99 protein-coding genes, 4 tRNA genes and 1 other RNA gene (1 of these 104 running past the window's edge) are annotated in these 115,343 nt (G+C 59.1%); 41 read left to right on the forward strand and 63 right to left on the reverse strand.

Annotation, left to right across the window (positions count from 1 at the left end):
• Positions 1–216: 216 nt before the first annotated feature.
• Positions 217–1,413 (forward strand): NnrS family protein, encoded by a 1,197-nt coding sequence (locus G5171_RS15570; protein WP_421260400.1) that lies wholly within the window; start codon positions 217–219, stop codon positions 1,411–1,413.
• 8 nt (positions 1,414–1,421) lie between these two features.
• On the opposite strand, the gene G5171_RS15575 is transcribed toward G5171_RS15570, so the two are convergent.
• Positions 1,422–1,991, reverse strand: coding sequence for a helix-turn-helix domain-containing protein (locus tag G5171_RS15575; protein ID WP_421260401.1), 570 nt, complete (start codon positions 1,989–1,991; stop codon positions 1,422–1,424).
• 121 nt (positions 1,992–2,112) lie between these two features.
• Between G5171_RS15575 and G5171_RS15580 the strand changes: the two genes are divergently transcribed.
• Both G5171_RS15580 and G5171_RS15585 read left to right on the forward strand, forming a co-directional pair.
• Positions 2,113–3,288 carry a benzoate/H(+) symporter BenE family transporter gene (locus tag G5171_RS15580; protein ID WP_421260402.1) on the forward strand — a complete coding sequence of 392 codons (1,176 nt, stop codon included), beginning with the start codon at positions 2,113–2,115 and terminating at the stop codon, positions 3,286–3,288.
• A 120-nt stretch (positions 3,289–3,408) separates the two neighbouring features.
• Positions 3,409–4,479 carry a DUF3103 family protein gene (locus G5171_RS15585; RefSeq protein ID WP_421260403.1) on the forward strand — a complete coding sequence of 357 codons (1,071 nt, stop codon included), beginning with the start codon at positions 3,409–3,411 and terminating at the stop codon, positions 4,477–4,479.
• Between the two features lie 56 nt (positions 4,480–4,535).
• Here G5171_RS15585 and metF read toward each other — a convergent pair whose 3' ends face one another.
• Positions 4,536–5,432 (reverse strand): methylenetetrahydrofolate reductase, encoded by an 897-nt coding sequence (metF, locus tag G5171_RS15590; protein ID WP_321150632.1) that lies wholly within the window; start codon positions 5,430–5,432, stop codon positions 4,536–4,538.
• A gap of 329 nt (positions 5,433–5,761) precedes the next feature.
• Between metF and G5171_RS15595 the strand changes: the two genes are divergently transcribed.
• Complete coding sequence (locus G5171_RS15595; RefSeq protein WP_421251055.1) at positions 5,762–6,562, forward strand: GNAT family N-acetyltransferase; 801 nt, start codon at positions 5,762–5,764, stop codon at positions 6,560–6,562.
• A 79-nt stretch (positions 6,563–6,641) separates the two neighbouring features.
• Here the strand turns inward: G5171_RS15595 and G5171_RS15600 are convergent, their stop codons facing one another.
• The 5 genes from G5171_RS15600 to uvrA form a co-directional block, all read right to left on the reverse strand.
• Positions 6,642–8,093, reverse strand: coding sequence for an ABC transporter substrate-binding protein (locus G5171_RS15600; protein ID WP_421251056.1), 1,452 nt, complete (start codon positions 8,091–8,093; stop codon positions 6,642–6,644).
• 8 nt (positions 8,094–8,101) lie between these two features.
• A complete protein-coding gene (locus G5171_RS15605; RefSeq protein WP_421260404.1) occupies positions 8,102–10,081 on the reverse strand; it encodes a HAMP domain-containing methyl-accepting chemotaxis protein in 1,980 nt (659 codons plus the stop codon).
• 222 nt (positions 10,082–10,303) lie between these two features.
• Complete coding sequence (locus G5171_RS15610) at positions 10,304–10,900, reverse strand: OmpW family outer membrane protein (protein ID WP_005340187.1); 597 nt, start codon at positions 10,898–10,900, stop codon at positions 10,304–10,306.
• A 458-nt stretch (positions 10,901–11,358) separates the two neighbouring features.
• The gene (locus G5171_RS15615; RefSeq protein ID WP_421260405.1) at positions 11,359–13,032 is read right to left on the reverse strand and encodes a diguanylate cyclase; all 1,674 of its coding nucleotides are present in this window, start codon (positions 13,030–13,032) and stop codon (positions 11,359–11,361) included.
• A 120-nt stretch (positions 13,033–13,152) separates the two neighbouring features.
• Positions 13,153–15,981, reverse strand: coding sequence for an excinuclease ABC subunit UvrA (uvrA, locus tag G5171_RS15620; RefSeq protein ID WP_421260406.1), 2,829 nt, complete (start codon positions 15,979–15,981; stop codon positions 13,153–13,155).
• 370 nt (positions 15,982–16,351) lie between these two features.
• Between uvrA and G5171_RS15625 the strand changes: the two genes are divergently transcribed.
• The gene (locus G5171_RS15625; protein ID WP_005341559.1) at positions 16,352–16,930 is read left to right on the forward strand and encodes a single-stranded DNA-binding protein; all 579 of its coding nucleotides are present in this window, start codon (positions 16,352–16,354) and stop codon (positions 16,928–16,930) included.
• 148 nt (positions 16,931–17,078) lie between these two features.
• Positions 17,079–17,822, forward strand: coding sequence for a substrate-binding periplasmic protein (locus G5171_RS15630; RefSeq protein WP_421260407.1), 744 nt, complete (start codon positions 17,079–17,081; stop codon positions 17,820–17,822).
• Between the two features lie 73 nt (positions 17,823–17,895).
• On the opposite strand, the gene G5171_RS15635 is transcribed toward G5171_RS15630, so the two are convergent.
• Positions 17,896–18,021 carry a hypothetical protein gene (locus G5171_RS15635; RefSeq protein WP_019445191.1) on the reverse strand — a complete coding sequence of 42 codons (126 nt, stop codon included), beginning with the start codon at positions 18,019–18,021 and terminating at the stop codon, positions 17,896–17,898.
• Positions 18,022–18,481: 460 nt separating this feature from the next.
• On the opposite strand from G5171_RS15635, the gene G5171_RS15640 reads away from it, so the two are divergent.
• The 8 genes from G5171_RS15640 (at position 18,482) to G5171_RS15675 (ending at position 26,169) form a co-directional block, all read left to right on the forward strand.
• Positions 18,482–19,384, forward strand: a complete 903-nt coding sequence (locus G5171_RS15640; protein ID WP_421260408.1) for a cation diffusion facilitator family transporter — start codon at positions 18,482–18,484, stop codon at positions 19,382–19,384.
• 146 nt (positions 19,385–19,530) lie between these two features.
• A complete protein-coding gene (gene yjbD, locus G5171_RS15645; protein WP_005340165.1) occupies positions 19,531–19,815 on the forward strand; it encodes a DUF3811 domain-containing protein in 285 nt (94 codons plus the stop codon).
• A gap of 593 nt (positions 19,816–20,408) precedes the next feature.
• On the forward strand, positions 20,409–20,621 hold the full coding sequence (gene cspE, locus G5171_RS15650; RefSeq protein WP_005316548.1) for a transcription antiterminator/RNA stability regulator CspE: 213 nt from the start codon (positions 20,409–20,411) through the stop codon (positions 20,619–20,621).
• A 309-nt stretch (positions 20,622–20,930) separates the two neighbouring features.
• Positions 20,931–22,289: an NCS2 family permease gene (locus G5171_RS15655; protein WP_421260409.1), complete on the forward strand. Its 1,359-nt coding sequence runs from the start codon at positions 20,931–20,933 to the stop codon at positions 22,287–22,289.
• A gap of 238 nt (positions 22,290–22,527) precedes the next feature.
• Positions 22,528–23,598 (forward strand): dihydroxyacetone kinase subunit DhaK, encoded by a 1,071-nt coding sequence (dhaK, locus tag G5171_RS15660; protein ID WP_421260410.1) that lies wholly within the window; start codon positions 22,528–22,530, stop codon positions 23,596–23,598.
• A 15-nt stretch (positions 23,599–23,613) separates the two neighbouring features.
• Positions 23,614–24,243 carry a dihydroxyacetone kinase subunit DhaL gene (gene dhaL / locus G5171_RS15665; RefSeq protein ID WP_005341571.1) on the forward strand — a complete coding sequence of 210 codons (630 nt, stop codon included), beginning with the start codon at positions 23,614–23,616 and terminating at the stop codon, positions 24,241–24,243.
• A 1-nt stretch (position 24,244) separates the two neighbouring features.
• Positions 24,245–24,961 carry a dihydroxyacetone kinase phosphoryl donor subunit DhaM gene (dhaM, locus tag G5171_RS15670; RefSeq protein WP_421260411.1) on the forward strand — a complete coding sequence of 239 codons (717 nt, stop codon included), beginning with the start codon at positions 24,245–24,247 and terminating at the stop codon, positions 24,959–24,961.
• A 125-nt stretch (positions 24,962–25,086) separates the two neighbouring features.
• On the forward strand, positions 25,087–26,169 hold the full coding sequence (locus G5171_RS15675; RefSeq protein ID WP_042032199.1) for a glycerol dehydrogenase: 1,083 nt from the start codon (positions 25,087–25,089) through the stop codon (positions 26,167–26,169).
• A gap of 95 nt (positions 26,170–26,264) precedes the next feature.
• Here G5171_RS15675 and dhaR read toward each other — a convergent pair whose 3' ends face one another.
• From dhaR to G5171_RS15700, 5 genes are all read right to left on the reverse strand, one after another.
• Positions 26,265–28,166: a dihydroxyacetone kinase operon transcriptional regulator DhaR gene (gene dhaR / locus G5171_RS15680; protein WP_421260412.1), complete on the reverse strand. Its 1,902-nt coding sequence runs from the start codon at positions 28,164–28,166 to the stop codon at positions 26,265–26,267.
• A 110-nt stretch (positions 28,167–28,276) separates the two neighbouring features.
• Complete coding sequence (locus G5171_RS15685; RefSeq protein ID WP_216980013.1) at positions 28,277–29,137, reverse strand: patatin-like phospholipase family protein; 861 nt, start codon at positions 29,135–29,137, stop codon at positions 28,277–28,279.
• Positions 29,138–29,387: 250 nt separating this feature from the next.
• Positions 29,388–30,284, reverse strand: a complete 897-nt coding sequence (locus tag G5171_RS15690; RefSeq protein WP_421260413.1) for a hypothetical protein — start codon at positions 30,282–30,284, stop codon at positions 29,388–29,390.
• 74 nt (positions 30,285–30,358) lie between these two features.
• Positions 30,359–31,048: an LrgB family protein gene (locus tag G5171_RS15695; RefSeq protein WP_005341581.1), complete on the reverse strand. Its 690-nt coding sequence runs from the start codon at positions 31,046–31,048 to the stop codon at positions 30,359–30,361.
• Positions 31,041–31,442, reverse strand: a complete 402-nt coding sequence (locus G5171_RS15700; protein WP_040069042.1) for a CidA/LrgA family protein — start codon at positions 31,440–31,442, stop codon at positions 31,041–31,043. The genes G5171_RS15695 and G5171_RS15700 overlap by 8 nt, the downstream gene beginning before the upstream one ends.
• Positions 31,443–31,576: 134 nt before the next feature.
• Between G5171_RS15700 and G5171_RS15705 the strand changes: the two genes are divergently transcribed.
• On the forward strand, positions 31,577–32,461 hold the full coding sequence (locus G5171_RS15705; protein WP_005336083.1) for a LysR family transcriptional regulator: 885 nt from the start codon (positions 31,577–31,579) through the stop codon (positions 32,459–32,461).
• Here G5171_RS15705 and G5171_RS15710 read toward each other — a convergent pair.
• From G5171_RS15710 to argE, 6 genes are all read right to left on the reverse strand, one after another.
• On the reverse strand, positions 32,455–33,339 hold the full coding sequence (locus G5171_RS15710) for a hypothetical protein (RefSeq protein ID WP_421260414.1): 885 nt from the start codon (positions 33,337–33,339) through the stop codon (positions 32,455–32,457). The genes G5171_RS15705 and G5171_RS15710 overlap by 7 nt on opposite strands.
• Positions 33,340–33,451: 112 nt before the next feature.
• On the reverse strand, positions 33,452–34,243 hold the full coding sequence (locus tag G5171_RS15715) for a hypothetical protein (protein ID WP_421260415.1): 792 nt from the start codon (positions 34,241–34,243) through the stop codon (positions 33,452–33,454).
• A 68-nt stretch (positions 34,244–34,311) separates the two neighbouring features.
• Positions 34,312–35,205, reverse strand: coding sequence for a hypothetical protein (locus G5171_RS15720; RefSeq protein WP_421244506.1), 894 nt, complete (start codon positions 35,203–35,205; stop codon positions 34,312–34,314).
• Between the two features lie 147 nt (positions 35,206–35,352).
• Positions 35,353–35,817 carry a Cys-tRNA(Pro) deacylase gene (gene ybaK / locus G5171_RS15725; RefSeq protein ID WP_005336092.1) on the reverse strand — a complete coding sequence of 155 codons (465 nt, stop codon included), beginning with the start codon at positions 35,815–35,817 and terminating at the stop codon, positions 35,353–35,355.
• A gap of 294 nt (positions 35,818–36,111) precedes the next feature.
• The gene (ppc, locus tag G5171_RS15730) at positions 36,112–38,745 is read right to left on the reverse strand and encodes a phosphoenolpyruvate carboxylase (RefSeq protein ID WP_421260416.1); all 2,634 of its coding nucleotides are present in this window, start codon (positions 38,743–38,745) and stop codon (positions 36,112–36,114) included.
• A gap of 231 nt (positions 38,746–38,976) precedes the next feature.
• The gene (gene argE / locus G5171_RS15735) at positions 38,977–40,122 is read right to left on the reverse strand and encodes an acetylornithine deacetylase (RefSeq protein WP_421260417.1); all 1,146 of its coding nucleotides are present in this window, start codon (positions 40,120–40,122) and stop codon (positions 38,977–38,979) included.
• 271 nt (positions 40,123–40,393) lie between these two features.
• Between argE and argC the strand changes: the two genes are divergently transcribed.
• The 6 genes from argC to G5171_RS15765 all read left to right on the forward strand — a co-directional run bounded on the left by argC (position 40,394) and on the right by G5171_RS15765 (position 46,811).
• Positions 40,394–41,401: an N-acetyl-gamma-glutamyl-phosphate reductase gene (gene argC, locus G5171_RS15740; protein ID WP_374885997.1), complete on the forward strand. Its 1,008-nt coding sequence runs from the start codon at positions 40,394–40,396 to the stop codon at positions 41,399–41,401.
• 22 nt (positions 41,402–41,423) lie between these two features.
• Positions 41,424–42,203: an acetylglutamate kinase gene (argB, locus tag G5171_RS15745; RefSeq protein ID WP_158110316.1), complete on the forward strand. Its 780-nt coding sequence runs from the start codon at positions 41,424–41,426 to the stop codon at positions 42,201–42,203.
• Positions 42,204–42,228: 25 nt separating this feature from the next.
• The gene (locus tag G5171_RS15750) at positions 42,229–43,140 is read left to right on the forward strand and encodes an ornithine carbamoyltransferase (protein WP_033135648.1); all 912 of its coding nucleotides are present in this window, start codon (positions 42,229–42,231) and stop codon (positions 43,138–43,140) included.
• 67 nt (positions 43,141–43,207) lie between these two features.
• Positions 43,208–44,443: an argininosuccinate synthase gene (locus tag G5171_RS15755; protein WP_421260418.1), complete on the forward strand. Its 1,236-nt coding sequence runs from the start codon at positions 43,208–43,210 to the stop codon at positions 44,441–44,443.
• Between the two features lie 210 nt (positions 44,444–44,653).
• On the forward strand, positions 44,654–46,039 hold the full coding sequence (argH, locus tag G5171_RS15760; RefSeq protein WP_216980007.1) for an argininosuccinate lyase: 1,386 nt from the start codon (positions 44,654–44,656) through the stop codon (positions 46,037–46,039).
• Positions 46,040–46,175: 136 nt separating this feature from the next.
• Entirely contained in the window at positions 46,176–46,811 is a 636-nt protein-coding gene (locus tag G5171_RS15765) for an FMN-binding negative transcriptional regulator (protein WP_216980006.1), read from the forward strand.
• 62 nt (positions 46,812–46,873) lie between these two features.
• On the opposite strand, the gene G5171_RS15770 is transcribed toward G5171_RS15765, so the two are convergent.
• Positions 46,874–47,329: a hypothetical protein gene (locus G5171_RS15770; RefSeq protein ID WP_201938577.1), complete on the reverse strand. Its 456-nt coding sequence runs from the start codon at positions 47,327–47,329 to the stop codon at positions 46,874–46,876.
• Positions 47,330–47,772: 443 nt separating this feature from the next.
• Here G5171_RS15770 and G5171_RS15775 point away from each other — a divergent pair, with 443 nt between their 5' ends.
• The gene (locus tag G5171_RS15775) at positions 47,773–48,465 is read left to right on the forward strand and encodes a B3/4 domain-containing protein (RefSeq protein ID WP_421260419.1); all 693 of its coding nucleotides are present in this window, start codon (positions 47,773–47,775) and stop codon (positions 48,463–48,465) included.
• Between the two features lie 76 nt (positions 48,466–48,541).
• Here G5171_RS15775 and G5171_RS15780 read toward each other — a convergent pair whose 3' ends face one another.
• The 6 genes from G5171_RS15780 to plsY form a co-directional block, all read right to left on the reverse strand.
• Positions 48,542–49,714, reverse strand: a complete 1,173-nt coding sequence (locus tag G5171_RS15780; RefSeq protein WP_421260420.1) for a nucleoside recognition domain-containing protein — start codon at positions 49,712–49,714, stop codon at positions 48,542–48,544.
• Between the two features lie 105 nt (positions 49,715–49,819).
• Positions 49,820–49,895, reverse strand: a tRNA-Asn gene (locus G5171_RS15785).
• An 8-nt stretch (positions 49,896–49,903) separates the two neighbouring features.
• A tRNA-Phe gene (locus tag G5171_RS15790) sits at positions 49,904–49,979 on the reverse strand.
• Positions 49,980–49,982: 3 nt separating this feature from the next.
• A tRNA-Thr gene (locus tag G5171_RS15795) sits at positions 49,983–50,058 on the reverse strand.
• Between the two features lie 52 nt (positions 50,059–50,110).
• Positions 50,111–50,186, reverse strand: a tRNA-Phe gene (locus G5171_RS15800).
• A 47-nt stretch (positions 50,187–50,233) separates the two neighbouring features.
• Complete coding sequence (gene plsY / locus G5171_RS15805) at positions 50,234–50,896, reverse strand: glycerol-3-phosphate 1-O-acyltransferase PlsY (RefSeq protein ID WP_041233993.1); 663 nt, start codon at positions 50,894–50,896, stop codon at positions 50,234–50,236.
• Between the two features lie 175 nt (positions 50,897–51,071).
• Between plsY and folB the strand changes: the two genes are divergently transcribed.
• The 3 genes from folB to G5171_RS15820 all read left to right on the forward strand — a co-directional run bounded on the left by folB (position 51,072) and on the right by G5171_RS15820 (position 52,566).
• Positions 51,072–51,443 (forward strand): dihydroneopterin aldolase, encoded by a 372-nt coding sequence (gene folB, locus G5171_RS15810; protein WP_005341634.1) that lies wholly within the window; start codon positions 51,072–51,074, stop codon positions 51,441–51,443.
• Positions 51,443–51,952 (forward strand): 2-amino-4-hydroxy-6-hydroxymethyldihydropteridine diphosphokinase, encoded by a 510-nt coding sequence (gene folK, locus G5171_RS15815; protein WP_216980003.1) that lies wholly within the window; start codon positions 51,443–51,445, stop codon positions 51,950–51,952. Before folB ends, folK begins: the two co-directional genes overlap by 1 nt.
• A 125-nt stretch (positions 51,953–52,077) precedes the next feature.
• Positions 52,078–52,566 (forward strand): YbaK/EbsC family protein, encoded by a 489-nt coding sequence (locus G5171_RS15820; protein WP_236347985.1) that lies wholly within the window; start codon positions 52,078–52,080, stop codon positions 52,564–52,566.
• Here the strand turns inward: G5171_RS15820 and mdtD are convergent.
• The 4 genes from mdtD to G5171_RS15840 all read right to left on the reverse strand — a co-directional run bounded on the left by mdtD (position 52,538) and on the right by G5171_RS15840 (position 58,352).
• Complete coding sequence (gene mdtD, locus G5171_RS15825) at positions 52,538–53,950, reverse strand: multidrug transporter subunit MdtD (RefSeq protein WP_216980000.1); 1,413 nt, start codon at positions 53,948–53,950, stop codon at positions 52,538–52,540. The two genes, G5171_RS15820 and mdtD, sit on opposite strands and share 29 nt — an antisense overlap.
• A 68-nt stretch (positions 53,951–54,018) precedes the next feature.
• Positions 54,019–55,146, reverse strand: a complete 1,128-nt coding sequence (locus tag G5171_RS15830) for a CobW family GTP-binding protein (protein ID WP_216979999.1) — start codon at positions 55,144–55,146, stop codon at positions 54,019–54,021.
• 71 nt (positions 55,147–55,217) lie between these two features.
• Positions 55,218–56,612, reverse strand: coding sequence for a D-arabinono-1,4-lactone oxidase (locus tag G5171_RS15835; protein WP_421244510.1), 1,395 nt, complete (start codon positions 56,610–56,612; stop codon positions 55,218–55,220).
• Positions 56,613–56,768: 156 nt separating this feature from the next.
• Complete coding sequence (locus G5171_RS15840) at positions 56,769–58,352, reverse strand: EAL domain-containing protein (RefSeq protein WP_421244511.1); 1,584 nt, start codon at positions 58,350–58,352, stop codon at positions 56,769–56,771.
• Positions 58,353–58,861: 509 nt separating this feature from the next.
• On the opposite strand from G5171_RS15840, the gene G5171_RS15845 reads away from it, so the two are divergent.
• Positions 58,862–61,348: a GH92 family glycosyl hydrolase gene (locus G5171_RS15845; protein WP_421254454.1), complete on the forward strand. Its 2,487-nt coding sequence runs from the start codon at positions 58,862–58,864 to the stop codon at positions 61,346–61,348.
• Between the two features lie 89 nt (positions 61,349–61,437).
• Here the strand turns inward: G5171_RS15845 and acnB are convergent, their stop codons facing one another.
• Both acnB and G5171_RS15855 read right to left on the reverse strand, forming a co-directional pair.
• Positions 61,438–64,035: a bifunctional aconitate hydratase 2/2-methylisocitrate dehydratase gene (gene acnB, locus G5171_RS15850; RefSeq protein ID WP_005341651.1), complete on the reverse strand. Its 2,598-nt coding sequence runs from the start codon at positions 64,033–64,035 to the stop codon at positions 61,438–61,440.
• Between the two features lie 229 nt (positions 64,036–64,264).
• On the reverse strand, positions 64,265–66,520 hold the full coding sequence (locus G5171_RS15855; protein WP_421244514.1) for a patatin-like phospholipase family protein: 2,256 nt from the start codon (positions 66,518–66,520) through the stop codon (positions 64,265–64,267).
• Between the two features lie 235 nt (positions 66,521–66,755).
• On the opposite strand from G5171_RS15855, the gene G5171_RS15860 reads away from it, so the two are divergent.
• Positions 66,756–68,666, forward strand: a complete 1,911-nt coding sequence (locus G5171_RS15860) for a methyl-accepting chemotaxis protein (RefSeq protein WP_421244515.1) — start codon at positions 66,756–66,758, stop codon at positions 68,664–68,666.
• Positions 68,667–68,809: 143 nt separating this feature from the next.
• On the forward strand, positions 68,810–68,992 hold the full coding sequence (locus G5171_RS15865) for a hypothetical protein (protein ID WP_337073392.1): 183 nt from the start codon (positions 68,810–68,812) through the stop codon (positions 68,990–68,992).
• A 70-nt stretch (positions 68,993–69,062) separates the two neighbouring features.
• Here the strand turns inward: G5171_RS15865 and lpdA are convergent, their stop codons facing one another.
• The 5 genes from lpdA to ampD form a co-directional block, all read right to left on the reverse strand.
• Positions 69,063–70,490 carry a dihydrolipoyl dehydrogenase gene (gene lpdA / locus G5171_RS15870; protein ID WP_005336123.1) on the reverse strand — a complete coding sequence of 476 codons (1,428 nt, stop codon included), beginning with the start codon at positions 70,488–70,490 and terminating at the stop codon, positions 69,063–69,065.
• Between the two features lie 164 nt (positions 70,491–70,654).
• Positions 70,655–72,544, reverse strand: coding sequence for a pyruvate dehydrogenase complex dihydrolipoyllysine-residue acetyltransferase (aceF, locus tag G5171_RS15875; protein WP_216979996.1), 1,890 nt, complete (start codon positions 72,542–72,544; stop codon positions 70,655–70,657).
• A 119-nt stretch (positions 72,545–72,663) separates the two neighbouring features.
• Positions 72,664–75,324, reverse strand: coding sequence for a pyruvate dehydrogenase (acetyl-transferring), homodimeric type (gene aceE / locus G5171_RS15880; protein WP_216979995.1), 2,661 nt, complete (start codon positions 75,322–75,324; stop codon positions 72,664–72,666).
• Between the two features lie 79 nt (positions 75,325–75,403).
• On the reverse strand, positions 75,404–76,168 hold the full coding sequence (gene pdhR, locus G5171_RS15885) for a pyruvate dehydrogenase complex transcriptional repressor PdhR (RefSeq protein ID WP_005341670.1): 765 nt from the start codon (positions 76,166–76,168) through the stop codon (positions 75,404–75,406).
• 278 nt (positions 76,169–76,446) lie between these two features.
• Complete coding sequence (gene ampD, locus G5171_RS15890; RefSeq protein ID WP_216979993.1) at positions 76,447–77,022, reverse strand: 1,6-anhydro-N-acetylmuramyl-L-alanine amidase AmpD; 576 nt, start codon at positions 77,020–77,022, stop codon at positions 76,447–76,449.
• Positions 77,023–77,152: 130 nt separating this feature from the next.
• On the opposite strand from ampD, the gene G5171_RS15895 reads away from it, so the two are divergent.
• The 9 genes from G5171_RS15895 (at position 77,153) to yacG (ending at position 84,840) form a co-directional block, all read left to right on the forward strand.
• Positions 77,153–77,623, forward strand: coding sequence for a retropepsin-like aspartic protease family protein (locus G5171_RS15895; protein WP_005336129.1), 471 nt, complete (start codon positions 77,153–77,155; stop codon positions 77,621–77,623).
• A 3-nt stretch (positions 77,624–77,626) separates the two neighbouring features.
• The gene (gene nadC / locus G5171_RS15900; RefSeq protein ID WP_216979992.1) at positions 77,627–78,490 is read left to right on the forward strand and encodes a carboxylating nicotinate-nucleotide diphosphorylase; all 864 of its coding nucleotides are present in this window, start codon (positions 77,627–77,629) and stop codon (positions 78,488–78,490) included.
• A gap of 314 nt (positions 78,491–78,804) precedes the next feature.
• A complete protein-coding gene (locus G5171_RS15905) occupies positions 78,805–79,230 on the forward strand; it encodes a pilin (protein ID WP_421260421.1) in 426 nt (141 codons plus the stop codon).
• Positions 79,231–79,236: 6 nt separating this feature from the next.
• A complete protein-coding gene (tapB, locus tag G5171_RS15910) occupies positions 79,237–80,943 on the forward strand; it encodes a PilB family type IVa pilus assembly ATPase TapB (protein ID WP_216979990.1) in 1,707 nt (568 codons plus the stop codon).
• A gap of 129 nt (positions 80,944–81,072) precedes the next feature.
• Entirely contained in the window at positions 81,073–82,314 is a 1,242-nt protein-coding gene (locus G5171_RS15915) for a type II secretion system F family protein (protein ID WP_421251072.1), read from the forward strand.
• A 61-nt stretch (positions 82,315–82,375) separates the two neighbouring features.
• A complete protein-coding gene (locus tag G5171_RS15920) occupies positions 82,376–83,248 on the forward strand; it encodes a prepilin peptidase (protein WP_421251073.1) in 873 nt (290 codons plus the stop codon).
• 13 nt (positions 83,249–83,261) lie between these two features.
• A complete protein-coding gene (coaE, locus tag G5171_RS15925) occupies positions 83,262–83,876 on the forward strand; it encodes a dephospho-CoA kinase (RefSeq protein WP_421212466.1) in 615 nt (204 codons plus the stop codon).
• Positions 83,877–83,913: 37 nt separating this feature from the next.
• Positions 83,914–84,636, forward strand: coding sequence for a cell division protein ZapD (gene zapD, locus G5171_RS15930; protein ID WP_005336141.1), 723 nt, complete (start codon positions 83,914–83,916; stop codon positions 84,634–84,636).
• 9 nt (positions 84,637–84,645) lie between these two features.
• Positions 84,646–84,840: a DNA gyrase inhibitor YacG gene (gene yacG / locus G5171_RS15935; RefSeq protein WP_005336142.1), complete on the forward strand. Its 195-nt coding sequence runs from the start codon at positions 84,646–84,648 to the stop codon at positions 84,838–84,840.
• 76 nt (positions 84,841–84,916) lie between these two features.
• On the opposite strand, the gene mutT is transcribed toward yacG, so the two are convergent.
• The 20 genes from mutT to rsmI form a co-directional block, all read right to left on the reverse strand.
• On the reverse strand, positions 84,917–85,321 hold the full coding sequence (gene mutT, locus G5171_RS15940) for an 8-oxo-dGTP diphosphatase MutT (protein WP_005341686.1): 405 nt from the start codon (positions 85,319–85,321) through the stop codon (positions 84,917–84,919).
• 74 nt (positions 85,322–85,395) lie between these two features.
• Complete coding sequence (gene secA, locus G5171_RS15945; RefSeq protein WP_337073398.1) at positions 85,396–88,116, reverse strand: preprotein translocase subunit SecA; 2,721 nt, start codon at positions 88,114–88,116, stop codon at positions 85,396–85,398.
• Between the two features lie 58 nt (positions 88,117–88,174).
• Positions 88,175–88,984, reverse strand: coding sequence for a peptidoglycan DD-metalloendopeptidase family protein (locus tag G5171_RS15950; protein WP_367949402.1), 810 nt, complete (start codon positions 88,982–88,984; stop codon positions 88,175–88,177).
• A 236-nt stretch (positions 88,985–89,220) separates the two neighbouring features.
• Positions 89,221–90,144: a UDP-3-O-acyl-N-acetylglucosamine deacetylase gene (gene lpxC, locus G5171_RS15955; RefSeq protein WP_005336146.1), complete on the reverse strand. Its 924-nt coding sequence runs from the start codon at positions 90,142–90,144 to the stop codon at positions 89,221–89,223.
• A 99-nt stretch (positions 90,145–90,243) separates the two neighbouring features.
• A complete protein-coding gene (gene ftsZ / locus G5171_RS15960) occupies positions 90,244–91,395 on the reverse strand; it encodes a cell division protein FtsZ (protein WP_005341691.1) in 1,152 nt (383 codons plus the stop codon).
• 39 nt (positions 91,396–91,434) lie between these two features.
• Positions 91,435–92,694: a cell division protein FtsA gene (ftsA, locus tag G5171_RS15965; protein WP_005341694.1), complete on the reverse strand. Its 1,260-nt coding sequence runs from the start codon at positions 92,692–92,694 to the stop codon at positions 91,435–91,437.
• Entirely contained in the window at positions 92,675–93,427 is a 753-nt protein-coding gene (locus G5171_RS15970; protein WP_005341696.1) for a cell division protein FtsQ/DivIB, read from the reverse strand. Before G5171_RS15970 ends, ftsA begins: the two co-directional genes overlap by 20 nt.
• 98 nt (positions 93,428–93,525) lie before the next feature.
• The gene (gene murC, locus G5171_RS15975; protein ID WP_421251076.1) at positions 93,526–94,980 is read right to left on the reverse strand and encodes a UDP-N-acetylmuramate--L-alanine ligase; all 1,455 of its coding nucleotides are present in this window, start codon (positions 94,978–94,980) and stop codon (positions 93,526–93,528) included.
• Between the two features lie 111 nt (positions 94,981–95,091).
• Positions 95,092–96,174, reverse strand: coding sequence for an undecaprenyldiphospho-muramoylpentapeptide beta-N-acetylglucosaminyltransferase (gene murG / locus G5171_RS15980; RefSeq protein ID WP_421244520.1), 1,083 nt, complete (start codon positions 96,172–96,174; stop codon positions 95,092–95,094).
• Positions 96,174–97,355 (reverse strand): cell division protein FtsW, encoded by a 1,182-nt coding sequence (ftsW, locus tag G5171_RS15985; RefSeq protein WP_005341699.1) that lies wholly within the window; start codon positions 97,353–97,355, stop codon positions 96,174–96,176. Before ftsW ends, murG begins: the two co-directional genes overlap by 1 nt.
• Positions 97,352–98,635, reverse strand: coding sequence for a UDP-N-acetylmuramoyl-L-alanine--D-glutamate ligase (gene murD / locus G5171_RS15990; protein ID WP_421251077.1), 1,284 nt, complete (start codon positions 98,633–98,635; stop codon positions 97,352–97,354). Before murD ends, ftsW begins: the two co-directional genes overlap by 4 nt.
• Positions 98,636–98,639: 4 nt before the next feature.
• Complete coding sequence (mraY, locus tag G5171_RS15995) at positions 98,640–99,722, reverse strand: phospho-N-acetylmuramoyl-pentapeptide-transferase (protein WP_421251078.1); 1,083 nt, start codon at positions 99,720–99,722, stop codon at positions 98,640–98,642.
• Complete coding sequence (locus tag G5171_RS16000; RefSeq protein ID WP_421251079.1) at positions 99,716–101,071, reverse strand: UDP-N-acetylmuramoyl-tripeptide--D-alanyl-D-alanine ligase; 1,356 nt, start codon at positions 101,069–101,071, stop codon at positions 99,716–99,718. The genes mraY and G5171_RS16000 overlap by 7 nt, the downstream gene beginning before the upstream one ends.
• Positions 101,068–102,600, reverse strand: coding sequence for a UDP-N-acetylmuramoyl-L-alanyl-D-glutamate--2,6-diaminopimelate ligase (gene murE, locus G5171_RS16005; protein ID WP_421260422.1), 1,533 nt, complete (start codon positions 102,598–102,600; stop codon positions 101,068–101,070). Before murE ends, G5171_RS16000 begins: the two co-directional genes overlap by 4 nt.
• Complete coding sequence (locus tag G5171_RS16010) at positions 102,533–104,287, reverse strand: peptidoglycan glycosyltransferase FtsI (protein WP_005341706.1); 1,755 nt, start codon at positions 104,285–104,287, stop codon at positions 102,533–102,535. The genes murE and G5171_RS16010 overlap by 68 nt, the downstream gene beginning before the upstream one ends.
• Positions 104,284–104,598 carry a cell division protein FtsL gene (gene ftsL, locus G5171_RS16015; protein WP_005341708.1) on the reverse strand — a complete coding sequence of 105 codons (315 nt, stop codon included), beginning with the start codon at positions 104,596–104,598 and terminating at the stop codon, positions 104,284–104,286. Before ftsL ends, G5171_RS16010 begins: the two co-directional genes overlap by 4 nt.
• Before the next feature lie 3 nt (positions 104,599–104,601).
• Positions 104,602–105,540, reverse strand: a complete 939-nt coding sequence (rsmH, locus tag G5171_RS16020; protein ID WP_421251081.1) for a 16S rRNA (cytosine(1402)-N(4))-methyltransferase RsmH — start codon at positions 105,538–105,540, stop codon at positions 104,602–104,604.
• On the reverse strand, positions 105,541–105,999 hold the full coding sequence (mraZ, locus tag G5171_RS16025; RefSeq protein ID WP_216979974.1) for a division/cell wall cluster transcriptional repressor MraZ: 459 nt from the start codon (positions 105,997–105,999) through the stop codon (positions 105,541–105,543).
• A 442-nt stretch (positions 106,000–106,441) separates the two neighbouring features.
• Positions 106,442–106,828: RNase P RNA component class A (rnpB, locus tag G5171_RS16030), an RNA gene on the reverse strand.
• A 158-nt stretch (positions 106,829–106,986) separates the two neighbouring features.
• Positions 106,987–107,820: a 16S rRNA (cytidine(1402)-2'-O)-methyltransferase gene (gene rsmI / locus G5171_RS16035; RefSeq protein WP_005341712.1), complete on the reverse strand. Its 834-nt coding sequence runs from the start codon at positions 107,818–107,820 to the stop codon at positions 106,987–106,989.
• A gap of 199 nt (positions 107,821–108,019) precedes the next feature.
• On the opposite strand from rsmI, the gene G5171_RS16040 reads away from it, so the two are divergent.
• From G5171_RS16040 to dolP, 4 genes are read left to right on the forward strand one after another with little or no spacing between them, the layout of a single operon-like run.
• A complete protein-coding gene (locus tag G5171_RS16040) occupies positions 108,020–109,807 on the forward strand; it encodes a penicillin-binding protein activator (RefSeq protein WP_421251082.1) in 1,788 nt (595 codons plus the stop codon).
• A complete protein-coding gene (locus tag G5171_RS16045) occupies positions 109,749–110,120 on the forward strand; it encodes a YraN family protein (protein ID WP_322112865.1) in 372 nt (123 codons plus the stop codon). Before G5171_RS16040 ends, G5171_RS16045 begins: the two co-directional genes overlap by 59 nt.
• 9 nt (positions 110,121–110,129) lie before the next feature.
• Positions 110,130–110,720 carry a D-sedoheptulose-7-phosphate isomerase gene (locus G5171_RS16050; RefSeq protein WP_005341724.1) on the forward strand — a complete coding sequence of 197 codons (591 nt, stop codon included), beginning with the start codon at positions 110,130–110,132 and terminating at the stop codon, positions 110,718–110,720.
• A 4-nt stretch (positions 110,721–110,724) separates the two neighbouring features.
• The gene (gene dolP, locus G5171_RS16055) at positions 110,725–111,303 is read left to right on the forward strand and encodes a division/outer membrane stress-associated lipid-binding lipoprotein (protein WP_216979972.1); all 579 of its coding nucleotides are present in this window, start codon (positions 110,725–110,727) and stop codon (positions 111,301–111,303) included.
• A 42-nt stretch (positions 111,304–111,345) separates the two neighbouring features.
• On the opposite strand, the gene G5171_RS16060 is transcribed toward dolP, so the two are convergent.
• The 6 genes from G5171_RS16060 to rpsI form a co-directional block, all read right to left on the reverse strand.
• On the reverse strand, positions 111,346–111,771 hold the full coding sequence (locus G5171_RS16060) for a ClpXP protease specificity-enhancing factor (protein WP_041234002.1): 426 nt from the start codon (positions 111,769–111,771) through the stop codon (positions 111,346–111,348).
• A complete protein-coding gene (gene sspA, locus G5171_RS16065; RefSeq protein ID WP_005336279.1) occupies positions 111,768–112,397 on the reverse strand; it encodes a stringent starvation protein SspA in 630 nt (209 codons plus the stop codon). The genes G5171_RS16060 and sspA overlap by 4 nt, the downstream gene beginning before the upstream one ends.
• Before the next feature lie 87 nt (positions 112,398–112,484).
• The gene (locus G5171_RS16070) at positions 112,485–113,219 is read right to left on the reverse strand and encodes a cytochrome c1 (protein WP_040068844.1); all 735 of its coding nucleotides are present in this window, start codon (positions 113,217–113,219) and stop codon (positions 112,485–112,487) included.
• Positions 113,216–114,433, reverse strand: a complete 1,218-nt coding sequence (locus tag G5171_RS16075) for a cytochrome b (RefSeq protein WP_005341735.1) — start codon at positions 114,431–114,433, stop codon at positions 113,216–113,218. The genes G5171_RS16070 and G5171_RS16075 overlap by 4 nt, the downstream gene beginning before the upstream one ends.
• A 2-nt stretch (positions 114,434–114,435) precedes the next feature.
• Positions 114,436–115,026, reverse strand: a complete 591-nt coding sequence (petA, locus tag G5171_RS16080; RefSeq protein ID WP_040068840.1) for a ubiquinol-cytochrome c reductase iron-sulfur subunit — start codon at positions 115,024–115,026, stop codon at positions 114,436–114,438.
• A gap of 295 nt (positions 115,027–115,321) precedes the next feature.
• On the reverse strand, positions 115,322–115,343 hold the 3' end of the coding sequence (gene rpsI / locus G5171_RS16085) for a 30S ribosomal protein S9 (protein ID WP_005336286.1). 371 nt of this gene lie beyond the right edge of the window; the window shows 22 of its 393 coding nt (coding positions 372–393); its start codon lies off the right edge, out of view; its stop codon occupies positions 115,322–115,324.

Genomic DNA, 115,343 nt, shown 5'->3' on the forward strand with positions numbered 1-115,343 from the left:
TGACTTTTGCTGTTCGTTAGCTCACAAAGCCACCAATCAGCATATTAAACCGGCGAAATCAGCTTACTGCAGGCACCTCAATAGCCAAATCAGGCTATCGGCCACGGTTTATCACAGCCCTCTCACTTCTTGCCCTTATCAGCATATCGGTTTTAATTGAACATTTGAAAAGCCAATTTATAATTGGCTTTTCAAATGTTCAATTAAGGTTTCGTCATGCATCAGATCCTGGATAGCCGTAAAGAGGAGAACATTGTTCCTCTGTTCCGCCTCGGGTTTCGGCCTTTCTTCCTGCTCGGCGCCTTGTTCTCAACATTGGCAATGCTGGGCTGGCTTGGGCAGCTCAATGGCTGGTTCGTCCTGCCGGGGATTGGCAATCCCATCTGGTGGCATGCTCACGAGATGTTGTTTGGCTTCGGAGCGGCAATTGTTGCAGGATTTCTGCTGACCGCAGTGCAAAACTGGACAGCTCACCCAGGGGTTAGAAGCTGGCCGCTTGTGCTGATCGTGGTGCTGTGGGCATTGCCGAGGGCATTGCTGCCCTGGTTGGGCGAGCACAATACCCTGCTGATGGCGGCAGATCTGCTCTGGCTGCCTCTTTGCGCCTGGTATCTGGCCAAACCGATTGTGGTCACCAGGCAGTGGCGCAACCTCTTCTTTGTGCCTCTGCTGGTCGTGCTGACACTGCTAAACGCCGCCAGCTGGCTGTGGCAGGCACAGTGGGCTGATATGGAACATCTGCTCATTACCACAGTGCTCTTGTTTACAACCCTGATCGCCGTGATGGGAGGACGAGTCATCCCCTTCTTTACCGCCAGGGCCACCGAGATGGAAAAAGCCGTCCCTATTCTCTGGCTGGAGCGCGCAGCTCTTGCCACGCTGTGGCTCACTCTGGTGAGCTGGCTGCTGCTGCCCACCCCATGGGCCACCAGCCTCTACCTGCTTCCTCTATATATAGTGGCGGCTGTTTTGCACTTGTGGCGCCAATTGCGCTGGCGACTGCCTTCCACTCTTGGCCAACCCCTCTTGTGGTCACTGCACCTCGCCTACCTGTTTATTCCTCTCGGCCTGCTCGCCCTTGGTGCTCTGGCTGCCGGCCTGCCCATCAGCCTGTCGCTGGCCAGCCACCTGCTCAGTGCCGGCTGCATGGGGACCATGATCCTGGGGATGATAGCCAGGGTCTCCCTTGGTCACAGTGGCCGGGCCTTGCAGGTAGGTCGCAGGATCCAGTACGCGTTCGCGCTGGTGATCATGGCGGCCCTGATCCGGGTCGTGATCCCGCTGCTTTGGCCGGCCTATACCTTGCACAGCGGGAACCTGAGCGGCCTGGCCTGGAGCCTGGCGTATGGCCTGTTTGTCTGGGTCTATGCTCCCATATTGACCAGCCCTCGGGCTGATGGGCGCCCAGGCTGACCCGGAGGTCAAGATCTGCTGGCCGGATAGTGGATCAGATTGTGGAAAATGGCAGGAGCCACACCCAGATTGCGATAGCCATGGGGGCGGTCGGCCGCAAAACGCACCGCCTCCCCCTGCGTCAAAGAGCGCCACTCCTCCTCCACCAGCACTTCCATCTGGCCGTTGATGACGATGACATGCTCGGTCACTCCGGGTTCATGGGGTTCTGATTCTCGCTGATAACCGGGCAACAGCGTCAACTCAAACAATTCGAAACCAAAGCGCCTCTCATAGGGGAAGAGAGGCGCAACCTGCATACCCTCTCCCGCCGGCTGCTGGCGAATAGCATCGGCGGTGCGGTAGAGCACCTCGTTCTGCGCAGCAGGCGCAGGCTCGATGAAACTGGAGAAGGAGACCCGAAATCCGGTCGCGATCTTCCACAAAGTGGCCACCGTCGGGCTCGATTCCCCTCGCTCAATCTGGCCCAGCATCGCCTTGCTGACACCAGTCTCCCGCGCCGCTACATCCAGACTCCAGCCCAGTTCGCTGCGTAACCCCTTCAGACGTTGGGCCAGATGCTGATTCATCTCTTGCATGACAGCCTCTTTGTTGCGCTTGCTTGAATCGCCTTGTGCGCTATAACGCACAGCGATATAGTCTGAAGCAATATTGTACGCAATAACGCACAAACCGCCACAACCCCACAAGGACGTCACCATGCCCTTTGCCCTTCCTCATCTGGTCGCCGGCTTCATCGCCGTGATGGTCGGTTATACCAGTTCGGTCATCCTGATCATTCAGGCAGCCACGGCAGCGGGGGCCGATGCTGCCCAGCTCACATCCTGGTTATGGACGCTGGGTATCGGCATGGGCATCAGCTGCATCAGCCTCTCCCTCTATTACCGCATCCCCGTCTTGACTGCCTGGTCGACCCCGGGGGCCGCCCTGCTCATCACCAGCCTGGGTAACTTCACCCTGGCCGAAGCCATCGGAGCCTTCATTATCTCTTCCATGCTGATCACCCTGTGCGGCATCAGCGGCTGGTTCGATCGGCTGATGCGCCATATCCCGGCCCAGCTGGCGGCAGCCATGCTGGCCGGGGTATTGCTCAAGTTCGGGCTGGATCTGTTCAAGGTCGCCCCGGCAGACCCCTTGCTGCTCGGCAGCCTGTTGTTGGCATTCCTGCTCGGCCGCCACCTCTGGCCACACTATACCATGGTACTGGTGCTGTCGGTCGGCATCCTCATCTGCCTGCTGAGAGGAGAGCTGCAGCTTGATACCATTCACTGGCAACTGGCCGGCCCGATCATGACCTGGCCAGAGTTTTCCCTTGGTGCCCTGTTTGGTATCGCTCTGCCACTGTTCATCGTCACCATGACCTCCCAGAACATGCCAGGCATTACCATTTTACGGGCCTACGGCTATCAGCCCGCCACCTCATCCCTCATCACCTGGACCGGCCTGACCGGTCTGCTGCTGGCTCCATTCGGCGGTTACGCCTTCAACCTGGCGGCCATCACCGCTGCCATCTGCATGGGGAAAGAGGTGGATCCGGATGCCAACCGGCGCTGGCCCGCGGCAGTGTGGGCTGGCTGCTTCTATCTGCTGACCGGCTGTTTCGGGGCCACGGTGGCGGCGCTGTTCACGGCCTTCCCGGCGACACTGGTGACCTGTGTCGCCGGGCTAGCCCTGCTCGGCACCATCGGCAGCAGCCTGCACACCGCATTGCAACACGACGATGCCCGTGAGGCCGCCCTGCTGACCTTCATCATCACGGCTTCCGGTATCAACCTGCTCGGCATCGCTGCCGCCTGCTGGGGACTGCTCATCGGCATGGGGCTCTATGGCATCCAAATTTATCGACAAAGGAATCAATTGGATCACAAACCGTGAACCATTCCACACTCTCCGTACAAAATAGTTCACAACTGAAACTAATTTTAATCTAGTGGCATCAGGCGGCATCTTCTTCCCAATTTGCCGCCTGTCAGGTTCATATAGCGGAGAATAATAATGAAAAGTCAGGCTGTCTTGTTATTGCTGGCCATACTGGGCGCCACGAGCGTCCAGGCTGCCGATACGGATCGGGAGCTGGCGCGCCAGCTCGCGCTACAACAGAAGAGTTTGCTGCCTCTGGTAAGCAATCCTCAGTACCAAAGCCCGCTGCCCGAGTTGTTGAAGAAAGCGCCCACCCGCCTTAAACGACAAGCAACCGATGCCAATCAGGCAGCGATCGCCCGACAAGGGCTCGACGGGGAAGTGAAGCAGCTGATGCAGCTGCGACTGGCCAACCCGGAACAGGCTGCCGCCTTGCAACAGGGAGTTGAACCACTGGTCGCTTATGTTCCGAGCGGTGATGAGAAGAGCTGGAGTGCCATCGAAGCGTTCGACAGCGCCGGTAATCCGGTCTATCTCGATGTCGACAAGGCACCGGCCCGACCTGTGCTCGTGGTCGAAGCCGATCCGGTGAAAGCCAAAAATGCCGGTCTGCAGGTGATGCGCAAGGCATTTGCCGCGGCCGATATGCAGGCTAACCCTCAATCCAAAGCCGCTTCCAGTACTGCACCGCTCAAAACCAGCATCCTGAAAAAGATCAGACTGAAAGATGATCAGGAGCCCTGGCTTCTCGGTGCTGCCGAGGTTTATGCCGTCGTCGCCGGGGTCAACCCTAGTCGGGATGAGCCCGTGGTCGATATCGTCGATATGCCCTACCTCGACTATGACAATACTGACTACACCCCCAACCAGATCCTGGTTTACTGGGATCGCTACCGTTGGGGTGCGGTTGATATCGTGATGATGGAGCAGGATGACAACGTCAACTACAAGGAGCTGGCCGATCTGCTGATTGAGGCGCTCAAGCTCGGCTTTACCGCTGGCGGAGTGCCGGAGGGCCTCCCCTTCCTCGATCTGGGTGGTCGTATCGTCAAGGCACTGCCCGACTCCTGGATGACCAACGACGATGACTATCTGGATACCTTCTACACCCTGGAGCAGGACCAGAGTTATTACCAGTATCCGGGAGCGGCAGGCAATGCGGTGATCGATCTCGAGCCGAAAGAGATCGCTCCAACCAGACCCTGACGGGTCGCCATAAAAAAGCCAATGAGCAACTCATTGGCTTTTTATCCCCCTGCATATTACGGCTGACCTTTCGGTCGCACCCCCAGGGTGTGGCAGATGGCATAGGTCAATTCGGATCGGTTCAGGGTATAAAAATGGAAATCTTTGACCCCCTCCTGACTAAGCACTCGCACCTGATCGATGGCGATGCTCGCCCCCACCAGATTACGAGTCATCTGATCGTTCTCCAGCCCTTCAAAACGCTGATGAATCCAACGCGGGATCTTCACGTTGGTAAAACCGGCAAACTTGGCCAGGGTCTGGTAGTTGGAAACCGGCAGGATACCCGGCACAATTTCGGCATCAATACCGATGGCGGCGCAGCGATCCCGAAAACGCAGATAGGTCTCCACATCGAAGAAGAACTGGGTAATGGCGCGGTTGGCACCGGCATCGATCTTGCGCTTGAGGTTGAGCAGGTCCGACTGGGCGCTCTTCGCCTCCGGGTGACCTTCCGGATAGGCGGCAACCGAGATATCAAAGTCAGCTTCAGCCTTGAGCAGGGCAACCAGATCGGTGGCATACATCTCGGGCTTCTCCAACCCCTGAGGCAGGTCACCACGCAGCGCCACAATATGGCGGATACCGCTGTTCCAGTAATCGCGGGCAATGGTACGCAGCTCGTCGCGGCTGGCATCGATACAGGTCAGGTGGGGCGCGGCAATCAGACCGGTGCGCTCCTTGATATCCTTGATCACCTTGTGAGTACGATCCCGGGTACCCGAATTGGCGCCGTAGGTCACGGAGACAAACTTGGGTTCCAGCACTTTCAGTCGCTCAATGGACTGCCAGAGCGTGTTTTCCATCCCTTCACTGTTGGGCGGGAAAAACTCGAAACTGACCGATATATCGCCATTCAAATCTGCCAGACTCTGGTTGAGCGCTTCAACCTGACGTGCACTGTGAAATCCCATCTGCTCTTCTCCCTGTCCTGCAATCCATCTGTCTACGTCAAAACGGATGTTTGGACGTCTAAACGTCTTTATATTTATGAGCAAAACGGGACAAAGTCAACAGGGAATTACCTCACATCCGATCTGACGAACTTCATATTTATAAAATTAACGGTACGTAACCGAACAGTGCCCATCCCAAAATCGCACCAGTCGAGTTATGATGAGGGCAGATCGTCCTGGACGTTCTGAATCTGCGTGTGATTGTTTGGCCGGAGGCTTCTCCGGCCCCTTTTCATCTATTTCCCACTCCTGCCGATAACAGAATGAGTCTTTGCAGGAGCATCATCATGGATACCCACCCCGGCTTTGCCACCGACTTGCTGTTCGATCGCTATCAAGGCGAGGTCGTTCAGCACGATCAGTTCTGGGCGGTTCGCACACCGGATGCTCCCGATTACTACTTCGGCAACTACCTGCTGCTCCCCACCCCACCCAGCGACCGTGACAAAGGCTGGCTGGAAGCCGCATTCGATCAGTTGATCGGCCAGGATCCTCGAGTGCGCCACCGCACCTTCCAATGGCCACTGGCGGCCGGACAAAACAGCCGGATCGCCGGTTTTGTCGCAACGGGATACCAATATATGGAGTGTGTGGTGCTGGCACTGGATGAACAGAGTTGCCCACCTCCTCACGGCGACATGAACAAGGTTGAGGCACGTACCTTCACCACTGCTGATTGGCCTGAGTGGCTCGACTTCGAACTCCATGAACGGGATGAGGGACACTCGGAACAGAGCTATCTTCCCTATCTGCGATCCCGCCAGGCGCTCTATCAGGCCATGATTGCCGATGGTCTCGGGGACTGGTGGGGGATCTGGCAAGAGGGGCAACTGGTCGCCAGCTGCGGCCTCTTCTTTTGCGGCACACTGGGGCGCTTCCAGTTGGTGCGCACTCACCAGGCGTGGCGAAACCAGGGGTTATGCCGCCAGTTACTGAGTCAAGTGGCTCGCGCTGGATTGTCGCGCGCCAAACAGCTGATCATAGTGGCCGACGAGCACTACCATGCCCAGCGCATTTACCGCTCTCTGGGATTTGCCCCGGTTGCCCGCATCGGCAGCCTCTGCCGCTGGCCACACGACACACAATAAAGCGATTAGCTCTGGCCGCAAACCATCAATAAAAACGGGAGGCTGATGCCTCCCGCTTGTCATTTATGCTGATGAGTTATTACTGCGAAGCTTCCAGCTCGTTCGAGAGTGCCTGCTCCACCTCATCAGACTGCGCCGGTAATGGTGCAGCGGCCGCAGATGCGGGCTCTGCGGGTGCCACCACTGCAGGCGTTTCACTGGTCGCTGGGGCTGCGGACACCTCAGTCGCCGGCGCTGAAGCCGAAGCAGGGGCAGGGACAACCGCATCACACTGACAATCCGCGCTCTTGGCCTTGTTGCCCTGATGAGGGGCATACCAGCTCTTCAAGCCACTTTCCAGTCGATCCGCGGCAGCCTTGGGCTCCATCTTGCCGAGCAACACAGCCTGACTCACCTCGGCCAGCTCATCCCCCAACTTGGGCGTACCACGGGAGAGGATCTGAGTCGCCACCCGAATGGTCGAGTCACACTGATCCCGCCACTCCATCATCTCTTTAGCCGCCGGATTGGTGACATCGAAGAAGTGGTTGGAGAGGGAAAAGAATCCCGGCAACGAATTGGTATAGAGCTCGGCAAATTGCGGCGTCGTCAGCCACTGCAGGAAAGCCATCGCCCCCTCTTTGTTCTTGCTGGCCGGATTCATCCCCATACCGATATCGGTGTGGTCGGTAAAGAAACAGCCATCCCCCTGTTTGGCCACCGGCGGGCGCATGACGCCAAAATCGACCTTGCCGGTGAAGGGGGTAATCTCCCAGGATCCTGCAACATAGAAAGCGGCCTTGCCGGAGGTAAACAGTTCGTTGCTGGTCGCATAATCGCGGCTCTCGGCCCCCTCGCCAAGGTAGGAACGCCAGCGGGCCAGCTCATCGAACACCTTCACATATTGCGGGTTATCCAACCGCTCCTGCCCGCCGATCAGAGCCAGACGGCCGTCCTCTCCCTTCCAGTAGTTGGGGCCAATATTCTGGAAGCCAAGCTCTGAGGCAACCCAACTCTCGGCACCGCTCATGGCCAACGGCACATAGCGCCCATCAGCCTTGATCTTGTCCAGCACGGCAAAGAACTGATCGCGGGTTTGCGGCAATGTCAGCCCCAACTCACTGAAGATCTTCTTGTTATAGAAGAAGCCATGGATAACCGACGCCATGGGTACACAGAAGGTCTGGGCACCGGAATCGGTCTGCCAGGGTGACTGGGCAAAACTCGGGAAGTTCTCCATCCCCGCCATCTCGGTCAGCTCGGCCAGATGTCCCGCCTTGAACAAGGCAAGCGAGTCATCAAACGGACGACAGGTAATGAGATCCCCCGCCTTGCCCCCTTTCAGGCTCTCCCACAGAGTGGGCATGTAGTTGACGTTCTGCACCGGATGAAAACTCACCTTTATGCCGGGATGCGCCGCTTCAAACGCCGGGATAATCTTCTGCTCCCACAACGCCTTGTCATCGGTTCGCCAGCTTTCAATCACCAGCTCGCTGGCCATCAGCTGGCCACACAACAGGAGACTCAGGGCTCCAATCCACTTTTTAGACATAAGCCCTCCTAGACCTTGAAATGTGAGATCAATTGCTGCTGTTTGGCGACCAGGTCGGCCAGCACTTCACTGCTGCTGGCGGATTCGCGCGCCTCCCGCTCCGTTTCGTATGCCACATCGGCAATACCGGCGATATGACGAGCGACCCCCTGACTGACGGAGATCTGCTCCTGAGCGGCATGGGCCACCTGATCAGCCATCGACTTGATGGCACTCATCCGATCGGCAATCGATTGCAGCGCAACATCCATCTCGCGAGTCTGCTCGACACAGCTCTGGGTCTGCTCTTGGCTGCGCCCCATCACTTCAACCACATGCTTGCTGGAGCTTTGCAGGTTCTCAATCATCCCCTGGATCTCTTCGGTCGAGGTCTGGGTGCGATTGGCCAGCGCCCGCACTTCATCGGCCACCACCGCGAAACCGCGGCCAGCATCGCCAGCACGGGCGGCTTCGATGGCGGCGTTCAAGGCCAGCAGGTTGGTTTGCTCGGCAATACTGCGGATCACATCGAGAATGCTGCCGATATTGTTACTGAATTCCCCAAGTTTGTAGGTGATGCCGACAGCCTCCTCCATGGCACCAGCCAGCTGCTCGGTGATCCGGCGAGTGATGGCCACTTTCTGGCGACCATTGCGCGCCTCTTCGTCAGCCAGATCCACTTCCCGCTTGGTGCCATCGGTAGAGCGGGCCACCTCGGTCGCACTCACTTCCAACTCGGTAATGGCGGCGGCTACCTGATCGGTCTGGCTCTTCTGCTCCTGCACCCGGGACATGGCCCGTTCGCTGATCTCGGCAGCGCGACTCGCCTCGTCCACCAGATGGCGGGAGCCCGCATTGATTTGGGAGAGCAGCTCGCCAGTCTTGCCCGCCAGCGTATCAATGGAGCGAGAGAGGCTGCCAAATTCGCAACTGCTGCGGTAGTTGATGCGCCGTGTCATGTCGCCGGCCGCCATGTAATCGAGCTCCTTGTTGATCATCTGCAACGGACGCTGAATGCTGCGTGCCGTGGTATAGCCGATCACCAGTGCGGCAGCAGCCGACATCGCGGCAACCACCAGGATCCAGAAGCTGGCACTGCTGACCGCCTCATCCGCATTGACACGGCTCTCGCTGGCGATGGCTCCGGCAGACTTGCCCATCTCATCGAGCAAATTGAGGCTGTTGACCAGACTGGCATCCAGCTGTTGATTCTGAGTAGCCAACGACAGCTCCAGTTGTTGGGCCTGACGCATGGTCGCCAGCAAGCCCTGAGCGCCGAGCGCCAGCTCCTGCATCCGATCCAGGTTGGAGACAAAGCGCGCTTTCACATCATCGGGCACCAGTACACGCTCCAGACGCTTGCGGGCCATCTCGATATCCTTGCTAAGCACCTTTTCCAGCTCGTTCAGGTCGGTTTTGGCATCGGCACGGCGGATATTCTTCAGATCGCGGGCGATCCCTGAGGTAATGAGTTCCGCCTTGTTGCGCATGGAACGCTTGCTGGCCGTCTGTTGCAACAGCAGATCAGCCGCCCACTGGTAGGTATCCTCAAGGCGGATAAATTCCATCTCCAGCTTGTGGCGCTGATCCAGTGCACTGACCCACTGCCTATGCTGGGCCAACACCTGATCCGCCAAGCCATAGAATTGGGTGGTGGCACTCTCGACCTGCTGGAAACGGGCTCGGGCATCCGCTACGCCGGTAAATTTACCCATCTCCTGACTCAGCTGGGCAAAGCGGTTCTGCTGCTCCTTGAACTGATTGGCCAACTGCGGCAACTGGGCGGCATCTTCACTGGTACGGTAGACCAGCACCCAGCGGTTACTATCCTGCAGTGCCCCCTTGAGGCCTGCGACAGCGACTACCAGCGGGGTTGCACGGTCAGATACGGCAGAGAGACCGTCATTTATACCCTTGATTTTAAAGGTACTGATCACTCCAAGCAGGATCAGCAACAGCAGCATCAACACAAATCCGGCGATGATCCGCTGTACGATAGATAAACCCATGGAGACATCCTCACTCATTGGGGGAAGGTAAAGTGAACATAGTCACTATCGGCAGGGGTGGCGAATAACTGAAATAAAGCGGCAGGTATTTAATTGATTTGTATCGGGTTGGATCACAGTACAGACAAAATCAGCCATACGAAAAAAGCCCGGCACAAGCCGGGCTGAAAGAGACGTACTTTGCTATCTTCCGCGGTCCGTTCAGAACCGCAGTCAGAATCATTAGAAGCGGTAGCCAACACCCACCATAAAGGCCATCGGGTCGACCTTGGTATTAATGGTGCCAATCGCTGTATGGACATCGGTATCGATATCCATGATCCAAGCTGAACCGTTGACAAACCAGCGGTCAGTGATCGCCATATCGATACCAACTTGTCCGGCAACACCCCAGGAGTCATCGACTTTGACATCGGTTCCTGACAGTGCACCACGACCCTCTTCATCAAAGAAGGTGGTGTAGTTCACGCCAATACCGACATACGGGCGAACCTTGCTCTGGGCATCGCCAAAATAGTACTGACCCATCAGAGTCGGCGGCAGATGCTTGATCTTGGCCACTTCAGCGCCACCCAGTTTGACTGAATGAGAGAAAGGGGTTGCAGCCAGCAACTCGACACCCCAGTTATCAGTAATCATGTAAGAGAGAGTCAATCCCAATTGCATGTTGTCATTAATTTCCAGCTCTACAGGCGTGCTGCTTTCCTGCGGCGATACAAATGCCAAACCACCACGAACCAGAATATCACCAGCCTGATGGGCCATGGCGAAAGGAGAGGTCACTGCAGCGGCAATCATCAGAGGAAGTAATTTTTTCATCACGTAATCCCTTTTTTTGTTTTCATTTGATGCTGTAAGCCCGCTGACTATATGCCCTTGTAAATGCAAAGTTATTGACTTGGAGCAAAGGTTGCACAGAAATAAATCGATTGGTGTGACATCTTTGCGCGCCATCTCAATCTCGTTGAGCCCCCAGACAACAAGCTGAAATACCTGTTTCGACAGGTTGTAACTACCCGCATTCAGCGCCAAAAGGAGCAAACAAACCACATCTTATTGCACGGCAGTGCGGCGATTAATTGTTGTTTATATGGGTAAATCAGCGTATTTTTTGCGCCATGCAAGTTACTGGGAAGTAATGGTTTATTTATGAAAAATGAGTCGAAATGGCAAAAGGTGGGGGCCTTTCTCGCGGCCGTGTGGGGAATCGGATCCTTTCTCTTTATCCTGCTCGGTTTTATTGTCGCCCTGGCCTATCTGGTATTGGTACGGCAGGGTTAATCCGGATTGACAGAGTGCAGCAGGGTGATATGCCCCCCTTCGGCAAGCTGTTCCGGAGTCTGGCCCATTCCCTCCGCAGAGAGGCTACCAGCGTAGCCACACCACCGATTGCGCCCACAGACTTTGGCCTGATACAGCGCCATGTCCGCCAGTTTGAAGCTATGGCTCCAGAATGAATCCGGGCACTCCGGGTGCAACGGATAGCGGCAGAACCCCAGCGACACCGTCAACCAGAGTGGCGCATCCTCTCTGCCAAAGCGGTGCCGAGCGACACGCTGGCGCAGATATTCGACCCGCAGCGCCAACTCTTGCTCGTCATCCACCTGCAACAGCAACAAGAACTCCTCCCCGCCCAGCCGGATGATAGGCTCGCGCTCTCCTGTCACCACCTTGCGCAGCAGATCCGCCAACTGTTTCAGCACCAGATCCCCGATGTCATGGCCAAGGCGGTCATTGATCCGCTTGAAATGATCCAGATCCAGCAGCAATAACAGACAAGGTTTGGCCCGGTTGGCCTGCAACCAACCATCGAGATAGCGACGATTGAAGCAACGGGTCAAGGGATCGGTGAATGCAGCCATCTCCATCTGGCTGGATTTTTCCAACAAATCATCATGTTGCTGACTAACCTTGCTGGCCATCTCCCTGAACTTGCCGCTCAGGGTCGCCATCTCTGCGCTGCTGTCGATATAGGGGATCAAGGTGGCATCTGGCCGATCGCCAAAGCGTTGCAGCGCCGACACCAGCTGCTGCAACGGGGTAAGCACAATGCTATTGAGCCGATACATGGCGATCATGACGCAGATAAAACTGATAAACAGCATGCCGATAAAGGTCCAGAGCGCCCCCTCCATGACGCCACTCAAAATCTTTCTCTCCTCCTCAATCACCAGAGTCAGCACCGGCAGGTTATCGCTGTTGAGCAGTCGCACCTCTCCCCTAAGCCGAGTGAGCCCAAGGTCAATCAGGCGATACGTTATTTGCGGTTTCAGTGGCTTGAAGGTAGCGGAGACATCCAGATTGGCGTGGGAAATCGCCAGTGGCAGAGCGGTACGCTCAGATACTTGCTCGAGGTAAGCCTTGTCGAGCCAACGTACAACCAGCAAGAAACCGTTGAACGGGGCCGACTCATCACTGTTTCTGATCGGCTGCCATGAGTACATCAGCGGCCCCCACTGGGAGGCCCGGATCCCATGCAGATTAATCCCCCCTTGTGCAGCCGAGCGCTCCCTTAACTGCTTTTTCAGTTCATCCAGGAAGTAGGGGAACTGATCCGGGTTGATCCCCGGCGCATCAGGCAGCAGAGTGCGCGTCCAGACCTCGTAACCAGTGAGGTCAATGAAACTCATCAGATTAAGGCGAAAGTCCTGCATTGGCATATCACTAAGCAGATTGGATTCGATATATGTCCTGCTTTTGTTGCCCATAAAGCGGTGACTGTCATCCCAGATGCCCCAATCACGACTGAATGCGTCCAGAGCGGCCACATCCGCCTGCACCGCCTTGGTCACGCGCAGCAGATGTTCCTTCATTCGCTGCTCTTCAATCCGGCTGGCTGCCGGGATCTGGGCCCACGCCAGCAGGACCAGCAATAGCAGGATAGCCCCCAGCCAGATAGGGAGCATGGAGTAAGCCAACTGATGATCAATCGTGTGCGGAGCCTGAGCCATAACCCGATATATCCATTACCATGACGCTGAGATGCCAAGCCTGCCCCACTTGACGCGCTTCTCCTCATGCTCCCGATTTTTATAACAAAAAGGGGCCAAAGGCCCCTCGATTATAACGGCTTATCGCGCCAATAGTGGCCGCAAAAAACGAGCTGTATGAGACTCTTTATTGATGCAAATCTCCTCCGGCGTCCCCGTCACCAGAATGCGACCACCACCTGCCCCTCCCTCCGGTCCCAAATCGACGATCCAGTCGGCAGTTTTTACCACATCAAGGTTGTGCTCGATGATGACGATGGTGTTACCGCGATCCCGCAGCTGGTGCAGCACCTTGAGCAATTGCTGGATATCGTGGAAGTGCAACCCGGTGGTCGGCTCGTCCAGGATGTAGAGAGTCTGACCGGTATCACGCTTGGAGAGCTCGCGCGCCAGCTTGACCCGCTGCGCCTCGCCGCCCGACAGGGTGGTGGCCGACTGGCCGAGCCGGATATAGGAGAGGCCCACATCCATCAGGGTCTGCAGCTTGCGTGCCACGGACGGCACCGGATCGAAGAACTCGCGAGCATCTTCCACCGTCATCTCGAGGATTTCGTGGATGTTCTTGCCCTTGTATTTCACCTCCAGGGTCTCGCGGTTGTAGCGCTTGCCTTTGCAGACATCGCACGGTACGTAGACATCCGGCAGGAAGTGCATCTCTACCTTGATGACCCCATCCCCCTGACACGCCTCGCAGCGGCCCCCCTTCACGTTGAAGGAGAAGCGGCCCGGCTGGTAACCGCGCGATCGCGCCTCCTGGGTGCCGGAGAGCAGTTCACGGATCGGGGTAAACAGGCCGGTGTAGGTCGCTGGGTTGGAGCGCGGGGTTCGACCGATGGGGCTCTGGTCGATGTCCACCACCTTGTCCAGATGCTCCAACCCCTCCACGCTGCGATAAGGCGCTGGCGTGGATTCGGTCGCCTTGTTGAGCTCACGGTGAGCAATGCGGAACAGAGTGTCGTTGATCAGGGTCGACTTGCCGGAGCCGGAGACGCCGGTGACACAAGTCATCACCCCGATGGGCAGATCCAGGTTGACGTTGCGCAAGTTATTGCCGCTCGCCCCCTTGAGCTTCAGCCACTTGCCGGTAAGCGGAGTACGCTCGGCAGGAATGGCGATCTGCTTGCGGCCAGAGAGGTAGTCACCGGTCAGCGACTCGGGATTAGCAATGATCTCCTCCGGCGTGCCCTGGGCGACGATGGCCCCGCCGTGCACCCCGGCTCCCGGGCCGATGTCGAGCACATGGTCCGCGAGGCGGATGGCATCCTCGTCGTGCTCCACCACGATCACTGTGTTGCCGAGATCGCGCAGGTGAGTGAGGGTCTTGAGCAGCCGTTCATTGTCGCGTTGGTGCAGGCCGATTGAGGGCTCGTCCAGCACATACATGACACCTACCAGACCGGCACCGATCTGGCTGGCCAGCCGGATCCGCTGCGCCTCACCGCCGGAGAGGGTCTCAGCACTGCGCGACAGGCTCAGGTAGTTGAGGCCAACGTTCACCAGGAAGCCGAGCCGCTCGACGATCTCTTTGAGGATCTTCTCGGCGATCTGGGCGCGCTGGCCGGTCAGATTCAACCCCTCAAAAAAGGCCAGCGCATCACCGATGGACTGCTCGGCGATGGCCGGCAGGTTGCGGTTGCCGACGAAGACGTGGCGCGCCTCCTCCCGCAGCCGGCTGCCACCGCAGCTGGTACAGGATTTGTTGGCGATGTATTTGGAGAGCTCTTCACGCACCGAGTTGGACTCGGTTTCCCGGTAGCGCCGCTCCATGTTGTGCAGGATCCCCTCGAACGGGTGCTTGCGCACCACAACGTCGCCGCGATCGTTCATGTAACGGAACTCGATCTCGGTGCGACCGGAGCCGCGCAGGATCACCTCTTGGGTCTTGAGTGGCAGATCCTCCCACGGCGTTTCCAGATCGAACTTGTAGTGCTCGGAGAGGGATTTGAGCATCTGGAAGTAGTAGAAGCTGCGCTTGTCCCAACCACGGATGGCGCCGTTGGCCAAGCTGATAGCCGGATCGCCGATCACCTTGGCCGGATCGAAATATTGCTGCACCCCGAGGCCGTCGCAGGTCGGGCAGGCACCGGCCGGGTTGTTGAAGGAGAAGATACGCGGCTCCAGCTCCGACATGGAGTAGCCGCACTCCGGGCAGGCGAAGTTGGCGGAGAAGGTCATGGGGGCAACCCCCTCCTCCCCGTCCATCGGCACTACCAGTACGATGCCGCCGGAGAGGGTCAGTGCCGTTTCGAACGACTCGGCCAGACGCAGTGCCAGGTCGTCGCGCACCTTGAAGCGGTCCACCACCACCTCGATGGTGTGCTTCTTGTGCAGCTCCAGAGTCGGAGGATCGGAGAGATCGCACACCTCGCCGTCGATACGGGCACGGATGTAGCCCTGGACCGCCAGATTCTCCAGCAGCTTGGTGTGTTCCCCCTTGCGATCGCGCACTACCGGGGCAAGCAGCATCAGCTTGCTCCCCTCCGGTTGGGCCAGCACCTGATCCACCATCTGGCTGATGGTCTGGGCGGCGAGCGGAATGGCATGGGTCGGGCAGCGCGGCTCACCGACCCGGGCGAACAACAGACGCAGGTAGTCGTAGATTTCGGTAATGGTGCCGACGGTCGAGCGCGGATTGTGGGAAGTAGACTTCTGCTCGATAGAGATAGCGGGCGAAAGCCCCTCGATATGGTCGACGTCCGGCTTCTCCATCAGGGAGAGGAACTGGCGGGCATAGGCGGAGAGGGACTCCACATAGCGGCGCTGCCCCTCTGCATAGAGGGTATCGAACGCCAGGGAGGATTTGCCCGAACCGGAGAGGCCGGTGACCACGATCAGCTTGTCGCGGGGCAGGGTCAGATTGATGTTCTTGAGGTTGTGGGTGCGAGCACCCCGGACCACGATCTTTTCCATCTTGTTGCACGCTCGATACGGAAACCTGAGCGGGTCAGTATGGCATAGAGACTACTGGATGAATAGACAGGCATTATCTATCGCCGTTATCCTTTTTTACGATGGATAGACCGTTCGTCACACCCTGACCAAGGCGGCGAGTTTGCCCACAATCCACACCAGCAAGCGCTCGCCCGCAGAGTGATCAACTGTTACTATTGGGGGCTAAACCTGAATCAGAACACGCGAAACGAGCACTCTGATTGCTGCAACGGTTATAGAAAAACCATGCTGTTCAATATGATAACGACATGGTCATGAAAAAAGCGCGGTAACTTATTTAGTGGGTCCAGGCCTTGCCTGACCGGAATATAAAGGTGGAAGAGAGATTATGGCCAGTCGAGGCATCAATAAAGTCATTCTGATCGGTAACCTCGGGCAAGACCCGGAAGTACGCTACATGCCGAGTGGCGGTGCTGTGACCAACATTACTCTGGCCACCTCTGAAACCTGGCGCGACAAGCAGACCGGTGAGCAGAAAGAGCGCACCGAGTGGCACCGCGTCGTCTTCATGGGCAAGCTGGCCGAAGTGGCTGGCGAGTACCTGAAGAAAGGCTCACAGGTCTATGTCGAAGGCAAACTGCAGACCCGCAAGTGGCAGGATCAGAGTGGCCAGGAGCGCTATACCACTGAAGTGCTGGTCGACAGCTTCACCGGCGTCATGCAGATGCTAGGTGGCCGTCCGCAAGGCGGTCAGGGCATGGGCCAGAACATGGGTGGCCAGCAAGGTGGCTGGGGTCAACCGCAGCAAGCCATGCAGCAGCCGATGAACCAGCCGCGCCCTGCGCCGGCTCCGCAGCAAAACATGCAACAGCAAGGTGGTTATAGCCGCCCGGCCCAGCAGCCGCAATCCGCGCCACCGGTCTATAACGAGCCGCCGATGGATTTCGACGACGACATTCCATTCTAAAAAGAACATGACAAAAAAGACCCTGTCAAATCAGGGTCTTTTTATTGGAACAAAGCCACCTGCTCAACTCAAGAGAGGTATAACTTTTAGCGGCCACCCATTTTACAGTGGCAGATATCCTCAACAGGAGCACTTTGTGAGAGGTGCGATGAAGCCTATTACCCTGTTCGTCCTGCTGCTGGCGAGTATGCTCTCCGGAACATTGCTGGCGCAACCACTCAAAGTAGGGGTCAGCTTTGCGATCCCGCCTTATGTGATCGAACAAAATACCCGTGGTATAGAGCTGGACTTGCTGAAAGAAGCATTTGCCGGGAGTGGCTATGAACCCAGTTTTGAGTTTTTGCCACTGGAACGCACTTTCCGCCTGTTCGAGTCAGGCAAGCTGGACGCCATCATCAACGTCCGACCAGGCATGGTTGATCCTCTCTTTCTTACACGCCCCGTCATTACTTTCCATAACCGGATTTTCACCCTGCGCAGCAGCCAGGTCAGCACACTGGACCAGCTCTCCACCATGAGGGTCACCGCATTTCAGCGGGCAAGGATCATTTTGGGAGAAACCTTCGCCAACATGGTTAATCAGAATCCTCACTACGAGGAAGTAGCCAAACAACAGGTACAGGTTCATCAACTGCTGCGCGGTAGAGTCGATGCCATTGTGTTGGAAGAGCGGGTGTTCTACTACTATCTGGATCAGCTTGTTGCCTCGGGTCAGAGTGGCGAAAAATATGACCGCGATCAGATAAGACAGCTGGATCTCTTCTCACCAACGGTTTATCACTTTGCCTTTCGCGCGGCAGATGCCCGCAACCTGTTTAATCGAGAGCTTGAGAAGATGCACAGTGATGGTCGCTATCGGCAAATTTTTGCGGCATATGGCGCTATACCTTGAACCACAAACAAAAAAGCCAGCCGGTAAGGGCTGGCTTTGTACTGGCTCCGGAGGAACAACAGTAGGAGGAGCGTTACTTCATTGCGCTGCCGTTTTTCAGTTCTGCTTTCTGACGTTTGGCTTCGCGTTTCTCTTTCAGTGACATCTGCGGTTTTTTCTTGGCATCTTTGCCGTTGTGATGTTCTTTGTTACTCATCATCAAACTCCAAAAATGTTACCCAGACAGTTGGTTCCCAAGGGAGCCAGCATGCCATCCGAATTATCGACTTCAGTACGCTTGGCGCGATGGTGCAAGACCATCACCAGACCCAGCATACCCCCCAGTGGCATCCGGATCCAGTCTCATGGTCGGCCAAAAAATGCAGTGAGCTACTCCTGAGTGCCGAATCCAAACAACCTCGACAGGAAAGACCAAAAAAGAGTAATTCGCATTATTAAATGTTGTCATTCTTATATTAAGGCATCGCCTCCGAGATATTTTCACGGATAAATATAAATCCCTCTTGTTATTTATTGTCATTCAAGTGACCACCGTTTTAATAAGCATTCGCAATATCACTGGAAACATCAAGTTACAACTCTGAATAGCGTTATTTGCTGTCAGGCCGATATAATGCCCACCGCACCGAAATATCCTTTTATATGCAGGAAGCTGTGACATGAACAGAAAAACCAGGGCAGCCATGGTGTCGGTCTGCTCCAATATCAGCCTGATCACCATGAAAGTGGTGGCCGGTTTCGCCAGCGGCTCGGTCAGTATCATCTCGGAGGCGATCCACTCCGCCATGGATCTGGTGGCGGCCCTGATCGCCCTGTTCGCGGTGAAAAAGTCTGATCTCCCGCCTGATGAACGGCACCCCTATGGCCACGACAAGATTGAAAATGTCTCCGGCGTCATCGAAGCACTGCTTATCTTGCTGGCCGCGGGCTGGATCATCTTCGAAGCCGTCGACAAGTTGATCACCCCCAGCCCCATTGAGAGCATTGGCTGGGGCATGCTGGTGATGGTGATCTCGGCGCTGGTCAACAGCGGCGTCTCGGCTTACCTCTACAAAGTGGCCCGAGAGGAGGAGTCGGTCGCCCTGGCAGCCGATGCGCTTCATCTCAAGGCGGACGTGCTCACCTCAGCTGGCGTGGCAGCCGGTCTTGGTGGTATCTGGCTGGCTGGCCTGTTTGGCCACTCCCTCGTCATCCTCGACCCGCTGGTCGCCATTGCGGTCGCCATCTTTATTGTCAAAGAGGCGATAAGTATGCTCAACGAGGCCTTCCAGCCGCTGATCGACCAGAGCATGAGCCCGGAAGAGCTGGTGATGACCAGCCACATCATCACCGAATGCTGCCCCGCCGCCAGCGGTTTTCACGACCTGCGCAGCCGTCGTGCCGGTCGCCGCCGCCATATCGACTTCCACCTCACGCTCCCCCCTGAGATGAGCATCAGCGAAGCCCACGATATCTGTGATCGCATCGAGCACGCCATCATGCAGCAGCTGCCCCACGCCATCGTGCTCATCCATGTCGAGCCGGAGGAGCAAGAGCTGCCCTCGCCGCTCGCCATAAACTGAAATGTGGCAAACAGGCGGGAAAGTAGCAGCGAAAGAACGGAAAGTTGGCACAAACCCGCATTTTTACTGCCGGAAAGCCGATTGCATAAGAAGTGATCGGCACAACTGTGTTAGGGTGTCTAACCACCCTGCCGCAGGAGCGCGCCGTGAAAAAGCTGGAAATGAAAGATCTGACCGAGGCCGAAAAGGCCGAGATAGCCTTGTTATTGCAAAAAGCACAAGCCAATGCAGACCACCAGCTGACCAACGGAGAGCGGAACAAGATCCGCGAAGAGGGTCGCCTGAAAATTGTGGCGGATCGCGCCGAAGCGGCAAAGGCAGCCTCCAAGCTGGCTCGCGAAAAAGCCAAAGAGCGCGCCAAGAATCAGGTACTGCCGGAAACCTTCAGCTGGATTGATTCGGTCAGCAACAAGTTTCGCAGCAAGCGCTGACCCCTTCTTGCAAAACGCCCGCAGGCACTTGGTGCCTGCGGGCGTTTGCATGTCTGGGCGATGCTCGATGATCCCGATTGGGCGCGGCCATTGATTTGCTTCTCAGTCGCTAATCGCAGCAGCTGAGAGGTGATTCACATTATGGGTTAGAGAGAACGCAAACTGACAATCCCCGTCTATCGCCATTTTTTCTTTTTTCTCATCTTTTTTGCCAGAACTGGCTACACAGTCAGGGGAAAAAAGCCGAATCTGACTTTCTACAGAATGGCATGTGTCTCGGATGCTTTTCCTATACCATTGAAATACATCATTTTTACTACGAAAAATGAGATTTCAGGCTGTTACAAAACATTAATATCGAGATAAAGTTTGCTTTAAAAATGAGAGCGTGTTTTAATCTTTCTCGATGGTTCGGCAGTTCAGACCTGATTATGTTAGGCAGTCATTTTAGTAAAGCAGTGATTAGTATAAGTGTTATCTTCGATAATTCTTATCAAATAATTCTCCTTCTTTAGTGCTCCCCATACGTATTGCTGACGAAAAATCAAAAATTGCCATCTAGATGGCATTCAACACTATTTAAGGAAATTATTATGTCTAACAAAATGACTGGTACCGTTAAGTTCTTCAACGCTGAGAAAGGTTTTGGTTTCATCTCCCCGGCTGACGGCAGCAAAGACGTGTTCGTACACTTCTCCGCTATCCAGTCCACCAGCTTCAAAACCCTGGACGAAGGTCAGCGCGTTGAGTTCACCATCGAGCAAGGCCAGAAAGGCCCGGCTGCTGCCAACGTAGTTGGTCTGTAATTCAAGCCGGAGCATGCTGCTGATGGCTCACGCCAACTGCTGACAGCTCTGCAAGAATTAAAAAAACCCGCTTCGGCGGGTTTTTTGTTGTTTCCCGCATTTTCCTCACTGCTCTCCCCTCCCTCCCACCGACCGTTTGATCCCAGCCTTACACGCTCTCACCGCTTGAGTCCGACACAGAGCTTCGAATGGACTCAAAGTGTAAAATAATGACGAAAAAGTCAGGTTATCCGCTGCATTTGCCGCGAATTCTTGCTATTTTGCGCGCCACTAACGCAAACGATTTCCTTCACACTTTCAGGATTAGTTATGGCAAAGCAAGATATGGCCGCCCAGTCAGGGAACGGCGGCTTTCTGGACTCTTTTTTTTCCATTTCTGCGCGCGGTAGTAGTGTGCGCCAGGAGCTGCTGGCCGGTTTGACCACCTTCCTGGCCATGGTCTACAGCATCATAGTGGTGCCGAACATGCTAGGTGCCGCCGGTTTTGAGCAGGGTCCCGTCTTCGTGGCCACCTGCTTGATCGCCGCCTTCGGCTCCCTGCTGATGGGTCTGTGGGCCAAGCTGCCGATGGCCATCGGTTGCGCCATCTCCCTCACCGCCTTTACCGCATTCAGTCTGGTTCTGGGTCAGGGGCTGAGCATTCCGGTCGCCCTGGGCGCCATCTTCCTGATGGGGGTGCTGTTTACCCTGATCAGCGTCACCGGTGTGCGCCAGTGGATCCTGGACAACCTCCCCTCCGGCATCGCCCACGGCACCGGCATCGGCATCGGTCTGTTCCTGCTGCTGATCGCCACCAACGGCGTCGGCATGGTGATCAAGAACGAAGGGGCCGGCATGCCAGTGCAATTGGGTGAGGTCACCTCTTTCCCGGTCATCATGACGGTACTGGGTCTGGCTGCCATCTTCGGTCTGGAACGTCGCAAAGTGCCGGGTGGCATCCTGATGGTGATTATCGCCATCTCCATCCTCGGCCTTATTTTCGACCCGAAAGTGACCTGGCAAGGCTTCTTCGCCATGCCGAGCCTGACCGGTGAGAAAGGCTCACTGGTAGGCAGCATGGATCTGCTGGGCGCCCTCAATCCAGTGGTGATCCCCACCGTCTTGGCGCTGGTAATGACCGCCGTGTTTGACGCCACCGGCACCATCCGTGCCGTGGCCGGTCAGGCGGGCCTCATCAACGAACGCGGTCACATTATCAATGGCGGCAAGGCCCTGACTGCCGACTCCGTCAGCAGCATGGTGGCTGGCGCGGTGGGAGGTGCTCCGGCTGCCGTCTACATCGAATCCGCCGCAGGTACTGCAGCAGGTGGCAAGACCGGCCTGACCGCTGCGCTGGTCGGCGTGCTGTTCCTGCTGATGATATTCCTCTCCCCGCTGAGCTATCTGGTACCGGCTTACGCCACCGCACCGGCCCTGATGTATGTCGGTCTGCTGATGCTGGGCAACGTCACCAAGCTGGACTTCAGCGACTCGGTCGATGCCCTCGCCGGCATGCTGTGCGCCGTCTTCATCGTACTGACCTGCAACATAGTCACCGGCATCATGCTGGGCTTCGTGGCGCTGGTCGTTGGCCGCATCTTCGCTGCCGAGTGGAAGAAGCTGAACATCGGCACCGTCATCATCGCCCTGGCGCTGGTGGTCTTCTATACAGGTGGCTGGGCCATCTAACCCGTCCGCATATTCCGGTTATAGCGAAGGGCCCTGCGGGGCCCTTTTTCATGGCTGTGAGGCCGCTAACAGTTTCCCGCCCGCTTGCCCCGCGTCGTTTCAGATTGAAACACCAATGCACCAAATCCTGTTTCAAATCCGAACCAAACAGGCCGTTATTTTTATCCCTTTTTCTGTCGTTAGACTGGCTCCATCAACCATTTGCCCACCCGTGCGGTGGCAAGCCAAGGAGTGAGCCATGAAGAAACTGATCAATGCCGTCGATGCCGTGGTCCGTGAACAACTGATGGGGATGGCGGCCGCCCACCCCGAGCTCAAGGTCCGTATCGAACCCCACTACATCACTCGCGCCGACTCCCCCGTGATGGGCAAGGTGGCGCTGGTCTCCGGCGGTGGCAGCGGCCACGAGCCGATGCACGGCGGTCTGGTGGGCAAGGGGATGCTGGATGGCGCCTGCCCCGGCGAGGTTTTTACCTCCCCCACCCCGGATCAGATGTACGAGTGCGGTCAGGCCGTTGATGGCGGCGCGGGCGTGCTGTTTCTGGTGAAGAACTACACCGGCGATGTGCTCAACTTCGAAACCGCGGTCGAGCTGCTACACGGCGATGGCGTCAAGGTCGGCTTCTCGCTGATCGATGACGACGTGGCGGTCAAAGACAGCCTCTATACCGCCGGTCGCCGTGGCGTTGCCACGACCGTTCTGTGCGAAAAACTGGTGGGGGCCGCTGCCGAAGCGGGCTATGACCTGACCCGCTGCGAGGCGCTGGCCCGCCGCATCAACAACCAGAGCCGCACCATCGGCGTTGCCACCCACGCCTGCACCGTGCCTGCTGCTGGCAAGCCCTCCTTCACCCTGGCGGACAACGAGATGGAGTTCGGCGTGGGCATTCACGGCGAGCCGGGCATCGAACGCCGCCCCTTCACCGACCTCAATACCCTGGTGGATGACATGTTCAAGGAGCTTGCTGACAACACCCCCTATGGCCGCACCCTGCGTCACTGGGACAGAGCCTCCGGCAGCTGGCAGGAAGAGCACACCTTTATCGAGCCGCTCAACAAGGGTGATCGGGTCATCGCACTGGTCAATAGCCTCGGCGGCACCCCCATCTCCGAGCTTTATGGCGTCTATGGTCGCCTCGCCACCCTGTGCGAAGAGGCGGGCATCCATCTGGTGCGCAACCTGATCGGCCCCTACTGCACCTCCCTCGACATGACCGGCATCTCCATCACCCTGCTCAAGGTGGATGACGAACTGATGACCCTGTGGGATGCCCCCGTTCACACCCCCGCCCTGCGTCGCGGCTGCTAAGGAGTGCCGATAGCCATGCTAAGCAAACACCAAATCGTCAACTGGCTGCTCGACTGCGAACACATCTTTACCGAGCAGCGTGACTACCTCACCGCGCTGGATACCGATATCGGCGACGGCGACCATGGCCTCAACATGCAGCGCGGCTTCGCCAAGGTGGCCGAGAAGCTGCCGGCAGTAGCGGACAAGGATATCGGGCAGGTACTGAAAACCACCGGCATGACATTGCTCTCCTCGGTCGGCGGCGCCAGCGGACCGCTCTACGGCACCTTCTTTATCCGGGCCGCGGCCAGCAGCGATGCCTGCCAGAGCCTGAGCCTCAGCCAGCTGTGCAAAATGCTGAGCGACGGGGTGGAGGGGATCGTCTCCCGCGGCCGCGCCGAGCCGGGCGACAAGACCATGTGCGATGCCTGGTGGCCGGCACTGGCCGCCCTGCAACAGGCGCAGCAGCAAGAGCTGCCCCTCAACGAAGCGCTGGACAAGGCGGTGGCAGCCGCCGCAGCCGGTACCGAGGCCACCATCCAGATGCAGGCCCGCAAGGGGCGCGCCAGCTATCTTGGCGAGCGCAGCATCGGCCATCAGGATGCCGGGGCCACCTCGACCCTGCTGCTACTGACCGCCCTGCGTGACAGAGCGAGGTTGTGACATGATCGGAATCGTAGTTGTCTCTCACAGCGCCCTGCTGGCGGCCGGATTGAAAGCGCTGGCCGACCAGCTCGGCAGCCCGGCCCGATTGCTGCTGGCGGCCGGGGTCGATGACCCCGACCACCCCATCGGCACCGATGCCATCGCGGTGATGAGTGCGATTGAAGAGGCGGATGACGGCAGCGGCGTGCTGGTGCTGATGGATTTGGGCAGCGCCCTCTTGAGCGCCGAGACCGCCCTCGAACTGCTGCCCCCGGAGCTGAGCGCCCGGGTACGGCTCTGCCCCGCCCCGCTGGTCGAGGGCACTCTGGCCGCCGTGGTGGCGGCCGGTTCCGGCCTGACACTGGATGAGGTGGCCGCCGAGGCGCTCGGCGCGCTGGGCCCGAAACAGGCGATGCTGCCAGCCAGCGCGGCGCAGGCCGCCACCGAGACAGCCCCCGTTGCCGACGACGGCTGGCTGCGCTGCGAGGTGGTGGTGGATAACCCCCACGGCCTGCATGTGCGCCCCGCCGCCCGACTGGTGGCCGCCCTCAAGCCCTTTGCCGCTGAACTCAAGCTACAAAAGGGGGATAAAGAGGCCAATCCCCGCAGCCTGACCCGGCTCGCCATGCTCAACGTGCGTCAGGGCGATGCGCTCACCCTGCTGGCGCGCGGGGAGGATGCCACCGCAGCATTGACCTGCTTCCAGCAGCTGGCCGACGACCGCTTCGGCGACTGACGCCACTGTTTCAAGGGGCTGCACTCGCTCGCTGAGCCAGTGCAGCTTCATTCAAGACGAAGGAGTCCCCGGCACTGCCGCCCCTTCGCCCCGATTCTTAATTCATAAAGAGAGAGGGATAGAATATGGACCGCATTATCATCAGCCCCAGCAAATACGTACAAGGCAACGGGGCCCTCGCCAATATCGGCAACTACGTCAAAGCGCTCGGCAGCAAGCCACTCATTCTGGCCGACGCCTTCGTCACCAAGCTGGTAGGCGATACCGTGGCCACCAGCTTCCACGGCGCCGGTATCAAGCCGGAGTTCGACTGCTTCAACGGCGAGTGCTCCCGCCCCGAGATCGACCGCCTGCTGGCCCGCTGCCAGCAGACCCCGTTTGACGTCATCATCGGCATCGGCGGCGGCAAGACGCTGGATACCGCCAAATCGGTCGCCTTCTATCAGAAGGTGCCGGTGGTCATAGTGCCCACCATCGCCTCCACCGATGCCCCCACCAGCGCGCTGGCGGTCATCTACACCCCGGAGGGGCAGTTCAGCGAATACCTGATGATCCCGACCAACCCCAACATGGTCATCATGGATACCGGCGTGGTCTCCCGCGCGCCGGTGCGGCTGTTGGTCTCCGGCATGGGGGATGCGCTCTCCACCTACTTCGAGGCGCGCGCCAACAAGGTTTCCGGTTGCCAGACCATGGCCGGTGGTGCCTCCACGCTGGCGGCGCAGGCCATCGCCGAGCTCTGCTACAAGACCCTGCTGGCCGATGGTTACAAGGCCAAGCTGGCGGTGGAGCAGGGGCTCTGCACCAAGGCGGTGGAGAACATCATCGAAGCCAACACCTATCTGAGCGGTATCGGCTTCGAGAGCAGCGGTCTGGCCGCAGCCCACGCCATCCACAACGGCCTGACCCAGCTGGCCGAGTGTCACCACCTCTATCACGGTGAGAAAGTGGCGTTCGGTACCCTGGTGCAGTTGGTGCTGGAGAACGCCCCGATGGCGGAGATCGAAACCGTACTGGGCTTCTGCCGCTCGGTGGGCCTGCCGACCAACCTGCATATGATGGGGGTCAAGGAGCTGGATATGGCTCGCCTGATGGAGGTGGCCAAAGCCTCCACCGCCGAGGGCGAGACCATCCACAATATGCCGTTCAAGGTCACTGCCGAGGATGTGCTGGCGGCCATCGTCACCGCCCACCAGCTGGGGCTGTAACCGCGCCACCGCTGACCTTGCCATATAAAAACGGCCCCGCAACTGCGGGGCCTTTTCGTTTTCTGCGGGCCGGTTCGCAATGGCCTTAATAACCGTCAGCCGTGATAGTCGGCGGGATCGATCTCGAGCAGCTTGAGCCGCCGCCAGAGGGTAGTGCGGCTGATGCCAAGATGCTGGGCCATCTGGCTCACCTGCCCCTTGCAGGCATGGGCGCAGCGCAAGATGGCCTGCCGCTCCAGCTCCTCCAGCGTGAGCAGCGGTTGCCCCACCACCTCGTCCGCCACCCGCTGATAACCGTGGCGAATGGCGGCGGGCAGCGCCTCGGGCGGGATCGGCCCCTGACCGGCGTGAAGCAGCGCATGCTCGACGGCGCTGCGCAGCTCCCCCAGATTGCCGGGCCAGGGATAGGCGAGCAGGCAGTCGAGGGCCGCCGGACTGAACTGGCGCACCGGCTCGCGCCCCTGCGCCCCTAGCTGCTGGCTGATCAGGCCCGGCAGATCCGCCGCGCGCTCCCGCAATCCCGGCAGCCACAGCTCGCACGCCTGCAAGGCATAGAGCAGCTGGCGGCCAAACAGCCCCTCCTGCACCAACTGCTCCAGCGGGGCGCTGCTGGTGGCGATGATCCGCACCTTGAGCGGCAGGATGCGGGCCGAATCGAAGCGCTGGATGCGACCGGTCTTGAGCAGTTGCAGCAGCGCCGCCTGCATGGTGGCAGAGAGACACTCCACCTGCTCCAGTACCAACGTGCCGCCGTGGGCCAGCTCGAACTTGCCTGCCCGCTCCTGCCCCGCCTCGTCGGAGCCCATCAGCTCCAGCGCCATCCGCTCGCTCGGCAGCGCCTTGCAGTTGAGGGTAATGAGCGGCCCAGCGGCCCGTTCGCTGCCAAAGTGAATAGCCTCCGCCAGCTGGGCCTTGCCCACCTCCTCCTCGCCACGCAGCAGGATCGGCCCCTGACTCTGGGCTGCCTGCCGGGCGTAGCGCAGCAGCTTGCGCATGGCGCTCGACTCCCCCACCAGCGCCGACAGCTCGGGCACCGTCTGGCGCAGCTGATGGATGGCCCGCAGCCGATCGACCGGGTGCAGCAGGGTGATAAAGCTGACCCCCTCCGGCCCCGGCAGCGGCTTGAGGCTCACCAGCGCATTGATGAACTCCCCCTCCTGAGCGCCAAGCCGCTCCAGCGTCACCTCCACATGGCTGAGCGGCGTCTGCCCCCTGATGGCCAGCTGCAACCGCTGCGGCAACAGCAGATGCTGCTCCAGCGGCTGGCCGAGACAGAGTGCCGGATCGAGCCGCAGCCGGTTGGCCGCCAGCGCGTTGAGGTAGCGCAGCCGCCCCTGCGGGTCCCAGGCCAGCACGCCGTCATCCATGCCATCGAGCAGGGCGTAAAGTTCGCTCAGGTGATGCTGGGACTCCTGCATCAGGGTCTCCATCTGCAGCAGATGGGCCAGCTCGCGCCCGGCGCTGACGGTGAGCGCCAGATCGCCGGCGCTCGCCTCCTCCACCTTGCAGATCAAGGCGATGATGGCCACCTGACGGCCATTGCTGTTGTAGACCGGGCTGGCGCAACTGTGCCACGGATGGAGGGTCTGGTTGAAGTGCTGGGGGCCGCTGACGCAGAGCGGTACACCCTCCAGCGCCGCCAGATTGATGGCATTGGTGCCGATGCGCCCCTCGCTGAAAAAGGCGCCGGGGCCAAACCCCAGCGCCGCCAGCTCGCGCAGGGTGTCGGGATGGCCGGTCTGGGCCAGCAGGCAGCCGCTCTCGTCGGTGAGCAGCAGGGCGCAGGGGCGCCCCTCCATAAATTCGTAGAGATCCTCGAGAGCCATCTCGCCGGTGGTGAGCAGGTCGCGCTTGCGCTGGCGCAGGCTCTGCAAGGTCTGCCCCTTGGCGCAGTGGGGCGGATGCCAGAGGGTGGCACTGGTCTGGTGGGCGCAGCGCAGCCAGGAGGCCTGCAGATAGTCGGGCCAGGCGAGCAGCGGCTGAAGGTCAGATGGCATGGTCACAGCAATATCCGGCAAGATGTGAGCCGACCATTTAACCACGCCAGCGCCCCCGATTCAGTGAGCTGCCTCAGACGGTAGCAACGTTTAAAGACACCAGGTTGCCGCTAAGCGGCACGTACACTCCTGACTGCCCGCAGCACGCTCTGGCGCCCCTGCCAGTAGCCCTGCAGATAACCGGACTCCAGCTTGGATGGATCTCGGGTAAAACGGGAGACCGGAAAACCGGCCGGTGGTGCGATCACCTCGATCTCGCAATCGGCGGGTGGCGTCTCAATAAAATCGAGAGCCCGGTTATAGGCCACATCCCGTACCAGCATCGCCTGCGCCAGCGCTGGTTGAGTTTTCAGCAAGGCTTTGACCATCCAGCAGAAACGGGCCGGTTTCTTGCGATAGCCGCGGGGTTCAGAGAGCACCACCGTCATCCGCCGTGCCCCGCGCCGATAAGCCTCGATCACCGGGATTGAGTCACTGATACCGCCATCCGCCATGAGACGGCCATCGACACAGGGGGTCTCGTGCTGCACCACCGGCAGGGCGCAGGTAGCTGTCAGCACTTCATCCATATTGTCGGGGTGCACAGGCAGGTAGACAGCCGCGCCAGTCGCCACCTCGGTGGTCACCGCATAGAAGGGAATACGACAGGCGGAGAAAGTGTCCAGGTCGAGGGGAAAGCGGTAGCGGCTAGTACGCCAGAGCCAGCTGACATCCACCAAATCCCCCCCCTTGACGAAGCGCAGCGGGTCGAGAAAGTCGCTGCTGCAAGCCAGTTCGGTGATGATGTGATGGCTGCGGCGCGGCTGCTCGCTCAGGTAAGAGACCAGATTGGTCGCGCCGGCCGAGACCCCCATGACGAAATCGAACGGGTAGTGGTGACTTTCCACGAAGGCATCTAGCACGCCGCTGGCGAAGATGCCGCGCATGGCGCCCCCTTCGACAATGAGTGCGCTGGTAGCAGAAGAGAACATGTGAAGGCTCCGTCAGCGGTAAAAAATTCGGGGCATACCCCGATCGGTGATGGACGCCTTCATGCTGGGCACCAAGACGCCTGCTGGACGGATAGGACAACTGGAGTGCGCCGATACCGTCAAGCGACTACCAGTATATGCAGCGAACAAACCTGCAAAAAATGAATTAAAATAATAAAAAACATTCCATTTAGGCATGATTTTTACTGTAAAAAGGCCAGCCGCAGGGCTGGCCGTGCGCTCAACTCACTCAGGGCAAACCGGGGCCGAAACGCCCCATCACCGGATCGTAGTGATAGGCGTCGTAATCAAAGTCGATCCCCTTGAGCAGGGGGTTGGGCAGCTCGAACAGCTTGCGCTCGTGGAGCCTGGCCCGCTCAAGGGAGGGTTTGAAGTGGTGCAGCCAGAGCCGCTGCAGCGAACCATCCTGCCACGCCAGTTTGAGCCCGGTCTGAATGCGCCGGATCCCCGCCTGATTCCCCTTGAAGGTGTAGAAGAGATGGAGGAAGGGGTAGTGCAAGGCGATACGCTGCTCCACGATGAGGCCGGCCACATCACGGTGCTGCTCCAGCTCGGCGAAGAGCTCGTTGGCGCCGCGGCAAAAGAGGTCGGCCCGCCCACGTGCCACCAGCTTGAACAGCCGCTCGTAGCCGTCCACCTCCTGCACTTGCAAACCGGCCGCCCGCAGAATGGCAACATCCTGCCAACCACGCCCCTGCACGTTCTGGTACTGCTTGAGCTGATCGAAGCGGGTCACGCTGGCAATCGTCTTCGCTTGCTGCGGACTGACAAAGCAGATGCGATAGCCGAGGATGCCGAGCTCCACCGGGAAACGGACATAGTCGAGGGCCTCGCCGCTAGCGGGCTGTGGTGTATCGACGGCAAACAGATTGGGATAGAGATTGGTTTGCAGCACCTGTCGCAGCCGGATCCGGTTCATCGGCGGCGCCACCCGCAGCTCGTAGTCACCGAAGCTGTCGCGGGTCTTCTCCAGCGCGAGTTGCAACAGGTCGCGAAAATAGAGGGTACGCAAGTCCCGGTCGCTCTCCGGGCTGATGTGGGTAAAAACGTTGCTCGCCCGTAGGGGACTGGCAAAGAGGAAGAGACTGCACAGCAGCAAGCAGGAAGAGAGGCGATGAAAGGTCATACTGCTCATCCCGGAAATACACGCTCACTAGAGTGTAGCGCCGGGACGAGCAGCCTTGTAAAGGGAAGCTCGGCCTACCAGAACATCCGGCCCAGCAGGGGCGCCAGCAACACGGTCACCATGCCGGCGATCATCATCACCATGCTGGAGACCACCCCCTCTTCGTTGCCCATCTGATAGGCCCTGGCGGTGCCGGCGCCGTGGGCCGAGGCACCAAACCCCGCCCCCTTGCCGAGACGACTGCGAATGGCCAGCACGGTGAGCACGCTCTCCCCCACCGCCATGCCGATGACGCCGGTCAGCACCACAAACAGCGCGGTGAGGTCGCTCTGACCACCGATGGCGCGGGTCGCCTCCACCGCAAACGGCGTGGTGATGGAGCGCATCGCCAGACTGCGTTGCAGCATGTCGGAGAGATCCAGCCAGCGGGCCAGCAGCACGGTGCTCCCCACCGCCATGATGACCGAGGCGACCACTCCGACCGACAGCGACAGCCAGTGGCGGCGAATGAGCTGGCGGTTCTCGTAGACCGGCACCGCGAAGGCAACTGTCGCGGGGCCCAGCAGCCAGAGCAGCCAGTGGGATTCCGCCATGTAATCCTGATAGGGGATGTGGAACAGCAGCACCACGGCCACCAGCAGGGTCGGCGCCAGCAGCAGCGGCATCAGCGGCAGGATGCGTTTCTTGCCGTAGAGCCATTTGCTGGCGTAGTAGAAGAGCAGGGTAAGGGCGAAACAGATCAGCCCGAGCAGGGTATCAGACATGACGGCGACTCCGGCGGGCCAGTTTCAGTTCGAGGCGGTAGACCCGATCCACCACCAGCGCCGTGGTGCCGAGTACCAGGGTGGTGCTCACCAGCAGCACAACCATGATGCGCCACCCCTCCTGCAACAGCAGATCCTGATAGTTGACCACCGCCACCACGGCGGGGACGAAGAAGAGCAGCATCTCCGCCAGCAGCCAGCGAGCCCCCGCGCTGAACCACTCGGCCTTAACCACCCCGAGCAGGATGCAGGCCAGCAGCAACAGCATGCCGGTAAGGTTGGCGGGCAGCGGCAGATGGAGGGTACGCACCGCGGTATCGGCCAGCAGCCAGATGGCTGCCAGCAACACAATCTGGAAGGGAGTCTGTAACCAGCGCAAGCAGAGGGCTTTCATGATCATCGTCTTTCTGTGAACCGGCTCACAGTATAGAGTTGAGCAAAACCTGCCAGAAATGAATTAAAATTATCAAATTCATGCCCCATAGGCATACTTCATCCCGCACCCGCTAACACGAGTCGAGAGAGTCCATGGATATTCGCGCCCTGCGCTATTTTGTCGAACTGGTGCGGGAAAAAAGCTTCACCCGCGCCTCTGAAAAGCTGTTCGTCACCCAGCCCACCATCAGCAAGATGATCCGCAATATCGAGGAGGAGCTGGGCCAACCCCTGCTCAACCGGGAAGGGCGCCGCTTCACCCTGACCGACAGCGGCCAGGTGCTGTTCAACCGGGCCCAGACCATCTTGGCGGAGATGCAGCAGCTGGAGGCCGAACTGGCGGATCTGCAGAGCCTGCAACACGGTCGCCTCACCCTCGGCATTCCCCCCATGGTGGGTCACGTCTATGCGGATCTGATCCGCGCCTACCGCACCCGCTATCCCAAGGTGGAGCTGACCCTGGTGGAGTACGGCGGCCGTCGCATCGAACAGGCGGTGCTGGAGGGGGAGCTGGATCTCGCTATCACCATGCTGCCGACCAAAGAGGGGGGCGCCCTCAGCGCGCTGGAGCTGGATCAATACCCGATCCGGGTCGTGCTACCTGATCAACCCCGCTGGCATGGCGAAGCACCGCTGCGGCTGGAATCCCTGCAGGAGGAGCCCTTCCTGCTCTACACCCAGGCGTTTACTCTGAGCGAGCGACTGGAGCAGGCGTGTCAGGAGGCTGGCTTTGTGCCGCAGGTGGCGGCGCGCAGCAGCCAGTGGGATTTTCTCACCGCCATGGTACGCAGCGGCATGGGAGTCGCCTTCTTGCCGGAGCCGGTCTGCAACCGGCTGACCCCGGATGGTCTGGTGCTGCGGCCGCTGGAGCCCGAATTGAGCTGGCGACTCGGGGTGATCTGGCCGAGCGAACGCTATCTGTCGCGCACCGCCGAGGCCTGGCTGGCCCTCTGCCGCCAGCGGCAGGCACCTCAGTAATCGCCGAAGCGATCGGTTTGCGGATTGTAGAAGTAGGGGCGGTAATCGAAGCTGATCCCGTCGAGGAAGGGGTTATCCAGACGCAACATTCGGCGCTGGGAGAGCTTGGCAAAGGCGATGGCCGGGCCAAAGCTCTTGCGCCACAGAGCCTGTAGCGAGCCATCCTGCCACGCCAGCTGCAACCCCCGCTCGACCCGCTGCAGTGCCTCGCGATTGTTGGGATTGGTGTAGAAAACCCGGGGCAGCGGGTAGTAGATCAACAGTGCGTCATCCACCAGCAGATCCGTCATCTCCTTGTGGGTCAGCTGCTCGCTGCGCAGCTCGCTCACCCCGCGGCAGAAGAGATCGAAGCGACCCCGTGCCACCATCTTGAACAACTTCTCGTACCCCTCCACTTCCACCACCTCCATCCCGGCGTAACGCAGGATATCCACATCCAGCCACCCCTTGCCCTGCCCAAAGGTGAACTGGCGCAGCCCCTTGAGGTCGGTCACTTTGCTCACTGCCGCCTTTTGTTGCGGACTGACAAAACAGATGCGGTAGCTGACGATGCCCAGATGGATGGGAAAACGGACATAGGCGAGCCCCAGATCCTCGCGGGTGCTGCTGTAGCTGTCCATCACAAAGAGGTTGGGATAGCTGTCGAGCTGCATGCTGAGCCGCTCGCGCGCCTTGGTCATGGGCGGCGCAGACTCCAGCAGATAATCGCCAAACTGGTCGCGGGTCTTGTCGAGGGCGAGCCGCAGCAGCTCCCGATCATAGGTGGTACGCGGATCCCGCTCGCTCTCCGGGCTGATATAGGTAAACCGGGTGGCCGCCTGTCCGGTCAGCGATAACATGCAGAGCAGAGCGGTGGCCAGCAGATGCAGGGGTGACATAAACCGCGCCTTGGCTGAAGGGGGTACTTTCAGTGTAGCCCTGAGCGTGGGCACTCGGCCCTGCCACCACCCCACGCTCTCCTCCCCTTTTCGGCCAGTCGCATCCATCAGCCTACTCCCCCACCGGAGGTGTGCTTCTGAGCGCTGTGGCATAACGCTGATAGGCAGCAGAGTCGCGCACCTGCTCGATGGTATCCCACACCTGCCGGCTTTGTCGGGGATGAGATTGATAAAAGCGGTGAGAGAAGACCAGATAGTAGGGCTTCTCCACCAGCACCGGCGACAGCCGCTCGATGCGAGTCTGCAACGCGGGATGGGCCGCCAGAATGCTGTCAGCCACCTCGGTCTGGATGGCGGTCGCCTGCGCCCGATCCATCACCAGCTTTTTCAACATGATCAGCGGGTCACGGCTGGAGTCATCCACCTCGGCTCCCGCAGCCTGCAACAAGTCGACGATGGAAAATCCTGACTGGGCCGCAACCACGCCATTGACCCTGAGGGTGGTGCCATCCCACTGGCTCTTGCCCCCCTTGAGTTGGTAGAGGCTGTAGCTCTCGGTCAGCAGCCGCTTGGCGGGGTCGGGTTTGCCCTCACGCATGGGATAAACCCCCACCCTGGTCGCCCGCTCGACGCTGTAACTCATCTTGATGGCCGCATCCATCTGGCCACTGCTCACCCGAGAGAGGCAGCGCTTCCACGGCAGCGGCGTCAGCACGATCTCGGCATCAAGAGCGGTAGCAACCGCCTTGAGGTGATACTGCACAACCCCCTCCCCCGATTGCAGCAGCCAAGGATAGGAATCACTGTTTTCAAAGCAGGTACGCAGCGTAAAGGCAGAGGCCGCACCGCCGGTCGCGGGCAGCAGCAACGCAATAAAGAGCAGATAGCGGGCAGATGCGCGCATGGGCCATATCCTTGGCGACAATGATCTCTCCCTTACTCTATCAGAGCCTGCGCACCTGATAATCCGGCTCAGGGTTGTGAACCGAAATCATCCGTCAGCGGGTTGTAAAGGTAGGGGCGATAGTCAAAACCGTCCTTGGGTAACTGCGGATTGCCGAGCCGGACAATCTGGCGAGCCCCCAGATTGGCAAACACCAGCGAGGGTTGGAAGTGATGGCGCCAGAGCCGTTTGAGCGAACCATCCTGCCAAGCCAGTTGCAGACCGCGCGCAAGGCGCTCGCGCTCCTGAACGTAGCGGGCATTGCTGTAGAACACATGGATCAGCGGATAGAAAAGGGCCAGATGGCGATCGACCGTCAAACCGGCCACCTTGCCCTGATGAGATTGCCACTCCGGCAGGATCTCGTTGGCCCCACGACAGAAGAGATCGATGCGCCCTCGTGCCACCATACGAAACAGCGACTCGTAGTTATCCACCTCATGTACCGTCAGCCCGCCGTTGCGCAGGATCACCGCATCCTGCCAGCCGGTGCCCACCCCTTGAGTGAAGTGGCGCAACTGATCCAGGGTGTTTACCCGCGCCAGCTCGGCAGCACGAGCCGAGCCGACAAAACAGACCCGATAGCCGAGGATCCCCATATCGATCGGGAACGGGATCGATGCCACCTGATCCGCCACCGCCTCCCCCTGATAAGGCCAGCTGTCGACAATAAAGAGGGCGTTTTTGCCCTGCTCCTGCACCTCGATCCGCATCCGCGCCTTGTTCATCGGCAGGGAGTCCAGCAACTCGTAGTCGCCATATTCGGGGCGAGTTTTCTCTAGCGCCAGCTGCATCACCTCACGGTAATAACGCATCCGCATATCCTGACTGTTTTCAGGACTGAGCAGGGTAAAACGGGTGGCAGCCAGCAAGGCAGAGGGGAAGGATAAACAGAGGCAAAGCAACAGAAGTCGGTACATCATGGCTGAACTCATACAACGGGGTTCACCCAGTATAGACTGGCACACTCCCCGTTGAGCACGGGGCAATCACGGCTTGCGCGTCCGATCACAGGTGAGGCAATCCGGGCCACCACAGGCCCGGAGAGCAGGTTCACACCGTGCCCGGCACTACTCTTCGCCGATAGGTGCGGCGATCCACTTCATCAGCGTTAGCATATCCTGCGGCGCCACGCCGACCGAGAGGCCGCGCTTGCCGCCGCTCACCAGGATCTCGTCAAACTGCAGCGCCGACTCATCGAGCACAGTGGGCAGCAGTTTCTTCTGCGCCAGCGGGCTGATGCCACCCACCTTGTAACCGGTCAGCTTCTCCGCTTCCGCCGGTTTCATCATCTCCACCTTCTTGAGACCGGTCGCCTTGGCCAGCTGCTTCAGGCTGCACATGCCGGATGAGGGAACGATGGCCACCACCGCCTGCTTGTCGTGATGGGCGACCAGGGTCTTGAACACCTGCGCCTCCGGCAGCCCGAGCTGGGTCGCGGCATGCTTGCCGAAATCGTCGTGGGCTTCGCACTCGTAGGGGTAGAGCTTGTGGGGGATCTTGAGCTTCTTCAGCAGGTTGATGGCAGGAGTCATGATGGTTGCCTTGAATCGAATCGCATAAAAACAAGGCCAAACAGTCTGCGCCTGCGTGGCGAGGGATGCAAGCCGGAGGGGAAATCTGTACCCATCACCGGTAATGCGTAGAGAGCAATGAACAAGGTGAATTGTGCCGCTTGCCGAATTAAACACAGAACGAGACTAGGCAAAGAGCATTTTCGAGCGGTGCAAGGCGTGCCCCCAACGAAATACAGCCAAAAACAAAGGGCGCCTTATCGGCGCCCTTTGGCTTGATGGATATTGCTGAAGCCTGCTGGCTTGAGCTGGCTATCAACCGGTGTTGCGCATACCTGCGGCAATACCGGCGATGGTGACCATCAGCGCCTTGTCCAGCTCGGGGTGCAGGGTCTCCGGGTGGTTGCGGGAGCGGTTGAGCAGCTCGGCCTGCAGCACGTTGAGCGGGTCTGTGTAGGGGTTGCGCAGCTTGATGGACTCCTTGATCCAGGGCTGATCCTCCAGCAGATCCCCGCGCGGGCTCAGTTTCAGCACCACCTCGATGGATTCGGCGAGCTCCTGACGCAACTGTTTGCCAAGGCCCCACAGCTCCTGCGGCACCAGACGGGTGTCGTAGTACTCGGCGAGCCAGACGTCCGCCTTGAGGAACACCATCTCCAGCATCTCGAGGCGAGTGCGGAAGAAGGGCCACTGGGCGCTCATCTCTTCCAGCACCGCCAGCTTGCCGCCGTCGATGGCCTGTTGCAGCGCCTTGTGGGCACCGAGCCAGGCCGGCAGCATCAGGCGGTTCTGGGTCCAGGCGAAGATCCACGGAATGGCGCGCAGGCTCTCGACGCCGCCGTTGGGCTTGCGCTTGGAGGGACGGGAGCCGAGCGGCAGCTTGCCGAGCTCCATCTCCGGGGTGGCGGCACGGAAGTAAGGGACGAAGTCCGGATGACCACGCACGATACTGCGGTAGTGAGCGCAGGAGTCGGCGGCCAGCTGTTCCATCACCTCGCGCCAGCACTCTTTCGGCTTGGGCGGCGGCAGCAGGTTCCCCTCCAGCACGGCGCTGGTGTAGAGCTCCAGACTCTTGATCGCCACTTTCGGCAGACCGAACTTGAAGCGGATCATCTCCCCCTGTTCGGTGGTACGCAGACCGCCGCGCAGGGATCCCGGCGGCTGGGAGAGGATGGCCTGATGGGCAGGCGCACCACCACGACCGACGGTACCGCCACGGCCATGGAACAGGGTGAGGCGAATATTGTTGGCTTCGGCAAGTCCCACCAGGGATTCCATGGCGGCGTACTGGGCCCAGCCTGCGGCCATCATGCCCGCATCCTTGGCAGAGTCGGAGTAACCGATCATCACGTACTGACGGCCCTGAATGTAGCCGCGATACCAGTCCACCGAGAGCAGACGCTCCATTACGGCGGTGCCTGCCATCAGGTCATCCTGGGTTTCAAACAGCGGGGCGACCGGCATGCGGAACTTGCAGCCCGCCTCTTTGAGCAGCAGTTGCACCGACAGCACGTCGGACGGCGCACCGGCCATGGAGATGATGTAGATACCGAACGCATCGGGGTCGTGCTGGGCGATGACCTGACAGGTATCCAGCGTCTCGCGCACCTCGGCGCTCGGCTCCCAGTCGTGGGGAATGAGCGGGCGACGGGAGTTCAGTTCGTTGAGCAGGAAGGCCTGCTTGTCATCTTCGCTCCACTCGGCGTAGTCACCCAGACCCAGATAGCGGGTCAGCTCGGAGAAGACCAGCCCGTGGCGCTCGCCATCCTGACGGATATCGAGCTTGACCAGATGGATGCCGAAACAGGCGACCTTGCGCAGCACATCCAGCAGCATGCCGTCGGCGATGTTACCCATGCCGCAAGCGTGCAATGAGTGGTAGCAGAGCTCCAGCGGCTCGCGCAGCTGGGCGGTGGTCTTGACCAGATCCTGGCTCTCGCTCGCCTGACCCTGCACCTTGGCGGTGAGGTGCTCCTTGGTTTCGCGCAGCGCTTCACGCAGCTCGCGCACCAGCGCACGGTAAGGCTCGGGGTGATCGCCAACGCGAGCGCGCACGGCATCGGTACAGTCGGACATGGAGAGCTCGGAGGTGAGCTCCTTGATGTCTTTGTAGAACAGGCTCACCGCCATCCAGCGGCCCAGCTCCAGCACTTCGGCAGTCACCTTGGCGGTGACGAAGGGGTTGCCATCGCGGTCACCGCCCATCCAGGAGGTGAACTTGACCGGCGCGGCATCCAGCGGCAGCCGCACACCCAGATGGTGTTGCAGACGCTCGTCCAGATTGCGCATGAATTCGGGGATAGCTGGCCACAGGCTGTTCTCCACCACAGCGAAGCCCCACTTGGCCTCGTCGACCGGAGTCGGGCGCTGTTCGCGGATCTCGTTGGTGTGCCACGCCTGATTGATCAGCTGTTCGATGCGATTGAGGATCTTGTCCCGCTCGCGGGGCAGCAGGTCGGAGAGCTCCAGCGCTTCGAGGCAGTCGTTGAGCTGCACGTGCTTGTGGATCAGGGTGCGGCGGGTCACCTCGGTGGGGTGGGCGGTCAGCACCAGATCAATGTCCAGCTCGCGCACGGCCTGAATGATGGCCTCTTGCGACAGGTTGGAGGCTTTCAGCTTGTCGAACATCTGCTCCAGCGGGTCCGGGGTGCAGACCTGCTCTTCGCAGCGACGGGAAATGGTGTGGAACTGTTCCGCCACGTTGGCCAGATTGAGGAACTGGCTGAAGGCGCGGGCCACCGGCAGCAGTTCATCATCGCTCAGGGTGCGCAGGGTATCGAGCAGACGTTCCCGGTCTGATTCATTGCCCTTGCGGGAGGACTTGGCCAATTGGCGAATGGTTTCGATCTTGTCGAGAAAGGCCTGACCCTGATGATCCTTGATGGATTTACCCAGCAGCTGACCCAGCATACCTACGTTGGCGCGTAGTGCGGCGTACTTTTCGTTCATTCCACATCCTTATCTTGTTGGTGCCTGACACCCATCCGGGGTGCGAGACGACCTCACTTATTGTTGTGCGATTACAACATATGCTCCGTCATCTTAGGGTGACAATCTACCCAGATTGTCTGCGCAAGGTCAAATAACAGGCCGATTCAGAACATGTATTTCCATCACCACTCCACAACCGGCTTGTTATGTAACTTACTTACAGTTTTTACGCCCCTTTCACCGCCGCCGCTACAGGCAAAAACGTCTGATCAGGTGCTGCAACACCGCGGTGGTCGGCTTGACGAAGGAGAGGTCGAGATACTCATCCGGCTGGTGGGCCTGGGTGATATGACCTGGGCCCATCACTATGGTCTGGCAACCAAGCTGCTGGATAAACGGCGCCTCGGTGCAGTAGTTGACCGACTCGGCGGCGCGGCCGCTCGCTTTCTCGGCTTCGCGCACCAGCACAGAGTCGTCGGCGCAGGCGTAGGCAGGAATGGGTTCATGCAGATGTTGCAGATGCAGGCAGCCCGGCTGGTGGATCTCGATGGGCGACAGCGCCTCTTTCAGCATCCCCATCAGCTCGTCCGGCCCCACCTGCGGGGTGGGTCGCAGGTCGATATGCAGCTCGCAGCAGCCGCAGATGCGGTTCGGGCTGTCACCCCCCTGAATGTAACCCAGGTTCAGGGTTGGCTGCGGCACGGCAAAGCGGTGGTCGGCGTAGCGCTCTTTCAGATCCTGCTGCAAGCGCAACACCTGCCCCATCGCCTTGTGCATGATCTCCATGGCGTTGACACCGTTGGCGGGATCCGAGCTGTGACCGCTCTTGCCGGTAATGCGGATCGCCTCCGACATATGACCCTTGTGGGCCACCACCGGCACCAGTCCGGTCGGCTCGCCAATCACGGCGTAGTCGGGTTTCAATTCGGCCGCCGCGGCGATAGCGCGGGCCCCCGCCATGGTGGTCTCTTCATCGGCGGTAGCGAGAATGCGCAGCGGCTTGGTCAGCTTGGTGAGGTCGATCTCTTTGAGCGCCTCGACGATAAAGGCGAAGAAGCCCTTCATATCGATGGTACCGAGACCATAGAGACGGTTGCCCTCTTCGGTCACCTTGAAGGGATCCTTGCTCCACCCTCCTTCATCAAACGGCACCGTATCGGTGTGGCCTGCCAGCAGCAGACCGCCCTCCCCCTGACCGATCGTCGCCACCAGATTGAACTTGCCCGGCAGGTCGGGGAGCGCCGTCACCTCGCACTGAAAACCGAGCTGACCGAACCAGTCGGCCAGCAGCCGGATCACCGCCTCATTGCTCTGATCCCACTTGGGATCCGTGCTGCTGATAGAGGGAATCGCAATAATATTCTTATAAAGTGAAAAAAAATCCAGATTGGCCATCAGCTCCTCCTTGCGTCCCCGGAATGTTTCTGTTAGAAAATACAAATGCAATGCGAATGCATGAATATTCTGTCTTTTTGCCAGGATAAGCAGCTCGCCAACAAAGGCTTCTAGTTGTAAGGGAAAGTTAATGTTCTGTCACCTGATCTATAACCGACGACACACACCCGCCTGAATTGCCCCTCCGCACTTGTGCAAAGGGGCGATCGAACACCCTTGTGCACTGCAGCGTCATGCTGTGAATCTCGAACTCTGACTTGGAATATTCAACATGCTTAACACCGTTATCGTCGGTGCCAGTGGCTACGCGGGAGCCGAACTGGCCGCACTGGTACAGAACCACCCACAACTCAAGCTGTTCGGCCTCTATGTCTCGGCCGGCAGTCAGGATGCCCACAAGCGCTTCTCTTCCCTGCATCCCCAGTGGGTCGGAGCCCTCGATCAGCCGCTGCTGCCGCTGGACGAGGATGGCATGACCCGGATCCTGACCCAGGCCGATCTGGTGCTGCTGGCCACCGCCCACGAGGTGAGCGCCGAGCTCGCACCCAAGTTTCTCGCCAAGGGGTTGCCGGTGTTCGATCTCTCCGGCGCCTTCCGGGTCAAGGATCAGGGCTTTTACGACAGCTTCTACGGCTTCACCCACCAGAGCGAACAGTGGCTGGATCAGGCCGTCTATGGCCTGGCGGAGTGGAATGCCGATGCCATCGCTACCGCCCAACTGATCGCCGTGCCCGGCTGCTACCCAACTGCCTCCTTGTGCGCCCTCAAGCCGCTGCAGCAGGATGGCCTGATTGCCAAGGGGTGGCAGCCCATCATCAACGCCGTCTCCGGGGTCTCCGGCGCCGGGCGCAAGGCGGCCATCAATACCAGCTTCTGCGAAGTGAGCCTTAACCCTTACGGCACCTTCAATCACAGACACCAGCCGGAGATCAGCCATCACCTCGGCAAGGAGGTGCTGTTCCAGCCCCACCTTGGCAACTATGTGCGCGGCATTCTGGCCACCATCTATGTGCAGCTGGCGGACGGCGTAACCCCCACTCAGGTGGATCAGGCCTTCCTCAAGGCTTATGAAGGCAAGCCGCTGGTGCGCCTCACCGGCCAGATGCCCTCTATTCGCGGTGTGGCAAACACCCCTTACTGCGATATCGCCTGGCAACAGCAGGGCAACATGCTGGTGGTGGTCTCTGCCATCGACAACCTGCTCAAGGGCGCCGCCTCGCAAGCAATGCAGTGCATAAATATCAAATTCGGATTTGAACCGGCCACCGGCCTGATTTAAGGACTTAGGAAGGATCTCGAACATGGACAAACAGACGTTGGTAATCAAGCTGGGCGGCGCCCTTATCGAGAACGACGAGGCGCTGACCGCCCTGTTCGCCACCCTCAAAACCTTTCTCGACGATCAGCACCGTCCGCTGGTGCTGGTGCACGGCGGTGGCTGTCTGGTGGATGACCTGCTCAAGGGGCTGGGTCTCACCTCCACCAAGAAGAACGGCTTGCGGGTGACCCCGTTCGAGCAGATCCCCTTTATTGCCGGGGCGCTGGCGGGCACAGCCAACAAGCAGATGATGGCCAAGGCGATCGCCACCGGCATTCCGGCGGTGGGGCTCTGTCTGGCGGATGGCGGCCTCTGTCAGGTGACCCAGCTCGACCCGGATCTCGGCGCGGTCGGCGAGTGCAAGCCGGGCAACCCGGCACTGGTGGCGGGGATCCTCGGTCAGGGCTTCCTGCCGGTGGTGAGCTCCATCGGCATCACCGCCGAAGGGCAACTGATGAACGTCAACGCAGATCAGGCGGCCACCGCCATTGCCGAGGCGCTCGGTGCCGATCTAGTGATGCTCTCCGATGTGAGCGGCATCCTCGATGGCAAGGGCAAGCTGGTGCCCCAGCTCGACAAGGTGACCGCGCTGGATCTGATGGAGAAAGGGGTGATCCGCGATGGCATGGCGGTCAAGGTAGAAGCTGCCCTACACGCCGCCGAGACCCTCGGCAAGCCGGTCTGTGTCGCCAGCTGGCGTTACCCGGACCAGCTGCTCAAGCTGCTGGCTGGCGGCGCCGTCGGCACTCAAGTGGCCATTTGATCTCCACCGGAACAAGGAACATCCGATGCAACATCTTCTGAAAGACAGTGATCTGAACAAAGCCCAGATCGAAGCGCTGATTGCGCTGGGCAAAGCAGTGAAGGCCGACCCGAAGAAGTACAGCCAGGCGCTGGCCGGCAAGAGCGTGGTCACCCTGTTCGAGAAGCCCTCCCTGCGCACCCGGGTCACCTTCGACATCGGCATCGCCAAGCTGGGCGGCCACAGCGTCTATCTGGATCAGCAAAACGGCGCGCTGGGCAAGCGGGAGTCGGTGAAGGATTTCGCCGCCAACCTGTCGCGCTGGTGTGATGCCATCGTCGCCCGGGTGTTCGATCACCAGACCCTGGTCGAGCTGGCGGAGCACGGCACAGTGCCGGTGGTGAACAGCCTGTGCAACCTCTACCACCCCTGTCAGGGGCTGGCCGACTTTATGACCATTGCCGAGCACTACGACGACCTGTCGAAGGTGAAGCTTGCCTACCTCGGTGATGGCAACAACGTCAGCCACTCTCTGCTGCTGCTGGGGGCGACCCTGGGCACCGACGTCACCCTCATCTGCCCGAAAGGTCACGGCCCGGATACCCAGATCTTCCTGCAGGCGCAGGCACTGGCGGCCAAGTCGGGGGCGACCATCCACATCAGCGATGACGTGGCTGATATCGAAGGGTTCGACGTGGCCTACACAGATACCTGGGTCTCCATGGGCGACAACACCCCGATGGAGCAGGTCAAAGACCTCTTTATGCCTTACCAGATCAATCAGGCCCTGCTCGACCGCACCGGCATCCAGCATGTGCTGCACTGCCAACCGGCGCACCGGGAGCTGGAGATCACCTCGCAGGTGATGGATGGCCCCGCCTCCCTCATCATGGACGAGGCCGAAAACCGGATGCATATCCAGAACGCCGTGTTGCTGACCCTTCTTGGCGGCAAGTAACGCGGTACTCAACCTGAATCACGACCCTTTATCGAATCATCATCGAATCATCACGGAGAGAAGTAACATGAGCGGAATCAACAAGATCGTACTGGCTTACTCGGGTGGACTGGATACCTCGGCCATCATTCCCTGGCTGAAAGAGCACTATGACGCCGAAATCATCGCCTTCGTAGCTGACGTCGGTCAGGAGCGCGACGATCTGGAAGGGATCGAGCAAAAAGCCATCGCCTCCGGCGCCACCAAGTGCATCATCAAGGATCTGCGCGAAGAGTTCGTCAAAGAGTACGTCTACCCGACCCTGAAGACTGGCGCTGTCTATGAGGGCACCTATCTGCTGGGCACCTCCATGGCCCGTCCGGTGATCGCCAAGGCGATGGTCGAGGCCGCGCTGGCGGAAGGGGCCGATGCCATCTCCCATGGCTGCACCGGCAAGGGTAACGATCAGGTGCGTTTCGAAGGTGCGGTTGCCGCGCTGGCGCCCCAGCTGAAAGTCATCGCCCCGTGGCGGATCTGGGACATGCGCTCCCGGGAAGATCTGCTCTCCTATCTGGAGACCCGCAACATCCCCTGCAAGGCGACCTTGAAGAAGATCTACAGCCGCGATGCCAACGCTTGGCACATCTCCACCGAAGGTGGCGAGCTGGAGAGCACCTGGAACGAGCCGTCCGAAGCGGTCTGGCAGTGGACCGTACCGGCCGAGCAGGCTCCGGATCAGCCGGAGTACATCAAGCTGACCGTGGCGCAGGGTGAAGTGGTGGCCGTTGACGACCAGCCGCTCAGCCCGCACCAGATCCTGATGACCCTGAACGAGCGTGCTGGCAAGCACGGCGTGGGCCGCATCGACATCACCGAAAACCGGATGGTGGGGATGAAGTCCCGTGGCTGCTACGAGACCCCGGGCGGTACCGTGATGGTCGCCGCGCTGCGCGCCGTGGAAGAGCTGGTACTGGATCGCCCGACCCGCGCCTGGCGGGAAAAGCTGGGTGCCGAGTTCTCCCATCTGGTCTATGACGGTCGCTGGTTCACCCCGCTGTGCAAGGCGATCCTCGCCTCGGCCAACGCCATCGCCGAAGATCTCGACGGTGAAGTGGTGCTGAAGATGTACAAGGGTCAGGTCACCGCGGTGCAGAAGAAGTCGCCGAACAGCCTCTACTCCGAAGATTTCGCCACCTTCGGCGCCGACGAAGTGTATGACCAGAGCCATGCCGAAGGCTTTATCCGTCTCTACACCCTGGCCAGCCGGATCCGCGCCATGAAGGAGCAGCATCAGGCCATCGGTGGCGATCACACCCACGGCTAAGCAAGCGAGATAACCCGTTGATTCCGTTGAGGGGGCATGGCCCCCTCTTCTATAGGCCGAGGGCATGGCCCCTGACCCATCATCGGCGGGTGTGACAAGAGCGGCAGCGCCCGGGCCACTTCTGTGAGATAACAGGCTCGCAGAAAAACAGGGCACGATTTCAAGCTCGGTGGCCAGGGCGCCGCCGACAACGCATTCAAGGAGAGCAGTATGGCACTTTGGGGTGGACGCTTCAGTCAGGGAGCCGATAGCCGGTTCAAGCAGTTCAACGATTCGCTGCGGTTCGATTACCGGCTGGCGGAGCAGGATATTCAGGGCTCCATGGCCTGGGCCAAAGCGCTGGTGAAGGTGGGGGTGTTGACCGCCGATGAGCAGGGCAAACTGCAACAGGCGATGGAGGTGCTGCTCGCCTCGGTGCAGCAGGATCCCCAGCAGATCCTGAGCTCGGATGCCGAAGATATCCACTCCTGGGTCGAGAGCCAGCTGATTGCCGCCGTCGGCGATCTCGGCAAAAAGCTGCACACCGGCCGCTCTCGCAACGATCAGGTCGCCACCGACCTGAAACTCTGGTGCAAGGCCCAGGGCGAGCTGCTGCTCGGCTCCATCACAGCTCTGCAGCAGGGGCTGGTCGCCTCCGCCCGTGCCAATCAGGCGGCCGTGTTGCCCGGTTACACCCACCTGCAGCGGGCCCAGCCGGTCACCTACGCCCACTGGGCACTGGCCTATGTGGAGATGCTGGAGCGGGATTACTCCCGGCTGCAGGATGCGCTCAAGCGCCTCGACACCAGCCCGCTCGGCTGCGGCGCGCTGGCGGGCACCGCCTATGCCATCGACCGCGAAGCGCTGGCGCTGGACATGGGCTTTAGCGGCGCCACCCGCAACAGTCTGGACTCGGTCTCCGATCGGGATCACGTGGTGGAGCTGATGCACGTGGCGTCCCTCTCCATGACCCACCTGTCGCGCTTTGCCGAAGACCTTATCTTCTACAACACCGGCGAGGCGGGCTTTGTCGAGCTCTCCGATGCGGTCACCTCCGGCTCGTCGCTAATGCCGCAGAAGAAGAACCCGGATGCGCTGGAGCTGATCCGCGGCAAGACTGGCCGGGTGGTCGGCGCCCAGATGGGCATGCTGATGAGCCTCAAGGCGCTGCCGCTGGCCTACAACAAGGACATGCAGGAAGACAAGGAAGGGCTGTTTGATGCCCTCGATACCTGGCACGACTGCCTCGATATGGCGGCGCTGGTGCTGATCGATCTGAGGGTGAATGGTGAGCGCACCATGGCGGCGGCGCAGGGCGGCTACGCCAACGCCACCGAGCTGGCGGACTATCTGGTGGCCAAGGGGATTCCATTCCGTGAGGCGCACCATATCGTCGGTGAAACCGTGGTCTTTGCCATCAGCGTGGGCAAACCGCTGGAGGAGCTCTCCATCGGCGAGTTCCAGCGCTTCAGCCCGGTAATCGAGTTCGACGTCTACCCCAATCTGGAACTGGAAGCGACACTGGCCAAACGGGTTGCCAAAGGCGGCGTTGCCCGGGAGCAGGTAGAAGCAGCCCTGACTGCCGCCGAACAATGGCTGGCCAAACGGGTGGGTTGATCGCGGTTGGTGATATGTGACGAGAGGGCTTAGGCCCTCTTTTTATTCCCCGGCTATCGCTTGATGTCCCTGCTGACGCAAGAATGGGCATCCGATGCGTTATGCATGGAAGCCAACTATCGATAAAGGAGTCTGCATGTATCTACCACCTTATTTCGCCACCGATGACCCCGAAGCTCTGCATAAACTGATGCAGGCACATCCGCTAGGAGCGCTGATCACCCACGGTGAGCGGGGGCTGGATGCGAACCATCTTCCGTTCGAACTGGACACGGAGAGTGGGAAGCATGGCGTCCTACGTGCCCATGTAGCCCGCAACAATCCGCTCTGGCAAGAGGCCAGGGATGGGGACGAAGTCCTGGTGATCTTCAAGGCTGCAGATGCCTATATCTCCCCTAACTGGTATCCAAGCAAGAAAGCGCATCACCAGCAGGTACCGACCTGGAACTACAGCGTTGTGCATGCTCACGGTCGCATCCAGATTCGCGACGATGCCCGCTTCGTACGCCGCCTGCTGGCAAATCTGACTCGTCATCATGAGGCCGGAGAACCGACCCCATGGAAAATGGCAGATGCCCCCCGAGACTATCTCGAGGCCAAAGTGGCTGCTGTGGTGGGAATCGAAATCGAGATAACTGGGCTAGTCGGCAAGTTCAAACTCAGTCAGAACAAGGAGGCAGCGGATCGCCAAGAGGCAGCTCACGCTTTGTACGCAAGAGGGCAGGTAGAAGTAGCCAGCGACATGGAAAACCCGCCATCACCTCCCTCATAACGTGTTAAACCAAAAACAGAAACGGCAACCCGAGGTTGCCGTTTTTTATTGCTTGCCACCGTTCACGCGCTGGCATTTAGCAGCTTGCCAACCCCATCTCCCTTGCCATTGGGCAGGGTCTGTTTAAAGGCGCCGAGCAGCTGATCGAGGTTGAGATGGCTGGCACCGAGGGAATCCTTGAGGGTATCGAGCTCGCTTTGCAGCGCATCGAGGCGTGTACTCTGGGTGCCGCTCGCCAGCTGATTGCGGGCGCTGTCGATGGCAGCCGTGAGGGATTGGCCACCATTCTCCTGCCCCAGGGTCTGCATCAGCTCCCCCATAAAGTGGTTGATGGCCGAGCGGTTCTGTTCGCTATCGGCATCCTTGATACCAAGTCGCTGGAACAGGCTCTGGACGGTCGGGGCTAGGTGCTCCTCCTGTACGGCAGGCTGCACGGGCTGGGGTTTGCTACTGCTGCCAAGCAGCTGGCTGCCCAGCTTGAGGGCGATCGAGGCAAGGGGAAGCAGACTGCTGATCATGATATCTCTCCGCGACAACGACCCTTGATGGTGTTGCCAAGAGAAATGCATAAGCGGGGCCAGAACGATGAAAAAACGCCAGCCATAGCCAACTCATTGAGCAATCAAGCGATTTGAGTGACCGCCTCGTGCTTGGGCATGACAACTGAGGGCATCACAAGAGAGCCGGACGGCCAGCGGCTGCCGCTGCAGATCAAGGCGGCAAAGGGGTATTGCCGCAACGAACCGGAAACCGCAGGGCTACTCTTCGCTATATACCGGTACATGCCCGCCATCTCCTTGAACACATCATTTTTCATTCATGAAACTTATGGCTATTAAGATCATGTAAATTTTCTTATCTAAAATGTTCGCGCAAGATGGCTCTCAAACCGGATTTGCCGTTGCCGCTATGCTGGCCGGCAACCGCCTTCTCCCAGCCTCGTTCGTTTTATGGAGTCGCTATGTCCCTGATCACCCCCTATATCTCCCCCGAAGTCAGCCAGTTGGCTCCCAGCTTTCGCGCTCTGAGCATCACGGTGCAGGCCGCAGCCGTGGTTGACCCGAAAGTGGGGGCACGCGCCCTTGATGAAGCCTGCACCGCCATGCTGACTGCCGATGTGCCGTGGGCAGAGGCGCATCTCGCCGCCTGGGGCGATCTATTCAGAAAGTTCGGCGCCAAGCCGCAGCGGACTCCCTGTTCCGCCGAAGCTCTGAGAAAACGGGTCGCCCGCGATGGCAACCTGCCCGCCATCGATCCCGTGGTCGATCTCTACAACGCCATCAGTATCCGTTACGCCATTCCGGTGGGGGGCGAAAACCTGCTTGCCTATGAGGGACTGCCGCGACTGGTGGTGGCCGATGGCAGCGAGCGGTTCGATACCATGAAGGGGGGCGAGCCGACCCACGAACCAGTGGAGCCCGGCGAGGTCGTCTGGCGGGATGACAAGGGGGTCACCTGTCGGCGCTGGAACTGGCGGCAGGGTGTACGCACCCGATTGAGTGTCGATTCGGGCCAGATGTGGTTCATTCTGGAGAGCCTGCCCGAGATGCCGCTGGCTGCGCTGCATGAGGCGGGGGAAAAACTGATCGCCGGGCTGCGGGAGATGATGCCGGAAGCGGTGATCGCACAGAGCCTGATCGGCGATGTTGAGTAAACCGAAGGACGAGCCAACTCGTCACCGATAGATACAGAAAGGGGCGCCGCAGCGCCCCTCTCTCTTTTCACTCTGCTCAGCCCAGCAGCATATAAAGCTGGTGCGCCGCAACCCCGGCGCACAAGCCGCCGACGGTGTGGACGACAATGGCGCGGGAAGTGAGATGGCGATAGCCGAGGGCATCAAGCATGGCGGTGTGGGTGCTCAAAAAGCCGCTCCAGCACATCCCCATGGCGGTAAACACCGCGACCTCGTTACCGGTGATCCACCCCTTGGCGATAAAGGGGGGCACCAGCGACATGGCGGCACCCACTGCGCCGAGCGAGGTAGCCGGGAAGGCGACCAGCTCCGGCTGCTGGAAGCCGAATAGCAGGTCAAACAGCCAGCCAGCCTTGGCAGCCAATACCGGCAGCAAGGCAACCCCCTGGAAGGCTTCACCGGTATAGCCCTTCTCCCCCGGGCCGAAGGTGAGCAGCATGACGAAGGTGCTGATGATCAGCACGCCCGGGATCACCGCCATCCCCAGCTCCACGCCGGATTTGCCGCCATCGAGCAACGAGTTGAGGATCCGCAGCCAGCCCGGAGCCGCCTCTTTGCTGACCCCGACCTTGTGCCCCTTGGCATCCGTCGGCTCATCATCCAGCACCTCACCCACCAGCGGACGGATCATTCGCTGCATCAGTCGGGTGGAGACCACCGAACCTACCAGAGCACCCAGCAACCCGATCAGCGCCGCGCTGGCGGTGGATTCACCGCTCGGCAGCTGCAGGGTGGCCATAAAGGTCACCACGATCAGCCCCATGCCAAAGGCGGTGCCGAAGTTGGTGAGCGACACCAGCTGCCAGGGGGTGAAGCCCTTGCGAAAGCGGCTGTCCTTGGCGAGGCTGATCACCGCCGGGTTGTCGGAGAAGAAGGTCATCAGGGCCGCCAGGGCGGTGCGGCCAGGCAGACGAAACACCGGCTTCATCAGGGGGGCCAGCAGCACCTCCAGCAGACGGATCACCCCGAACTCGCTCAAGAGTTGGCTGAGGGCACCGGAGAGCACTGTGATCCCCATGATAAAGAGCACGGTATTGAGCAGCAGCTGGTGGGCGGTATTGAACAGGGTGTTGACCATGGCGGAGAGGCCCATCTGGCTGCCGAGGTAGCCAAACAGGCTGCCCAGGATCAGCAGCACCAGCACGGGCTCAAGCCACTCGCGGATGGTGGCCAGTCGCCCCTTTGACTCTATAACTACTTGATTTTCCATATCTATCCTGCCGTCTTTCTGTGCGTGTGTGATGGTTGTTATGGTAAAAATCGGTATTGAACCAAAGAAAAAAAGCCCTTGTCTTGCGACAAGGGCTTTTCGGTTTGGCTCCTCCTGCTGGGCTCGAACCAGCGACCTGCGGATTAACAGTCCGTCGCTCTACCGACTGAGCTAAGGAGGAATTATTAGTGGTGCCCAGAGACGGAATCGAACCGCCGACACGGGGATTTTCAATCCCCTGCTCTACCGACTGAGCTATCTGGGCAAATGGTGCCGGCTACCGGAATCGAACTGGTGACCTACTGATTACAAGTCAGTTGCTCTACCTACTGAGCTAAGCCGGCACACTTTAAACCATTGTGCATGAACAAATTTTTATTTCATGGCACCAAAATTTGGTGCCCAGAGACGGAATCGAACCGCCGACACGGGGATTTTCAATCCCCTGCTCTACCGACTGAGCTATCTGGGCGTGGGCGCTATTAAACGGATTTTAAGGCGGATGGTCAACGGGAAATTTCACTTTTTGTCTCGTTCGTCTCTTTTTTGCGCAACATTAGCTATTTCTGCCACTTCCTTGGCACTGGCAGCACGTTTTCGCCCCCAGACTCTGGGTTCTTCCCCCTTAAGCAGGCGGGAGATGTTCTCGTGATGGCGGATCAGAATGAGGCAGGAGAGCAGGGAGACTGGCAGGGTATATTCGGGTTTGAGTAGATAGGTAAAGAGCGGCGTCAGCAGCACAGTAATAATGGAGGCCAGCGAAGAGTAGCCGCTCACCAGTAGCACCAGCAGCCAGGTACCGATCACCGCTCCTCCCATGGTAAAGCCGATGGGCAGCATGGTACCGAGCGCCGTAGCCACCCCTTTGCCGCCACGAAAATGAAAGAAGAGGGGATACATGTGGCCAAGACAAGCGGCAACCCCGATAAAGCCAAGGTAGACGGGTTTGATCTGCAGATACCAGGCGAGATAGACGGGAGCTGTCCCCTTGAGCACATCGAGCAGCAGTACCACCAGCGCCGCCATGCGCCCGCCGAGGCGCAGTACATTGGTGGCCCCCGGGTTGTGCGAGCCATGGTCACGGGGATCCGGCAGACCCGTGATCCGGGAAACCAGCACGGCACTGGATAGAGAACCACCCAGGTAGGCCAGAATAATCATCAAAATCGTCAGGGCCGTCATCTTGGTCGTTTTTACCACGATATGAATGGGGTATGATGCGGGCCACATTCTCTGGCGCTGGCTCGGGCTTGCCCAAAAGCGTGTCGCCCAAACCGACCGCGCGGCAAACTGCTTGCCGAGCCTGCATCCCTGCGCTGTCATCACAGCCCATCAAGAGTAAAGAAGAAGTACTGTCATGGACAAGGTGTTTATTCGCGGACTCGAAGTTTTGACCACTATCGGTGTATATGAGTGGGAGAAGGGCATTCGCCAGAAACTCTGTTTCGACCTCGAGATGGGGTTCGACAACCGTCCCGCCGCCGCAACCGACGATATCAATCTGGCACTGGATTATGCCGATCTCTCCAACAAGATTTGCGAGCATGTCAGCGGCAAGGTGGTCGAACTGGTCGAAACCATGGCCGAACAGGTTGCCATGCTGGTGTTGGCCGATGAGCGGGTACAGTGGGTCAAAGTTACCCTGACCAAACCGGGCGCCGTGCCAAATGCCGCCGGCGTCGGCGTCGAGATCTTGCGCCATCGCACGCCAGCCGCGAGCAGCAACTGATGACCACTATCTATATAAGCCTGGGATCCAATATCGAGCGGAATCGCCATATCCGCGCGGGGCTCGATGCCCTGCACGCCGAGTTTGGCGAGTTGCAGGTCTCCCGGGTATTTGAAAGCGAGGCTGTCGGCTTCAACGGCCGCCCCTTCTACAACCTGGTGGCCGCTGCAAAGACCGAGCTGCCGCTGAGCACCGTCTGCCAGCGGCTACGGGCCATGGAGTTTGCCCACGGTCGCGAGCCAGATGCCAAGAAGTTCGCCCCGCGCACGCTGGATCTCGATCTGCTGCTCTATGGTGATCTGGTCTGCGAGACACCGTTGGTGTTGCCGCGCGGCGAGATCCTCACCAATGCCTTCGTGCTCTGGCCGCTGGCCGAGCTGGCACCCACCTTGCGCCACCCAGTCGATGGCCGCACCATGGAGTCGTTGTGGCAAGCCTATGACAAGGCCTCCCAGCAGCTGTGCCCCATTCCCTTTCACTGGGAAGCGTGCGAATTGCAGCATCACTGATCCCCAAGGGCGTCTCGCGGCGCCCTTGTTGTTTCACGGACAAGGTTGCTTATCACGGATAAGAAAGTGTCATTGGGCCAGCCCCTGCGAGAGTGGCAGGATAGCGCCCACCACAGGAGAACCCAATGCCACTCGATACCATTCACGACTTCAACTGCCAGCTGCTCACCGCCCTGCCCCACCAGCGCTTCGAACACGAACCGATCCTCGACTACGCCACCGATGAGAAGGTCAAAGCCCGCTTCGGCTGGCAGGCGGAGTTCAGCAAGACCCTCTTTATCAAGTTCAAGGATGGCCGCTTCGCCCTGCTGCTGACCCACAGGGATGGCCGGCTCGACAACAAGGCGGTCAAGGCCGCGCTCGGTGCCAAGCCCTCCATCTGCAGCGCCGAAGAGATGCAGGCTGAGATCGGCTGCCTGCCGGGAGCGGTCTGCCCCTTCCTGCCCCGCGCCGATATTCCGCTGCTGGTGGACCCGCAACTGCTCAGCCACTCCGCCTTCACCTGGACCCCGGGCCACCCCGAGCAGACCTTTCTGCTGGAGACGGCCCATCTGGCTGAGGTGTTGGCGCAGCTCCCCTGCGAAGTCAGCTATCTGCCCGTGACGACGGCGTAACACCATCGCGCGCCAGCTGGGCAAAGATCAGCGCCGCCAGCATGGAGAGCAAACCGACACAGAGGTAGGTGAGATGGAACCCTGCCAGCCACTGGCCATTGGCAGCTGAAGTGCCCGCCGAGAAGAGCCCCAGCAGGCTGGCCGCAATCGCCACCCCCAAACTCATGGAGAGCTGCATCACCACCGAGAGCAGGCCGTTGCCGCTACTGGCCAGGGTCGGGCTGAGATCTTGCAGCGTGAGAGTGTTCATGGCGGAGAACTGCAGCGAGTTGATGGCGCCGAAGATCGCCAGCCAGCCCAGCAGCACGCCATAGGGAAGCTGATTGTCGATAAAGTAGAAGCTGGCGATCATGGCGCCGAGCAACAGAGTGTTGCCAATCAGGATCCGGCGATAGCCCACCCTGGGGATGAGCTTGTTCACCAGCGTCTTGGTCAGCATGGCGCCCAGCACCGTCGGGATCATGGTCATCCCCGCCTTGCTCGGGGAGAAGCCAAGCCCCAATTGCAGAAAGAGCGGGGTGAGGAACGGCATGGCACCGCTGCCGAGGCGGGCAAACAGGTTGCCCCAGACCCCGATGGCGAAGGTGGCGGTCTTGAACAGGTTCAGACTGAAGAGCGGCTGCTCCGCATTGGCAGCGTAGAGCCAGTAGCTCGCCATCGCCGCCAACCCGAAAATCAGCGCAAACAGCGCCCAGCCGGTGGAGATGCTGTGCTCCCCCAATCCCTGCAAACCGACCGACACCAGCACCATGCCGAGGCTGAACAGCACGAAGCCCTGCCAATCAAAACGGGCGGTCGCCTGACGCAGATCGGGCATAAAGTACCAGCTCGCCATAAAGCCGATCACCCCCACCGGCAGGTTGATGAGAAAGACCCAGTGCCAGCTCGCTACCTCGACCAGCCAGCCACCGAGCGCTGGCCCCATCAGCGGGCCAAGCAGCCCCGGAATAGTGACGAACGACATTACCCGCAGCAGCTCCCGCTTGTCGTAGACCCGCAGCACAGCCAATCGCCCGACCGGCATCAGCAGGGCGCCGCCAATCCCCTGCAGCACCCGGGCAGCCACCAGCATCGAGAGCGAACCGGAGGCGGCACAAGCCAGCGAACCGAGGGTGAACAGCGAGATCGCTGCCAGATAGATGCGACGGGTACCGAACCTGTCCGCCAGCCAGCCGGAGGCAGGGATCAGCAGCGCCACCGTCAGCATGTAGGCGATCACCACCGACTGCATCTGCAGCGGGCTCTCCCCCAACGTCTCGGCCATGCTGGGCAGGGCGGTATTGAGAATGGTGCCATCCAGCGACTGCATGAAAAAGCCGACTGCCGCCAGCATGGGCAGCCACTTGCGCTGGGCAGGGCTTACCCCGAGTGAAACTTCCGCCATAACAGACCACCTCCACTTCAGGAATAAAAAGACCCGCTCTCGTTGTTACGGGCGGGTCATCTCAGACATCAGGCATCCGGCTGGCCAAGCATGGCCTTGAGCCGCTCTTCAAGGCTGGGCTCGGGAGCCTTGAGCGTATCAAGGAACAACCGCTCTATCCCCGCCTTGTCCTGAGTTTTCACGATAAACACCAGTCGGGACTGGGCCTTGCCCTCCGGCCACTCACCCAATGCCTGCAATGGATAGAGCTGACCGTGGACGCCGTGGATCACCACCGGCTGGCTCTCCCCTTCGAGCTGCAAGATCCCCTTGAGGCGCAACAGGGCATCGCCGTATTGGGCCTGCACCGCATCGATGGCGGCCAGCAGGCGAGAGGGCTTGAGCGGCTCACCGATGCGCAAAGAGAAACTCTCGATGTTGCCGTGCTCGAAGTGGGTGGGCGCAGCTGTGCCCACCTTGGCGGCGAACGGTTGCATCTTCGGTTGCATGGGGGATGCCAGCCCCTGCTTGGGGGATTCGGTGCGCAGCCAGGCCAGCAGTTGGCGCACATCGCGCCCGGCCGCTTCGTTGTAGGCGCCGAGCTTCTCCAGCACCGCTGGCGACAGTTCGCCATTGGTCACCTGCTGGATGGGGGCCGCCGGATTGAGGGCCGCCAGCTGGGCTTCGACCCGCGCCAGCTGTTCGCCGTCTACCAGATCGCCCTTGCTCACCACCAGCAGATCCGCCAGCGCCACCTGCTTTACCGCCTCATACTGGGCTGCCAGCTGCTGCTCGATATGACCGGCATCCACCACGGTGACGGTGCCATCGAAGCGGTAACGCTGGGCGATAAAGCCCTCTTCGCGCAGGGTAAAGAGCACGGGGGCCGGATCGGCCAGACCAGTGGTCTCGATAATCAGCCGCTTGAACGGTTTGATCTTGCGCTGGATGGCCTTCATAAAGAGCCCCTGCAACGCCTCCACCAGGGAGCCCTGCACCGAGCAGCAGATGCAGCCGGAGTCGAGCAGCATCACCTGCTCGTCCACCTGTTGCACCAGATGGTGATCCAGCCCCACCGAGCCAAACTCGTTGATGAGCACGGCGCACTCGCCAAGCTCGGGCTGCTTGACCCAGTGGTTGAGCAAGGTGGTCTTGCCGCTGCCGAGAAAGCCGGTCAGCAGGGTCACCGGGATCCTGGAGTCTTGCATATCGGTCATATCGATGACCTCCCTCTGGTCGGCAGAGTGATGAGTGAGCGGGTATCTTGCATATCGGTCATGTCAGATCCTTACCGGTTGGCAAACAGGTCGCTGAGCCAGCGGTTTTCAAAACGACCGTGGGGGTCGAGCTCGGCTTTCAACGCCACAAAGTCGTTCCAGCGTGGCAGCAGGGCCGGGAAGTCGTAGAGATCCATCGCCAGATGCTTGCCGAAATGGGGGATACCGCCAAGGGGCACCAGCAGCTGCTGTAGCTCGCGCATCTGCTCCATTGAGCCGTTGACGAAGGTGCCGTCTGCAGCCAGATAGACCAGAAAACCGATCCAGCAGACCGGCTGGCCATAAGCGGCACTGAGCCAGGCCTCGGAAGGGCCGGTGCAGCGCAGGATAAAGGGGTAGTGCAACACGCCCGGATTGGCCTGCTGCCACGCTTGCAGAGTCTCCAGCGCCTCGTTCATGCGATGCAGCGGCACCGCCACCTCGCAGTTGATTTGGGGCGCCGGGATCCCCTTGCAGAGGATCTGGTAGACGTTGCCCACCAGATCGGAGGCATCCTTGAAGCGGCGCACCGTCTCGAAGTGCTCACCGGCCAGTGCCTCATCCTTGGTATCTTTCGCCATCTTCTGCAGGGTGGCATCTATGGTGGCGTTCATGCGGGCGTCGATATCGCCATCCAGCAGCAGCGGCTCGCTGCCACCGGCGCGATAACGGGCCACCTCCTCATCGGAGGCAGGGTCCACCAGCCAGATGTGACTCTCGCCGGTCCAGGCAAACCACCAGCTCTTCACAAAGCCATGCTCGCGGTTGAGCCGTTCGTTGTGCTCCAGCAGGAAGGGGTAATCGGTGGTGAACTTGGTGCAGCGCATAATGCGGTTGGACACGGTGCGCAGGGTGACGTCGAGCAGGATGCCGAGCATCCCCATTCCCATCACGAAGGCACCGAAGCGCGGGTCGGTGCGATCCACCCGGATGATGTCGCCATTGGCCAGCATCACCGTCATCGCCTCCACCGCATCGCACAGGGCTGACTGGTGCAGCCCCTGACCGTGGGTGCCGGTGCTGAGGGCGCCGCCCAGGGTTTGGATGCCGATAACGCCGGGGGATGCGGGCAGCATCCGCTCCATGGCGATCAGCTCGGCATAGACGGTATCGAGCGGCGTCCCCGCCTGATAGGTCACGGTATCGGCGGTTTTCGCCAGCTGGCCGCGCAGGTGGTGCAAGTCCACCAGCAGTGCCTGACTGCCCTCGGCGTAGACGCTATGAATGGGCTCAAAAGAGAGGCCGGAGCCGATAAGGCGCAGCTTGCGCTCGGGGTGCTCCCGCAGCAGCGCTTGCAGCTCATCGCGGGTTTTCGGGCGCCACACCTGATCCAGCGCCCCGAGGGGATTGGTTCTCGACCAGTTGAACAGCACCTCCCGATTACCAATCGCCTTGATGCTGTGAAATGCCTGGAACTGAACCGTCATACCGCGCCTCATCTGACTTCAAAATGAGCGCCGATTCTACCGAAAAGTGAGCCACAAGGCATGAAAAACAAGCCCCTGCACTCGAGGGGGGATAGGGGGAGAGCACTTCCCTACCCTGCCAGAAAGGAGCTTGGCCGCCCGTCTGTCACCGATAAATCAGGTGGCGTTCGGGATGCCTCGCCCATCTGGCTGGCGGGTTTGTGCCTCTTCCGGTAGCAGCTCCTCGCAGAACTGGCGCAACGGCATGGGGCGAGCAAACAGGTAACCCTGCAGATAATCGACCCCTTTCGCCCTGAGGTAGTCAGCCTGACGCTCACTCTCCACCCCTTCCGCCACCAGCGCCAGACCGAGCCGGGTCGCCAGATCGATCACGTTGTCCACGATATGTTCCGAAAGGGACTCGGTGCCGATACGGGCGATAAAGGATTTGTCGATCTTGAGGTAATCCACATGGAACTGCTGCAGGTAAGCCAGGCTGGAGTGGCCGGTACCAAAGTCGTCGATGGCGAGTTTTACCCCCATCTCGTCCAGCTGGCGGAACAGGGAGAGGGTCTGGGGATCGGACATCAGCAGCTCCCGTTCAGTCAGCTCCAGCACCAGTACCACCTTGCCGGGGAGGAAATGCCCGAGGAAGGCGCGACACTCGGCCAGCAGGGCAAAATCATGGCAATGAGCGGCGCTGATGTTGAAGCTGATATGAAACCCATCGGGCAACTGCTCCTGAGAGCGGTTCAACCGTGTCGCCACCTGTTTCATGATATGGGTGGTCATGGGAACGATCAGTCCCGACTCCTCCGCTTGCGGGATAAAGAGATCGGGCCGGATCACTCCTTCATTGACATGCTCCCAGCGCATCAGTACCTCGGCGCCCATCATCTTGCCGTCGTGGCTGGCAATCAGCGGCTGCAGATAGGGAACAAACTCCCTGGCCCGCAGGGCGCGTCGCAACTCATCTGTTGGCGAGCCGGGACGCCCCAGCACCCACCACACCAGCCAGGCCAGCAAAAGCGAGGAAACCGCCAGCCACGACAGCGCCACATGCCGCGCGGCCCACAGCGACGTCCAGTAGACCGGCATGGCATAACCGGCATGGATGGTGAAAGGATAATGGGATGAGGTGAGGGCCAGGCTAATCCCGCGCTGGAGGGTGGGCGCCTCGCTCAGATAGCGGCCCGACTCATTGAGCCAGGCCGCTCCCACCTGCAGATAGAGCGCGCTGGATTTTCCGCTCATGGTGAGCATGAAGCTGAGCTGAGTGCTGTCGATAGCGCTCAGGGCGGCATCCTTACCCTGCTCGGTGCGCACCACTAGCAGCGGGTGATTTTGCCGAACCCGGTTGCCACTCATCAACAGCAGCTTGCGGCCAGCATAGATAGCACCGTCATCAGCATCGTTGGCCTCACCAAAAAGCGAGGTGCAATAGATGATGCCATTGCGAACCAGATTGACCGAACGCAGGAAGGGCTCGATGGCGACCTTCTTGCGCAGTACCAGCAGGTTGTCGCGACAGGGAGCATTCACCAGAGGCAGCACAGAGCGATTGGCCTGCTCCGCATGATCCAGCATCGACTCCATCAGGGTTCTGGCCTTGTGGGCCGAGGCGCTGGATTCCGCTTTCAGCTCCTGCACATAATTGCTGTGGATGAGCCAACCTCCCACCAGCAGCGGCAGGGTAAAGACCAGCAAGGCACCGCCGAAGCGTAACCCGGTTCGGGAGAGATCGATCCTGAACAGAAACATAAAGAACCACGCCGCAATTCGTCGGGCCAGCCCGCACAAGCCAAAGAGAAAAGAACTCATCTCACACCGATAGCGGAGCACTGTTTCGCGACCGGTCATAACCAGACAACATAACGCAAAGCGTTTATAAAACGAACTGTAAGGTTCATTGAAAGGATGATGTCTGCCGCAAAAGACCCCGAACGGATCACATTCATCTAAAACACAGCCTGCTCCGGCTCGCCCTTCTCCCAGTAGCCTCTCTGAAGAGGCTAACGACAGACCTGTGCGGTTAACTCTGCCTGTTAAAAATAATGTCGAAAGAACCCGTCCTGAGGTGCAGGTGATCAAATTCACACAACTGGATGACCGTCATAATAATCCAGTAAATGCCACAAAATTAATCTACTCGCTCAATCGACACCCTATTAACATCAATTTACTAAAATAAGAATCTACAAATAATTATGTTGACCATCTATTACGTTCAGCTGCAAACGTAAAAATTCTATCAGTCACCGAAGCCATCTTTGCCAAATATTGGCGAAGAAAGATATTGCTCGTTCATAAATGACACAACCTTGCCAAGGAGCCCAATCATGAAACATAAACCAACCCCATTAGTGATAGCGCTCACCATAGCACTATCCGGCTGTAACAGTGATTCGACCACCAGTTCTGATAACTCTCGTCCGACACCTGATAAATCGTTAATCCAGTATATAAACCCATTAATCGGCACCGGTGCTGATGGCCACACCTTCCCTGGAGCCGTCTACCCGGGTGGACTGGTGCAGCTCTCCCCTGATACAGAGATGGAGGGTTGGGGCTCGGCAGCTGGCTATTTTGACCATGGCAAGCTATCTGATATTCCAGTTTATGGCTTCTCTCACACCCATTTGTCAGGCACTGGTATTACTGATCTCGGTGATATTCTCATTTTGCCGTTTACCGATAAAAACAACACTACTTACAACACCTTTGATAAAGCCAATGAGCAAGCAGAGGCGGGCCACTATTCTGTCATTCTTAACAACGGAAAAATCAAGGCTGAGTTAACAACGTCAGCCCGGGTTGGATATCACAAATATACCTTCCCCAAAGGCAGCACGCCCTCAATTAAACTCGACCTTGATCACACACTGAATAAGAGCTGGGGCAATCGCACCACTGTTGGCGATATTGAATTTGTCGATGAATACACCATTCGCGGCAAGCGCAGTTCGGATGGCTGGGCCAACAACCAGCACATCTATTTCTACGCAAAATTCAGCCAGCCAGTGGTCAAGGCCAGCGTCGTTGTCGATGACGTAACAACCGAAGCGACCTTGAAACAGGATGCATTCAGGGGAACTAAAACCATCGCCTATCTGACTTTCAGTCCCAGTGAACAACAGCTCGAACTGAAGGTCGGGATCTCCCCCACCGGAGTTGAAGGGGCGCAGAAAAATCTGGAAACCGAGGTGCCGGATTGGGGTTTCGAGGATCAGGTAGCCAGCAACCAGCAGGCCTGGCATGGCGAGCTGGAAAAAGTAAAAGTAAGCGGAGGCACTCAGGCCCAAAAAGAGATTTTCTATACCGCCATGTACCACTCCCAGATTGCCCCGATGATATTCCAGGATGTGGATGGCAAGTATCGTGCAATGCGCACTCAGGAGATCAAGGATGCCGGAGCCATCCCCAACTACTCCGTCTACTCCATGTGGGACACCTTCCGGGCACAGCACCCGCTGCAAACCATCATCAACCCTCGTAAAGCCGAGGAGTATGTTAACGACTTGATCCGCAAGTACAAGGATGGTGGCATTCTGCCCAAGTGGGAGTTGCACGGCCATTACACCGGCACCATGATTGGCTTTCCAGCCATCTCCATCATTGCGGATGCCATGGTCAAGGGGATGAATGTCGATGCCCAAGAGGCTCTGGACGCCGCCGAATTTACCGCCCGCTATCACAAGAAAGAGGAGCTCCCGGACTGGACCGAAGACCAGAACATAGGTGCGGCCAGCATTGCCCAGCTCGAGGTATACGAGCAGAACGGCTATGTACACTGGGGATACTGGAACTCCACCTCCTATACCCTGGAGTTTGCTTACGGCGATTGGGCTCTCTCGGAAATCGCCCGAATGGCGGGCAACAACAAGGTTCAGCAGGAATTTCTCAACCGCTCGAACAACTACCTGAACCATTGGGATGCCACAACCGGCTTCTTCCGCCCCAAAAACCACCCAGACAGCTGGAACCCGCACCGCCCGGCCAGCCAGTTCAATCAACCCGTTGATGAGAACTCTCCTGACTGCAAGCTGGAGACGGTCAACAAACCCGATGGCACCAGCGTCGAGATGCGCGTCTGCCCGCTACTGCCATTTGATCCCTACTATGTGGACGAGTTTGCCTACACCGAGGGCAATAGCTGGCAATGGAAATTCCAGCCGCTGCATGCTTTCCAGTGGCTCAAACAGGAAGTGGGCGGAGAGAAAGGGCTGCGCGAGGATCTGGATGAACTGTTCAACGCCCGCTCATCCAATAGCGGTGAAGCGCTGCCTGACCTGACCGGCTATATCGGCCAGTACATGCATGGTAATGAACCGTCGCACCATATCCCCTACCTCTACAACATGACCGATGAACCGTGGAAAACGCAGGAGTATCTGGATCGGGTCATGAACGAGTTTTACACCACCAAGCCAACCGGTCTGATTGGTAATGAGGATGTCGGCCAGATGTCGGCCTGGTACATCATGTCGGCCATGGGATTCTATCAGGTTACCCCTGCATCTCCGCACTACAGCATCGGCCGCCCACTGTTCGATGAGGTGACGATTGCAATGAAAGACGGGACCTTCAGGATCACCGCCGACAATAACAGCCCTCACAACAAGTACGTAAAGTCTGTCACCATCAACGGCAAGCCGCTATCGGGGGATCTCACCTTCGAGCACAGCGAGATCAGGGCCGGAGGGGAGTTGCACTTTGTCATGACAGGCGACAAGAGAGAGGCAATGACCCGACTCTAACCGTCCGCATAAATGAAAAATGCCGCGTAGCTACGCGGCATTTTTATTGGCTGACACAGAGCCCCTGCAGGGCCCTGTCATCCATTCACTCAGACAGCTTGCTGCAGGATCACCGCATCGGCCTTCTTGGTGTAGGAGGCGATCTCGTTGAAGTTGAGATAGCGGTAGGTGTCAGCCGCAGTGGCATCGAGCGCCTTGGCGTATTGCAGGTACTCTGCCACGGTCGGGATCTTGCCGAGAATGGCGGCAACGGCTGCCAGCTCCGCAGAGGCCAGATAGACGTTGGCACCTTTACCCAGACGGTTCGGGAAGTTGCGGGTGGAGGTGGAGACCACCGAGGCACCTTCCGCTACCCTCGCCTGGTTGCCCATGCACAGGGAACAACCCGGGATCTCGATGCGGGCACCGACGCGACCAAAGATGCCGTAGTAGCCCTCTTCAGTCAGCTGATCCTTGTCCATCTTGGTGGGCGGCGCGATCCACATGCGGGTCGGCAGCTCGCCCTGATACTTCTCGAGCAGTTTGCCGGCGGCACGGAAGTGGCCGATGTTGGTCATGCAGGAACCGATGAACACCTCGTCGATCTTGTCGCCAGCCACGTCGCTCAGCAGACGGGCGTCGTCCGGATCGTTCGGCGCACACAGGATTGGCTCCTTGATGGTGGCCAGATCGATCTCGATGATTTCGGCGTACTCGGCATCCTTGTCCGCTTCCATCAGGGTCGGGTTGGCCAGCCACTCTTCCATCCCCTTGATGCGACGGGTGATGGTGCGCGGGTCACCGTAACCTTCGGAGAGCATCCATTTCAGCATCACGATGTTGGACTTCAGGTACTCGATGATCGGCTCTTTATCCAGCTTGATGGTGCAACCGGCAGCGGAACGCTCGGCACTGGCATCGGCCAGCTCGAAGGCTTGTTCCACTTTCAGGGTCGGCAGACCTTCGATCTCGAGGATACGGCCGGAGAAGATGTTCTTCTTACCCGCCTTCTCGACGGTCAGCAGCCCTTTCTGGATGGCGGCATAGGGAATGGCATGAACCAGATCACGCAGAGTGATGCCCGGTTGCAGCTCGCCCTTGAAGCGCACCAGCACAGATTCCGGCATATCCAGCGGCATCACGCCGGTAGCGGCGGCGAAAGCCACCAGACCGGAGCCCGCCGGGAAGGAGATACCGATGGGGAAACGGGTGTGGGAGTCACCACCGGTACCCACGGTATCCGGCAGCAGCATGCGGTTCAGCCAGGAGTGGATGACGCCGTCACCCGGACGCAAGCTCACACCGCCGCGGTTCATGATGAAGTCCGGCAGGGTGTGGTGGGTCTGTACGTCGATGGGCTTGGGGTAGGCCGCGGTGTGGCAGAAGGACTGCATGGTCAGATCGGCGGAGAAACCGAGGCAGGCCAGATCCTTGAGCTCGTCGCGGGTCATCGGGCCCGTGGTGTCCTGGGAGCCGACCGTGGTCATCTTGGGCTCGCAGTAGGTGCCGGGGCGAATGCCCTTCACGCCGCACGCCTTGCCCACCATCTTCTGGGCCAGGGTGAAGCCTTTGCCGGTATCGGCCACCGGCTGCGGGCGGCGGAACACGGTGGAAAACGGCAGACCCAGTGCTTCGCGGGCCTTGTCAGTCAGGCCGCGACCGATGATCAGCGGGATACGGCCACCGGCGCGCACTTCGTCGATTAGCACGTCGGTTTTCAGTTCAAACTGTGCCAGCACCTGTTCGGTGCCATGTTTGCAGATCTTGCCGGCATAGGGGTAGATGTCGATCACATCGCCCATTTCCAGCTTGGAGACGTCCACTTCGATGGGCAGAGCGCCGGCATCTTCCATGGTGTTGAAGAAGATCGGGGCAATCTTGCCACCCAGACAGACACCGCCAGCGCGCTTGTTCGGCACGAACGGAATGTCGTCGCCCATAAACCAGAGCACCGAGTTGGTGGCGGATTTACGGGAAGAGCCGGTACCGACCACGTCACCGACATAGGCCAACGGGAAGCCTTTCTCTTTCAGGGCATCGATGGTCTTGATGGGGCCGACGGCGCCATCCTTATCCGGAGTAATGCCGGGGCGGGCGTTTTTCAACATCGCCAGCGCGTGCAGCGGAATGTCCGGGCGGGACCAGGCGTCAGGTGCCGGGGAGAGGTCGTCGGTGTTGGTTTCGCCGGTCACCTTGAACACGGTGACGGTGATCTTCTCGGCCAGTTCCGGGCGGGAGAGGAACCACTCGGCATCGGCCCAGGATTGCATCACCTGTTTGGCGTGGACATTGCCCGCCTTGGCCTTCTCTTCCACGTCGTGGAAGGAGTCAAACATCAGCAGGGTGTGGGAGAGCCCCTTGGCGGCAAGCGGCGCCAGGGTGGCATGATCCAGCAGGTCGATCAGCGGCTGAATGTTGTAACCACCCTGCATGGTGCCCAGCAGCTCAACGGCTTCGGCGGCAGTCAGGATGGGAGAGTGGGCTTCGCCCTTGGCGACAGCAGTGAGGAAACCGGCTTTGACATAGGCCGCTTCATCAACACCGGGGGGAATACGGGAGGACAACAGCTCTTTCAGAAAATCTTCTTCGCCAGCGGGCGGGTTCTTGATCAGTTCAACCAGAGCGGCGACCTGCTCTGCGTCCAGAGGTTTGGCAACCACGCCCTCGGCGGCACGTTCTGCGACGTGTTTACGGTATGTTTCAAGCACGACTAATTCCTCTTTGGTCTTTTTTTGGGGTTCGCCCAGGCTCGCGGCGATCGTCCTTGCGGGACACCCCGTAGGGTGCTCCCCACTATATAAGTTTTAACGACTAATTAAAATCCAAACCCTGCTCACTTATTCACCACAAAATCATAACCAATTAAACATAATGACTTTTTTTGAAAATTAATTGACCACCGCCAACCAGAATTAACAAATTGGCATCAATTCGGCATTATTCGAACGTACTGCCCAATTGCAGATAGAACATGTTATTCCCCCCTTCCGCCATACCGTAGCCGAGGAACACAGGCCCCAGGAAACTCTCCACTCCCACGTAGACTGAGCCGGCAGTGAAGGAGCTCTCCAGACTGATATCCTCCCCCTTGTTCCAGACCCCGCCCTGCTCCAGCGATCCACCCAGATAGAGCGGCATCTTGAGGGCACCGAAGTCGTTGTCCGCTACCCGATAGATGTAACGCAGGCCGCCAAACAGGCTGTAACGACCGCTCAGCTGGTAGCGCTGGAAACCGGACATGCGGAACAACCCGCCCAGATCCTGCACGAACAGTGGATACTCCTCCTGAGAAGTGGACCCGCCCCCTTCCAGCAGCAGGTTGAGGCTATGTCTTTCCCAAGACCAAGGCTTAATCATCGACAGGTGGTAGTTGATCCCTTCATGGAGCTCATTGCCCCCCTCCTTGTCATTCAGCCGGACGGAGGTATACCCCCCCTTGATGTCCCAGTAGGCTCCCTGATAGGGGAAGTAACGGCTATCCAGAGTATCGTGCTCGAATCGGGCATAGGGTCCCCAGGCTGTGGCATCCCCCTGCAGCTCCTTGACGTTTTTGATCTCGATACTGCCCGTCCGCCCTTCCAATCCCATCGACAAGCGACTCCAGGGCTGACGGTTCCAGCCCACCGCCAGATCGGCGCTGAAGAAGGAGTACTCGGCATCAAGATAGGTGAAGGATGGCTCTTCCGGATCCGGATTGAACAGACTTCTCAGAGTCTGGTCATAGGCCAGACTCGCCTCGCCATAGAAAGTCTGGGAGGGCTCGAGCGGGGTATAGAAGTCGGTCTTGATATGCTTGGCCGTCCCCAACGACGCCTCGGTCAGCCACTCGGCCCCCCACTCGTTGACGTTGGTAAGGGTATAGGACATGCCGACGTTATAGTTGGAGGTGTTCTGGAAATCGTCGGAGAAGCCGAACTGGAAGTTGAGGTAACCCGGCCCCCAGTTCTTCTCGCTGGCATCCACTACCAGCACGTTCTCCCCATCACGCTCCTCCACTTCATAGGTGATGCGATCGAATGACTCCAGCGCATAGAGGCGGCGAATGCCAGCCTCCAGACTCTCGTTGGTCTGGATCTTGTCAGGCCGAACATCCAGCATGGCGCGCACCGTCTCGTCAGAGAGGCGCGACTTGTTGATGATCTCCACCTTGTCGATGAAATAAGCGGGCTGGCCACTACGTTCGGCACGTCGGCTCAGCTTCTGGTTGCGATAGGCGTTGTACTGCGTCTTGGTGAGTGACAACTTATCGAGTTGCAGCGACGCCTTGTCCGCCGCCGCCTCACCCATCTTGATCCCCTCCCGCATCCGGGCAAAGTCGGCAATCCCAATATCGCCAAATTCGGGGGCAATCAGTATGTCTTTGGGTCCCATCAGTGCCTTCTGCTTGTCAGTCCCCACCTGGGTCATATAGGTGGTAAGCTGATCGATCATGGCGAGACCTGACTTCAAGGACTCCCGGGTACGCAGCTTGGCACCGATATCCACCGCGATCACCACGTCGGCCCCCATCGCCTTGGCGACATCCACCGGCATGTTGTTGACGCTGCCGCCGTCCGCCAGGATGTGCCCTTCCCACTCCACCGGCTTGAGAGCACCGGGAATGGACATGGAGGCCTGCATCGCCTTGGCCAGGCTGCCGTGATCCAGCACGAAGGGTGTCACCGTCTCCATATCGGTCGCCATGGCGCGGTAGGGGATGGGCAGATCATCGAAACTCGCCTGCACCGGCAGGTTGGAAGTGGCTGCCCTCAGCAGGCTGGCCATGGATTGGCCCTGGAAGAAACCGTCCGGCAGCTGGGTGGTGTCGCCATTCACCCCGATGTCAGTGCGCAGTTGGTACTGCTCGTTCTGCTGCTTTTTACGCAGCGACAGCTCGTCGCGGCCAACCTTGTCCTGATACCCCTTGTTCCAGTCGATGGCTAAAGTAGTGCGCTCCACCTCCTCGGCACTGAGCCCCATGGCGTACATCCCCGCCACATAAGAGCCCATGCTGGTACCGACTATGATATCGACCGGGATCCGTTTCTGCTCCAGTACCTTGAGGATGCCGATATGGGCAGACCCCTTGGCACCACCGCCACTGAGCACCACTGCAATTTTCGGGCGCTCTCCCTGTGCCGCCGCAGCCAACAGCGGGCAGACCGCCAGCATCACCAAAAGCAGACGGGTCCATCCCGCACCTAAGCTGCGCATCATATTTTCCATATTATTCAGAGGGTCAGTCACCAAGGATGGCCTCTACTATAAGGGGCCGGGCAGTTAGCGCAACCGTCAATCCACATCCCGCGTGTGCAGCATGCCGGAGGGGGGCGCCGTCGCCCCTGTGAGCGCAAACGTAATCCGAAAATAAAGGCATCCCCGGACTCATGAGTGGCAGAGTACGGCCGCTAATATGAGGGTCGTCAACCTCAACCTTTTGAGCACCTTTATGCTGGCAACCCTCACTCTCAAACAGAAAATAGTGGCGACGGTCACTCTGGCCGTGGTCGTCTCCTGCCTGCTGGTAGGCTACTTCAGCCAACGCTCGGCCCAGCAACTGATCGAAACCCGGATGTTCGAGCAGGAGCTGCCCAACCTGACCCAGCGGATCAGCAAGGAGATAGAACAGGATCTCCACGGCATCGCCCAGGCCGCACGCCAACTGGCCACCGACCGTTTCATCCTCGACTGGGTGGATCGGGGCATGCCCAAAGAGCAGGAGTCAATCCTCATCAACCAACTCAAGGATGTAGCCAACCAGTATGGTCTGGTGACTGCCTCTTTCGCCGATCGCCAAACCGCCGCCTACTACAACCAGGATGGCTTTCTGCGCAACCTGACCACCGCACAGGACGCCTGGTTCTATGACTACACCAAGAGCCAGAAGGAGATGACCCTCAGCATCTTCCGCGAGAGCAACGGCGAGGTGAAGCTGTTCGTCAACTTCCAGCAACTCAACGGGCGCGGGTTGGCCGGCTTTGCCAAATCCCTCGACACCATGGTGACCATGGTCGCCAACTTCCGGCTGGAAGAGAGTGGCATCGTCTTTATGGTCGATGGCAGTGGCAAGGTGAAGCTTCATCCCGAGGCCAACCGCATCGAGCGTGACACCCTTGGCAGCATTGCCAGCGGCGATACCGGCAGCCTGCTGGCCAAACGCCCCTTTGCCGTCATCAACGCCGAAGTGAATGGTGAGCCCATGGTACTGGCCAGCAGCTATATCCCGCTGCTCGACTGGTATCTGGTGGCCCAGGTGCCAGCAGCCGAGATCTATGCCGAACTGGATCAGACCCGCAACGAGATCCTGATGATCTCGCTGGTCATCGCGCTGGCCATGGGGCTGATGGGGATGCTGCTGTCCGGCTCGGTCAGCCGTCCGCTCAATGAGCTGGCCCGCCTGTTCAAGGAGCTGGGTAGCGGCGATGGGGATCTCACCCAGCGCCTCAAGGTGGAGGGGCGTGACGAGTTGAGTCAGGTCGCCACCGGCTTCAACAACTTCGTCGCCAAGATCCACGGCTCCATCGAGCAGGTGGCGGAGAACTCTCGCCAGCTCGCGGCCACTGCCAATGAAGTGGCAACCAAGGCCCAACTGACCCAGCACAACTGTACCGCCCAGCGCGACCGTACCGTGCAGGTGGCCACCGCCATCCACGAAATGGGCGCTACGGTGAGCGAGATCGCCGGTAACGCTTCGCTGGCAGCAGAAGTAGCCAGACAGGCCAACGATCAGGCCGATGCAGGGGCGGTCGTGGTGGCACAGGCACGCCACGGCATCGTCGGCCTCTCCGGCGAGATTGAGCAGGTGGCCGGGGTTATCGAGTCGCTGGCGAGCCAGACCGACTCCATCGGCAGCATCCTCGAAACAATCCGCAGCATCTCGGAGCAGACCAACCTGCTGGCACTGAACGCCGCCATCGAGGCCGCACGGGCCGGTGAACAGGGTCGCGGTTTCGCCGTGGTGGCAGATGAGGTGCGCAATCTGGCCAACCGCTCCGCCGCCTCGACCGCCGAGATCCAGGGGATGATCAACCGCTTGCAGGAGCAGAGTGCCCGCGCCGTCAGCGCCATGGCACAGGGGCGCAACCAGAGTCTGGAGGTAGTGAGCCAGGCCGATGAGGCCAACGCCGCCCTCGGCCAGATCACCGCCCACATCACCCAGATCAACGACATGAATATCCAGGTCGCCACCGCCACCGAGGAACAATCCAGCGTAGTGGGCGAGATCAACCGTAACGTAGAGGACATCAACCAGCTCACCATGGAGACCGCCGACATTGCCCACCAGCTGACCGAGTCCAGCCGCAGCCTGCAGCAGCTCTCCGGTCAACTCGACAAGCTGGTCGGCAACTTCCGTCTGTAGTCTGCATCCCACTTATGAAGACTCACCAGAGGGCGCTGCGGCGCCCTCTGTCATAGCCACGGCAAACGGTGACGCACGGCCATTCAACCGCCGTTATGCGGCTCTCGAAATGCCTCATAATCAGGGAAATATGAGGAGGAGTTATGGGCAAGCTGATCGTAATGATATTGCTGGGGGGAGTGCTCAGCGCCTGCAGCAGCGGGCCTGTACGAGTACACGGCGCCGACGTGAGCGTGGATGATACCCGGATCCGGGTCAGCGACGGCAGTAGTGGCGGTTATGGCACCTTCTGCCCGCCCGGTCAGGCCAAGAAGGGGCGCTGCTAAACCACCTGCAGACGCTAAAAAACAAAAAGCCGCTCATTCGAGCGGCTTTTTAGACAAGCGGGGAAGAAAATTACTTTTTCTTCTTGGCCTTGGCGTTCGGCAGGTCGGTGATGGAGCCTTCGAATACTTCGGCAGCCAGACCCACAGACTCGTGCAGAGTCGGGTGAGCATGGATGGTCAGCGCGATATCTTCGGCGTCCGCACCCATCTCGATGGCCAGACCGATTTCACCCAGCAGTTCACCACCGTTGGTACCGACGATGGCACCACCGATAACCCGGCCGCTCTCCTTGTCGAAGATCAGCTTGGTCATACCGTCGGAGCAGTCGGACGCAATGGCGCGGCCGGAAGCAGCCCACGGGAAGGTGGCGACTTCGAAGTTCAGGCCCTGTTGCTTGGCTTCCTTCTCGGTCAGACCCACCCATGCCATCTCTGGCTCGGTGTAAGCGATGGACGGGATCACTTTCGGGTCGAAGTAGTGCTTCTTGCCGGCGATAACTTCAGCGGCAACGTGACCTTCGTGAACACCTTTGTGTGCCAGCATCGGCTGACCCACGATGTCACCTATGGCGTGGATGTGCGCCACGTTGGTACGCAGCTGCTTGTCCACCTCAATGAAACCACGCTCGGTCACGGCAACGCCAGCTTTCTCGGCATCCAGCATCTTGCCATTCGGCACACGACCTACGGCAACCAGCACGTTGTCGTAACGAACAGGCTCGGCCGGAGCGTGCTTGCCTTCATAGGAGACGTACAGGCCGTCTTCGCGCGCTTCAACTGCGGTGACCTTGGTCTCCAGCATGATGTTGAATTTCTTGGCGACGCGCTTGGTGTAGATCTTGACGATGTCTTTGTCGGCAGCCGGAACCAGCTGGTCGGCAAATTCCACCACATCGATCTCGGAACCCAGAGAGGAGTAAACGGTACCCATCTCCAGACCGATGATGCCGCCACCGATAACCAGCAGTTTGCCGGGAACGGTTTTCAGCTCCAGCGCATCGGTAGAGTCCCATACGCGGGGGTCATCGTGGGGGATGAACGGCAGCTTCACCGGACGGGAACCGGCCGCGATGATGGCGTTGTCAAAGGTCACGGTAGTCTTGCCGTCGGCACCTTCCACTTCAAGGGTGTTCGGGCCGGTAAATTTACCCAAGCCGTTAACAACCTGAACTTTACGCATCTTGGCCATGCCAGCCAGACCGCCGGTCAGCTGGTTGATAACCTTCTCTTTCCACAGACGGATCTTGTCGATGTCGGTCTGCGGGGCACCGAAGACGATGCCGTGCTCGGCCAGCGCCTTGGCTTCTTCAATCACTTTGGCAACGTGCAGCAGCGCCTTGGAAGGGATGCAGCCCACGTTCAGGCAGACGCCACCCAGGGTGGAGTAACGCTCGACGATAATGGTATCCAGACCCAAATCGGCCGCACGGAAAGCAGCGGAATAACCGGCAGGGCCAGCACCCAGTACTACGACCTGGGTTTTGATTTCTTTACTCATCATGACCTCTTTGTCGTTCTTGTATCCCCGGACAGCGCAGTCTTATGCCTTCTTTTCCTTGCAAAACAAGAGGCCGCTGCAGCCGTGAAAAAAACGGGGCAAGTTTACGATCATGTTAATGAAATGAGAAGTAAAAAGGGCAGGCTCTGGGCCCGCCCTCTCACTTACAGGACCAGTCGACGAATGTCGGACAGCACGCCGTTCATGGTGGTGATGAAGCGAGCCCCATCGGCACCATCGATCACGCGGTGGTCGTAGCTCAGAGCCAGCGGCAGCATCAGGCGCGGCGCGAACTCTTTACCGTTCCACTTCGGCTTCATCTCGGACTTGGAAACACCGAGGATAGCCACTTCCGGCGCGTTGACGATCGGGGTAAAGCTGGTACCGCCGATGCCACCCAGGCTGGAGATGGTGAAGCAACCGCCCTGCATGTCGGCAGCGGTCAGCTTGCCGGCACGGGCCTTCTTGGAGATCTCGGCCAGATCGCGAGACAGCTCCATGATGCCCTTCTTGTTAACATCGCGCACCACGGGCACAACCAGACCGTTGGGGGTATCTACCGCCACACCGATGTGGATGTACTTCTTCATGATCAGCTTGCTGCCATCTTCGGACAGGGAGCTGCAGAAGCGCGGGTGAGCTTCCAGCGCCTTGGCGGCGGCTTTCAGGATGAACACCAGCGGGGTGATCTTCACGTCAGCCTTCTGCTTCTCGAGCATCGCGTTCTGCTCTTTGCGGAACGCTTCCAGCTCGGTGGTATCGGCTTCGTCGAACTGGGTGACATGAGGGATCATGACCCAGTTGCGGTGCAGGTTCGGACCGGAGATCTTCTGGATGCGGGTCAGCTCGACCTCTTCCACATCACCAAACTTGCTGAAGTCTACCTTCGGCCACGGCAGTACGCCCAGACCGTTGCCACCGGCTACGCCGGCAGAGGCAGGAGCGGACTCGGCACGCTTGATGGCATCCTTCACGTAGGCTTGTACGTCTTCTTTGACGATGCGGCCCTTGCGACCGGAGGCTTTCACCTTGGCCAAGTTGACGCCAAACTCGCGCGCCAGACGGCGTACTGCCGGGGAGGCGTGTACATAGGCATCGTTGGCAACGAAATCGGTCGCAGCGGCAGCAGCCTGGGCAACCGGAGCCGGAGCAGCGGCAACAGGGGCTGCAGCGACCGGAGCGGCAGCTTGAGCAACCGGCGCGGCAGCAGGAGCAGCGCCAGCTACTTCGAAGACCATGATCAGGGAACCGGTGGAGACCTTGTCACCCGCCTTCACCTTGATCTCTTTGACCACACCGGCGAACGGAGCAGGCACTTCCATGGAGGCCTTGTCACCTTCCACGGCGATCAGGGACTGATCGGCTTCAACCTTGTCACCCACAGCAACCATGATCTCGGTGACTTCCACCTCATCGCCACCGATATCCGGTACGTTGACCTCTTTGGCAGCAGCGGCAACCGGGGCAGCAGCCACGGGCGCGGCAGCTTGGGCCGGAGCAGCAACGGCAGCAGGCGCAGCGCCAGCCACTTCAAATACCATCACCAGAGAGCCGGTAGAGACCTTGGCACCAGCGGCAACCTTGATCTCGACTACGCGGCCTGCGAACGGTGCCGGTACTTCCATGGAGGCCTTGTCACCTTCCACGGCGATGATGGACTGGTCAGCTTCTACCATGTCGCCGACGGCAACCATGATTTCAGTCACGTCCACTTCGTCGTCACCGATGTCCGGTACGTGCACATCTTTGCGCACGGCAGCGGCAGGTGCGACGGCCGGAGCAGCAGCAACCGGTGCAGCCACTTCAGCAGGGGCTGCAGCGCCTTCGGCTTCGAAGATCATGATCTGGGAACCGGTGGCAACCTTGTCGCCCACCTTGATCAGGATCTCTTTGACGATACCGGCTGACGGGGCCGGTACTTCCATGGAGGCCTTGTCGCCTTCTACCGCGATAATGGACTGGTCCAGCTCGACCTTGTCGCCCACGGCCACCATGATCTCGGTGACTTCAACCTCATCGGCGCCGATATCCGGCACCATAATCTGTTTGGACATTGTGCTTTATCCTCTTGCGTCGATCCGCGTGGCTGGCTGATGCCGCCACGCACATCTCGCGTTAACCGTTTTAAACCCTGGCAAGGTCGCGCCGCATGACGGCGCAACCCTTGATCCACTTACGCGTACAGCGGGTTGACCTTGTCGGCATCGATGCCGTACTTGGCGATGGCGTCGGCCACAACCTGCTTGTCGAGCTCGCCGCGCTTGGCCAGTTCGGTCAGAGCAGCAACCACCACGTAGAACTCGTTCACTTCGAAGTGACGACGCAGGTTGGCACGGCTGTCGGAACGGCCGTAACCGTCGGTACCCAGCACGCGGTAGTTCTCGGTCGGCACGAAGGCGCGAACCTGATCGGCGAAGGACTTCATGTAGTCGGTCGCAGCGATGGTGGCTTCGGAACCCAGTACCTGAGCGATGTAGGGTACGCGAGCTTCGGCGGTCGGGTGCAGCATGTTCCAGCGATCCGCGTCCTGACCGTCACGGGCCAGTTCGTTGAAGGAGGTGACGCTGAACACATCGGAACCGATGCCGTACTCGCTGGCCAGGATCTGGGCAGCCTTGCGCACGTGACCCAGGATAGAACCACAGCCCAGCAGCTGAACTTTCGCCTTGGCACCGGCTACGGATTCCAGCTTGTAGATACCCTTGCGGATGCCTTCCTCGGCGCCTTCCGGCATGGCCGGCATGGCATAGTTCTCGTTCAGGGTGGTGATGTAGTAGAACACGTTCTCCGGGTTCTCACCGTACATGCGGCGCAGGCCGTCCTGTACGATCACCGCTACTTCATAGGCGTAGGACGGGTCGTAGGAGATGCAGTTCGGGATGGTGTTCGCCAGGATGTGGCTGTGACCATCTTCGTGCTGCAGACCTTCGCCGTTCAGGGTAGTACGACCGGAGGTCGCACCCAGCAGGAAGCCACGGGCTTGCTGGTCACCGGCTGCCCACGCCATGTCGCCGATCCGCTGGAAGCCGAACATGGAGTAGTAGATGTAGAACGGGATCATCGGGCAATCGTTGGTGCTGTAAGAGGTCGCAGCAGCCAGCCAGGAGGACATGGCGCCCAGCTCGTTGATACCGTCTTGCAGAACCTGACCCTGCTTGTCTTCCTTGTAGTAGGAGACGATGTCGCGGTCTTGCGGGGTGTACTGCTGACCGTGCGGGCTGTAGATACCGATCTGGCGGAACAGACCTTCCATACCGAAGGTACGGGCTTCGTCAGCCAGGATCGGAACGATACGCTTGCCGATGGACTTGTCTTTCAGCATCACGTTCAGGGAACGCACGAACGCCATGGTGGTGGAGATTTCGCGCGCCTGCTCGCCCAACAGCGGGCCGAAGGCATCCAGCGCCGGGATTTCCAGCTTGGTGGTGCTTTCGCGCAGACGGGTCGGCAGATAGCCTTTCAGGGCTGCACGACGAGCATGCAGGTACTTGTGCTCTTCACTGCCCTCTTCGATCTTCAGGTACGGCAGATCGGCCAGCTGCTCGTCGGCCACCGGCAGGTTGAAGCGGTCACGCAGGTGACGCACGGAGTCCAGCTCCATCTTCTTGACCTGGTGAGCGATGTTCTTGCCTTCGGCCGCTTCACCCATACCGTAACCCTTGATGGTCTTGGCCAGAATAACGGTCGGCTTGCCCTTGGTCTGGGTCGCCTTGTTGAATGCAGCGAACAGTTTGCGAGGATCGTGACCACCGCGGTTCAGGGCGAAGATCTCCTCGTCGGTCATGTCTTTGACCAGCGCGGCAGTTTCCGGATAACGGTTGAAGAAGTGCTCGCGGATGTAGCCACCGTCGCGGGACTTCATGGTCTGGTAGTCACCGTCCACAGTCTCGTTCATCAGCTGGATCAGCTTGCCGGAAGTGTCTTTCTTCAGCAGCTCATCCCACTTGCGACCCCAGATAACCTTGGTCACGTCCCAACCGGCGCCAGCGAACAGGCCTTCCAGCTCGTTGATGACCTTGCCGTTACCGACAACCGGACCATCCAGACGCTGCAGGTTGCAGTTAACCACGAACACCAGGTTGTCGAGCTTTTCACGCACGGCAACAGTCAGGGCACCCTTGGCTTCCGGCTCGTCCATCTCGCCGTCACCCAGGAAGGCGTAAACGGTCTGCTCGGAGCAATCCTTGATGCCACGGTCGGTCAGGTACTTCAGGAAGCGAGCCTGATAGATGGCGGCGATGGGGCCCAGACCCATGGAGACGGTCGGGAACTGCCAGAAGTCCGGCATCAGTTTCGGGTGCGGATAGGAAGGCAGACCCTTGCCGTCCACTTCCTGACGGAAGTTGTCCAGCTGCTCTTCGGTCAGACGACCCTCAGCAAAGGCGCGAGCATAGATGCCCGGGGAAATGTGACCCTGGAAGTAAACCAGATCGCCACCATCCTTCTCGTTGCGAGCACGGAAGAAGTGGTTGAAGCAGACATCATAGATGGTCGCAGAAGAAGCGAAGGAAGACATGTGACCACCCAGGTCCAGGTCTTTCTTGGAGGCGCGCAGCACGATCATCATGGCGTTCCAGCGGATGATGGCGCGAATGCGGCGTTCCATCTCCAGGTCACCCGGGTAGTCCGGCTCATCGCTGGACGGGATGGTGTTGATGTAATCGCGATTTGCCTTGGCAGCCACGTCCACACCGCTTGCGCGGGCTTTCTCGGCCAACTGTTCAAGGATGAACTGAGCGCGTTGCGGACCCTCTTCACGCAGCAGGGATTCCAGAGAGGCAAGCCACTCCAGCGTTTCTATCGGGTCCACATCGTTCTTCAGGATATCAGACATGGCTGGTTCCTATGTTGTTGTGATTGCACGGCATTGCACGGCGAAGGGCGCAAGCATTCGACAATAAAGCCTTGTGGGATTAGTTTTCCTGCTGACGGATCCGACGCATGGATCGCTGGATCCGGCTGTCTTCCCTCTGCATATCCAACAAGGTGTCCTCGATAAAGGCCAGATGCTCATGACAAGCTGTTCTGGCCCGCTCCGGAGCCCCCGAAAGAATAGCCTCGATCAGATTCGCGCGATGGCGACGTATCTTGGCTACCACTCCCGGGCGGCGATTCAAAATCTCGTTATTCTGCAGAATGTTCTGCTCGAGCATGGGGCTCATGGCCCGCAGCAGGTGCAGCAGCACCACGTTGTGGGACGCCTCGGCCACCGCCAGATAAAACTGGGTGACGGCTGCCGATTCGGCCACCAGCGAGCCCGACTGGCCCGCCTCTTCGATGGTGATTTGTACCTGACGAATGCGCTCGAAATCAGACCCGGTTCCCCGCAAGGCGGCGTAGTAGGCACAGATGCCCTCCAGCGCGTGGCGAAACTCCAGCAGGTCATACCGGGCTTCCGGGTGAGTACTGAGCAGTTCGAACAGAGGATCGGCCATCCCCTTGCTCAGGGCATTCTGCACATAAGTGCCGCCGCCCTGACGGCGATAAAGCAACCCGCGCGCTTCCAGCCGCTGGATGGCTTCGCGCAGGGAGGGGCGCGATACCTGAAACTGGATGGCGAGTTCCCGCTCGGGAGGCAATTTCTGCCCCGGCTGCAGGCTGCCTTCCAGAATCATCTGTTCCAGCTCGGCGACAATGGAGTCGGCCAACTTGGGTTGCGTAATCTTGCGATAGGGCATGAGGCTACTTTGTTAAATTGGTATTACCAATTTCATGGATGGGGCGAAAATTAGCAGAGGCCTTTTGAAAAGTCCACTCAAAAGATGATCTGAGTCAAGAATCACCCCCACCACTTAAGGGGTAAAGCAGAGGAAACATGATTTAGCTCATAGAAAATGGTCTGACCAATATTCTTGACCACGCTCACAAATAACATATGTGCAACCAGAGGCAAAAATGGCCTGCCAGATCGGCAAGCCATTGATTTTAAAATCCAAACTAAATTTGAATATTTACTTTAGCTGTTTAGTAGTTGCCAGTAGTAATCCCACTGAAAACTGGCACCGGGATCCGTCTTGCGCCCTGGCGCTATGTCGCAATGACCGACAATTTTTTCGCGGGTAATCGCCGGATAGCGTTCTGAAATGGCTCGAGTGAGCCCTACCAGTGCCCGATATTGAGCCTCGGTGTAGGGGGTCTCGTCGGTCCCTTCCAGCTCGATGCCGATGGAGAAGTCATTGCATGCCTCTCTCCCCTGCCAGCTCGAGATACCAGCATGCCAGGCGCGTGCGCCAAACGGCACATACTGCACCAACTCGCCATCACGGCGGATCAAGCAATGGGCCGAAACCCGCAACTGATGGATACCGGCAAAATAGGGGTGGGCATCGGGGTCGAGCCGCCCCATAAAAAGATCGTCGATAAAGGGGCCACCAAACTCCCCCGGCGGCAGGCTGATGCCATGCACCACCAGCAGGGAGATATCGTCCGGCACGGCCCGCTCGTTGTGGTGAGGAGAAGGCACCCGGCGCGCCTGCTGGCACCAGCCAGCAGCATCGATAGAGAAACAAGGTTGCGAAGGGAGTTGAGTCATCGGCTACTCGAGTTGGCTGCTAAATGGCGAAAAAACGAAGATACCTGATAGGCAACCCGACACCAACTCACTGAATCAACGGGAAATGGTATGTTAGGCTGAGTCATCTTCCGCTCGATATGGATGGGGTATGCAGCACACGGCACGCTGGATGTGGTTACTGGCCTGGCTCTCTTTGATGGGCCTGCTGACCCTCTATTTTCACTCCCGCAACCAACCGAGCGTCACCGCCAGCGGCGAGCTGTTGCTGCGGGCCGACCAGAGTGGCCACTATCGTCTGGAGGGTGCCATCAACGGCCAACCGGTGCAACTGCTGCTCGATACCGGCGCTACACGCATCACCATCCCGCAACAGGTTGCCGAGCGCCTCGGCCTGACAGCTTATGGTAGCAGCCAGGTCAATACCGCTGCGGGGCAGATCCGGGTCGGCAACGGCACCATCGAAACGCTGGCGATGGGGCCATTGACCTTGTACGATCTGGCCATCTTTATCAATCCGGCGGCAGACGGTGACGAAGTGCTGGTTGGCATGAACGCCCTCGGTCGGCTGGAGCTGGTTCAAAAGGAGCGGCAACTGCTGCTCAGACCCTTGCAGGAATAAGGCATGTTTCAACAGGATGTCAGCCGCGCCGTGCGCGCCGCACTACTCGAAGATCTGGGCGATGCCCTCACCACGCTGGACCAACCGGACGCCAGTGCCGATATCACCGCCCAGCTGATCCCGGCCGACCGGATGGCCAGCGCCCGGGTCATCACCCGTGAGGCCGGTGTGTTCTGCGGCCAGCCCTGGGTGGATGAAGTGTTCGTACAACTCGGCGGCGACGTGAAGGTGGAGTGGAAGGTGCAGGATGGGGAAGTGCTCTCCCCCAATCAGGAGCTGTTCCGCCTCCACGGCCCTGCCCGCCGGCTGCTGACCGGCGAGCGCAATGCGCTGAACTTTGTCCAGACCCTCTCAGGCGTCGCCACCCTCACCGCTCGCTATGTGGCTGAACTGGAGGGCACCGACTGCCGCCTGCTCGACACCCGCAAGACCATTCCTGGGCTACGCACCGCCCAGAAGTATGCGGTCACCTGTGGCGGCGGCAAAAACCACCGCATCGGCCTCTACGACGCCTATCTCATCAAAGAGAACCATATCCTCGCCTGTGGCGGCATCGCCGAGGCAATTAGCGAGGCTCGTCGGCTCAATCCGGGCAAACCGGTGGAGGTGGAAGTGGAATCACTGGCAGAACTGGAACAGGCACTGGCGGCCAATGCCGATATTGTGATGCTCGACAATTTCGACGTGGCCATGATGCGGGAAGCAGTCGCCATTAATCAGGGGCGCGCCAAGCTGGAAGTTTCCGGTAATGTGACGCTGGACACCCTGGCCGAGTTCGCTGCCACCGGCGTCGATTTTATCTCGGTCGGGGCGCTCACCAAGCATGTGCGGGCGCTCGATCTCTCCATGCGTTTTATCCAGCAGTGAGCCAAATTACCGGGACCTGAGCAAATACTCGGCCTAACCGGACAAACAACTTGCAAAAGGCGCCATGGGCGCCTTTTCTTTATGCAGGATCCCTCGGCAAAGGAGTGTTAAGACGGACCCGATTCCGGCAATATAAAGAGTCATAGGAGGCCACTTCTTTTATGACACGCATCAAGTTTTTGCTAAATGAAAGAAGTGTGATTAACAAAATAGACAATCTCTGTTGCCACCCCTGACAGCTCGGATAAGATACTGACGTGCAGATGATTTTCCACCGGCACTTCCCAGGAACCAAGGATAAAAGGATATTTTTCATGAACAGTAAAATGAAGAAACAATCAGGCTTTACCCTTATTGAATTGATGATCGTGGTCGCGATCGTGGCCATTCTGGCGGCGGTAGCGCTGCCGGCGTATCAAGATTACACTCGACGAGCAAGGGCGACTGAAGTGGTTGCAGCTACTGGTGGCTATAAGACCGGCGTAGAAGTATGTGCTCAGTCTACACAAACATTAACTGGGTGTGATGCTGGAACTAAAGGCATTCCCGCTGCAATATCTGGGGCCAGTGGCACAAGCAAAGTTGTTAATATGGATGTGAATAATGGAGTAATTACCGGAGAGGGCACCCCTGACACCGGCGATGGCACCAATGGATGCCAAATTAGTCTGACCCCTGTTCTTGATAATGGTCGAGTATTGTGGGGACCGACATCTGGTGCCACCAATAACTGCTCATGAGCATTTATGACCTCTAGCCCTAATAGCGGCCTGGCGTTAAGCCTGGCCGCCTCTTCACTGATCAGTGAAGAGGAGTCCCAGCGCTATCTAAGCCAGGCGAAGGCCCAGCGTAAACCTTTTGTCACCTTTCTGATAGAAAACGACATCCTCGACAGCAAGGCGCTCGCCGATTTTTGCGAGCTGGAGTATGGGGTACCTCTGCTGGATCTTGCCGCCTTCGATTTGGCCGAGATCCCGCAGAAGTACCTCAATCAGAAGCTGATTGAGAAACACCACGTGCTGCCCATCTACACCCAGGGCCACACTCTCTATATCGCCATGTCGGATCCGACCAATGTCTCGGCACTGGAGGACTTCGGCTTCAGCTTCGGACTCCATACCGAGGCGCTGCTGGTGGAGGAGAACAAGCTCACCGCCGCCATCGGCAAGCTGCTGGAGAGCGAAAACGACGCCCTCGGCATGGAGGATATCGACGAAGCAGAGATTTCGGATCTCGAAGTCTCCGACGAGAACAGTCGACTGGACGAGAGCGTCAATACCGCCGATGACGACGCCCCCATCGTCAAGTACATCAACAAGATCCTGATGGATGCCATCAAGCGCGGCGCCTCCGACCTGCACTTCGAGCCTTACGAGTTCAAGTATCGGGTGCGCTTTCGCATCGATGGCATTCTGCACGAAATCGCCACTCCGCCGGTCAATCTGGCCAACCGCTTCTCTGCCCGCCTCAAGGTGATGGCGCGGCTCGATATCGCCGAGCGGCGGCTGCCGCAGGATGGCCGCATCAAATTGAAGCTGTCGCGCAACAAGTCGATGGATATGCGGGTTAATACCCTGCCCACCATGTGGGGGGAGAAGATCGTTATCCGTCTGCTCGACTCCTCGGCGGCCCGCCTCAATATCGAGCAGCTCGGCTTCGACGACCGCCAGAAGGCGCAGTACCTGCGTGCTCTCTCGAAACCACAGGGGATGATCCTGGTGACCGGCCCCACCGGTTCGGGCAAGACGGTCTCGCTCTATACCGGCCTCAATATTCTCAACACTACCGAGGTAAACATCTCCACCGCCGAAGACCCGGTTGAGATCAACCTGCCGGGCGTCAACCAGGTGCAGGTCAATCCCAAGGCGGGGCTCACCTTCGCCAGCGCCCTACGCTCCTTCTTGCGGCAAGACCCGGATGTGGTGATGGTGGGGGAGATACGGGATCTCGAAACCGCCGAGATCGCCATCAAGGCTGCGCAAACTGGCCACCTGGTGCTCTCAACCCTGCACACCAACTCGGCAGCCGAAACCCTGACCCGGATGATGAATATGGGAGTGCCCGCCTTCAATATCGCCTCTTCGGTCACCCTGATCATGGCCCAACGGCTGGCACGTAAACTGTGCGACCACTGCAAGGCGCCGGAGGTGGTGCCGGAAGCAGAGCTGCTGGAGCTGGGTTTTACCCCGCAGCAGCTGGCAGCCGGCTTGCGGCTGTTCAAACCTGTGGGGTGCAAGGAGTGTTCCGGCGGCTACAAGGGGCGGGTCGGCATCTACGAAATCATGTTGATGTCGGAGAACATCGCCAAATTGATCATGCAGGGGGCAAACTCCCTGCAAATTGCCGCTATCGCGCAGAAGGAGGGGATGCGCACCCTGCGCACTTCGGGACTGGAGAAGGCACGCCTCGGTGTCACCAGCCTGGCAGAGGTCAACCGGGTCACCACCAATTAAACCTCGCCAAGATGCGAGCAAGATGATTTACCAGCAAACGACCAGATGGTGCCAAGCCGTTTGAGGATATTTATCAGGTCAGATGGTTCAGGGACTCCCTGACCATCCGCCCAATTGCAGGATGCAAAGATGGCAACCCTAACGAAAAAGAACAATACCCCCAAAAAAGTCTTCGCCTACCGCTGGCACGGGGTTAATCGCAAGGGGCAGAAGGTCTCTGGCGAGCTGCAGGCTGACAGCATCAATACCGTCAAGGCGGAGCTGCGCAAGCAGGGGGTCAACGTCACCAAGGTGGCCAAAAAATCCCAAGGGCTCTTCTCCAAGGGTGGCGCCAAGATCAAGCCGATGGATATCGCCATCGTTTCCCGCCAGATCACTACCATGCTCTCCGCCGGCGTACCACTGGTACAGAGTCTGCAGATCATCGCCCGCAGCCACGAGAAAGCTGCCATGCGCGAACTGATGGGGGAGATTGCCGCAGATGTCGAAACCGGCACCCCCATGTCGGAGGCGTTGCGCCGCCACCCCCGCCATTTTGACGATCTCTACTGCGATCTGGTGGAAGCAGGAGAACAATCCGGTGCGCTGGAGACCATCTACGACCGTATCGCCACCTATCGGGAAAAGTCGGAAGCGCTCAAGTCGAAGATCAAGAAGGCAATGTTCTATCCCACCATGGTTATTCTGGTGGCCATCGTGGTGACTTCCATCCTGCTGCTGTTCGTCATCCCCCAGTTCGAGGATATCTTCAAGAGCTTCGGCGCCGAGCTGCCGGTGTTCACCCAGTTTGTCATCGGCATCTCACGCTTTATGCAGAACTGGTGGTATGTCTTCTTTGGCGGAGCTGCACTCGCCATCTTCCTCTATGTACGCGCCTGGCGCGCCTCCCAGAAGGTAAAGGACAATACCGACAAGTTTGTACTTACCATCCCGGTGGTCGGGATGATCCTGCACAAGGCGGCCATGGCTCGCTTTGCCCGTACACTCTCAACCACCTTCTCGGCCGGCATTCCACTGGTCGATGCACTCATCTCGGCGGCCGGCGCTTCAGGCAACTATGTCTATCGCACCGCAGTAATGGCCATTCGCAACGAGGTAGTGGCAGGTATGCAGATCAACGTGGCGATGCGCACCGTCGATCTCTTTCCCGACATGGTGATCCAGATGGTGATGATCGGCGAGGAGTCCGGCGCCATCGATGATATGCTCTCCAAGGTTGCCACCATCTTCGAGCAGGAGGTGGACGACCTGGTCGATGGCCTCACCAGCTTGTTGGAACCCCTCATCATGGTGGTGCTGGGGGTGCTGGTCGGCGGCATGGTTATTGCCATGTACTTGCCCATCTTCAAGCTTGGCGACGTGGTGGGCTGATTCATCAGGGCATGGCGCCACAACCATGCCCTTCCCCTCATTTAATAACTGACGGTTGGTTATGACACTTCTTCTCGAGCTGGCTCACGGCTTGCCTTGGCTCTATTTCTCGCTGGTTTTTATCTTTTCCCTGATGATCGGCAGTTTCCTCAACGTGGTGATCCACCGCTTGCCCATCATGCTGGAGCGGGAGTGGCAGGCCGAGTATCGCGGCTACTTTTCCCCCGATGAGGAGGCCACTGCGCCAGAGCGCTACAACCTGATGGTCCCCCGCTCCGCATGCCCTCACTGTGGCCACGCCATCACTGCGCTGGAAAACATCCCGCTGTTGAGCTGGCTCTGGCTCAAGGGGCGTTGCCGCGGCTGTCAGGCCCCCATCTCGGCCCGCTATCCGCTGGTGGAGCTGCTGACCGCCCTGCTCTCGGTTGCTGTTGCCATGGTGATTACACCAGGCTGGGGCACGCTGGCCGCCCTGCTGCTGACCTGGGTACTGGTCGCCCTCACCTTTATCGATCTCGACAAGATGTTGTTGCCAGACCAGCTCACCCTGCCCCTGCTGTGGAGCGGGCTGCTGTTCAATCTGGCAGGTGGCTTCGTCCCCTTGGCTGATGCAGTGATTGGCGCCATGGCGGGCTATCTGGTGCTCTGGAGCCTCTACTGGGCTTTCAAGCTGCTCACCGGCAAGGAGGGGATGGGATATGGCGACTTCAAGCTGCTGGCGGCGCTGGGCGCCTGGCTCGGCTGGCAGGCGCTGCCCATAATTCTGCTGCTCTCATCCCTGGTCGGCGCCGTGATCGGCATCAGTCTGATCGCTTTGCACAAACACCATCAGAGTAAGCCCATCCCCTTCGGCCCCTACCTCGCCATCGCGGGCTGGATTGCCCTGCTGTGGGGCGATACCATCACCAACTGGTATCTCTCTACCCTGCTTTGAGCAAGAGGCTCCCATGTATGTAGTTGCTATCACTGGTGGTATCGGCAGCGGCAAGACCACCATCGCCAATCAGTTTGCCGAGCTGGGTATCGAGGTGGTGGATGCCGATGTGATCGCCCGCGAGGTCGTTGAGCCGGGCACCCAGGCTCTTGCCGCCATCGCCGACCATTTTGGCCCGGATGTGATTGAGCCGAGCGGTCAACTCGACCGCCGCACCCTGCGCGAACGGGTCTTCAGCGACCCGCAAGCCAAGACCTGGCTCAACGCCTTGCTCCATCCACTCATTCGCAGCGAGATGCAGCGCCAATGTGCTGCTGCCCGCTCACCTTACTGCCTGCTGGTGGTGCCGCTGCTGGTGGAGAACAAACTCACCGGCCTCGCCGACCGGGTGCTGGTGATCGATGTGGACGAAGCCACCCAGATTGAGCGAACCTGCCGTCGGGATGGCGTCAGCACCGAGCAGGCCAAAGCCATCATCGCTGCTCAGGCGAGCCGGACAGAACGGCTAGCTGTGGCGGATGATGTCATCGAAAACCACAATGACAGCGAAATGGCGATTAAAACGCGGATTTTGGCACTGCACGAGACATATCTGGCAATTGCCTCTCAACAAGCCCGCCAAGTGTGAGTACACTAGGCCGGTTTATGGCTGGCCAGGATTAGGCATGATTTACGATTTCCCCCTCAATGAAAAAAGCCGGACCTACCTGCGTCTGGAGTCCCTATTTTCCCAGATCCGCGACAATCTGGAGAGTGAACAATCCTGGGCACATATCGCCTTCTTCAAGGGGCTGTTCGATCTGCAGGAGTTGCTGGAGCGTGGTGACCTGCGCGCCGACCTCATCAAGGATCTGGAGCGTCTCGGCCAGCGTCTGAGCCACTGGGCCAGCCTGCCCGACGTCGATCTGGAGCAGATCAAACTGATGCAGCAAGAGAGCAGCCAGCTCTCCCGCAACCTGCTCAATTCACCACGCCCGGGTGCCCGCCTGAAAGAGGATCGTCTGCTCGGATCCATCCGCCAGCGTTTCTCCATCCCGGGTGGCCTGTGTGCCTTCGATGTGCCGCAGCTGCACCACTGGCTCGGAACCCCGGCCATCACCCGTCACCAGCAGATGCAGGGCTGGCTGAGCGATATCAACCTGCTGATGAATGCCATCACACTGCTGCTGCGCCTGTGGCGCGAATCAGGCAGCTTCAGTGAGCAGGTTGCGAGCAACGGTTTCTTCCAGGACACCGCCGAGAGCGCCGAGCTGATCCGCATCAAGCTGCCGGGCAATCTGTTCTGCTACCCGACCCTGAGCGGCCACAAGAACCGCTTCGCCCTGCGCTTTCTGCCCACCGCAGAACAGCCGATTGGCGACGTGCCGTTCCAGCTCGCCTGCTGCTAAGGAGGGCTTATGGTCACCAAGGTAAAGTGTCCAACCTGCCAGAGCGAAGTGGAGTGGGGCCCGCAGAGTCCGTTCCGCCCCTTCTGCAGCAAGCGCTGCCAGCTGATCGATCTCGGCGAATGGGCCGATGAAGAGAAGCGCATTCCCGGCGAAATCAACCCGGACCTGCTGCCGGAGCCGGAAGAGGGTGACCAGTGGCTATAAGCCTGCGGCCACTCGCCTCTGTAAAATGAAAAAAGGGCCAATTGGCCCTTTTTCATACTTGTTGATGACTACCGGCTCACGCCAGCAGGCCTTGAAGCCGCGCGACAATCGGACCGTTGGCATCGGGAAAGTGGTAGTTGTGCAGCTCAGCCACCGGCACCCATAGACACTCCTGCCCCTCCTTGCCGAACGGATCGCCGCTGAAACGGGTCACCTTCCAGATATCCAGCAACACCTGCTTCTCGGGGTAGTCGTGCTGCAGCTCCATAAAAGGGGCACAATCCTGCACCCGGATGCCGATCTCTTCCCACAGCTCCCGATCCAGTGCGGTGAGCAGATCCTCACCGGACTCTACCTTGCCACCGGGAAACTCCCAGCGATCACCCTGATGGCGATCGGAGGAGCGTCTGGCGATGAAGATATCGCCCCGTTCATTCTCGATGACGCCAACCGCCACCCAGATCCGTTTTTTCTGTTCCATCAATTACCTCTGTTCGCTTGTTGCCACCAATAACAAGGCGGGCACTTGGCCCGCCTGTTATGGCATAGCGTCGATCAGGTCAACTGACCGTGGCAATGCTTGTACTTCTTGCCGGAGCCGCACGGGCAGGGATCGTTGCGGCCAACCTTCTGCTCGTCGCGTACGAAAGTGGTGTGGCCCTCTTCGCCTGCGGTCTGTTCATCGGCCAGCTGGTTCTCGGCAGCGGCGTGGGTGTAGGTACGGGGAGCGGCTTCCGCCTGCTGGCGCTGCTGCTCTTCCATCGCTTCCACATCACGCTCCTGCACCTGAACACGGCTCAGAATGCTGACCACGTCGCGTTTGAGGGTTTCCAGCATCTGGGTAAACAGATCGAAGGATTCACGCTTGTACTCCTGCTTGGGGTTCTTCTGGGCGTAGCCGCGCAGATGGATGCCCTGACGCAGGTGATCCATGGCCGCCAGATGCTCTTTCCACAAACCATCCAGAGTTTGCAGCATCACCGCCTTCTCGAAGTTGCGCAGCACCTCTTTGCCAACCAGCTCCTCCTTGTGGGCATAGAGCTTGGTGGCTTCGTCCAGAATGCGCTCGCGCAGCTTCTCTTCGTAAAGCTTGTCATCTTCCGCCAGCCACTGCTGCAACGGCAGATCCAGCGCGAAATCGGCCTTCAGGCGCGCTTCCAGACCCGGTACATCCCACATCTCTTCCAGAGACTGGGGCGGGATATACTCATCGATCACGCTGCCGTAGACATCATCACGGATAACGTGGATGGTCTCGGAGATGTCGTTGGTATCCAGCAGCTCGTTACGCTGCTCGTAGACCACCTTGCGCTGGTCGTTGGCAACGTCATCAAACTCCAGCAAGCTCTTGCGGATGTCGAAGTTGCGACCTTCCACCTTGCGCTGGGCATTTTCGATCGCCTTGGTGACCCAGGGGTGTTCGATGGCTTCGCCCTCTTCCATGCCCAGCTTCTTCATCATGCCGGTGACGCGATCAGAGGCGAAGATCCGCATCAGGGTATCTTCCATGGAGAGGTAAAAGCGGGAGGAACCCGGGTCACCCTGACGACCGGAACGGCCGCGCAGCTGGTTGTCGATACGACGGGATTCGTGACGCTCGGTACCGATAATGTGCAGACCACCGGCGGCCAGCACGGCATCGTGGCGCACCTGCCAGGCCGCTTTCAGCTCGGCAATCTGCTCCTCGGTCGGGTTCTCCAGCTTGGCGATCTCTGCCTGCCAGTTGCCGCCCAACACGATATCGGTACCACGACCGGCCATGTTGGTGGCGATGGTGACAGCACCAGTCTGGCCTGCTTGGGCAACGATCTCCGCCTCCATGGCGTGGAACTTGGCGTTCAGTACCTGATGCGGGATCTTCTCCTTGGTCAGGATGCCGGAGAGCAGCTCTGAGTTTTCGATGGAGACGGTACCCACCAGCACCGGCTGGCCGCGCTCCACACACTCGCGAATATCCTTGACGATGGCAGCATACTTCTCATTGGCGGTCAGGTAGACCAGATCGCCCATGTCCTTGCGCACCATCGGCTTGTTGGTCGGGATAACCACGGTATCCAGGCCATAAATCTGTTGGAATTCAAAGGCTTCGGTATCTGCAGTGCCGGTCATCCCCGCCAGCTTGTTGTAGAGACGGAAGTAGTTCTGGAAGGTGATAGATGCCAGCGTCTGGTTCTCGTTCTGGATCTTCACCCCTTCCTTTGCTTCAACGGCCTGATGCAGACCATCGGACCAGCGACGACCCGGCATGGTACGACCGGTGTGCTCATCGACGATGACGATCTCGTCCTTCTGGACGATGTAGTCCACATTGCGCTCGAACAGGGTATGAGCACGCAGACCGGCGTTGACGTGGTGCAGCAGGCTGATGTTTGAGGCGGAGAACAGGGAGTCGTTCTCGTCCAGCAGCCCCTCTTTCTTGAGCAGCTCTTCCACGAAGATCTGGCCGTTTTCGGTCAGCAGGGCCTGACGGTTCTTCTCGTCCACCGTGTAGTGACCGTCACCGGTGTACTCTTCGGTGTCTTCCTTGTCCTGCTTGACCAGCAGCGGGATCAGCTTGTTGACGCGAATATAGAGCTCTGAGCTGTCTTCGGCCGGGCCGGAGATGATGAGCGGAGTACGGGCTTCATCGATAAGCACCGAGTCAACCTCGTCCACCAGCGCGTAGTTAAGCGGGCGCTGTACGCGCTGCTCCGGCGAGAACGCCATGTTGTCACGCAGGTAGTCGAAACCGAATTCGTTGTTGGTACCGTAGGTGATATCGGCAGCGTAGGCGTCACGCTTCTGAGACGCATCCATGCCGGGCACGTTGCACGCAACGGTCATGCCGAGGAAAGCAAACAGCGGACGGTTAGCTTCCGCATCACGCTTGGCCAAGTAGTCGTTCACGGTCACCACGTGCACGCCACGACCGCTCAGGGCATTCAGGTAGGCCGGCAGGGTCGCGGTCAGGGTCTTACCTTCACCTGTCTTCATTTCTGCAATGCGGTTGGAGTTCAGCACCATACCGCCGATCAGCTGTACGTCGAAGTGACGCATGCCGAACACCCGCTTGGAGGCTTCACGCACAGTCGCGAACGCTTCCGGCAGCAACTGCTCCAGAGTCTCGCCCTGCTCGATACGCTGACGGTATTCAGCCGTTTTAGCCTGCAACTCGGAATCGGAGAGAGCCTCGAACTGCGGCTCCATGGCATTGATCTGTTTTACAATTTTGCGCAAAGCCTTGAGCGTTCTGTCGTTCCGGCTGCCGATAATCTTGGTAAGCAGTGTGCTAATCATGGGTACCAACTATTTCTGGTTATAAAAGCGTTCCGTCACTGGAACTGAAGAAAAAAACCTAACCCCGGCTGGCACTGAGAAAGCGTGCGGGGTTGACCTGACGACCGTCTTTCAACACTTCGTAATGCAAATGGACACCGGTCGCACGACCGGTACGTCCCATCAAGGCAATCTTCTGACCCTGATCAACCATTGTGCCCACCTCGACCAGCAACCTGGAGTTGTGGGCATAGCGGGTGACAAGGCCATTGCCGTGATTAATCTCCACCATATTGCCAAATTCCGGATGACGGCCCGCCCAGCTGACAATGCCAGGCCCGGTGGCCAGAATCGGGGTTCCGGGTTTGCCACGGAAATCGACCCCTTTGTGCATCTTGGCACGCCCGTTGAACGGATCGACCCGTCCACCAAACCCGGACGAGACCCAAACTCGCTCTTGTTTGACTGGCGTGCCGGAAATAAAACCGGCATCGGTGATATGGTGATTCATGATGAAAGATTCAAGTACCGACAGCTGCTCTTCACGGCTGCTGAGCTGCTGGCTGAGGTGTTTCATCGAGGCTTGCAGCTCGTTGAGGCTCACTTCCAGATCTTCATCATAAGAAGGTCCGCCCATGGGAGGCAGCTCTTTGAAATTGAACTCGTCGGGGTCGAGATCGGCCTGCTCGGTCAATCGTTCACCGAGGGCATTGAGACGGCCAAGCTGGCCTTGCATGGTGCCCACCTGAGCAGCCAACATTGCCAACTGTTCACGGGCTTCGTCGCCACTCTGGTCGACGGACTGTTGCTCGGCAACGGCAAGCGCTACTTCCAGCGCCTCCATTTTCTGGTGCCAACTCTGCCAAAGCCAACCACCACCAAGTGCCAACAGGGAGAGGAGAATACCGCCGACCCAGGCCAGACGTTGTTTGGGCAGGTGCAACTTGCGTCGCTGCTTGCCGTGGAGGATCAGGGTAATGCTCATAGAAATCAGTCTGCTCGGTCAGGTGCGGCCAAGAGCCTGCACGGGAAATAAAACCGGGAGATAATCGGTATTAAAGGATGGAGTAAACAAATGACGGAACGTCGGTGCGGAGAGAGGACCGACGTTCCGTTGCATAGCTATCAGGCCAGAACCAGACCGTTATCGTAGTAAGCGATAGGCGCTTTGTCGCCCTCACCCTCGAAGGTCACCAGTTCCCAAGCCTCCTGCTCGGCCAGCAAGGCACGCAGCAGTTTGTTGTTCAGGGCATGTCCGGTCTTGTAGGCACGGAACTCACCGATGATGCTGCGGTTACACATATAGAGGTCACCGATCGCGTCCAGCATCTTGTGCTTGACGAACTCGTCCTCATAACGCAAACCGTCTTCGTTCAGCACCCGATAGTCATCCAGTACCACGGCGTTTTCCAGGCTTCCGCCCAGCGCCAGGTTCTGGGAACGCAGGTACTCGATATCACGCATGAACCCGAAGGTACGGGCACGGCTGATCTCTTTCACGAAGGAAGCACCGGAGAAGTCCAGTACGCAACGCTGATTGCGCCCTTCAAAGACCGGATGCTGGAAGTCGATCTCGAGATCCATTTTGAAGCCGTTGCGATAGGGGTGGAATTCCGCCCACTTGTCGCCGTCTTCAACCCGGATGCTCTTCTTGATCCGCACAAACTGCTTGGCCGCATTTTGCTCACGGATCCCGACTTCCTGCAGCAGGTAGATAAAGGGATGCGCACTGCCATCCATCACCGGGATCTCGGGCGCGTCAACCTCGACATAGAGGTTGTCGATCCCCATCCCAGCCAGCGCGGCGGAGAGGTGCTCAATGGTAGAGACCCGGACACCGGCTTCGTTGACCAGAGCGGTACAGAGCACGGTATCGCGCACCTGATCGGCATTGGCTGGCAGCTCCACCACAGGATTCAGATCGGTACGCAAGTAAACGATCCCTGTGTTCACAGGTGCCGGACGGAATGTCATGGTGACTTTCCGGCCCGAATGCAGGCCGACACCAGTCGCCTGTACACTCGTTTTCAAGGTTCTTTGTCTAATCATGGGTGTACCCTAAACAGCTTAAAATCCTGACCAGATGGTCGTTGGCAGGCCATCTTAGCACATTCCTTAAGCAACAGACAAACAAGCCTCATCAGAGGCTTAGTCTGCCTGCTTGCGCAGGAACGCCGGAATATCCAGATAATCCGGTTCACGACGGGCTTGCGGCTCGGCGTTGACCACCTTGGCCGGCGCTTCGTCCATCACGCGGCCTTGCATCATGTCACTGACCAGCGGCTGACGCACCGGGCGCTCTTGCACCTGGCTGCTCTTGACTAGCGTGATGTCCGGCTTGCGCTCGGCACCGATACCGGTCGCAACCACGGTCACACGCAGTTCGTCGTGCATTTCCGGATCGATTACGGTACCCACTACCACAGTGGCGTTCTCGGAAGCGAAGGCCTTGACCGCGTTACCCACGGTTTCGAACTCTTCAATGGTCATGTCCATGCCAGCAGTGATGTTGACCAGGATGCCGCGGGCACCGGCCAGATCCACATCTTCCAGCAGCGGGCTGGAGATGGCTTTCTCGGCCGCTTCTTCGGCACGGTCATCACCGGAGGCAGAACCGGTACCCATCATGGCGGTACCCATTTCGCGCATCACGGTACGTACGTCCGCGAAGTCGACGTTGATCAAGCCCGGACGGGTGATCAGCTCGGCAATGCCCTGTACCGCACCAAGCAGTACATCGTTGGCAGCCTTGAAGGCGTCCAGCAGGGAGATACCGCGACCCAGCACCTTCAGCAACTTGTCGTTGGGGATGGTGATCAGGGAGTCAACATTTTTGGAGAGCTCTTCGATACCGTGCGCGGCGAAGCCCATCCGCTTCTTCCCTTCGAAGGAGAACGGCTTGGTCACTACAGCAACGGTCAGGATGCCCATCTCGCGCGCCACTTCGGCCACGATCGGCGCAGCACCGGTACCGGTACCACCCCCCATACCAGCGGCGATAAACACCATGTCGGAACCGGTCAGCAGCTCACGCAGTGCTTCGCGATCTTCCATGGCCGCATCACGACCCACTTCGGGATTGGCACCCGCCCCCAGACCCTTGGTAATACCACTACCGATCTGCAGGGTGGTGTTGGCACTGGAGTTACGCAGTGCCTGGGCGTCGGTGTTGACGGTGATGAACTCGACACCTTCGATGTTTTGACGAACCATGTGTTCGACAGCGTTGCCGCCGCCGCCACCTACACCGATCACTTTAATGACGGCTTCGTCAGTGTGGCTATCCATAAATTCAAACATGTTGTCTCTCCGCTTTATTTGCCTGACTCAGCAAAATTCTTAGAACTCGCCACGCAGCCAGTTGCTGACCCGTTTGACCAGGCCACCGACGCTTGCCTTGGCGGCATATTCTTTGTTGCTACCTGTTGCCTGATGGGTACGGCCATACTGCAGCAACCCGACTGCGGTCGAGTACACCGGTGCCTGCACGTAATCACTCAGACCACGAATATTCATGGGCTCCCCTACCCTGACCTGACACTGGAAGATCTGCTCTGCACACTCCACAATGCCTTCAATCTGGGCAGCGCCGCCGGTCAAGACCACACCGGCTGCCAGCTGATGCTTGACACCCTGCGCTTTCAACTCGCTTTGTACCCGCACCAGCTCATCATTCACCATGGAGAGCAACTCGGTGTAACGGGGCTCAATCACTTCAGCCAGTGTCTGCCGCTGCAGGCTGCGCGCCGGACGGCCGCCGACACTGGGCACTTCAATATTGTCTTCCTTGCTGACCAGACGACCGAGGGCACAGCCGTAGCGCACCTTGATCGCTTCTGCGTCGAGCGGCGGCGTACCGAAGGCGTAGGCGATGTCGCTGGTTACAGTGCTGCCAGCGTACGGGATCACCTTGGTGTGGCGCAGTGCGCCGCCGGTAAACAGCGACATGTCCATAGTGCCGCCACCGATGTCCACCACGCAGACCCCCAGCTCTTTCTCGTCTTCAGTCAACACTGCGTAGCTGGATGCCAGCGCGGAGAAGATCAGTTGATCGACCCGCAGCCCTACCTTCTCGACACACTTCTCGATGTTGCGAGCCATGTCGTTATGGCAGGTGATGAGATGCACCTTGGCCGCCATCCGCACGCCGGAGAGGCCGACCGGATTCTTGATCCCTTCCTGATAGTCGATGGCAAACTCCTGGGGCAGCACGTGCAGCACACGCAGCTCGTCGGAGAGGCGAACCGACTTGGCGGTGTGGATCACGTTGTCCACATCCTCCTGGGTCACCTCCTCATCGGAGATGGGCACCATGCCGGTCTCGTTGCGGCAGTCGATATGCTTGCCGGACAACCCCAGATAAACCGAGCTGATCTGGCAATCCGCCATCATCTCGGCCTCTTCCACCGCACGGCGCAGTGACTTGACCACGGAATCGAGGTCGTTGACCCCTCCCTTCTCCATCCCGCGGGAGGCGTGACTGCCCATACCGATGACGTTCAGTTCACCGTCCGGCAATACTTCCCCGACCAGAACCGCCACCTTGGTTGTGCCGATATCCAGTCCGACAATCAAATTCCTATCTGCGGTGTTGGTCATGCACTTTCTCTTCGCTCTTCTTCCAGCCAACTGCCACACCGGTATCGTATCGAAGATCCACATACGCAACCTGCGAACGGGGTTCGATAACCGGGAAGGCATCGATAAACCGCTGCAACCTGAGCGCTATGTCGTTACGCCCCAGAAACAGCTTGATATTGCCATCCAGGGTCAGTTCCCAGGCATGGCGGGGGGTCAGATTCACCCCCAACAACTTGTATCCCTTGGCCGCCAGCTGCGCTTCGTACTGCCGACTCTCTTTCAACACCATGGCGGCCTGGTCATCCGGCCCAGACAACTGCAACAGCGATGTCTTGACCCGATCCGGCGCACTGAACACCTTGCCCTTGGTGTTGACGAAGCGGTTGCCATTCCAGCGCGCCGCCACATCCTGTTCCGTCAGGTAAACCTTGATCTTGTTCGGCCACTTCTTGCGTACCGATACCGAGGCTACCCATGGCAAGGCATTAAGCCGTGCCTGCAATTCGTTGACATCCAACTCGAAGAAGTTGCGTGACTCGGCACCATCCAGCACGGCCAGTCGCAGCTCTTCGGTTTCCAGATACTGGTGTTGCCCCTGCAGCAACAGCTCGCTCATGGGCAACCGGTTGGCATCTGTCAGCCAACCTTTAACATCCAGCGCAGTCCGGTAGCAGCCCCATATCACCAGCAGGAAAAACATCACGCCTACGATGAAGCCGCCCTTGGTGCGCCCCTGTGCCCTTGCCTCCACCCGCTCGATCCCCGTGTAACGCGCTAAACCGGCCTTTTGACAGACCGGTTCGCCATTATATAGGCCCCGGCTTGGCGGTCAAAATACTCATTGGGCCCTCAGGCACCAGATTTCATGCTATCTATGCGCAATTTCATTTCGCCGAGACGACGGGCAAGTGCCCCAACGTTCCCCGCCCCCTGAGTCAGCACCAAATCCCCCTCACCAATCAAGTCGGCCAGCACGACAGGTACGTCATCTGGCGTGGCGACGAAGATGGGTTCCAGGTTGCCACGCGAGCGAATGGAGCGGCACAGAGCCCGTCCATCAGCCCCCGGGATCGGATCCTCACCGGCAGCATAAACCTCCAGCATCACCAGTACATCTACCTTGGAGAGCACATCTGCGAAGTCCTCGTAGAGGTCTCGGGTGCGGGTATAACGGTGCGGCTGGAACACCATTACCAGACGCTTCTCGGGCCAACCGGCACGAGCAGCGTTGATGGTGACCTTCACTTCGCTCGGGTGGTGACCGTAATCATCCACCAGCATGACCTTGCCGCGCCCGGTTTCGAACTCGCCATACTGCTGGAAGCGACGGCCAACCCCTTCAAACTTGGCCAGCGCACGGATGATGGCCTCGTCGCTAACCCCGTCTTCAGTCGCGACAGCTATCGCCGCGGCAGCGTTCAAGGCATTGTGGATCCCCGGCAAGTTGAGGGTAACCTGCAGTTCGCCCGCCTCTTTGCGACGCACCCGGAAGCTGCTGTGGTTGGTGGTCTGGACAAAATCCAATACCTGCACATCAGCGTCGTCAGAGAGACCATAAGTCAAGGTCGGACGAGCAATCTCCGGCAACATACCACGGATCACCGGATCATCGATGCAGACTACCGCCAGCCCGTAGAAAGGCAGGTTGTGCAGAAACTCGATGAATGTGGCCTTCAGCTTGGAGAAATCACCGCCGTAGGTGTCCATGTGATCCGCTTCGATATTGGTCACGATAGAGACCATCGGTTGCAGATGCAGGAAGGAGGCGTCACTTTCGTCTGCTTCGGCAATCAGATAGCGGCTGCTGCCCAGACGGGCATTGGTGCCGGCACTGTTGAGCAAGCCACCGATAACGAAGGTCGGATCGCGGTCGGCTTCGGCATAGATGCTCGCCACCAGACTGGTGGTGGTGGTCTTGCCGTGGGTGCCGGCAATGGCGATGCCGTGACGGAAACGCATCAACTCAGCCAACATCTCGGCGCGACGCACCACCGGGATACGTAGCTCGCGGGCAGCCAGCAGCTCCGGGTTGTCCTGTTTGATGGCGGTGGAGACCACCACCACGCTGGCGCCCTCGACGTGCACGGCACTATGACCGACAAAAATGTGGGCGCCCAGTCCTGCCAACCGTTCGGTCACTGCATTGCGACCCAAGTCAGAACCTGTCACCTGATACCCTTCGTTGGCAAGCACTTCGGCGATTCCGCCCATACCAGCACCACCGATGCCGATAAAGTGGATGCGACGCACGCGGCGCATTTCGGGGATCACAGTACGCAGTTTTGCCAGTTCAACCTTGGTCATAATCGTCTCTTTAGTCTGCCGCAGGCAATGTGCCGTCAAAGCGCGGCTGCACGGCGGCATCAATACATACAGGTACAAGGCTGCACGGTGTCACCGCTGCAACCTTGCTCATCAATCTTTACCACTCTGCCCACTGGCGAGCTGTTTGCACTCATCTGCAACCCGCTCGGCCGCATCTGTGATGGCAACGCGACGAGCCGCTTTCGCCATGTTAAACAGGGTCTCCCGGCGACCAGCCAGCCAGGTCAGGCGTGCCGCGAGTGAGGTTGTGTTCAGCTCGGACTGGGGCAGGAACTCGGCCGCACCGCCGTCGACCAGGGTCAAGGCGTTACGGGTCTGGTGATCATCCACCGCATGGGGGAGCGGCACGAAAATGGCTGCTACCCCGGCGGCGGCCACCTCGGATACCGTCAGTGCTCCCGCCCGGCAGACCACCAGATCTGCCCAGGCGTAGGCGCCAGCCATATCCTTGATAAATTCACTCACCTCGGCATTGATACCGTGCTGGGCATAGGCAGCAGATACTGTCTCGGCATTGCCCTTGCCACACTGGTGACGCACCTCGATAGGCACACCAGCCGCAGCAACTGCAGCGGGTACCTGCTGGTTGAGCACGCGGGCACCCAGGCTACCACCAACGATCAGCAGATGCAGCGGCTCGGCTTCGCTGCGCAGCTGCGGATCCGGCAGGGCAACCACTTCGGGACGCACCGGATTGCCGACCACAGCGGTGCGGCGGCTCGGCGCGAAGGCGCCCGGAAATGCCATCAGCACCCGCTTGGCAATACGCGCCAGCAGCTTGTTAGTCATGCCTGCAGCAGCATTCTGCTCATGGAGCAGCAACGGGATACCAGAGAACCAGGCAGCCACGCCCCCTGGACCGGAGGCAAAGCCCCCCATACCGAGCACCACATCAGGGCGAACGGTCTTGAGCACCTGACGCGCCTGCAAGATGGATTTGACGATACGATAGGGCGCCATCAGCAGTCGCTTGATGCCGTTGCCACGCACCCCCTGAATATCGATAAAGGAGATGGGATAACCATGGGCGGGCACCAGCTCCGCCTCCATCCGGTCCGCCGTCCCCAGCCAGTGGACAGTCCAGCCCTGCTCCCTCAGTCGATCAGCCACGGCCAGACCGGGAAAGACATGCCCCCCGGTACCACCTGCCATCACCAACAGCGTCTTGCTCACTAAACCTCCCGCACCCGCGCCTGGGCAGTCGCCTGACGCAACTCAAAATCGATTCGAATCAACATGCTCACCGCCACTGTCATGATGATGAGACTCGAGCCACCGTAACTGACCAGCGGCAGGGTCAAGCCCTTGGTCGGCATCATGCCGCTGGCCGCGCCGACGTTGACGAAAGTCTGGAAACTGAACCAGATGCCGATACCGATAGCCAGATAGCCATCATAAAGGCGGTCGGCTTGCAGGGCGCGATGCCCCAGCTTCAACGCCTTGATCGCCAACGCAAAGATGAGACACAGGGCGCCCAGTACCCCAACGTAACCCAGCTCTTCGCCGAGGATCGCAAACACAAAGTCGGTATGCGCTTCCGGCAGGTACTCCATCTTCTGGATGGAGTTGCCGAGCCCCTCGCCAAACCAGCTGCCACGGCCAAACGCCATCAGCGATTGGGTCAACTGGTAGCCACTGCCAAACGGATCGGCCCAGGGATCCATAAAAGAGGTCACCCGACGCATCCGGTAGGGCTCGACGATGATCAGCATGATCACCCCGCCAAGACCGCCACCGATGAGGATCATGAACTGCCACAGTTTGGCGCCAGCCAGAAACAGCATGCCGAACGAGGTGACGAACATCACCACGGTCGACCCCAGATCCGGTTGCAACAGCAGCAAGATCGCCAGCACCCCGAATACCGCCAGGGGTTTCAGGAAGCCAAGCCAGGCTTCACGCACCTCGTTCTGACGCCGCACCAGATAACCGGCCAGATAGACGAATAGCGCCAGCTTGCCAAACTCGGCCGGCTGCAGGTTGAAGGGGCCCAGTGGCAGCCAACGCACCGCACCGTTGACATTGCGCCCGACCACCAGCACCAGCACCAGCAGCAGAATGGCCAGCAACAGCATGGGTCCGTTGTACTCCTGCCAGCGCGCCATCGGCACCTGCAACACAAACCAGGAGATACCGAGCGCCATCACCAGAAACATTGCGTGACGCTTCACAAACATGAAGGGATCATCCCCCAGGGAGATCCCCTCCGGGATCGAAGCTGATGCCACGATCACCACCCCGACCGCCATCAGGGAGAGCGCCAGCAACACCAACTGCCGGTCATAGAGGCCGGCAGGGCGCGCCGGCAATAGCCAGCGCTGGAACAGACCTGCGGCTGCGCGAAGGGCATTCATAGCGCCATCACCATCTCGGTAAAGCGATCGCCACGCACCTCGAACGACTTGAACTGATCCAGGCTGGCACAGGCTGGCGCCAGCAGCACCCAGTCACCGGGCTTGGCATCGGCCGCCGCTTTGGCAACCGCAGCGGCCAGGTCGGCCACCCGTTCGGTCTGCTCGCCCAGCGCCAGCAGCACCTCGGCATCCTGACCGAAGCAGTACATGTGATCGATCTGGTTGCCCAGCAGCGCCTGGATCGGGCCAAAGTCCTGCCCCTTGCCCTGACCACCGGCCAGCAGCAACAGGCGCCCCTTGACCGATTCACGGACACCGGCAACGGCAGCTAGCGTAGCTCCCACGTTGGTGGCTTTGGAGTCGTTGATCCAGCGCACCCCGTTCACTTCGCGCACGAAACGGGCACGGTGGGGCAAGCCTTCAAAGCGGCGCAGCACGGTGAGCTGGGCAGCGCGGGGAATGCCGACCGCATCGCACAGCGCCATGGCGGCCAGCGCGTTGGCCTGATTGTGTGCGCCGACGATCTTCATCTCGTCCACCGCCAGCAGCGGCTCGCCGTGCAGGGTCAACCAGTAGCGGCCATCCAGCAGGCAGCGGCCATAGCCATTGCAGTCAAGACCAAAGCTCTGCCACACCTGACCCACATCGGGCAAAGTCTGGGGATCGTCGCGATTGACCAGAATGTGTTTGGAGTGCTGATGGATCTCCATCTTGGCGGCACGGTAGTCGGCCATACCCTGATAGCGATCCATGTGATCTTCAGAGAGGTTCAGCACCACAGAGGCGGCAGCACACAGGCTGTGAGTGGTCTCCAGCTGGAAGCTGGAGAGCTCCAGTACGCAGAGATCCATCGGCTGCTTGAGCAGCTCCAGCGCAGGCGTGCCGATATTGCCGCCCACGCCCACCTTGAGCCCGGCTTCGGCAATCATCTCACCCACCAGAGTAGTGACTGTGCTCTTGCCATTGGAACCTGTGATGGCGATGACCGGTGTCTCAGTCTCGCGAACGAACAACTCTATATCGCCGACTATCTGTACACCACACTCGGCAGCCGCTTTCAATTCAGGGGTAGCCAGGGCAATGCCCGGACTCGCTACAATCATGTGCGCCTGTTTGAGTCGCTCACCATCCAGCCCGTGAATGAGTTCCACCTCGGCAGGCAGTTGATCCTTGCCGGGCGGGTTGGCGCGAGTGTCCATCACCAGCGGGGTGACACCACGGCCGAGGAAGTAGTCGACGCAGGAGAGTCCGGTTTTGCCGAGTCCGATAACGATGACCATAGCCTTACCTCACCTTCAGGGTGGCAAGACCCAGCAGTACCAGCACGAGGGTGATAATCCAGAAACGCACGATAACGCGCGGCTCCGGCCAGCCCTTCTTCTCGTAGTGGTGATGGATCGGCGCCATGCGGAAGATCCGCACGCCGCGCAGCTTGTAAGACCCCACCTGCAGAATCACCGAGACGGTCTCCATCACAAAGACACCGCCCATGATCACCAGCAGGAACTCCTGGCGTACCAGAACGGCGATAGTGCCAAGCGCGCCGCCCAGTGCCAGGGAACCAACGTCCCCCATGAAGACCTGTGCCGGATAGGTGTTGAACCAGAGAAAGCCCAGACCTGCCCCGACGATGGCAGTACAGACGATCACCAGCTCGGAGGTATAGGGCACATAGGGGATATGCAAGTAGCTGGCAAAATTGACGTTACCGGTGGCCCAGGCGATCAGGGCGAAGCCCCCCGCCACCATCACGGTCGGCATGATGGCCAGACCATCCAGACCATCGGTCAGGTTGACCGCATTGGAGGTGCCAACGATGACAAAATAGGTGAGCAGGATAAACATCAGACCAAGCTGCGGCATCACATCCTTGAGGAAGGGCACCACCAGCTGGGTCTGGCCATCATGAGTGGCCGTGGCGTAGAGGAAGACTGCCACTCCAAGCGCAACCGCAGACTGCCAGAAGTACTTCCAGCGGGCGATCAGGCCGTCGGTATTCTTGCGCACCACCTTGAGGTAGTCGTCGGCAAAGCCGATGGCACCATAGGCTCCCAGCACAAACAGCACCAGCCAGACATAGGGGTTGTCGAGGCGGCACCAGAGCAGCACAGACGTGAAAATCGCAGCAATGATCATCAGGCCACCCATGGTCGGGGTGCCCCGCTTGCTGAGGTGGGACTCGGGACCATCGTTGCGAATCACCTGACCGAATTTCAGGATCTGCAGGCGACGGATCAGGCGTGGCCCCATCCAGAGGGCAACCCCCAGTCCGGTGATGATCGACAGGATGGCGCGAAACGTCAGGTAGGAGAAGACGTTGAAGAAGGTGAAGTGCGGGGTGAGCAGTTCGGCCAGCCAGACTAGCATGTGGCTGACTCCTGACGGTCTTTGACCATCTCGACGATATCTTCCATGCGGGAGCCACGGGCGCCCTTGACCAGAATTGAAATTTCCCGATGTGTATCAATCATATGAGCAAGCACTTCAAACAACGACGCCTTGTTATCGAAATGTCGGCCAACCGCGGCATCTGCGGTATGACGACTATGTTCCCCCACTGTCAGCACGGCATCCAGGCCGCACTCGCGGGCATGACGGCCAACCCGGGCATGTTGCTCGGCAGACTCCTCACCCAGTTCCCGCATGTCGCCAAACACCAGCACCTTGAAGCCACTCATGGCGGTCAGGGCATCGATGCCCGCCAGCACCGACTCCACGCTGGCATTGTAGGTATCATCCACCAGATTCAGACCGCCCCAGCGCTGGACGCAGAAGCGCCCCTTGACCGGCGCCATCTGTTCCAGCCCCGCCTTGACGGAGTCGAGGGATGCGCCGAGGGCCAGACAGCCCGCGGCGGCAGCCAGCGCATTGGCCACGTTGTGGCGACCCGGGATCGCCAGAGTCAGGCTCAGCTCACCCTGCGGGGTCACCATCACGAACTCGGCGCAGCCTTGTTCGTTGAGCACAAGGTTGCGCGCGTGGAACGGCTGGCTCTGATCTTCGATGGAGAAGGCGCAGCGAATGCCACGCTCACGCCACTTCGGCCAGAATTCGTTGTCGGCATTGACGATGGCGGTACCGCCTGCGCTCAAGCCTTCAAAAATTTCGCTCTTGGCGTGGTAGATCCCCTCAAGCGAGCCGAAGCCCTCCAGATGGGCAGCTGCAACGTTGTTGATGATGGCGGCATCGGGTTTGGCCAGCGAGGTGGTCCAGGCGATCTCGCCCTTGTGGTTGGCGCCCAGCTCCATCACTGCAAACTGGTGTTGCGGCTCGAGGCGCAGCAGGGTGAGCGGCACGCCCACCTCATTGTTGAAGTTGCCGGCGGTGGCCAGCACCTCTCCTTCATGACGCAGGATGGCGGTCGCCATCTCCTTCACCGTGGTCTTGCCGCAGCTGCCGGTGATAGCCAGCACTTTCGGGTTGATGCGCTCACGCACCAGTTTGCCGAGCCGGCCCAGCCCTTTGAGGCTGTCCGCCACCACCAGCTGGGGGATGGCCAGAGGCAGTTCGCGCTCGACCAGCAGGGCAGAGGCCCCTGCCACCAGCGCCTGATCGCAAAAGTCGTGGGCATCGAAGCGCTCACCGCGCAGTGCAACAAACAGAGCACCAGCACCCAGAGTACGGGTATCGGTGCTGACAGCGGTGATCTCGCCATCTTCGCCAATCAGACGGGCATCAAGTACCTGCGCCAGCTCGGCAAGCCTGAGGGTCATCATTTGAATGACTCCAATAATGTGTGCAAGGCGGCCGCGACGGTTTCCCGGTCGCTGTAGTGCCGCTTGTCGGTTCCTATGATTTGATAATCCTCGTGGCCTTTACCGGCCACCAGGATGATGTCCTGTTTGTTCGCCTGACCGATGGCAAGCGAGATCGCCTTGACCCGATCGTGCTCGACCTGCACCGCAGCAGGATCGCGAAGCCCCGCCACCATGTCGGCCATGATCCGGGCCGGCTCTTCGGTACGGGGATTGTCGTCAGTCAGGATCACGCGATCCGCATACTGCTCAGCCATGGCTGCCATCATGGGACGCTTGCCGCGATCCCGATCGCCACCACAGCCAATCAGGCACCAGAGCTGACCTGCACAGTGCACACGCAGTGCCTGCAATGCCTTCTCCAGCGCATCCGGGGTATGGGCATAATCGACCACCGCCAGCGGCGTAACTCCACCGCCAAAACACTCCATGCGACCGGTCACCGGCTGCAATTGAGGTGCTGTCGCCAACAGCTCGTGGAAGTCATAGCCGAGCACCAGCATCACGCCCATCGCCGCCAGCACATTGCTGACGTTGAAGCGGCCGAGCAAGGGGGCGGATAATACACCATTCCCCCAGCTGGAGTTAATCTGCGCGCGAAAACCTTGCTGGTGAAAATCGAGCTGCTGCGCCGTTAATTGACGGCCGGAATGGTGTTCAATCGGGCCATTCACACTGAAAGCCACCGCTGCCGGGTATTTTTCGAGCCACTTGGCACCCAATGCATCATCCCGGTTGATCACCGCATTCGACTCATCGACCAGTTGCAGCAGCTGCTCCTTGGCCGCGCCATAGGCTTCCATGGTGCCGTGGTAGTCGAGGTGATCCCGGCTCAGGTTGGTAAAGACAGCTGCGGAAAAGGGCAGCGCGGCGACACGGTGCTGCACCAGACCATGGCTGGAGACCTCCATCGCCACCAGATCCGCCCCCTGCTCTTGCAGCGCAGCCAGATTGGCTTGTACCTGCACGGCGCTGCCAGTGGTATTTTCCGCTTCGATCAGATGGCCAAACAGGCCGTTGCCGATGGTGCCCATCACCCCGGCCTTACCACCCAGCAGGGTGCGCCAGTTGGCGACCAGCAATGCAGTGGTGCTCTTGCCGTTGGTACCGGTGATCCCGACCAGCTCCAGTTTTCTCGCTGGCTGGTCGTAGAAATACCCGGCAAGCGCAGAGAGATGAGCGGGCAGATCCCGCATCCCGATACAGGGAGTCGAGGTTGCTGGCGCAACAAATTCACCATCCTCCTCAAACACAACAGCGGTCGCTCCCTGAGCCACCGCCTGTTCGATGAAACGTCTACCATCCACTTGATGGCCACGGATGGCCACGAAAAGCGTGCCGGGCCTGACCCGCCGACTGTCAAGCTGAATATCGGTCAGAGTGAGCGCCGGCGCCTGGATACCGAAGGGGCGCAGTAATGCATCAAGTGCGCGGGACAAGAGGAGCCTCCGTACGGGCAAGTTTGGCGGGCACCGCTGTGGGCACCGCATCAGGACGAATATTGAAGAGTTGCAGTACCCCGCCCATGGCCTCTGCAAACGGTGGGGTCGCCACGGCACCGCCATAGTAGGCACTGCCTTTTGGCTCGTTAATCACAACTACCATGACGAAACGGGGATTACTGGCAGGGGCAAAACCGGCAAACCAGGCCATGTAATCCTTGCCGTAGCCTCCGGCAACGGCGACCTTGGCGGTACCACTCTTGCCACCGACCCGATAACCCGGGATCTTGGCTTTTGGAATGGCGTTGTCGACTACGTACTCCAGCGCCTGCAGCATGGCGGAGGCGTTGTTGTGATCGATCACCTGCTCACCCTTGGGCGGCGTGGTCACCTTGACGATGGAGATGGGCACTCGCTTGCCCTTGTTGGCTAGGGTGGCGTAGGCGGAAGCCAGTTGCAGCGGGGTAACCCGCAGACCATAACCAAATGAAAGGGTCGCCCGCTCGATATCGGACCAGCGCCGACGCTGAGGCAACATACCACCGCTCTCGCCCATCAGTCCGCTGCCGGTATCCATGCCGAAACCGAACATACTGAGGGTGTTGATCATCTCTTGGGCCGGCATCCGTAGCGCGATGCGCGACATGCCAATGTTGGAGGAGTAGCGCAGGATATCGTAAAGGTTGGTCGCCTTGTGAATACTGACGTCCTTGATCTGCTTGGCACCGATAAAGAGCGGACCACCGGGAATGAAATCCTTCCAGCTGGTGACACCCGCCTGCAAGGCACTTAGCAAAATCAGCGGCTTGACTGTGGAGCCCGGCTCGTAGGTATCGGTCACCACCCGGTTGCGCACCCGGAAACTCTGATACTGGCCGCGGTTGTTCGGGTTATAGGAGGGGGTATTGACCATGGCGAGCACTTCGCCGGTCTTGATATCCAGCATCACCATCGAGCCTGACGTTGCCTTGTTCTCGTCGGTTGCGCGTTTGAGCGCCCGATAGGCCAGAGCCTGTACCCGCTGATCGATGCTGAGCTGCAGATCGTTGGCGTTCTTGCCCTCTTTAACGATGCCAAGACGCTCGATGACCCGACCCTGCCGATCCTTGCGCACCCGCATCTCGCCAGGCGTCGCCGTCAGCCACTCGTTGTAGCTGCGCTCGATCCCCTCGATCCCGTTGCCATCGATGTTGGTTACCCCCACCAGGTGGGCGCTGATCTCGCCGGTTGGGTAGAAGCGGCGTGACTCGGGACGCAGATAGACACCACCCAGCTTGAGCCCCTTGATGTATTCGGAGACAGCGGGCGTCACCTGACGCTGCAGATAGACGAAGCGCTTGCTGGGGTTAGCAATACGCTGCTTGAGGGTATTGATGTCGATTTTGAGAACAGCGGAGAGCGCCATCCAGGCGCGCTCGTTGTGAATCGCACCAGACTCGTGCACCGTCTTGGGATCGGCCCAGACCGCCTCGACCGGAACGGAAACAGCCAGCTGTTCACCGTTGCGATCGGTGATCATACCGCGCACAGCCTGGGTGGAGGTGGTACGCAGGGAGCGCATGTCCCCCTCCTGCCGCAGGCGGTCAGGGTTGATCACCTGGATCCAGGCCAAGCGCAGGATCAGCCCAACGAATGCAATGCCGATGAATACGACCAGCGTGCGAAAGCGCCACGGATAGATTGAGGGCGCTTTGACGTTCGCTTTGGCAGCTTTGGCTGTAGCCTTGCGTTTCATGGCAGGGTAATTACCTTCTCGGTGGTCACCAGAGGGCGACCCATTTGTAACTTGTCCATCGCCAGAGTGGCCACCCGGGAGTGTTCCGCCAGGGTGCCCTGCTCCAGCAGGAGGTGACGCCATTCGATATTGAGGCGATCCTCTTCGGCCATCAGGTCGTTCTGTTTGGCAGTCAGGCCGCGCGTCATGTTGGTCACCAGGATCACGGCAAACGCAGTCACCAGCACGGCGACTGACAACAGGATCTGCAGCTTGTGCCGCCAGAGATCGGCAACGATCTCCTTGGCCAGGTGGACACGCACTTCGCTCATCGCTTACTCCGCCAGACGCTCGGCGACCCGCAGCACAGAGCTGCGCGACCGGCTGTTTTCAGATACTTCATGATCAGAAGGCTTGAGCGCCTTGCCGACCGACTTCAATTTGCGACCGCCAGCCAGCTGGGCCTCGGTCAACGGAATGCCGTAGGGTACTTCCGGCCCCTTCTCGTGCTTGCGAATAAAATGCTTCACCAAGCGATCTTCCAGCGAATGGAAGCTGATCACCGACAGACGGCCGTGCGGCGCCAACACTTCCAGCGCGCCGTTCAACGCGGTTTCGATCTCCTCCAGCTCGCTGTTGATATAGATGCGGATGGCCTGGAAGCTGCGGGTCGCCGCATGCTTGCCCTTCTCCTTGCTCGGATTGACTCGGGCAATCATCTCCGCCAGTTGACGGGTACGCACATAAGGCTCGGTCACGCGGTCATGAACGATGGCGCGGGCGATCTTCTTGGCAAAACGCTCCTCACCGAAGGTCTTCAGCACCCAGGCAATGTCATCCACATCGGCCTTGGCCAGCCACTCGGCGGCGCTCTGGCCGGAAGTAGGGTCCATCCGCATATCAAGCGGACCGTCTTTCATAAAGCTGAAGCCACGCTCGGCGTCATCCAGTTGGGGTGAAGAGACCCCCAGATCCAGCAGGAAGCCATCCACCTTGCCTAGTAAACCGCGCTCATCCAGATAGGAGGCGATGCCGGAGAAGGGGCCGCGCACGATTTCGAAACGGGGATCCTGGATCTTGGCCGCTTCGGCAATCGCCTGGGGATCGCGGTCGATGGCGATCAGGCGGCCGTTAGGGCCAAGGTGTTGCAGGATCAGACGAGAATGACCACCACGGCCAAAAGTGCCGTCGACATAGATTCCGTCCGGCTTGATGGCCAGACCTTCAACGGCTTCGTGCAGCAGCACTGTGATGTGTTCAGCGGCTTGGGTCATTTATAAAGAGAAATCCTGTAGTCGTGGTGAGCTTGCCCAATCGTCCTCGGGCAGACCCAAGATGTCGTCATTGACCTGTTGCTGCCAGCGGGCTTCATCCCACAGCTCAAATTTGTTGAGCTGGCCCACCAGCATGATCTTCTTGTCCAGCCCAGCATGGTTGCGCAGTGGCTGGCTGAGCAACAGACGGCCATTGCCATCCAGCTCGCATTCGGTTGCATGTCCCAGCAGCAGTCGCTGCAAACGGCGTTCTTGCGGATTCATGCTGGAGAGGGTCTTGAGCTTGCGCTCGACCTCTTCCCATTCATTCAGGGGATAGAGCAGCAGACAGGGATGGGCAATATCGATGGTGCAGACCAGCTGGCCGTCGCTTTCGTCGCGCAGCCAATCACGGAATTTGGTCGGAATAGCCAGCCGCCCTTTACTGTCCAGGCTGATGGCATGAGCGCCACGCAACAAATTGCAGTCCCTGAAGGTGAGTGAGCAGGCAGATTGCCCCTCTAAAAACCACTTTGATCCACTTTTCCCCACCTTGAAGTTTAAGGACGTGCAGGGGGCTTTTCAAGCAAGGAGATGGGGCAGAGGGAACATATTGACGCAGCAATTGCATACTGCGGATTGAGTGGGTTGATTTTCCACAAGTTATTTGGCGTTAAACTCTGGTGATTAATTGAAATAAATGAATGGACTGAGAACACACACAATATGCGGGTGCGAACAACCATCCTGGGTTCTGTCACCATCTATCGCTACCATCGTGCTAAATACGAAACTATTCGATTGATTTAAAACATATAATTTCATTCAAAATGACAAGGCCGAAAATATCCTGCCAACGAAGCCATATTTGCTCATGCATAAAAAAGAGCCCCGCGATAAATCGCGGGGCTCTTCGGAATGAGGTCGGAGTCGGCCTGTAAGCCGGGTTCTGTACCGGGTTACCCCGGGTAGCAATCATTCCTCTAGGCCAGCAATCGCTCGCTGGCTCAAGCAACCTACCCGCCCCCAACGCGGGCCGCGCCAATAGGGGCCTATTTGGTCTTGCTTCGGGTGGAGTTTACCGTGCCACGAACTGTTGCCAGTCGCGCGGTGCGCTCTTACCGCACCCTTTCACCCTTACCTGATCCCTTGCGGGCCATCGGCGGTCTGCTCTCTGTTGCACTGGTCGTAGGCTCACGCCCCCCAGGCGTTACCTGGCACCCTGCCCTGTGAAGCCCGGACTTTCCTCCCCTCCGCCCGTCTGTCCCGAGGGACACAACGACGAAGCAGCGATTGCCCAGCCAACTCCGAGGCGCGGATTATAGCCTTGCGATACGCACGGGGTAAACCGGCAATTCCCGTTTACAGCCATTTATCGCGTTTTGGCCCCCCGTTTACAAGGTGAATGCTCGCAGATACAGAGGAGCGTGCTGGTCATAAAACAGTCTGGCGGCCTATTCCACCGACTCAATAGTGCTCGAGACCGTATTTGTAGAGGGCATTCTTCTTCACGCCGTGGATCTCGGCGGTCAGGGCGGCCGCTTTTTTCAGTGGCAACTCGGCCACCAGCAGACCCAGAGTACGGATCGCCTCGGCTGGCAGATCCTCTTCATCTTTGGCGGCGCCAGCCACCACCAGCACGATCTCTCCGCGGCAGCGGTTGTCATCCTCGCCAAGCCAGGTCAGCATTTCGGAGGCTGGCAGACCGTGGATCGACTCGAAGGTCTTGGTCAGCTCACGGCACACCACCACCTGACGCTCGCCGAGAATGCGAGCAATCGCTTCTACTGTATCCTGCACACGCCGCGGCGATTCGTAAAACACCAGCGAGCGGGTGTCTTCGATAACGGCTTGCAGACGATCATCCCGACCCTTGCTCTTGGCGGGCAAGAAGCCTTCAAACGCAAAGCGATCGGTGGGCAGACCGGCCGCGCTCAGAGCAGTGATAGCGGCACAGGGGCCGGGCAACGGGACCACCTTGACCCCGGCCTCACGACAGCGGGTGACCAAGTGATAACCAGGATCACTGATAAGCGGAGTGCCGGCATCGGAGACCAGCGCAACACTCTTGCCCTCTTTGATCCGACCGATCAGTACATCGGCCTTCTGCTGCTCGTTGTGATCGTGCAGGGCGAAGGTCGGTACCGAGATTTGGTAGTGACTGAGCAGGATACCGGTATGGCGAGTATCTTCGGCTGCCACCAGATCGACACTGCGTAAAATGTCCAATGCACGCTGGGTAATGTCCGCCAGATTGCCGATCGGAGTGGGGACTATATACAGGGTTGGGATGTCACTCATGGGATCTCCGAGTGCCCCGACAATTGTGTCGCCATATTGGCCCGTTTACACTATGGGGAACTTCAACACTGGTCGGGGAATGAACTTGAACCGGGTTACAAAGCAGCTAAGTGTATCACGACTCTTCGGCATCATACTCGCGGCAGTACTGCTCGCCGCCTGTGCGTCGGAGCCCAATCAACCGTCAGGGCAGTCAGGCATGCCCTCTGCGTTCTCCAATCTGACCAAGAATGCCCAGTGGTATCTTGAGCAGGTGGACCCGGCCAAGCCGGCCGAGGCCTTTACCTGGCAGATGCTGGCGGCACGCAGCTATCTGGCGCTGGGCCAGGCCAAACCGGCCTCGGCACTGTTCCAGCAATTGCAGAAGCAGGCCAAGGATCCCGTTCAGAAGGCGCAGTTGCAACTGCTGCAAGCCCATCTGTTGCTGGCGCAGGGCCACGCCAATCAGGCGCTGATCCTGCTGGAAGGCAAACCCGAGGTGGTGCTGGATGCCGATACCCAGAAGGATTGGTATCGCCAGCGCGTGGTGCTGCAGCTCGACATCCACAACAAGTTTGGCGCAGCCAAGTCGTTGATTGCACTGGAGCCCTACCTCAATCAGAGCGAGCAGGCCACCAACCATCAGCAAATCTGGTCGTTGCTCAAAAGCATGACCCCCTCCACCCTGCAAGCACTGGAAGAGGCTCCGGCCCCTGATGTGACCACCGGCTGGTTGCGACTGGCGGCACTGGTCAACGAGTTTGGCGCCCAGCCGAACCTGCTGGCCCGCCAACTGGCAGGCTGGAAGCGCGACTTCCCCAACCATCCAGCCCAGAAGGATATGCCGGCAGGATTGGGCGATCTTGCTGCCACTGCCAGCACCTCGGTGCAACAGATCGCTGTGCTGCTGCCCCTCTCCGGCAATCTGGAGCCGCAGGGCGCCGCCATCCGTAACGGTATGCTGATGTCTTATAAGGAAAATCAGGGGCAATTCACCCTGAACTTCTACGACACCCAGAGCAAGTCGACCGGCGACCTTTATAAGCAGGCGATTCAGGAAGGGGCAGACATGATCATCGGCCCGCTGCTGAAAGACCGGGTCGAGGAGCTGCTCAAGGCCAATCCGACCGTGCCGGTACTGGCGCTCAACGAGCTGGACAAGCCGGTCGTCAACGACACCACCTACTACTTCTCCCTCTCTGCCGCCGCAGATGCCGCGCAGGCAGCCCAGTACCTCTACACCCAGGGCTACCGCAAACCGCTGCTAATCGCTGCCCAGGGGCGGATCGGTTACAACAGTATCAAGGCGTTCGAGCAGAGCTGGGCCACTCTCAGCCAGGATAAGCCGGTCGTTGCCACCTTCGGTGCCCGCAACGAAGTACAGGGAATGGTCAAGAATGCCCTGAGCGGCCGCTCTACCGCCCGTGCTGGTGAGGTAGTGCAACTCTCTGATGCCGCACCACGCAGCATCGACGCCGTTTATGTGGTGGCCAACAGCCTGGAAACCCGGATGATCAAGCCCTATGTGGATGTCTCGGTCAATCCGATGGGCAGCCTGCCCATCTACACCAGCTCCCGTGGCTACGACAGCGCCGCCACCGAGGTCGCCTCCGAGCTCAACGGCATGCATATCGCCGATATGCCGCTGCTGCTTGGCGGCTACGAGAAACAGCGCGAGCAGATCGCTCTGCTCTGGCCGCAGACCCAGGGTGACCTGCTGCGTCTGTTTGCCATGGGCTACGATGCCGTCAGCCTGGCTGAGAACCTCCAGCAGATGCGCAAGGTAGGTGGCATGCAGCAGGCCGGCATGAGCGGTCAGCTGAGCGTGGATGCCCAGGGCAATATCGTGCGGATGCTGAGCTGGGGTACTTACCAGAACGGCAAACTGGTCGACGAGAACGCCGTTCAGCAACTGGAGGAGCCCTCCAATGAAGGAACTATGGAAACGGATGCGCCAGCAGTTGCCGAGCCTGTTCCCCTCACCAACGAGCAAGGGACAGCACTTTGAACAAGTCGCTGAACGCTGGTTGCAGGCACAGGGCCTGCAACCGGTAGCTCGCAACTACCGCTGTCGTGGCGGTGAAATAGATCTCATCATGCACCAGGGCCAGACCCTGGTGTTTGTTGAGGTGCGCTACCGGGCCACCGGCAGCCATGGCGGGGCCGCCAGCTCGGTCACCCACAGCAAACAGCGCAAGATCATGCTGGCAGCGCGCCACTATTTGAAGCAACATGCCATCAACGAGGCCAATCAGGCCTGCCGATTCGATGTGATTGCGTTCGAGGGTGACCAGCCAGCCTGGATCCAGAACGCATTTTAAGAGGACCCTATGACTGACCGCATCAAAGAGAACTACACCGAAAGCATCCAGACCAAGATAGCCGCCGCCGAGGCGCTGCCGGATGCCATCCATACTGCAGCCCAGATGATCACCATCTGCCTGCTCAATGGCCACAAGGTGCTGGCATGCGGTAACGGTCCTTCTGCCGCACTGGCGCAGCTGTTTATCTCCGAGCTGGTCAACTGCTACGAGACCCAGCGCCCCTCCCTGCCCGGTATGGCCCTGACCCCGGACATGGCGACCATCAGCGCCATCGCCACCGACCACGGTTTTGAAGAGGTCTACGCCAAGCAGATCCGCGCACTGGGCCAGCCTGGCGACATTCTGGTGGTCATCACCACCACGGGCAACAGCCGAAGCCTGATCAAGGCGGCCGAGGCTGCTCTCTCCCGCGACATGACCATTGTTGTACTGAGCGGCGGCGACGGTGGCGAGATGGCTGGCTTACTGGGGCCAAACGATGTGGAGATCCGAGTACCCTCTGCCCGCCGCCCCCGCATTCTTGAGGTCAACCTGTTGACCCTGCACTGTCTGTGTGATCTCATCGACCAGACTCTTTTCCCGCAACAGGAAGATTGAAACAATGAACAAGCAGATACTCATCCTTGGCCTGCTAGCCAGCTCCTTGCTATTGCAGGGCTGTGCTGCCGTGGTGGTTGGCGGAGCAGCTGGCACCGCCAAGGTTTCTGGCGACCGCCGAACCATGAGCGCCCAGTGGGATGACCAGAGCATCGAGCTGAAAGCAGCCAATCTGCTGGCCGACAACAAACCGCTCAGCGCAGCCAGCAAGATCAGCGTCTACAGCAACAATGGCCGTGTGCTGCTGGTCGGTCAGACACCTTCTGACGTTTACAAGCTGGAAGCAGGCAAGATTGTTGGCCGCATCGAGGGGGTCCGCCACGTCTACAACGAGTTACGCCTTGGTCAGCCAGTCAGCCTGACCACACGCAGCAATGACACTTGGCTCACCTCCAAGGTGAAAGCCGACATGTTCGGCACCAAAAACTTCGATAGCGCCAAGGTCAAGGTGGTCACCGAAAACGGCGAAGTATTCCTGATTGGTCTTGTCACCCGTCAGGAGGGAGAGCAGGCGGTCAACATCGCTCGCCACGTTAGCGGTGTGAAGCGAGTCATCAAGGCATTCGAATACGCCCAGAACTGATAATTATGGATATGAAAAACGCAGCCAATTGGCTGCGTTTTTTTATTTGATCACTTTCAGGGTCGGACGACCGCTTGGACGCGGAGGTTCCGGCTCTGGCTCCACCGGTGCTTCGGCCTGCTCCAGCCAGATATCGTAACCAGGCTCGGGGGGGAACAGGGTTCCCACGCCGTTCTCCCTAGCATGGATAGCCAGCACGGCCGCCATCGGGATATAGACCTGTTGGGATACCCCGCCAAAGCGGGCGCTGAAGCTGATTGCCTCATTATCCATGTGAAACTGCATTACGGCACGGGGCGCGATATTCAGCACAATCTGCCCGTCCTGAGCAAACTGCATCGGCACCATCACATGGGGAATGTTGACGTTGACCACCAGATGGGGAGTCAGATCGTTATCCAGCAACCAGTCAAAGAACGCCCGTAACAGGTACGGGCGACTCGGCGTCATTGTCGGTTCCATGCTCATACGCCAGCACGGATCTCGCGTTCGGCTTCGGTCAGGGAGGCCTGGAAGGACTCACGCTCGAACAGACGAACCATGTAGGCCTTCAGCTCTTTGGCGCCACGACCGGTCAGGTCGATACCCAGGCTCGGCAGACGCCACAGCAGCGGTGCCATGTAGCAATCCACCAGGCCAAACTCTTCGCTCATGAAATAGGGCATTTCACCGAAGATCGGTGCAATGGCGAGCAAGTTGTCACGCAGTTCGTTGCGTGCTGCTTCTGCATCGGTACCGGCCATGATCTTGTCAGCCAGGGAATACCAGTCCAGCTCGATGCGGTGCATCATCAGGCGGCTGTTACCACGGGCAACCGGATAAACAGGCATCAGGGGTGGATGCGGGAAGCGTTCGTCCAGATACTCCATGATGATGCGTGAGGTGTAGAGTGCCAGCTCACGATCAACCAGGGTCGGTACAGAGTTGTACGGGTTCAGCTCGGCCAGCTCATCCGGCAGATTGGCTGGATCAACCTGGCAGATATCCACGCTAACACCCTTCTCCGCCAGGACAATACGCACCTGATGGCTGAACATATCGTTGGCACCGGAAAACAGCGTCATTACCGAACGCTTATTGGCAGCTACAGCCATTGAACCCTCCCGTCATTAAAAAGCAGAAACGGCAATGAAGCATCTTGGTCTTCATTGCCGTGCATTATATTACCCGTATCTGGTCGCTTAGTGAACGTCGCGCCAGAATTCCTTCTTCAACAGCACAGTGAAGATGAAGAAGATCACGATGAAACCAAGCACCCAGAAGCCCATGCGTTCACGCTCCTGTTGTACCGGTTCAGCCGAGTAGACCAAGAAGTTTACCAGATCCAGTACCGTCTGATCATACTCTTCGTCATCCATTTCACCATTACCGTCAGATTTGATGCTGACAACCTGCTGGGTCTCGACTCCATCGACCGTGTGAGTGACGAACTCGGCACGGGGGGTTCCCTGCAACGGTTCCAACACATGAGGCATACCCACAGACGGGAACACCACGTTATTCACCCCAAATGGACGAGTCGGATCCACATAAAAAGAACGCAGATAGGTGTAAATCCAGTCCGCACCACGTACCCGGGCAACCAGAGTCAGATCAGGAGGGGGAGCACCAAACCACTTGGCGGCATCCTTCTCGGACATGGCGCTCTTCATCAGATCACCCACTTTGGCGCCGGTGAAGATGAGGTTCTCCTTCATCAGCTCCTCGGGGATCTCCAGATCGGCAGCAACCCGGTTGTAGCGTTGATACTGGGTAGAGTGGCAGCCTGCACAATAGTTCATGAAGGTGGCAGCTCCACGTTGCAGGGATGCCTTGTCGCTCAGATCATAATTGGCTTTGTCCAGATGCACGGCCCCAGCATTGGCAAACACCAGTGATGGCAGCAGGGTCAGCACTGCAAATATTATTTTTTTCATTTAAATGTAACCCTCTCCGGCAGCGGCTTGGTGCGTTCGTTTTTGCTGTAGAAGAACAACAGCACGAAGAAACCGAAATAACCCAAGGTACAAATCTGGGCAACCAGCGTCAGGGTCGGCGTCGACGGCAGTACACCCAGCACCCCCAGAATGATGAAGCAGACCACGAACTGGGCGATGTTAAGCTTGTGCAGCTTGCTGCGATAGCGAACAGAACGCACCTTGCAGCGATCCAGCCAAGGCAGCAGGAACAACACCACAATAGAGAGGCCCATCATGATGACGCCAAGCAGCTTGTCAGGTACCGCACGCAGAATCGCGTAGAAGGGGGTGAAGTACCACACTGGCGCGATGTGAGCAGGAGTCTTGAGGCCGTTGGCCACTTCAAAGTTCGGCTTCTCGAGGAAGTAACCCCACATATCCGGCTTGAAGAAAATGATGGCGCAGAAGAAGAACAGGAAGCCAGCCACACCGATCATATCCTTGACGGTGAAGTAAGGGTGGAACGCCACCGCATCCAGCGGCCAGCCGTTCTCGTCCTTGTGCTTCTTGATGTCTATGCCATCCGGGTTGTTGGAACCCACTTCGTGCAGCGCCAGGATATGCATCGCAACCAGCATCACCAAAACCAGCGGCAACGCGATGACGTGCAGCGCGAAGAAGCGGTTCAGGGTCGCACCAGAGATAACGTAGTCACCACGGATCCACAGGGTAAGATCATCACCGATGACCGGAATGGCACCAAACAGCGAGATGATGACCTGGGCACCCCAGAATGACATCTGTCCCCAAGGTAGCAAGTAGCCCATAAAGGCTTCCGCCATCAGCACCAGAAAGATCAGCATGCCGAAGATCCACAGCAACTCGCGTGGTTTCTGGTAAGAGCCGTAAATCATACCGCGGAACATGTGCAGGTAGACCACCACGAAGAAAGCAGAGGCACCGGTAGAGTGCATGTAACGCAGCAGCCAGCCATACTCCACATCACGCATGATGTACTCTACAGAGGCAAATGCACCCTCCGCAGAGGGGTTGTAGTTCATGGTCAGCCAGATGCCGGTGATGATCTGGTTAACCAGCACCAACATGGCCAGCGAACCAAAGAAGTACCAGAAATTCAGGTTCTTCGGTGCCGGATACTTGGCCATGTGGTCGTTGTACATGGCCGTAAGCGGGAAGCGATCGTCAATCCAGCCCATCAGTTTGCTCAACATGATCAGGCCTCCTTGCCATCGGCACCGACCAGAATGGTGGTGTCGTTAATGAATTGATACGGCGGAATAACCAGATTCAGTGGTGCAGGCACCCCCTGGAACACACGGCCAGCCATATCGAACTTGGAGCCATGACACGGGCAGAAGAAGCCGGATGTGACCCCCTGCACCTGCTCGCCAAAACTGTCAGGCAGATAAGAAGGCGAACACCCGAGATGGGTGCAAATACCGACCGCGACAAAGATCTCTGGCTTGATGGATCTGTAGCCATTATGTGCATAATCAGGCTGTTGCGGCTCTTCTGATGAGGGATCCCGCAACTTGTCATCATGTGCTGCCAGGGCATCCAGCGTCTGTTTGGTGCGTTTGACCACCCAGACGGGTTTGCCACGCCACTCGACACGGATGAGCTGACCCGGTTCCAACTTGCTGATATCGACTTCAACCGGTGCACCGGCTGCTTTGGCCTTGGCACTCGGATTCCATGACTTTATAAACGGCACTGCGGTAAACGCAGCTCCTACCCCACCAACGGCAACCGTTGACCAGGTAAGAAATCTGCGGCGACCGGTATCAACTGGCGCATTGCTCATCCAAAAACTCTCCCATGTGGACTCCGCACATTCTTATAGTGTCCCTGTTCCCCATTTTTCCCGTGACAACAGCGGCGGAAGCTGGATTTACAATTGCCACAGAAAACAGGGGAAATTTTAAAGAAAAGATAACAACTTGACAAGAAAGAGCGGTGAGCAATAAAAACAATAAAGAAACAATTTTTTGTCTTTTGTGACGCGTGGTTAGCATTGATGTCGGTAATATTACCAATAAAAAAAGCCTGGCGGTTGCCAGGCTTTTTTGACACTCGAAAGAGTGAGCACCAAAAGCGAATTAACGCTTGGAGTACTGCGGA

The sequence above is a fragment of the Aeromonas sp. 600774 genome, from assembly GCF_049175075.1.
GTDB classification, from domain to species: Bacteria; Pseudomonadota; Gammaproteobacteria; order Enterobacterales; family Aeromonadaceae; genus Aeromonas; species Aeromonas veronii_A.

Coding starts and splice junctions, on each gene's coding strand:
- G5171_RS15570 (WP_421260400.1), top strand. CDS start 217: ATGCATCAGATCCTGGATAGCCGTAAAGAGGAGAACATTGTTCCTCTG.
- G5171_RS15575 (WP_421260401.1), bottom strand. CDS start 1,991: ATGCAAGAGATGAATCAGCATCTGGCCCAACGTCTGAAGGGGTTACGC.
- G5171_RS15580 (WP_421260402.1), top strand. CDS start 2,113: ATGCCCTTTGCCCTTCCTCATCTGGTCGCCGGCTTCATCGCCGTGATG.
- G5171_RS15585 (WP_421260403.1), top strand. CDS start 3,409: ATGAAAAGTCAGGCTGTCTTGTTATTGCTGGCCATACTGGGCGCCACG.
- metF (WP_321150632.1), bottom strand. CDS start 5,432: ATGGGATTTCACAGTGCACGTCAGGTTGAAGCGCTCAACCAGAGTCTG.
- G5171_RS15595 (WP_421251055.1), top strand. CDS start 5,762: ATGGATACCCACCCCGGCTTTGCCACCGACTTGCTGTTCGATCGCTAT.
- G5171_RS15600 (WP_421251056.1), bottom strand. CDS start 8,093: ATGTCTAAAAAGTGGATTGGAGCCCTGAGTCTCCTGTTGTGTGGCCAG.
- G5171_RS15605 (WP_421260404.1), bottom strand. CDS start 10,081: ATGGGTTTATCTATCGTACAGCGGATCATCGCCGGATTTGTGTTGATG.
- G5171_RS15610 (WP_005340187.1), bottom strand. CDS start 10,900: ATGAAAAAATTACTTCCTCTGATGATTGCCGCTGCAGTGACCTCTCCT.
- G5171_RS15615 (WP_421260405.1), bottom strand. CDS start 13,032: ATGGCTCAGGCTCCGCACACGATTGATCATCAGTTGGCTTACTCCATG.
- uvrA (WP_421260406.1), bottom strand. CDS start 15,981: ATGGAAAAGATCGTGGTCCGGGGTGCTCGCACCCACAACCTCAAGAAC.
- G5171_RS15625 (WP_005341559.1), top strand. CDS start 16,352: ATGGCCAGTCGAGGCATCAATAAAGTCATTCTGATCGGTAACCTCGGG.
- G5171_RS15630 (WP_421260407.1), top strand. CDS start 17,079: ATGAAGCCTATTACCCTGTTCGTCCTGCTGCTGGCGAGTATGCTCTCC.
- G5171_RS15635 (WP_019445191.1), bottom strand. CDS start 18,021: ATGATGAGTAACAAAGAACATCACAACGGCAAAGATGCCAAGAAAAAA.
- G5171_RS15640 (WP_421260408.1), top strand. CDS start 18,482: ATGAACAGAAAAACCAGGGCAGCCATGGTGTCGGTCTGCTCCAATATC.
- cspE (WP_005316548.1), top strand. CDS start 20,409: ATGTCTAACAAAATGACTGGTACCGTTAAGTTCTTCAACGCTGAGAAA.
- G5171_RS15655 (WP_421260409.1), top strand. CDS start 20,931: ATGGCAAAGCAAGATATGGCCGCCCAGTCAGGGAACGGCGGCTTTCTG.
- dhaK (WP_421260410.1), top strand. CDS start 22,528: ATGAAGAAACTGATCAATGCCGTCGATGCCGTGGTCCGTGAACAACTG.
- dhaL (WP_005341571.1), top strand. CDS start 23,614: ATGCTAAGCAAACACCAAATCGTCAACTGGCTGCTCGACTGCGAACAC.
- dhaM (WP_421260411.1), top strand. CDS start 24,245: ATGATCGGAATCGTAGTTGTCTCTCACAGCGCCCTGCTGGCGGCCGGA.
- G5171_RS15675 (WP_042032199.1), top strand. CDS start 25,087: ATGGACCGCATTATCATCAGCCCCAGCAAATACGTACAAGGCAACGGG.
- dhaR (WP_421260412.1), bottom strand. CDS start 28,166: ATGCCATCTGACCTTCAGCCGCTGCTCGCCTGGCCCGACTATCTGCAG.
- G5171_RS15685 (WP_216980013.1), bottom strand. CDS start 29,137: ATGTTCTCTTCTGCTACCAGCGCACTCATTGTCGAAGGGGGCGCCATG.
- G5171_RS15690 (WP_421260413.1), bottom strand. CDS start 30,284: ATGACCTTTCATCGCCTCTCTTCCTGCTTGCTGCTGTGCAGTCTCTTC.
- G5171_RS15695 (WP_005341581.1), bottom strand. CDS start 31,048: ATGTCTGATACCCTGCTCGGGCTGATCTGTTTCGCCCTTACCCTGCTC.
- G5171_RS15700 (WP_040069042.1), bottom strand. CDS start 31,442: ATGAAAGCCCTCTGCTTGCGCTGGTTACAGACTCCCTTCCAGATTGTG.
- G5171_RS15705 (WP_005336083.1), top strand. CDS start 31,577: ATGGATATTCGCGCCCTGCGCTATTTTGTCGAACTGGTGCGGGAAAAA.
- G5171_RS15710 (WP_421260414.1), bottom strand. CDS start 33,339: ATGTCACCCCTGCATCTGCTGGCCACCGCTCTGCTCTGCATGTTATCG.
- G5171_RS15715 (WP_421260415.1), bottom strand. CDS start 34,243: ATGCGCGCATCTGCCCGCTATCTGCTCTTTATTGCGTTGCTGCTGCCC.
- G5171_RS15720 (WP_421244506.1), bottom strand. CDS start 35,205: ATGATGTACCGACTTCTGTTGCTTTGCCTCTGTTTATCCTTCCCCTCT.
- ybaK (WP_005336092.1), bottom strand. CDS start 35,817: ATGACTCCTGCCATCAACCTGCTGAAGAAGCTCAAGATCCCCCACAAG.
- ppc (WP_421260416.1), bottom strand. CDS start 38,745: ATGAACGAAAAGTACGCCGCACTACGCGCCAACGTAGGTATGCTGGGT.
- argE (WP_421260417.1), bottom strand. CDS start 40,122: ATGGCCAATCTGGATTTTTTTTCACTTTATAAGAATATTATTGCGATT.
- argC (WP_374885997.1), top strand. CDS start 40,394: ATGCTTAACACCGTTATCGTCGGTGCCAGTGGCTACGCGGGAGCCGAA.
- argB (WP_158110316.1), top strand. CDS start 41,424: ATGGACAAACAGACGTTGGTAATCAAGCTGGGCGGCGCCCTTATCGAG.
- G5171_RS15750 (WP_033135648.1), top strand. CDS start 42,229: ATGCAACATCTTCTGAAAGACAGTGATCTGAACAAAGCCCAGATCGAA.
- G5171_RS15755 (WP_421260418.1), top strand. CDS start 43,208: ATGAGCGGAATCAACAAGATCGTACTGGCTTACTCGGGTGGACTGGAT.
- argH (WP_216980007.1), top strand. CDS start 44,654: ATGGCACTTTGGGGTGGACGCTTCAGTCAGGGAGCCGATAGCCGGTTC.
- G5171_RS15765 (WP_216980006.1), top strand. CDS start 46,176: ATGTATCTACCACCTTATTTCGCCACCGATGACCCCGAAGCTCTGCAT.
- G5171_RS15770 (WP_201938577.1), bottom strand. CDS start 47,329: ATGATCAGCAGTCTGCTTCCCCTTGCCTCGATCGCCCTCAAGCTGGGC.
- G5171_RS15775 (WP_421260419.1), top strand. CDS start 47,773: ATGTCCCTGATCACCCCCTATATCTCCCCCGAAGTCAGCCAGTTGGCT.
- G5171_RS15780 (WP_421260420.1), bottom strand. CDS start 49,714: ATGGAAAATCAAGTAGTTATAGAGTCAAAGGGGCGACTGGCCACCATC.
- plsY (WP_041233993.1), bottom strand. CDS start 50,896: ATGACGGCCCTGACGATTTTGATGATTATTCTGGCCTACCTGGGTGGT.
- folB (WP_005341634.1), top strand. CDS start 51,072: ATGGACAAGGTGTTTATTCGCGGACTCGAAGTTTTGACCACTATCGGT.
- folK (WP_216980003.1), top strand. CDS start 51,443: ATGACCACTATCTATATAAGCCTGGGATCCAATATCGAGCGGAATCGC.
- G5171_RS15820 (WP_236347985.1), top strand. CDS start 52,078: ATGCCACTCGATACCATTCACGACTTCAACTGCCAGCTGCTCACCGCC.
- mdtD (WP_216980000.1), bottom strand. CDS start 53,950: ATGGCGGAAGTTTCACTCGGGGTAAGCCCTGCCCAGCGCAAGTGGCTG.
- G5171_RS15830 (WP_216979999.1), bottom strand. CDS start 55,146: ATGACCGATATGCAAGACTCCAGGATCCCGGTGACCCTGCTGACCGGC.
- G5171_RS15835 (WP_421244510.1), bottom strand. CDS start 56,612: ATGACGGTTCAGTTCCAGGCATTTCACAGCATCAAGGCGATTGGTAAT.
- G5171_RS15840 (WP_421244511.1), bottom strand. CDS start 58,352: ATGTTTCTGTTCAGGATCGATCTCTCCCGAACCGGGTTACGCTTCGGC.
- G5171_RS15855 (WP_421244514.1), bottom strand. CDS start 66,520: ATGCGCAGCTTAGGTGCGGGATGGACCCGTCTGCTTTTGGTGATGCTG.
- G5171_RS15860 (WP_421244515.1), top strand. CDS start 66,756: ATGCTGGCAACCCTCACTCTCAAACAGAAAATAGTGGCGACGGTCACT.
- G5171_RS15865 (WP_337073392.1), top strand. CDS start 68,810: ATGGGCAAGCTGATCGTAATGATATTGCTGGGGGGAGTGCTCAGCGCC.
- lpdA (WP_005336123.1), bottom strand. CDS start 70,490: ATGAGTAAAGAAATCAAAACCCAGGTCGTAGTACTGGGTGCTGGCCCT.
- aceF (WP_216979996.1), bottom strand. CDS start 72,544: ATGTCCAAACAGATTATGGTGCCGGATATCGGCGCCGATGAGGTTGAA.
- aceE (WP_216979995.1), bottom strand. CDS start 75,324: ATGTCTGATATCCTGAAGAACGATGTGGACCCGATAGAAACGCTGGAG.
- pdhR (WP_005341670.1), bottom strand. CDS start 76,168: ATGCCCTATCGCAAGATTACGCAACCCAAGTTGGCCGACTCCATTGTC.
- ampD (WP_216979993.1), bottom strand. CDS start 77,022: ATGACTCAACTCCCTTCGCAACCTTGTTTCTCTATCGATGCTGCTGGC.
- G5171_RS15895 (WP_005336129.1), top strand. CDS start 77,153: ATGCAGCACACGGCACGCTGGATGTGGTTACTGGCCTGGCTCTCTTTG.
- nadC (WP_216979992.1), top strand. CDS start 77,627: ATGTTTCAACAGGATGTCAGCCGCGCCGTGCGCGCCGCACTACTCGAA.
- G5171_RS15905 (WP_421260421.1), top strand. CDS start 78,805: ATGAACAGTAAAATGAAGAAACAATCAGGCTTTACCCTTATTGAATTG.
- tapB (WP_216979990.1), top strand. CDS start 79,237: ATGACCTCTAGCCCTAATAGCGGCCTGGCGTTAAGCCTGGCCGCCTCT.
- G5171_RS15915 (WP_421251072.1), top strand. CDS start 81,073: ATGGCAACCCTAACGAAAAAGAACAATACCCCCAAAAAAGTCTTCGCC.
- G5171_RS15920 (WP_421251073.1), top strand. CDS start 82,376: ATGACACTTCTTCTCGAGCTGGCTCACGGCTTGCCTTGGCTCTATTTC.
- coaE (WP_421212466.1), top strand. CDS start 83,262: ATGTATGTAGTTGCTATCACTGGTGGTATCGGCAGCGGCAAGACCACC.
- zapD (WP_005336141.1), top strand. CDS start 83,914: ATGATTTACGATTTCCCCCTCAATGAAAAAAGCCGGACCTACCTGCGT.
- yacG (WP_005336142.1), top strand. CDS start 84,646: ATGGTCACCAAGGTAAAGTGTCCAACCTGCCAGAGCGAAGTGGAGTGG.
- mutT (WP_005341686.1), bottom strand. CDS start 85,321: ATGGAACAGAAAAAACGGATCTGGGTGGCGGTTGGCGTCATCGAGAAT.
- secA (WP_337073398.1), bottom strand. CDS start 88,116: ATGATTAGCACACTGCTTACCAAGATTATCGGCAGCCGGAACGACAGA.
- lpxC (WP_005336146.1), bottom strand. CDS start 90,144: ATGATTAGACAAAGAACCTTGAAAACGAGTGTACAGGCGACTGGTGTC.
- ftsZ (WP_005341691.1), bottom strand. CDS start 91,395: ATGTTTGAATTTATGGATAGCCACACTGACGAAGCCGTCATTAAAGTG.
- ftsA (WP_005341694.1), bottom strand. CDS start 92,694: ATGACCAACACCGCAGATAGGAATTTGATTGTCGGACTGGATATCGGC.
- murC (WP_421251076.1), bottom strand. CDS start 94,980: ATGACCAAGGTTGAACTGGCAAAACTGCGTACTGTGATCCCCGAAATG.
- ftsW (WP_005341699.1), bottom strand. CDS start 97,355: ATGAATGCCCTTCGCGCAGCCGCAGGTCTGTTCCAGCGCTGGCTATTG.
- murD (WP_421251077.1), bottom strand. CDS start 98,635: ATGGTCATCGTTATCGGACTCGGCAAAACCGGACTCTCCTGCGTCGAC.
- mraY (WP_421251078.1), bottom strand. CDS start 99,722: ATGCTAGTCTGGCTGGCCGAACTGCTCACCCCGCACTTCACCTTCTTC.
- G5171_RS16000 (WP_421251079.1), bottom strand. CDS start 101,071: ATGATGACCCTCAGGCTTGCCGAGCTGGCGCAGGTACTTGATGCCCGT.
- murE (WP_421260422.1), bottom strand. CDS start 102,600: ATGCGGTGCCCACAGCGGTGCCCGCCAAACTTGCCCGTACGGAGGCTC.
- G5171_RS16010 (WP_005341706.1), bottom strand. CDS start 104,287: ATGAAACGCAAGGCTACAGCCAAAGCTGCCAAAGCGAACGTCAAAGCG.
- ftsL (WP_005341708.1), bottom strand. CDS start 104,598: ATGAGCGAAGTGCGTGTCCACCTGGCCAAGGAGATCGTTGCCGATCTC.
- rsmH (WP_421251081.1), bottom strand. CDS start 105,540: ATGACCCAAGCCGCTGAACACATCACAGTGCTGCTGCACGAAGCCGTT.
- rsmI (WP_005341712.1), bottom strand. CDS start 107,820: ATGAGTGACATCCCAACCCTGTATATAGTCCCCACTCCGATCGGCAAT.
- G5171_RS16040 (WP_421251082.1), top strand. CDS start 108,020: ATGCCCTCTGCGTTCTCCAATCTGACCAAGAATGCCCAGTGGTATCTT.
- G5171_RS16045 (WP_322112865.1), top strand. CDS start 109,749: ATGCGCCAGCAGTTGCCGAGCCTGTTCCCCTCACCAACGAGCAAGGGA.
- G5171_RS16050 (WP_005341724.1), top strand. CDS start 110,130: ATGACTGACCGCATCAAAGAGAACTACACCGAAAGCATCCAGACCAAG.
- dolP (WP_216979972.1), top strand. CDS start 110,725: ATGAACAAGCAGATACTCATCCTTGGCCTGCTAGCCAGCTCCTTGCTA.
- G5171_RS16060 (WP_041234002.1), bottom strand. CDS start 111,771: ATGAGCATGGAACCGACAATGACGCCGAGTCGCCCGTACCTGTTACGG.
- sspA (WP_005336279.1), bottom strand. CDS start 112,397: ATGGCTGTAGCTGCCAATAAGCGTTCGGTAATGACGCTGTTTTCCGGT.
- G5171_RS16070 (WP_040068844.1), bottom strand. CDS start 113,219: ATGAAAAAAATAATATTTGCAGTGCTGACCCTGCTGCCATCACTGGTG.
- G5171_RS16075 (WP_005341735.1), bottom strand. CDS start 114,433: ATGTTGAGCAAACTGATGGGCTGGATTGACGATCGCTTCCCGCTTACG.
- petA (WP_040068840.1), bottom strand. CDS start 115,026: ATGAGCAATGCGCCAGTTGATACCGGTCGCCGCAGATTTCTTACCTGG.